The sequence below is a fragment of the Nostoc sp. DedQUE05 genome, assembly GCF_034530955.1.
Taxonomy (GTDB): Bacteria; Cyanobacteriota; Cyanobacteriia; order Cyanobacteriales; family Nostocaceae; genus Nostoc.
The window spans coordinates 386,418-501,760 of record NZ_JAVRCB010000001.1 but is presented as its reverse complement, the minus strand read 5'-3'; the positions used below and the strand labels follow the sequence as shown (position 1 = coordinate 501,760).

Here is a 115,343-nt window from a genome sequence, read left to right as displayed (position 1 = left end):
TTGTACAGCTAAAAATAATTAGCAATGCTGCACACAATATCCACTTTGAAAATCCTTTGGCATTTGTGGAAAATATCAAAAGTTTTTTATCCGCAGCAAGTTAAAAATTAGGATAACTTCACTACTTCTTTAGTGCCTTGCTAGAAGGAGTTGGAGATGGTGGCAAATTTGGGGCTGTTGGTTGTTTAGCTGCGGTTAATTCCTCTTGCAACATTTTCTGATAAACTTTAGGCAAAGAGCTACTAACAGAATTAGTTTCTATACCATATCCCAGACTTGTCCAAGTGGGAGAGAGTCGCCGCAAAACATCATTTAATTTTCCCTGACGCAACAGTTGCGAAATATTAGTTCCCCAAACTTTAGAATCATTTAACCAACGGTAAACTACTACATCTTGATATTCTGCTTCAAAACTATAAGTAGTCCAAAACATCATTCGCATCGGCTTTGGGTGATAAAGAGGAGCTAAACGATACCAAGTAATGTTGATAATTTGATATCTGCCAGCAGCGGTAGAACAATTTCCTGTATTAGGGCCTGTGACAATTGTGACGCATATCTCAGGATGTCGGCTAAGGTCGTTGACTTGCTGTCCCCCATACAACAGCGAATAGGGGCGGTTTCCACTAGCCTCACTTGCCGAGATAGTTCGCATTAAAGCGCGGATATAAGGGTCGCCCTCTTTCATCACCAAAGGCGGCTGTTTATTTTCAAAGATGGGATCGGGAGGCGATCGCAAGTCTCCAATATACCATTGCAACAAATACACAAAGCCGAGAAGCGCGGCTATTGGGCCAATAAGTTTTTCAACACCTTTGAATTCAAAGCCTTTCAGAGTCTGACTCCTTCAAATTCACTCTTTTTGCTAACAAAAATCACCGACGAACTAATTCGAGTAAAGTTCACACCTGATTGTTAGTTATTATTTCCGATTTGCTCATTTTTTGAGAAATTAGCAAAAAAGAGTATAAATACAGGAGTTTGTAAGTAACTGAGGTACAAAATGCCGGACTGACGCATCAAATATAAAGAGTTTCTACCTCCTGCCTTAAAATCCGTAGCTTTGTACTTCATCTAAAAGAAAACTACTGTAAGTATAACAACCGAGAGACTCGCAAAAATCTCGAATAAGTATAAAGTCAATTGATTATAGTAGCATCTGCTCTCAGTAATAATTGCTTCTTTGCTCAAATCGGGCGATAGGTCGATACAATCTCATTGCGAAGGTTTTGATTTAATTTGACACCAATGCCCAACTGCGATCCCCAATAAAAAGTCTGTATTACGACCGATTGAGAACTGCGAACCGTGAGATTGAGTATTTAATGATACTAATTTTAAAAAGAATGCGACAGATACATAGGGACATACCTTTGTTCTGTCTGGCTTTCTTAGAGCTAATTTGTGAAATCAAGTAAAGTACTTGTCTAATAAGGGTTTCAATAATTTAAATCAATCCAGATTTATTCGCTGAAATTCAGACCTAGTAATGAGTTGAGTACCCTTAAAATTTTCTTTACGAATCAGCTCTTAATTTTGAATTGGTATGAGTCTGTTCCTGTAGCCCCACATCATTTTTGTATTTTAAGATACCAAGAATTTCCTGAAGACACTGGAGATAACAAATGTTACTGTGGGCTAGTTGAAAACCAAGAGGCAGATTAGCCTTTATCAATATTGAATCTGCTTTGTGTTTTTACACAATAGTCATAGTCATGGGCACAATATTCAAGTAGCTTGAAATATGAAAATCACTCATATTCACCACCAGTTTGAAAAACTATGGTTAACCGTTTTACTTCCGTGAGTACTGCTCTCACACTTAAGGTAGTTGGAATAATCTGCATTTTGTCGTTTTTCGTTGACTTTTTGATTCTGTTGTTACCCTTTCAACCCACCGATCGGGTATGGCAAATCAATTTGGGAACAGCGCTTGTCGATCGCGGAATTGTCCCTCTAGTCGGTTTGGGGCTTTTGTTTGCTGCCTATTGGATTGAGAATGCCGATCCAGCAAGCGATCGCCCCCAGGGTATCGACTTAAGATTTCCCGCCGCGATTATCTCCAGTATTTTAGGGTTGATGTTCTTGCTGATTTTTCCCCTGCACTTAAATAACGTCAATCAAGCCAAGACTCAAACACTCAACCGAATCACCCAGGAAGCAGATCAGGCAGAAACTCAACTAAACACTCGATTATCGCAATTGCAAGCACAACTGAATACCGATCAAGGAAAAGCGCAACTAGACCAACTGCGAAACCAAACCAAAGCTCAATTTAGTGAAATCCTCAAAGATGACCAAAAATATAAGCAAGCAATTGAAAGCCCTCAAATTCCCGCAAATATCAAAGAGTTACTGAAGAAGGCTAAAACAAATCCCCAAGTACTTGACAAAGCTATCGAACAACAAACAGATGTTCAAACACTGCAAACTCAACAATTGAGCCAAGTTCGCCAGCGCCGAGACGAAGCACTGCAACAGGCTAAAGATACTGCTTGGAAGTCTGGGCTGCGGATTGGTATTAGCAGTTTGCTATTGTCCATTGGTTACATTATCATCGGCTGGACAAGCTTAAGAGGTAGGGGTGCTGTACAAGGTGGTAAACCTAGAACTGCCGCACGCTAATCCACTATTGGCATGGCAGTAGGGAGTATCCAAAAATTATTGACGGCTGATACTGCCATGCGCCTAATAGCTAATAACAATAAAAAGACAACGATCGCTGAGTAAAATCGCTATAAAACTTGAGTAATGTTCTCAATTTACATACTGACATATAACGAAGAACTAGATATTGCTGCTTGTATCGAATCGGCGATGTTATCAGATGACATCATTGTTATGGATTCATGCAGTAGCGATCGCACTGTGGAAATCGCCAGTCGCTATCCCATCCGCGTTGTCCAACACGCTTTTGAAAGCCACGGACGCCAACGTACCTGGATGTTAGAGTCTATCCCCCCGAAGCATCAATGGGTTTACATTCTCGAAGCTGACGAGCGCATGACACCAGAATTGTTTGCAGAATGTGAAAAGGCAAGTCATAATCCAGACTATATCGGTTACTACGTGGCTGAACGCGTCATGTTCATGAATCGTTGGATTCGCTACAGCACACAGTATCCGCGTTACCAAATGCGACTCTTCCGCCACGGGAAAGTCTGGTTTACAGACTACGGTCATACCGAGCGAGAAGTTTGTGAGGGTGCAACTAGCTTTTTAAAAGAAACATACCCACACTACACTTGTAGCAAAGGTTTGAGCCGCTGGATTGACAAGCACAACCGTTATTCTACGGATGAAGCTCAAGAAACATTGTATCAGCTAGAACAGGGTAAAGTTAACTGGCAAGATTTATTCTTTGGTAAATCGGAAGTCGAAAGACGGCGTGCTCTGAAAGATTTGTCTTTGCGTTTGCCTGCTAGACCGTTGCTCCGGTTTGTATATATGTATTTTATCTTAGGCGGATGCTTAGATGGACGCGCCGGAGTCGCTTGGTGTACATTGCAGGCATTCTATGAATACCTGATTTTGCTCAAAGTCTGGGAAATGAAATATCTACCAAAACCTAATTTAGATACAACAGCGATTTTGGTAAAAGAGAGTACACAACAGGTGCAGTGTGCGGATTCTGAAACTACACAGGTTGATGCGGCGTGAACAGGGCTGAAAATCCTTTTGATTTCCAGTAAAATCAGCGATCGCAAAATCATATGGTGCACAGATGTGCTACACAGATCCTTGACTTCGTAAAAGTTGTCAGGGATCTTGTTTTTTATGAATCAAGACTAGATAAAAGGCAATACAGTTCAGTTGGACTTTGGAACCAGAGTTTTACCCTTAGAGGGTGTTTGAAAAGTCCTCTTGTTGGTATCAAAAGTTTTAGATCCCTCTAAATCCCCCTTCAAAAGGGGGACTTTGATTCCGGTTCCCCCCTTTTTAAGGGGGGTTAGGGGGGATCTAAAAGTGCCTAAAGTCACAGCGAACCACTTTTCAAACAACCTCTTAACTGAACCGTATTGAGATAAAAGGGACTTCCAAATAAAAAACATCCCAAATTTTCTAGTGGGATGGGTGTCCTCATCTGTATTCAGGGCAAGCAGAATACTTACCCCACAAGATGGATAATTTATTTCTTAGAAATCCTTAACAAATTAATATTTTTAATAGAACATTTTCATAAAAGCCGCTCCTGTTCAAAAGTGAGTGACTGAACAGATAAACTAATAAATTATTTTATCCAGTAGTACTTGCACAATCATCAGCAGCTTTTGATTAAGCGCGGTACATTAATAATATCTAAGAACTTGCAACAATCATTTACAAGTCTTATAAAGAAAAGTAATATCCTCTAAGAATAAACAGTTGCGATCGGATTGGTGAATGTCTATGTGTATGCTTATAGGAAAATAGCTAATTTCCAGCAGCAGGTACGTGTTTTTGCGACAGCAAGCAACTTGCTAGCGTTTTAGACAGTTGCTTGCGGCAAAAACTGCCAAAGTTAAAGCCTTCGGAATTTGACGAATCTGCTGGTATGGATACGAATAACAAAAGTTCCTCTAGCTTAAAACAGGAGAATCGGGGCTTGGTAATCGATCGCCTAAAACAGGACTTAAAAAACGACCTGATTGCTGGTTTATTGGTAGTAATTCCCCTAGCAACCACTATCTGGCTGACAATTACCATTGCGACTTGGGTAATCAACTTCCTCACCCAAATTCCTAAACAATTGAATCCCTTTGATGGGTTAAACCCAGTTTTAGTAAATATACTTAATTTATTAGTAGGATTGGCTGTACCCCTACTAAGTATATTGTTGATGGGATTGATGGCTCGGAATATAGCTGGGCGCTGGTTGTTAGATTTTGGTGAGCGATTATTACAGGCAATTCCTTTAGCAGGACAGGTATACAAAACTCTCAAACAGCTTTTAGAAACGATACTAAAAGATTCTAATGGCAAGTTTCGCCGAGTAATTTTGGTAGAGTATCCCCGCCGAGGAATTTGGGCGATCGCTTTTGTGACTGGTGTAATCAGCAGTGATATCCAAGCCCAGATATCTCGCCCAATGCTAAGTGTTTTTATCCCCACCACCCCAAATCCGACTACCGGATGGTACGCAGTTGTTCCTGAAGACGAGGTGGTGAACCTCTCAATGTCGATTGAAGACGCCTTTAAAATAGTTGTTTCTGGTGGCATTGTCGCCCCTAATACGCCTTTTGTTTTCCCTCAAGAATCCACACTGGAAGTGAAACACGACGAAATCAAGCAGTAGGTTATTCCCGTTGAAGAAACTTAAAATCAATCTGGCATAGTCACAAGCAAATGCGTAATGTTGTTGTTTGAGTGTGCCAAAATTGATATAATTATAAGTTTGTTTTGCCTAGTTAATTCAGTTCTTGCACAATCACCCCTCAGTTTTATGCAACCTCGTAAACCCCAGCAAATTGCTCGTGAATTGGCGCTTTTAAGCCTTAGCCAATTGCCAGTCAACCCAAAGAAATTAGATAAATTAGAAGACGATCAACTAGTATCCAAGTTGGTGCTAGGAGCAGTACGTACTCTGACCTCAGAAGTACAAGATACCCTCGATAATGCCGCAGGTGAACTGCAACGCAGTAACGATCGCCTCTTAAGCAGCCAAACTCGGGCCTCCGACCTCAATACTGCCAGAACAATGCTTCAAGAAGCGATCGCCTGCACCCAGACAGCAATTAATCAGTTGGGTACAGCAGTTGATTTCCCAGTATTGATTCAATTAGCTAATCAGGACAAGGGAGTTCGGAATTACGCTAAAGAGCTTGTAATCACCGTCAACGAAAATCGACACATTATAGATGAACTCATTTCTGCAGCCTTAGTAGATTGGCAAGTAACTCGTCTCGCCCAAATTGACCGCGATATCTTGCAAATCGCCGTGGCAGAAATGAAGTTCTTAGGAGTTCCAGACAGTATCGCCATCAACGAAGCTGTGGAGCTAGCCAAACGCTACAGTGGAGACGATGGTCATCGGTTTATTAATGGTGTTTTGCGCCGAGTCACTGAGCAGAAAAAAACTGCGTAGTACTGCCGCGGAATTCATAATTTCTTTACTGCCGTGGAAAAAAATCTGTAGCCCCTTCTGCGGCTTCCTCCAAGCGGAACCTCTTCCAAGGGAGATGCTGCGCAAACAGAGGAAACCTTTTATTGTAACGATTTTCTTTAAACTGGCGTTGAAAGGTGAGGATAACCCGGAAGTTTTCACCCCAAGAAAAAGTACAAAGTTAAATTAAACTCATAATTTATAACTTATAACTCATATAACTAATACTGCTGCAATGGTTTTTAATTGGTTCCGTCGTCAACATAACGATTCCTCTAACACTCCCTCCGATCAGAAACAGGAAGAAACTCCTCCTGCAAAAGAACCCCAACCAAAGCCAGCCGAAACCTCCACACCAACTGCTGAAACTACACCAGACACAACGGCAGATTTATTGGCATTTGCGAAAGCTGCCTACAAAAATATTCAGCAAAAACAGCAAGTCGAGGTAGTAGAAACCCTACCCGATCCAGCAGATACCTTAGCACCATCAATAGAACCTGAAACCGCAGAAACGGCAACTGCGGAAATAACCGAACCAGAAGCTACTAATACAACCGTAGAAACAGCACAGCCAGAAGTTATCCAAGCTGCTAGTGAGGAAGAAATTACAGAAGATTCTTCAGTGGCAGCAATTGCTGAACAGCCTGATGTTTCCACCACAGAACTCACGGCAAGCGAAGTTGAACCAACACCTAGCGAACCACTAGCTACGCCAGAAGCAACACAGCCAACAGCACCAGCTAACTTATCCTTTTTAGAACGGGCGGCGGCAGAACGGCAAGCCAAGCTAGAACAACTAATAGCCACCGCCATTGAAGTTCCAGAACCGGAGGTAGTACAGCCAGTAGCTACAACCTCAGAAACACAAGAGGAAATTCCCGGATTGGTTTTTGATGATGGGTTTGTCTGGTCAGCGAAAGTTCTAGCAGCTCAAGGTAGGAGTGCAGAAGACGTTTCTATTGAAGAAATTACCTGGCTGAAAAAGCTCCGGCAAGGGTTAGACAAAACTCGTCGTAGTATTCTCAATCAACTGAAGGCGATCGTTGGTCAAGGGCCGCTAAACTCTGCTGCTGTGACGGAAATTGAAGCATTGCTTTTGCAAGCTGATGTGGGTGTAGAAGCGACAGACTTTATTATCAATGCCTTACAGACAAAACTGCGAGAAGAAGTTACCGCACCTGAAGAAGCGATCGCTTTCCTAAAAAAAATCCTCCGGGATATGCTGGATGCACCGAGCAAAACATCCCAGAAAACTACCTTTACGCCAGAAAAAGAAACCTTGAATATTTGGTTAATCACTGGGGTAAATGGTGCCGGTAAAACCACTACCATCGGTAAAATTGCCCACTTGGGACAAAAATCTGGCTATAAATGCTTGATTGGCGCAGCAGACACCTTCCGCGCCGCCGCAGTGGAACAAGTAAAGGTTTGGGGTAGTAGAAGTGGCGTGGATGTAATTGCCAATCCGGGAAAAAATACAGATCCGGCAGCAGTTGTATTTGATGCGATCGCAGCCGCCCAAGCGCGTCAAACCGAATTACTTCTGGTAGATACAGCTGGGCGACTGCAAAACAAGAAAAATTTAATGGACGAACTCGGTAAAATCCGGCGAATTATCGACAAAAAAGCCCCAGATGCCAAAGTAGAATCTCTTTTGGTTCTAGATGCCACTTTAGGTCAAAATGGACTACGGCAAGCTGAAGTTTTTTCCCAAGCTGCCCAACTCAGTGGTGTTGTCTTAACCAAGCTAGATGGTACTGCCAAAGGCGGCGTTGCCCTTGCCGTTGTACAGCAGCTAGGTTTACCCATTCGCTTTATTGGTGCTGGCGAAGGAATTGAAGACCTACGCCCCTTTTCGAGCTATGAGTTTGTCGAAGCTCTTTTGAGTGGTTAATTGAAAAATTTCGAGTTAAAAATTTTTCTTACCAAACTTAGGACTTACGCAATATTGTATTATTCTTCTCTGGGAGACACTGCGCGTTGGCGTCAGCCTCTGACAGAGAAGGAGGTTCGATCAATTAAGCTTTTTAGCTATTTTTGCGTAAGTCTTAAAACTGATAAATTTAGGGATGACTGGTGTTGGCTATGGCGACTTACTCGTGCAACGTCTATCGAGGGGTTGGAATTATGATGGTTAAATGAAAAGACTCTTTCTGACTTTTGACTTAAAGTTCTTAGAAGATATTTCTTCTATTTTTAGTGTCATCTCTTCTATTCATATCTTACACTTACCAAATGACTCACCCCTAGAATAAATTACAGGCTAATGGTTTAACTCTGTTACCTTTGACTAAGAAGATAGAGTTACTTCACTTTTATCCAGTTTTGATGGATTTAAATTTTGCGTATTCAGCAACTCAAAATTTACAAAACGAGAAATTAAAAATGGAAAAGCTCAATCTTGGCGATTATCCGAGCATTTATGGTGTACAAATTAAGTATTTGAAAACTTATTAACATATACTCAGGTTTGGGAACGAGTGTAGTTCTGTTTTTGAGCAAATCAAGCTCGATTTGAGCGCTTATAGAGGTTTTTACTCAAAAGACTTCTAGTCTTCTAGCTAGTTGCTTCTGCCCAAAAAGTCCCTCTGAGAGCGTTATAAATTATTCTTTGAATAAAGTATTTTTATGACTTTAGAGATATGCTTTGGTAATTAAGTTATGGAAAAATGAAAAATTTTCTGATATATCAGCGAAACTAGTAATTTTTACGGGTAAAATTTGGACTAAAAATACATGATTTGAAATAACTAATATTCCATCAAAAATACAATAAGCAAATAAAATACTTATAAAATTTGCCTGTTACGTCTTTATACTCTTGCTAAAATGGCAAGTCTTGTCTAAATATGGTTTAGCAATGCCAAAGCCAAAAGATTTATAAATCATCTAAAATCTGCCAATATAAAGTGCAATAATACCCGTGCCTGTGTCTCAACTGCCCTCTCAACCCACTGATAATAGTAGTAGTGCCGCGACGGATGTCACACCAGTCGTGGCACTCAAAGAACTCGTGGCAAGGTTGCACCGGGAACAGAACAAAATTCAAGATTTGCTAAGTTCTTTAGGATTTGCCCTGAGAAGTTTCAATAATTTGAATCAGTTTTTAGAACTGATTCCGCTGATGGCAACAAGAGTGACAGATGCAGACGGTAGCGCCCTGTTTCTCTACAAACCTAATGGTCAAGTCAGGTTAGAACAGTTACATTGGCAAGATAGTGGCCAGCGCAAGAATATCCGCAAAGCGCTAGAAATAGCCAGTAGTCAAATCACGCTTTTACCCAATACTGCACCTCTAGCGAATGCCACGGGGATTTTGGATGACCAGATGCATCGCTATTTGGGGCCAGATGTGCAAATCTTTGGTACGGCGATTCTGGTAAAGCATACAGAACGGGGATGGCTCTATGTCTTGAGCCGCGATCCAGAATATAGTTGGACAGAAACCAGGCAAAAGTTAGTTAGGTTAGTGGCAGACCAAACAGCAGTAGCGATCGAAAACGATGAACTAGCTGTAGAACTAAGAAAAAAAGAACGCTTAGACCAAGAATTAGAAATTGGCGCAGAAATTCAACGGCGACTTCTACCACGTCAATGCCCTACAATTCCTGGTGCAGTCCTAGCTGCACGCTGTAAACCTGCCAATCGCGTCGGCGGAGACTACTACGACTTTATTGCTACCAATCATAATAAGATTCAGCCCAAGATCAAAGGTGGCAGCGAAACTAGTCGCTGGGGTTTAGTTATTGGAGATGTCATGGGCAAAGGTGTCCCCGCTGGACTGATTATGACGATGATGCGGGGAATGCTACGGGGAGAAGTCTTACATGGTAATTCCCCAGCCGGAATTCTACAAAACTTAAATAGAGTTATGTATGCGGATTTGGAAAATTCCCACCGCTTTGTAACACTATTTTACTCAGAATATAACCCCTACAGCCGAATTCTGTCTTATAGCAATGCGGCACACAATCCTCCTTTATGGTGGCACGCAGCTACAAAAACTGTCACCCGTTTAGATACTTTGGGAATGTTAATCGGTTTGGATGCTAACAGCCAATATGAAGATGCCCAGGCACAGCTAGAGCCTGGAGATACAATTATTTACTATACAGATGGCTTAACTGATGCCGCTGCTGCTGGTGGCGATCGCTTCGATGAAGACAATTTTGTTACTAGCTTCAATACTGCTTGTAAATACTGCAATGGGCCAGAGGAGATTGTAGATTACCTATTTGACCAAGTTCAGCAATTCATCGGTGCTGATAAACAAAACACTGATGATATGACACTAGTTGTTCTGCAAATCTTATAATCATTGGCTATTTATACTCGATCGAGTCCATTAGTCAATGCTTGAGTTTATGGTGACAGAGGATTCACCACAGTGATTACACTAAATTTAATTTTTTATTTATTTTTCTTTGAATTTTCGTGGCGACCGCCCAAATGGTTGCACATCAACCTTTTTTGGGAACTTGTTTGTATTTAGCCTTTAGGATAATACATAAAAAATGATCGTTAGAATACTTTTCTGTTCAATTAAAAACTATATATTTTGCACATCTAGCACAGTAGGAAACGCCAAGGGGGAGAGCAGGTAAAAGGTAAAATGTACAAGGTAAAAAGTAAAAGGTAAATTTACTTCTTCATTTTTGCTTTCTTTCTATCCTTGTGACGCAAGCATTTAGTCTGCTCCCTTTTGGCGTTTTAATTTTTCTTTCTCCGCCGTAGCAAGTTCACAACAGCTACGACGGAGTTTTGCTTTCTTTGTTTCTTCGTCCTAAATTTGGTTTTTTAAACTTCCTTGCTATTTCAGCGAATAAGCTTCATTTAATAATTTGTCAAGATATTTCTAGAAAATATTTTCGATGAAGAATTTAGATTGCTATTCTTGCGCCCCAGCTTTTTGCAGACTCCGCACCACATTTTTATAACCATTAAATTCTGCAATCATCAAAGCAGTATAACCGCCACGGTTTTTCAAATTCACATCTGCCCCAGCTTGGAGTAATAACTGCACAATTTCGCCATAACCTCCTGAAGCCGCCCACATCAATGATGTGGCCCTCGCTGAGTCTTGAAAATTCACATCTGCCCCCTTTGCCAGCAGCAAATGTACGATCTCTTTGTGTTGGCGTTCGGTTGCCTTGATCAAAGCAGTTTTGCCATCATCCCCTGAAATATTGACATCAGCACCATAGTCTAACAACACTTGCACCGTTTGGGTGTGTCCTTGTGATGCAGCCAACGTCAAAGGTACTTCACCAAGACTTTTCCCATTTATATCTCCGCCAGAACGTACCAGTGCCTCGACAATTTGGCTATGTCCCTGCAATGCTGCTACAAGCAGTGGTGTATCGCCCAGGTGGTTGCTAATTTGGACATCTGCACCCCTGTCAAGTAATATTTGCACCACATCAATGTAGCCTTCCACAACGGCAAGGTGTAAGGCAGTTTCACCATCTCGATCTTGAAGATTAATCTGGGCACCTCCATCTAGTAAAGCTGCTGCGATCGCACTGTGTCCAGCCGCTGCTGCTGCCGATAGGGCTGTTCCACCATCAGCGTTTTTCACATTCACATCAGCCCCTGCTGCTAGCAGTGCTTCCACAATCTTTATATGTCCCAAATCTGCCGCTAGCATTAAAAGTGTCTCACCCTCCTCATCTGGGATATTGACATCGATACCAGTTTGGAGAATTGCTTGTAAAACTTCTATTTTTCCCTGCTTAACGGCAAGTTTCAACGCCGTATCATTATCTTTATCAACAATATTAACTTCGGCACCAGCAGCCAATAAAACTTGCACTACATCGATATAACCTTTGAGGACTGCTGCCATTAATGCTGTACTGCCATCTTCATTAGTGGCATTGACATCTGCACCTTTAGATAGTAAAAGTTGCAAAATGTCAAGCTGTTTGGCACTAGCCGCCAACATCAAAGCTGTTAAACCATAGAGTTTTCTGGGCAAGTTGATATTTGCCCCAGCATCGAGCAGCGATCGCACAATTTCGGTGTAGCCTAAATTGGCAGCAAACATTAACGCCGTGGTACCTTGGCGATCGCACGCGTCCACCCTTGCACCAGCAGCCAGTAGCGCACACAGCCCCTTAATATCACCACTTTTAGCAGCTTTGAGCAGCAAAGTATCGTTGTTTTCAGTCATGGATGAGATCCCACACAAGGGGTTTTGTTCGTCTACCCTCAAAATTTAGTCTGAGATTGTTTATCCACTTTGGCAAGAGGGTGAAGGAAAATAGTCAGGGACGTGCGGAAGTCTCTTTTAATTTGTGCAACATTAAGCACAGAAAATAGAGTTATGCTAATTTTTATAAATATTTAATAATTAATTAGGCGAGAACACGATGAGTCTGGAACTTTCTACGTCGGTGAAATATTGGCTGAACTTCTTCCACCCGGTGCTCATGTGGGCGCTATTAGTACTCTCAATTTATGCTGCCTATTTGGGACTGCAATTACAGCGTACCAGAAATGCTCAAGGGGAAGAAAAGAAAGAACTGATTAAAGGTAAATATAACGTCAGACACTACCAAATCGGTTCTATACTCCTAGGTTTGATGGTAGCAGGTGCGATCGGAGGGATGGCTGTCACTTACATCAATAATGGTAAGTTGTTTGTCGGGCCTCACCTGCTGGCAGGACTTGGTATGACAAGTCTAATTGCATTTTCTGCTGCTTTGTCCCCTTATATGCAGAAAGGGGCAAATTGGGCGCGTGCAACTCACATTTTAATAAATTTCACTCTTTTGGGACTTTTTGCTTGGCAGGCTGTTACTGGGGTGCAAATTGTCCAAAGAATTCTCACTAAAGCATAGTCCTTTGCCATTTGTCCTTTGTCATTTGTCATTAGTAGATGATAAATGACAAAGGATTGTTGACTCAGCGCTTTTGTTTAGAATTCCCAGGAAATGGTATTTCTAAAGATTTATGAAAATCTTCCTGAACTTTGCGAGTTAAGCGGCGGGAGACTTGGCGGACAATTTGGTTAAGTAAGCGATCGCCTGTAGATTGAATTATAGATTTGGGTAATCGCTGAATAAACCGGGGAAAGTGAAGATAAACTATCAAATCCAATTCCCATTCAACTCTTGTAACCTTACCAATGCTAGTGGAAACATCGGTTTCTTTTAACTCTAGAGATGCGCGATAGTCTACGTCATAACCAGGCGGTTGGTAGTCAGGAATGGGGATTGTACGGATGCGGTAAATACCCTCCTCTGGGGGCAACAATTCCAAACCTATTTTTGGTTCTACTTCATAACCGAAAGAACCAAAACGACCAATTGTTAAAGCATAGCCATTTTCCCCAAGTGATTGTACGTTCATGGGTTCAGCGCAGCGCGCAAACCATGAGGCGTGAGAATTGAGATACTCAGCAACCTTCTCTACTGGGGCAGCCATTTCCATACAATCTTGATAACGACCGTAAAATTTTGTCAACGTCGCTACATTTGGTTCTGTTAATGTGTCCTCGGCTTCTTGGCTGGACGCTACAGGTAAAACTGCTTCTGTTATTTCCCAGGATTTATATTCGCCTTTTCTTGAAAGCATAAATGCATTACTGTATATTTTGGCGTTAGTCTATATTAATGATTCCCCACACACCTGGGTCATTTCGCATTCAGATCCTATTTTGACCGAAACCTCATGAATCTGCGAGTAACTCCATAGAATTACTAAAATAAAGAACTGAACAAGCACACAATAGTTTCCCAGGATAGCATTTATCATGAAAGCATTTGTAGCAGGGGCAACAGGTGAAACAGGTCGCCGGATTGTGCAAGAATTAATCGCGCGGAATATTCCCGTCCGAGCCTTGGTGCGGGATATAGAGAAAGCTAGGGGTATTCTGTCTCCTGAAACCGAATTAGTGTTAGGCGATGTGTTACAACCAGAAAGTTTAAGTGCTGCCTTGGGAGATAGCACAGTTCTATTGGTTGCGACTGGGGCAAAACCTAGCTTTGACCCCACTGGCCCCTATAAAGTGGATTTTGAAGGGACTAAAAATTTAGTAGATGCTGCTAAAGCAAAGGGAATTGAGCATTTTATCTTAGTTTCTTCTTTGTGTACTTCTCGGCTTTTCCATCCGCTGAACTTGTTTTGGCTAATTTTGTTGTGGAAAAAACAAGCTGAAGAGTATATTCAAAAAAGTGGTCTTACTTATACGATTGTCCGACCTGGTGGGTTGAAGAATGAAGATAACTCCGACCGCATCGTGATGCAGAGTGCAGATACGCTGTTTGATGGTAGTATCCCCAGGCAGAAAGTTGCACAAGTTGCTGTTGAAGCGCTGTTTGAAGCAGATGCACGCAATAAAATTGTCGAAATTGTTGCCAAACCTGAAGCAGCTTCAAAAAGCTTTAAGGAGCTATTTCAGCAGTGCTGATATTTCACATGATTTTATTGCTTCTGTCTACTTAATTCTCATCCCCAAGATAATCGGCTCACATCTTTATGGAAAAGTGATTCTTATGGCTGTGCCTACGCACTTTTTCAATTCGCCTCTTGATTTTACTCCTTAAAGCGATCGCTCCATCTCCCCTGCAAGGGCTTGTTCCCAAATTGGCAGATCCTCCAGTCGGTCAACATCAGCTAAGGGCAACAAGTCCGCGTATGATAAATTAAGTTTCTGGGCAATATCCACGGTTTTCTGGAATACTTGAGCAGTTCCCCACTCGATGTTAACGAATAACTCCGGGATGGGTTGGCGCAAACCAATTAAGTAATATCCACCATCGAGCGCAGGGCCAAGTACGAGGTCAAAGGCGTGTAACTTCTCAAAGGCTGTTGCTAAAATCTGGGCATTCACTCCAGGACAATCTGTACCAATGATAATTACTTTTTCTGCACCAGATTGAAAAGCATCAAAAAGCGATCGCGCCATCCGCAAACCTAGATCCCCTTCTCCTTGAGACTGGTAAATCAAATCCAACCCCAGCCAATCTTGCATAAGTTGCAAATCGCCGCCTGCAAACCGCACTTCTACAAATATGTCAATGGCCTTTTGCAATTCTTGAACCTGAAATATTGTATGCTCAGTCATTTTCCGTTGAAGATTGGCAGCACCAACATTTCCCAAAGCAGGTATCAATCGGGTTTTTGTCCTACCTGGTTCTGGATAGCGGGTGAAAATAATCAGGTGCTGTTTTGGGCTTGCTGGTAAGTTCAGCACAAAATACCTTGTTTAATTGAATAAAAAATATCTTAAACCACATCTATATTGAGAACCATAGTTTTAAAAGTAGTGGGAGCATGTTGCTACCTGCTGGTATTATTGGGCAAGATGCCCGCACTGCTCCAGGTTTCAAAATCGACGAGATTTAATAGCAATAATTGCCGTTATCGGCTCTAGTATGTTCTTTTGCCGTTCGCATTGTCCCTAAAAGCGTTGAAACAATAACACAACGTTTAGCTTTACCACCAGATTTACTCGATAACGTAATCCTTCCTAAATCTTTAGCATTACCTTTGTAGTCAAATGGAACTTTTTGTATACTACTTAGTGACGGTTGGAAGTTTGTCTCAGAATCAAGGCGTATATTAGCATCTAAGTTATTCCAGTTAGCGTTAGATGGATTTACTGTAGCAGGATGAACTGCCCATTGAACGATATTGTTTTGTTCACGAAAGCTCGCTTGCCAAGTCAATTTTTCCTTGGTGGCTTGCCTTTGGGCTTGACGCATAGCGTAGTAAACCTCGTTTTGAGCAGTGTTGAGGCGGCGAGTATCCATAAAAGCTAGCCAATTAGCTATTCCCAGTGTAGTCAATATACCTATTAATACAACAACAATTAACATCTCTGGTAAGGTAAAACCACTGTTAGAGTGCTTATTTTTAAAGAGTTTTTTTGCATAAGCTAAAGATGGTAGATGCACCAGGCTATCCATTTTTTCTTTTGGTCGTTTTTCAGCTACCTAAGTGTTGAACAATGTTTCAGATTTTTGGCTTCTTACTTCGCGCTGGTTAGTAATACTGTTGAGCAACCTAGGCATTAAAAGGATTATGAAAATTTTTAGTAATAGTTTTAAAGTGAAAGTTATATGCTGAAACCTTGAAGAGTCATTCAGAACATAATTCCATAAAAATTTGGCAGCAGTTAAACCTTTTTGTCGATTAAACGGCTTTTGTAGGGCTTTGCATGTTAGGTACTTATATAAATTTGCCAGACTTAGATTCCAAATATTTTTAAGTCCTAAAGACCTTTTTTTATATGCTTTCTCAAGCACCTGCAAGCAAGCTTTTTCTTGCCTGACAAGATTGGAAGAAACTGAATTAGCAATTATACGGTATAGGGTTTGTGCAGATGGTACACATATAAAATCAAATTTACAGGCTAATCGCAACCACATATCCCAATCTTGAGCAGCACATAGAGATTCATCAAATCCACCTAATTCGATTAAAGCTTCTCTACGAATCAAAGGATTGGAGCCATTCTCCAAAAAATTTGTCACTAATAACTTTTCATAAACGTCTCCATTGGCTGTAACGTGTGTACCAGAGAGTACTATTTCACTCTTTTCATCGATATAATCAGTCCAACTGTAAGCAACTTTTGCAGTCAAATTTTCTTGCAGAGCCTTTAATTGAGATTTAAGTTTATCAGGTGTCCAAAGATCATCTGCATCTAAGAAACTAACAAATTCTCCAACTGCACGGTTTAGCCCTCGGTTACGACTAACGTTTCCGCCAGCGTTGGGATAAGAAAATACTTTTATTCTAGGGTCTTTAATTTGTGTAATAATATCTAAAGTTGAGTCTTGCGAACCATCATTTATGATAATTAATTCAAAATTAGTAAAAGTTTGATTTAAAACAGATTGAATTGTTTCTTTAATGGTTTTTTCACTATTGTAAGCTGGTATAATTACAGAAATAATTGTTACATCCAAAGTTGATTTAACCATTTTGTTGTATTTCCTAAAATTCTGTCTAATTTCCATTTTAGAGAATAAAAAGGACTGATCATACTAGCAAAGTAAAAATTAATTTCAAAAATTGCAATTAAATTAGTTTTTAATTGACCTCTATACTTAATAATATGCTGTAATACTCGGTGTAGATTTCCTAAGATAGTTTTAACTAAAACTATTGGTTTTTGCCAGGTTTTAGCATTGATCAAACGTAGCTGGAAAATACACAGACCACAACCACGCGCTAGCACTAGTAAATAATCTTTTTCTAATCTCCAATGTGGAATTTGATGATTGATATGCATCGCGGGATTATACCATATTTCCCAACCTGCTTTGTGTAAATATAAGAGAGCTTCTGTATCATCCCCGCCAACCATCAATTTATTCAGTCTGCCCTTAAAAACCAATTCTTCAGGAACACTTTTATACCAAGCTTGCTTACGAACAACCAAAGCAGCACCTGGAGGAAGTCTTAAATTCTCTGCATCAAATAAATAAGGTTGTAGTCCGTGTTCCCTGATAGCTAGAAAGGCTTGAATTCTTGGAAAATCTTTTGGAGGATTTACTTCAAAATCACCGTGGATTTGACCACTCCAGGCACCAGCATGAGGATGCTCTTTGCCAAAAATATAAGACTGAAAAACCCAATCTGATGCTGGGAGATTATCATCATCTATGAATGCAATAAACTCACCTCTAGCTTCATTAATAGAACGCATTCTTGCAAATGCTATTCCCTGTTGTTTTTCTTGAAAATACCTCAATTTAAAGTTTTGATTAAATTTGTTTTGGTAATAATCGACTACTTGATTTGTCTCATCTTTACTATTATTGTCAATAATAATAACTTCCCAATTTAGGCTTTCTATACCTGTTTGATTGAGTAACAAGTCTAAAACTTTAGGTAAACGTTTTGCACCATTGTATGTAGGAATAGCTACCGTAAAATCTAATTTTTCAATATCCATATAAATACAAGATTAATTTTTAATTCTATTTTTTAGTTAAATAGCCATTTTTACAAAGATAAAAAGGACTAATAAAACTGCTTAAAAATAGTTGCATTTCGCAAGCAGCTACTAAATCAGTTTTCAACATAGTTCTATATTTAAGTAAATGTAAAATAATTTTACGCAGGTCATTTATCAGATAAGCTAAAAAAGCAAATGGTCTATATATCTGTTTGACATTAATCATTCTAGTTACATAACGGCTAAGTCCAATACCTCTAAAAAATGGAATTAAATAATCTTTTTGCAAACGAAATTTTGGTATTATGTGAGAAATTTCCATTTCTGGGTTATACCAAATTTCCCATCCTGCTTTTTGGATATAAGACAACATTTCTAAGTCTTCACTGGTAAGCATACTGCCTTTAACTCTTCCAGTTAAAATAGGCTTATCTGGTACAATTTCTAACCAGACTTGTTTACGGACAACAAGTCCGGCAGATGGTGGTAGCAATTTTTTAGCTGCTTCATATAATAGTGGTAAATTACCTCGCTCTGTAATTGCCAAGAATGGAGCAATTCGCTGAAAGTTTTCTGGTGGTTCTACTTCCCAGTCAGGATGAATTTGGCTGCCATAAGCTCCCGCTTTCGGATATTTTTCACCAAAAGCATAAGCTGCTGACACCCAATTTGATACTGGGTAGTTGTCATCATCTAGAAAACCTATGAATTTACCTTTAGCTTCTAAAACTGCTTTTTTTCGGGCATAAGCTGCGCCTTGTTTTGCTTCAAAGCAATACTTTAAAGGGTAAGGACATCGCCAATCTTTTTGATAGGTTTGAACAACTTTAGCTGTATTATCAGTGCTGTTATTGTCTACAACTATAATTTCCCAAGATAAATTTTCGGTGTGAATTTGGTTTTGTAGTCGTTCTAGTAGTTCAGGCAAACGACTTTCACCGTTATAAGTTGGGATAGCTACAGTAAAGTCAAGGTTCTCAGTCATTATTCGGAAAAGTATATTTTAATGATGACGCTTTTTATTATGTTCAGGCAATGGCTAATTTATCAATGGCTTTTAAATGAATCTATCAAATATTAAAACTGCATATGATGTTTCAATTTTGCTATCAACGTGCAGTTTTATGTTCAGCAATATTACGTATTTTTAAACAAATATTGGTATTTAAATTACTTAACTGCATTTATCATCTTTTGCTGTCAGCATTGAGCCTAAGAGAGTTTTTACAATGACACATCGTTTTACGCTACTAGCCAATGTAGGATTTGCAGAGCTTGGTACAGCTACCACTATTTTTAACCCAGGTGGCTCTGTACCTGCTGCCACTGTTCCAAAGTTATTTGGCAGAGTTAGAACTCCCATATAGTCAAAGGTAATTTTTGCTGATGTACTTAAAGGATAGGATACAGGAGAATTAGTAGTAGTATTAGCAATGTTTTCTCCACTAAGATTTCCGCCCAGCAAAAATTTATCGGAATTGGCTCCCACATCGACCGCTAAAGGTTTCCATGTCCATGTGCCGATTGCAGCATCGCTACGATAAATAGCAACCTCTACATTTTGGGTTGTGCTATTTCTCTGAAAACTGACACTGTAGCTAAGTTTTTTGATTTTAGCTTCGCGTTGTGCTTCTTGTAATGCAGCGAAAACGGCGTCGTTAACTTTATTTATCCGTTGCCGATTTACGAAAGCAACCCAACCAGGAGCTGCGATCGCTGCTAAAATTCCTACTAAGAGCATTACTACTATTAGTTCTATCATGCTAAAACCAGCATCCTTTTGGAAGTATGCTGATGTGTAGCGGAGTCTGTTCGCTGAACATTGCGGTTTTGGTGTTTCCACTACAAATCGCTTAAGAATTTTGTTTAACCTCAATAAAGCTGCACTGTGCATACAATACCTTTGATGTTATTAGCTAGAGGTTATTTAGTAAATAAAAATCCGTGGCCTTGTACTCGAATGCTCGAACTTGGAAAATAAGTTTTTGTATTAGCAGTGTAAGCTAAGTTATTATTTTGCAGACGAGCAAGTGCATTGCCTCTAATGTACACCTGTGCTAGTACTTCGTTGGCATCGACACAAGCAAAAAATCCACTTGTTTGGCTGCCTACGAGATTTGGACTAGTGCAAGGTGTGCTGCTAGGTGCAGTGGTACTAATATAATCAACTAAAGTTACGACTTGATTACTAGTAGAGTAATTAGCTAATGCACCTAATGCAGTTTGCCATTGATTCATTTTGTCTTTGAGTGTAGCACCGCTTTTATTTAGTGGTGGTGGATTAAATCCAGTATCACTTGCACTTCCTGTTGCATTAGCATAAGCTGCATTCACTGGACCTTGAAGTTCAAACCTGCCAATCCGTGCTTCTTGAGACCAAGTATCGTTGATCTTATTGGGATTTGTGATTAAGTAGTATGCTACCAATGAATAAGCAAAACCATCATCTGTTTGTGTGGCACTAGTCTGAGTGCTAGCAGTAATTCCGACACTATCAGGTTTAAGCTCACGTTTCCAAAAAACAAGTATTGGTGTGCAAACACTCGGATTGCTGCCGCTAGTAGGGCTACAGCTAGAAGCGGATTTAGCTGGTGGTATTTGGTCTGCAATGCCTGAACTACTAATAGTAGTAGTATTTGTGTTTCTGGTAACACCATCGGCATCATAGATGTAAACGGCTTGCTCTAAGTCACGAGCAATATAATCTAGTGCTGCTTGGATTTCTTGCTCGGAATTTGCCTTGGCTTGTTCTTTGCGATCGCCATCTAGAATATTAATCATAAAGGCCATTAAAGGCGTTATGATTAATACTGCCATTATCATAGCTACTAGCAGCTCAATCAGGGTAAAGCCGCTAATTGTCTTATTTATTCCAGAGCGTTTTAATTGAGCACTCAGGATAAATTTCAGTGAATTTATCATACTGCGGTTTCCCTTTTGTTGACAGATATTTAAGAATAGACTTCTTGCATAAATATTTATTTGCGTCACGCAGAGGCGTATGAGAAAGATGCTAAAATTGCAAGTTTTGCAAGAAGTCTAATTAAAATTCAATTGCAACCACCTGTGTAGCGGGCGCAAAGGTCACTGTATTTAGGCACAGTATCGTTAATATCTGTTGTCATTTCCACTACAGGTGCTTTGCGCTGACCAACGCCACCGGTGAAAGTAGCTTGTGTCACTTTTTTGTAATCACCCGACTCATTATTTCTAGAAAGAGTAGTGCTTTCTTTGAAAGCATCAGCTCTGTAAACCCGCACACCTAAAGCATATCCAGTAGTAGCAGTACTACTAACTGAGTTGTACCGAAAACCCTGTACAACCATGTCTGTAACACTGGTGTTTTCGCAGCCACCACTACTATCAAAATCAACGCAGTATAAAGATGTACCAGTTGGGGCTGTACAGTAAGAGTTTGCTGTTGTGCAAGTTAGAGTTCCCGTCGCTGTAGGAGCGGCGTATGCAGTTAGGGTATCAGTTCCCGTTGAGGTGGGGGCGTCAATTTTCTTTGTCTTCACCGCATCAATGTATGATTTAGCAGCTTGTGTGGCTAATTCTATCCGTCTGGATTGTATACGGGTTGCTACTGACAGGGAAAGAACAGGTGCGATCGCAACTAGCAAAATGCTAACTACAAGTATCGCTACCAAAGATTCAATAATCGTGAAACCCCCTTCGTTATATCGTAGGTAGGATACAGATGTATTACCTACTTCAGTAGCCTGTAATCTTTGTTTGTTACCTTTTTTCCCTATCAACATGACAATTTACCTAATATTTACAGGATTTACAACGAGTCAGATGGTATATCTGATGCAGATGGGCAGCCGCTTGGGCGATATTCATCAGGAACTGCTTTTGCATAAGTTACTGTCACTCCTGTTGTCGGGATACCTGTCTGGTTGCTAGCTTCTCCGGCACAGAGCAATGTTTTCACCCAGGTATCATCTCGACCAACTTCTCTAAAGAACTCATTCGGGCGACCTGTTGGAGGCGCTGTAAACCTTTGGGCAAACAAGTCTGGTTGCTCTGACAACAGACCAACATCAAACCCCCACTTTCTATTTGGTGCTGCATAGAAAGGTAACAGACCACTAGCGTTTCGAGTTGGGTAAGTGTCTAATGAGTAGTCAAAAATGCTGAGATTATAGTCTTTAGAAGCAGTAGCACTGGATTGTCTGTTTGTGAAAATGGGTGCAATTGGCGCAGTCGAGAAGCTACTGCGTTTTAATTGAATAAAGCTACCGCTGATTTTGGCTGTTCTAGTATCCCAGTTTTCCAAAAACCGCACAAAGTTTTGCAAACCTGATGAGATTTCATCTGTTCTACTGGGACTATTTCCTACTACAAAGGTGGCATTGAATATAGTGTCAGTTGCCTGTTGTAGCCAATTAGACTTAAAGTCATCTCCTGACGCTACATCGAGCGCGTCCGTTCTCAAGTTAGGGGGAACCTTTTTTGCATCATGAATTTCTAAGACAGGTACTAAGAGCGGTTGATTGTCCAAATCAGGACTACCATCACCGTTAGCATCAATGGGAGGGAAATAGAATAATAGTTTGTCACTTGCGTATGTTACTTGGTCTATATCTCCTGGGTCGGTTGTACTATTTGTGGTTCTAAACCAGAAGCCGCGGATGTTAGTATCTGTTAAACCGTAATTAGTGCCATAAGTACATCCATTATTGCTATAACCAATACCAGTAGTATCCAAGGGGCAACCTACACCCATAGGTTTGTAAATACCAGGACTGCTTGTAGCCAGGTTGTTGCTATTATCACGGGCAAATGCAACTCGACGGGGATAAAGGCGGTCTGTAGCCAGAGTAGATTGCAGGGATAAATAATTTGTACTTGTATCACCAGACCCCAAGCGCTCTCTGATTTTCTTGTTACCAGTAGTAGCAGTTCCGTATGCGGTAGTATTCCACCAATTTGCATTAATACTAGTAGTGCCGCTTGGAGCAGCAGCAAGTATGGCTTGACCCAACTGATACGTCTTGATGTTTCTTTCAGTCAGGGGTACAGTAGTACCTAACACTGTGTAATTCTGTGAAGTAGTACTTAAAACACCATCACCGTTTATATCAAACCCAACAGCCCAATCTCCAGAACCGCACTCTGAAACTAGTAACTTACGGCACATTTCCATGACATATAAGGGTTGGCCAGTAACCTTGCGCTGAACTGGAGTCACTCCATTTACTAAGTAAGAGCCTAGAGAAATGTTAGGAGTAACGGTAGTGTCTAGTCTGGGATTACCATCACTTGTCCAAAAAGAACTGGTAGAATAGGCATTTTCCCAAAAACCATTTTTCAGACGATTTCGTCTTCTATCATCTAAAGTAGCTAAGAAAGTGGATGAAAGTGTGGGACGGGCACTTAAGCCATCCTCTACAGTAATGCCAGTGTTATTGTTCAAATCGTAATCTGCGTATCTCCGTACACCATCTACGAAACTTCCAGAAAGCAAGGTCATTGAATCGGCAATAATCGTTGCTGGTCTCCAAAGGTCGCCCCCAGTAGTAGGGCAGCCGGTTCTTCCTGCGCGACAGGCAAAGTCAGTATTGGGAGTACTGCGATCGTAAAAGTTGGTACCTGCTGATTCTGTTTCTGAAAATTCCTCAATTTCTGTAGTGCTTGTACTTGTACTGTGCAGATTGAAGTTGCCCTTAATATATGCAGGCAAATTTGTTACTAAAATCAAACCTTTTTCTTTAGCAATATAAGTATTAGCACTAGTTCTTGCTAAAGTTCCCCCATTAATCAGACGAATCCCATTTGGGCGACGAGTTGAATCTAGCCTAAAATCAGTTGGGCTGAGTAACTCTGATTCGCTGCTTGTATCACTTGCATCACGCAAGGCATCATCTCTAGAGGCATAAATAATGCCACTGTAAGGCAATAAATACTCGTTAGCTGTTATTGCTGTGGTAGCTACACCACTCGTACTGGAACTTAAATCAATGTCTGTAACTCGAATTTCTAAGGGTTGACGCTGTTCTAAGTCTAAATTGTATGTGGTTGGTGAGCCTGATGTACTTATCTGCTTCACTTCTCTAGCATCAAGGAAAGTTGCTTCTCTGATTGCACCGTGTTTAGGTTGGTTACTAGGAGTAGTAACAAAACCACTTGGATTAGCCAAAATTGAAATAGCACAAAGCGCTGTATCAATTGCTGAATAATCAGCTAGCTGCAAACCACTACTAGGTACTGTAGTATCAGTTCCAATTTTTGCTAGAGCATCTTGTAAAGGTTTATTAACCCAACGCCCGTTGGGGAATTTCAAGTTGGCTTGTAGTTGTAGACGAGTTTGGTTAATCGTAAAAAATGTGCCTCTTCCATATGTCGGGTAATTGTAAACAACACCATTGTTTGACCTGCCGTCGGTAATATCTACACCATATCCACCATTTTGATTAACTTTGTTTTTAGCTGTAGTTTCGTTTGAAGGATCGTAGTAACTGCTTACACAAGCAATCGGTTCTTGGTCAGTGCCATAGTCTACTTTGTAGTGATAAACAGCAGTCGCTCGCATTTGGAGATCGCCTTTGCGAACATTTCCAGGTGTTGACATCGGCATTGTGTCAGGCCAAACAACAATATCACTCGCAGAAGGAGCTGGTAAAAATGAACCAAGTGTGCTGGAACCTCTTGGGTAAAACGGGCCAGTTACTGGGTTCGGAATACTGCCAGAACCATCTACATAAATACCTGCACCAGTAACAATCCGCACACCACCCACGCTGTCTAAATCATTTATGGGATTTGCTGCCGCATTTTCTTCCCAAAAGCCATTACGGTCAGATAGACCTAAATCAGCAACTGCCTGTATTTGAGTGTTACGCCATCTTGCTGGTGGTTCAGAACCATATCTAGTCCAGTTAATCGCAGTACCAGAACTGTTCAAAATTGGCTGTTGAGCCTCTGATCCAACATATTTTCCATTTTGTAGCCACAGAGCAGGGAGGTTATTGCCGACAAAAACGCGATCGCCTAATGCGGTTTGAACACCTTCTTTCTTTTGTAAATTTGGTTGTGTAGCTTCTAGCTTAGATGTATTTAGAGAGGGAGATGATGATGTTGGTACACTAGTGAACTTGTTACTGGATGTTAGTGGTTCTTGCCAAACTTGTGGAGGATCTAAACTAGCAGTAATTGCTGTGATGGTACTACCATATCCGGTTGTTGCCCCCGATCCAGTAGCGTCTGGTACTTCTGCAAAGGGTACTCGACGAGTACGATTTTGCAAATAAATTTGTATTTCGTCGTAGAGGATATTTTTGGCTGTCGTCGCATCGTCAGCATCTAGTACTTTGATATCGACGTTGGTTTGCACATCTGTCGGATAACCACTTAATTTAACAGCCGCTTTAAGAGCGGTACCGTTAGTTGCGCTATTGCAATTTGTGCATAAAGCGATCGCAGTAGTCTTCATTGCAGCAATGCGTAAATTGTATGCCGCATCGTTGAATCCAATACTACTACCACCAGTAGCGTCTGTAGATTTATTGGCGCTGTTAATAGCAGCAGTGCTGATACTCTTCCCAAAACCTTTGTATAGGTCAACAGTTACATTCTGATTACTAGTTTGAGCAAGACTACCATTTCCGACGTTTCCCCCAACGCTAACTTGCCCGTTTTCTTGATTATAAAAACAGGATGTTTTGCTGCTAACTTGGCGGAAAGTTATATTACCGTCACTGTCAATAACCCCTACTAGCAAGTTGCCATTGGTATGAACTCTTCCATTTAAAAGTAACTCTGTACTACCAACTATGACTTCTAGATCATTATCAAAGAAAACAGCGTTATTTGCTAATGGAATGCGACTGCGATCTTGCTGAAACTCTAGTGCTACAACACTTTTGTTACCTTTGTATGGCTCAGAATTATTTTGATTAATACTAGGTGTAGTAGTTGTTGGCAGACTATCATACACTTGTTGAGTAATCGGCAGGTTAACGCTATAGACAAAGAAGCTTTTACCCAGATTGCCACTATTTAACTTATACCAACTGGAATTGCCTACTAAGCTAGAAAAACCTGATGCATTGCATTGCTGATTTGACGCATCATTATCCATTGGTGGGGTTCTAGCATCTAGAGGTTTTCTTTCGCGATTAAACTGTCCTGTAGTTGAGTCTCTACTGGGTGAGCGAAAGAAGATTCCATAAAGAGTAAAAGTATCTTTTTTGCCGTTATTGTCTGTGTCAACGGCATATTTCCAAGCTGTTTTTAATGTTTCATCGTTCTCTATATTGCTACTAGTCTCAATAGTGTTGTCACCGTCAAGGTCAAAAGCTAGCTTCAGGCGAGTTTCATCACCAAGTCTATATTTGTCTTTTTTAATAGCATCATATAAGGCGCTATCAGAAGGAGTTCCTCGTGGTAGTGTTGGGTCTTCTATTAATGCATCTAATTTAGCTCTAGCACGATCAATCGCTGGGGTAGCAGCGTTAAGCACAGCCTCATTAACGCGGACATTACTAGCATTTTTAGAGCGCTCAAAAGACCGAAATAAAATTGCAGTTGTTAACAGTACGACTACCAAAACTACCATTGCCACTGTTGGTAAAATAAAGCCAGAATTCACAGAACTGCGTCTTCTTCGAGTGCCAGAGATACTCCGCAGTAGCCAAATAATTTGCTTGTTAATTGTAGATAAAAACTTTTTGCTAGTTTGTCTGAAGATTTTTTGAATTGCTTTGAATAACTGACGTTTTCGAGACATAGCTGCTTCCCGATCGAGTGGATTTTAGCGGATTTTCTATTTTTTAAACATTTTCATTTAGGCCTGTTAAGTATTATTACAGGCATAAACGAAGCTATGTTTATCTAACTACTACATTTGGCTTTACTAACTTCCAAATAAAGTAGCTACAACAAAAGATAATTTATTAAAGTTATATCATTTATGAATTGTTCATTTGCTCCGGTAAACACTGATTTTTTCAGAATTATTTAGTTCAGGTCTGATAAATAATAAAAGCATTAGTTCACAGTATATTTGCGTAAATGTGTTTTATTTGAAAAGAAATTTATGAAGATGTTGTCAGCAGAGTAGGCTTATAATACCCATCTGTTAAAAAAAAGATATCAATTAGGGGCAAAATAATCAGATGTGCGGCTTAGATTCCCGACTTCTTTAATTAAAAAGTCGGGAATCTTGTTGTTCGCATTGCTTTGATTAATTACTAATTACTCATTAGTACACCTTGGCATAAATCCCACTACCACCTTTAAAGACAAGCAAGCTTCTGCCACAAGGTACGCAAAATTAGTACCCTGTGGCAGAAGCTACTAGGCATCATAGATGCAACACGCAGTTACATTAATGAATGTTAAAAGGATGGTTAGAAACCGCAACTATACGAGGTTTACTCACATCCGTAGGTTTCAAACCCTCAATTATTCTTAGATTTTGTTTGTGTATCCGGCGTTGCTGAATCAAGGGATGATTCTTGTAGGGTGGGCGGCACGAGCGCCCTGAAACACAAGGGACAGGCTTTTCGGCCCATCCCACAAAACTAGCAAAATCATCCCGCTTTCTCTGCAACGCCGTTTATCCAAACCAGTTTGGTCTTCTCCCTACAGCCCTTTGGCTACGTCCCGTTGAGTGAAGGGGAGACGCTAGGTGCTATGTAGCAATTTGTGGTATTGACACCTTCACTAGCACTTTTTTGCTAAAAGACAGACCATTTTCATTTTTGTCAATGATAATCGTGTCTCCAGAGATAAAAGTATTCTCCAATAACTTGGTGGCGAGGGGGTTTTCTACTTCTCGCTGAATTGCCCGTTTGAGTGGGCGGGCACCGTAAACTGGGTCATAGCCTGATTCGACAAGGTGATCGCAAGCTGATTGGGATATCTCAAAGAAGATTTTTTGCTCGCGTAGGAGATTTTCTACCCGTTTGAGTTGAATGCGGATGATCTGCCGCATTTCAGTGCGACTGAGGGCATGGAAGAGAATAATATCATCAAGGCGGGTGAGAAATTCTGGGCGGAAATGCGATCGCAAAGCATCCATTACCCGCTTTTGCATCGTTTCATACTTAGAATCATCACCAGATATATCCAAAATATGTTCGCTACCAATGTTACTGGTCATCACAATGACGGTGTTACGAAAATCTACCGTCCTTCCTTGAGAGTCAGTAACTCTCCCATCATCCAACACCTGCAATAAAATGTTGAACACATCGGGGTGCGCCTTTTCTACTTCATCCAACAGCACCACTGAATAAGGACGGCGGCGAATCGCCTCGGAAAGTTGACCGCCTTCTTCATATCCTATGTATCCTGGAGGCGCACCCACTAAGCGAGAAACTGAGTGTTTTTCCATATACTCAGACATATCCAAGCGCACCAATGCATCATCAGAATCAAAGAGAAACTGAGCTAAAGCACGGGCAAGTTCGGTTTTACCCACACCTGTAGGGCCCATGAACAAAAATGAACCAATAGGACGAGAGGGATCTTTCATCCCCGCACGGGCGCGGCGAATTGCGGCTGCTACTGCTTCTACAGCCTCTTCTTGCCCAATGACTCGTTGATGCAAATGACTTTCTAATTGCAGTAATTTTTGTCGTTCCGATTCCAACAAGCGATTGACGGGGATTCCTGTCCACTTGGCGACGATTTCGGCAATGTCGGCTTCGGTGACTTGTTCTCGCAGCAGCGTGGAACCTTGGTTTTGAATTTCTAAAAGGCTCGCTTCTTTAGCTTCACGCTCGTGCTGCACTCCCTCCAATTTGCCATACTTTAGTTGGGCAGCTTTATTTAGATCGTAGGCGCGTTCCGCCTGTTCAATTTGCACTCGCAGCGCATCTTCTTCTTTCTTTAAGGCGCTTATAGCCTCCAATATCTGCTTTTCACCTTGCCATTGCTCATTAAATATTTGCTGTTTTTCCGTTAAATTGGCAATTTCTTTTTCAATGCGCTCTAAACGTTCTTTCGTTTGGGGAGTACCCTTTTCTTCGCCAGCTAATGACAGCTTTTCCATTTCTAACTGCATGAGGCGGCGATCGATGGTTTCCAATTCGGCTGGTTTGGAGGTAATCTCCATTTTCAACTGTGCTGCTGCTTCATCCACCAAATCAATAGCTTTATCTGGTAAGAAGCGATCGCTAATATAACGTGCTGACAAGGTTGCTGCTGCTACCAAAGCCGAATCAGAAATTTTGACGTTGTGATGCACTTCATAGCGTTCTTTCAACCCCCGCAGAATCGAAATAGTATTTTCCACACTTGGCTGATCGACAAATACTTGCTGAAAGCGGCGTTCTAGGGCAGCGTCTTTCTCAATGTGTTTGCGGAATTCGTCAAGGGTAGTAGCACCAATACAACGCAGTTCTCCCCGCGCCAGCATTGGTTTGAGCAGATTTCCCGCATCCATTGCCCCTTGTTGGCTGGAACCTGTACCGACTACGGTATGTAGTTCGTCAATAAACAAGACAATTTGACCGTTAGATTCCGTAACTTCTTTGAGGACAGCTTTCAGGCGTTCTTCAAATTCTCCTCGCAATTTTGCCCCAGCAATTAAACTACCAATGTCTAAAGAGATGAGTTGCCGGTTTTTCAGAGATTCAGGAACATCACCGTTTACCATCCGTTGTGCTAATGCTTCGGCGATCGCAGTTTTACCTACCCCAGGTTCACCAATGAGTACGGGGTTGTTTTTGCTACGACGAGACAATACTTGAATTACCCGTCGAATTTCGTCATCCCGCCCAATTACTGGGTCGAGTTTTCCCGCTTTTGCCTGTTCTGTCAAATCTCTGCCAAATTTTTGTAAGGCTTCATAGCGGGATTCTGGGGTTTGATCTGTTACCTTTTGGCTACCGCGAATAGTTTTGATTGTAGCTTCAAGTTTAGGTGCATCCGCATTAAAGCCTTTGAGCATCTTTCGTCCAATGCGATCGTCTTCAGCAAAGGCCAAAAGTATGTGTTCCACGGAAATGTAGGAATCTTTCATCCTGGCTCTAGCTTCCTCGGCTCGGTCTAGTAAAATATCTAAATTGCGGCTAAGGTAAAGCTGATCGCTTTTACCAACTTTCGGCTGGCGTTGGGTAAAAGCTTCTAGCTGCTGCTGCAAGCGGATTGGATCGACCTCAGATCGAGCTAGGATACGTATTGCTAGACTAGTGGGTTCTTCTAACAGGGCAATAATTAAATGTTCAACATCTAGTTGCTGTTGTTGATAAGCACGGACTATATCCTGAGATTTAACAATTGCTTCCCAGGCTTTATCAGTAAATTTATTTGGATCTGTAGGTTGCATCTTTAGAATTTTAGAATTTGAATTTTTAGTTTAAGGATTGGGGATTATTAAAGGGAGTAGGGAGTTGAGAGTGGTTGTAACCCTACTCCTTAATACCCAGATAATTATCCAAACATTCTGGGCGGATATCCGCGTGTATCTCCAGTGGCAATTTTGGATTGGCAATTGATGATAGTTTAATCCATTGCCTATTTCCTAATTTAAAACGAAAACACTGTTATGAGCAGACTTTCCCCAATGGTGTTATTGGAGCGATGTCTACGACTGGCTATTTGACTTCGCTATTAATATTGCTCATCAAGGACAGTATTGGGGAAATACTAATAGGATTTACGTAGAGGAGATCCCCTAACCCGCCCAAAAAGGGAAAACTCTAGCGCGTCTTCTGTGTTTACTGACACCAGATGACAGTGTGCCAGAAGAATCAATCTCTTTCTAGCTCCACTTTTTAAGACATCAGTGTAGATTTTTCGATCGCTCTTAAGCACAAATTGCTGCCCAGATTCCCGACTCCTTAAAGAAGTCGGGGATCTGAATCCAGCTTAGATAAATGACATTCCACTCTACTGGATAATTAATTTTTTGGAAATCCCTGATAGAATTATTGACTCACAAGTTGCTCTTGTGATTCCTGTTTGACTGCCGAACCTTGAGTTCCCAGTTGAATCAGTTCAATTTTATACCCATCAGGATCTTCCACAAAAGCAATTACCGTCGAACCATGTTTCATTGCCCCTGGCTCGCGCACGACTTTACCGCCCTGAGTGCGAATTTCTTCACACGTAGCGTAAATATCATCAACGCCAAGGGCAATGTGACCGTAAGCATTACCTAATTCGTACTTTTCTACACCCCAGTTGTAGGTTAGTTCGATTACCGAGTTGTCGCTTTCGTCGCCATAGCCAACAAAAGCCAGGGTAAATTCTCCGCCTGGATAATCTTTTCGGCGCAGCAGTTTCATTTTGAGAATTTCACAGTAGAACTTTAAAGATTCTTCAAGGTTGCCCACCCGCAGCATTGTGTGTAGTAATCGCATATTGACCTTTTCTCTGTAATTGATTTAGTGTTATTCTCTGCAAACATTTTACCTAGCTCAAAGTCTTAAGGTAAAAATGCTGTCACAGAAAGAATTAAAAGCCGAAAGGACAGGATAAACAATTACCCATTCTGGGCATTGCTCCCTATCCCTGATAATGGAAATCTTCTTTAATCTCAGCCGAGAAAGTCTCTTAACCACCTATGCTAGCGATTGGGTTAGGCAACTGGACTGGATGCGTAACACACTCGAATAAAGGATAAAGTACAGATGAGTAAATTTCTAGATACTGCAATTGAGGCGATCGCAGCCCGTGAAATTCTTGATTCACGCGGTAGACCGACAATTGAAGCCGAAGTACATTTAGCTAATGGTGTTGTCGGACTGGCGCAAGTTCCCAGTGGTGCTTCTACTGGCACTTTTGAAGCTCACGAACTGCGTGATGGCGATAAAGGCCGTTACGGGGGCAAAGGCGTACTCAAGGCAGTACAAAACGTCAAAGAAGCACTTGCGCCACAATTGTTAGGCTTGGATGTCCTCAATCAAGAACTGCTAGACCGCACAATGATTGCGATAGATGGTTCTGCTAACAAAAAAAATTTGGGGGCTAATGCAATTTTGGGGGTTTCCTTAGCAGCTGCTAAAGCTGGTGCTGAGTCTCTAGAAATTCCTCTATATCGCTATTTGGGTGGCCCTTTAGCGAATTTGCTCCCAGTGCCGTTGATGAACGTGATTAACGGTGGCGCACACGCCTCAAATAACGTGGATTTTCAAGAGTTTATGATTGTCCCAATTGGCGCAACTTCCTTTCGGGAAGCGTTGCGCTGGGGTGCAGAGGTGTTTGCTACTCTCAGTCAAGTATTAGATGAGAAGGGTTTGCTTACTGGTGTGGGCGATGAAGGCGGCTTTGCTCCTAACCTAGAATCTAATCAGGTGGCTTTGGAATTGCTGGTTGCTGCCATTCAGAAAGCTGGTTACAAGCCAGGGGAACAAGTAGCTTTGGCGTTGGATGTGGCGGCTAGCGAGTTTTACAAGAATGGTCAGTATGTTTACGATGGTAAACCTCACGCCCCGACAGAGTTTATTGACTATTTAGGACAACTGGTTGACCAATATCCAATTGTGTCAATTGAAGATGGCTTGCACGAAGAAGATTGGCAAAGTTGGCAATTGCTCACCCAGAAGTTAGGTTCGCGGGTGCAATTGGTAGGGGATGACTTGTTTGTGACTAACGCTACTCGCTTGCAAAGAGGCATCCAGGAAAAAGCCGCTAATGCCATCTTGATTAAACTCAATCAAATTGGTTCGCTTACCGAAACCTTGGAAACAATTGATTTGGCAACTCGCAACAGCATCCGTTCAGTAATTAGCCATCGTTCTGGTGAAACAGAAGACACAACGATCGCTGATTTAGCTGTAGCAACCCGTGCCGGTCAAATCAAAACAGGTTCTCTGTGTCGCAGCGAACGCGTAGCAAAATATAATCGCTTGCTACGAATTGAAGATGAACTAGGCGATCGCGCCGTTTATGCTGGTGCTGTAGGGTTAGGGCCGAAGTAGGGACTGGGGACTAGGGACTGGGGCAAGAATTCTTCCCAATACCCAATCCCCAGTACCCAATCCCCAATCAAGGATAAAACCCCAACTTGGGCAACCCCAAGGTTTCATCCCAGCCCATCATCAGGTTTAGACACTGAATAGCTTGGCCCGCCTGTCCTTTAATTAGATTGTCAATTGCTGACATGACAATTACGCGACCCGTGCGTGGGTCAACTTCTACACCGATGTAACAAAGATTGCTGCCGTTAGCCCACTTGGTTTGGGGGTAAACGCCGCTACCGCAGACTCTTACCCAAGGAGAGTTGCGGTAGAAGGCTGAGAAAATTGTGATTAAGTCATCTCGCACTAGACCTGGATCGCTCATTGTGGCATATACCGTTGCCAAAATACCGCGTACCATTGGGATCAGGTGCGGTGTAAATTGAATCATGAGTTCGTGACCGGCTAAGTCACTGCAAATTTGCTCAATTTCTGGGGTATGACGGTGACGACCAACATTAAAAGCTGTTATGGAGTTGTCGGCTTCAGCTAGTAATAAGTTGGTTTGAGCCTGCCGTCCGCTACTAGATGTGCCAGACTTGGCATCGATAATAGCTGTTTCCGGTCTGATTAAGCCTTGCTTTAAAAGTGGCGAAAGTGCAAGAAGACTAGCAGTGGCATAGGAACCGGGACAGCCAATAAGTTGAGCTTCGGCAATGCGATCGCGATAAAGTTCTGGTAATCCATAAACTGCTGTCGCTGCAATTGTGCGATCGCTTCTCTCTGTACCATACCAATTGGTATAAGTTGTCAAATCACTAAACCGATAGTCTGCACTCAAATCTAGTACTTTACATCCTTTTTCCAAAAGTTTGGGTGCGATTTGGCAAGCCAGACCATTTGGTAAAGACAGGAAAACTACTTCACAGCGGTGAGCAATTATTTCTAGTTCTACTGCCTCAATTAGCAGGTTAGTTGCATGAGCCAGATGCGGGTAAAGATCCCCAAAGGATTTCCCGATACTAGTCTCACCTCCTAAATAAACCATTTCAACTTCTGGGTGATCCATCAGTAGTCGTACTAACTGCACTCCACCATAGCCCGACGCGCCAACAATCCCAACGGGTACGCGTCTAAATTTGCCCATGATCTGAAATCCTTATCCCATGAATGGTTAATTTGTTCTCAGCTATCAACAATATCAGCGACCAGACGCACAGCACACAAAAGGTCTTAAACCCCTCTACTTTGTTCCGAGAAGATGGGGGAGCAAACAAATGATTATTATGCTTCCTCATCCTCTTGATCCTTTGCGATCGCTGCACTTTATCCCCACTTTTAATGGCAAAAATTTTTGCCCCGTTATCAAATCATTGCTAGTCTACTTCTCTGCCTTATAAAGGAGCTACAATCTAAAAGAAGAAATTGTTAAAAAAATTTACGTTTATAGCTGGAAATCTTCTGTGTCACAGCCTAATCCTACCCAAGCTTTTAAATTTGATTCGATTGATGCCGCTTTAGCAGACCTAAAAGCTGGTCGCGTCATTGTAGTGGTAGATGATGAAAATAGAGAAAATGAAGGCGACTTAATTTGTGCTGCCCAATTTGCCACACCCGACATGATTAATTTTATGGCGGTGGAAGCAAGAGGACTAATTTGTTTGGCAATGACAGGCGATCGCCTAGACGAGCTAGACTTACCCTTGATGGTAAGCAACATTACAGATACTAACCAAACTGCTTTCACTGTCAGTATTGATGCCGGGCCAGAATTAGGTGTCACTACAGGCATTTCAGCAGAAGACCGCGCCCGAACTATCCAGGTTACTCTCAATCCAGCCACAAAACCTACCGATTTGCGTCGTCCTGGTCATATTTTTCCGATTCGAGCTAAGGTTGGAGGCGTACTCAAACGCGCAGGACATACGGAAGCGGCTGTGGACTTAGCGAGATTAGCAGGGCTATACCCGGCGGGGGTAATTTGTGAAATTCAAAACTCCGATGGTTCAATGGCGCGGTTGCAGCAGTTAGTTGAATACGCTAAACGTCACAATTTAAAAATTATTAGCATTGCGGATTTAATCAGTTATCGCCTACAGCACGATCGCTTAGTGTATCGTGAGGTTATTACCAAGCTGCCTAGTCAATTCGGTCAGTTTGAAATTTACGCCTATCGCCATACTTTAGATAATACAGAACACGTGGCAATTGTTAAAGGCGATCCCGCTAACTTCAAAGATGAGCCAGTAATGGTACGGATGCACTCAGAATGCTTAACTGGTGATGCTTTGGGTTCTTTGCGCTGTGACTGTCGGATGCAGCTTGTAGCTGCACTGAAAATGATTGAGTCTGCTGGTCAAGGTGTAGTTGTATACCTGCGTCAAGAAGGGCGGGGAATTGGCTTGATTAACAAACTCAAAGCCTACTCGTTGCAGGATATGGGACTAGATACAGTAGAAGCAAATGAGCGTTTGGGATTTCCTGCTGACTTGCGAGACTACGGGATGGGGGCACAAATGCTCATGGATTTGGGCATCAAAAAGATTCGTCTGATCACCAATAATCCCCGCAAAATTGCAGGTGTCAAGGGTTATGGGCTGGAAGTAGTCGATCGCGTGCCATTGTTAATTGAGGCAAACGACTACAATTCCTATTATCTGGCGACAAAGGCGAAAAAGCTGGGTCACATGCTGTTACAAACTTATCTAGTAACAGTAGCAATCCATTGGCAAGATGACCCGGAAGCTGTAACCGAACGTTATGAACGCTTAGAGAAACTGCGACACTTAGCCAGAAGTAACGATCTATTGTTGCAGGAAGAAGCGCGCCCCTTAGCGATCGCTTTATTTGACGAGCCATCTTTAACAGTACACTTAGGTTTCGATCAAGCAAAAGTTGCTAGCTGTGATTGGTATCAGCAGAGTGGTCATCCTTACATACAGGCAATCTTCCAAATTCTAGACAATCTCGCAACTGTGCCTTACATCCAGAAATTAGAATTTCTGATTTCTTCTGGTTGCGATCCTTTGAGTAATTTACAAGTCCAACTAGATCGGCAGACATTCGCCGATGGTACATTGCCTTCATCGATTAGCGATCGCTTGGAGACGCAGCAAATTTACAGCTTTAGCAAATAGCCACGAACTAAGAGAAAAATTTTTAAGGGGGTTGGAGATTTATTGTGCTTAAGTCTTACCTTCCCCCGAACTTTTCAGCCGTTCTTTTATATGACAATGAGAGTAATAAAAATTATTGTTGAAAAACATAATGACGGTTACGTAGTATATCCCTTGGGTATCAAGGGGGTTGTAGTTGGCGAAGGTGACAGCTATGAACAAGCACTAGCTGATGTTAAATCTGCTATCCACTGCCATATCGAGACATTTGGTCAAGAGGTTTTAGAAGAGCAATCACCAGTCCTAGAAGCTTTTGTGGCGGAAGCTGAGGTTCCTATTTAATCACTAAATGTAGAACAAGAAAAGGATAAAATCGAATCAAACCTGAAGATTTAGATTATGAACACAACTATTATTGCCAAAGTCACAGCTGATGGAAAGCTAGAAATTCCTCTAGAGGTTTTGGAAAAGCTTCAGCCTTGTACAGAATATGAAGTATTTGTTACCGAAAATGAAATTGTGTTTAAAAAAACAAACAACCGATTAACATTAAAAGAATTAAGGCAACGAGTGATGCAGGCTGGTTCAGATCCAAATCAACCAACTCTCGAAGAAATTAATCAAATAGTCAAGGAAGTTAGGCAAGAACTTTGGACTGAAACATGAGGGTTGTAGTTGATGTAAATGTTTGGATTTCAGGATTACTTTGGGGAGGAGTGCCAGATATAGTTTTGCTACTGGCAGAGGAGCAGAAAATAACTATATTTGCATCTGATGCTTTATTTTTAGAGTTAGAAACTACTTTGCGCCGTCCAAAATTTCAGTCTAAAATCGAGTCTTTAAATTTAAGAGTAGAAGATATAATTAATGCTACAAAAGATGTACTCCAATTTTGTCTAACTGTTTCTGTCAGCGCTCCTCAATTACGCGATCCAAAAGATACTATAGTTCTGGCTGCGGCTATTGCTGCAAATGCTGAAGCAATTATTACTGGTGATTTAGATTTATTGGTTTTAATAGAGTTTAATGGAATTTCCATTTTGACACCACAAGATTTTCTGATACGTTATTTTCCAGAAAGGTCTAATATTAATTCATAATTATTAATAGTCTACGGAAAGCACATAGCTGTACGTAATAGACACTGGGGAAGAATTTTCCAATCCCCAGTACCCAGTCCCTAATTAATAATGAGTTGCCGACTTGCGATGATGCACGGCTGTAACGCCATCAGTATCCAACAGTTTGCCACTCTCGACAGTCGCATAAACCAGCCAGTGGTCGCCAGATTCCATCCGGTTTTGTACGGAACATTCGAGATATGCTAGAGCATCCGTAAGTATGGGAGAACCGCTTTCAGCTTCTTCGGCGGCGACATCAGCAAATCGGTTTTGTCCTGGGCCAAAAGGTTTGAGGAAGTGCTTCATCAATCCCAGGTGATTCCCTTCTTTAAGAATATTGAGGACAAATTTGTTTCCTGTGTGCGTCAGTGTTTCTACTGCCCGATCTTTGGCAACGGCGATGGTTAAACCAGGTGGACTAAAGCTGGCTTGAGACACCCAAGAGGCTAACATGGCACTGGCGCGATCGCCTTCTTTGGCTGTAAGAACGCAAAGAGAACCGACAATCCGACCAACTGCTTGTTCTACATTTGTTGCAGGTTGACTTGGCGATCGCACTTTTCTCGCTTTCTTCAGTGCTTGGGCAAAGTCGGTTCCAGCTTCTTCGCATAATTGTAAGGTGGCATCGTCGGGTTTGAATTTGACGCGGATGGTATCAAAACCAAACCGATAGCCAGCATCTTTTAATTTACTCTCGATTAAATCAACCGCTTCCCCACTCCAGCCAAAGGAACCAAAAGCACCGGCGAGTTTATTGTTAGTAGCGGTGGATAGCACAATCCCTAAAGCTGTTTGCACGGGTGTCGGTGCATGACCGCCGAGAGTGGGAGAACCGATGATGAAACCACCCGCTTTTTCGACAGCCGCTCGGATTTCTTCTGGTTCCGTAAATTCGCAGTTAATCGATTCTACGGCAACACCAGCTTTTGTGATCCCACGAGCGATCGCTTGGGCTAATGTGGCTGTATTTCCATAAGCTGATGCATAAATTAACGCTACTGTCAAGTCAGCAGATGTTTGCTGTTGACTCCATTCCCGATAAGCTTTGGTTAGGTCGATTAAGCCATAGCGCACCAAAGGCCCGTGTCCAGTGGCATACATTCTCACAGGAAAATCGACCAGTTTATCCAGCGCTGTTTCAACTTGACGAGCGTGGGGAGCCATCAGGCAATCAAAATAATAGCGCCGATCTTCGTTATATACTTCCCAGCCTTCATCAAATACCTGATCTCCACAAACGTGCGCCCCAAATAACTTATCTGTGTAGAGAATTTCTGTTTGTGGATCGTAGGTGCAAAGTTGATCGGCATAGCGGGGATTGGGAGTGGGAATAAATTCTAAATTATGCCCATTACCCAAATCTAGAGTTTCCTCGCCCCGCATCACAAGAATTTGCAAATCTTGATTTTCCAACGCCGCACGTAAATTTCTCGCCCCTGGATTAGAACACACAAAGGTGATTTGCGGGGCAATTTTTAATAAAGCTTTTAAAGTTGCAGCACGGTTAGGATTTACGTGTCCCAAAATTACATAATCTAAATCTTCAAGATGGAAACGTTGTTGCAAAGCTTCTAAATAAATTTGCGTAAAGGTTTCCCCTGGAGGATCGATAATGGCGGTTTTCTCGCTTTCAATTAAATAAGAATTAGCAGTTGTACCCTTAGCAAGAGCATATTCAATTTCAAATCTCAGCCTTGACCAACTGCGCGATCGCAGTATTCTCGTATCTGTCGCAATCGGGAAAACTTGAACGTCACGGGGTTTGTTTTTTGACATAGCTTTATTGGGGAATGGGGCATGGGGCATGGGGCATGGGGCATTGGGCATTGCTTATTAATTATTCTCCCTGCCCCTCTGCTCCCCTGCTCCCCTTGTTAATAATGGTTGCCGACTTTACGGTGATGCACAGCAGTCAAACTTTCTGGTTTAGAAACTCCTCCGGCGTAGACTGTGCTATATACTCCCCAATGGTCGCCGCAATCCATTCTGCTGATGACTTCGCACTCCATGTAGGCGAGGGCATCGTTGAGGATGGGCGCACCATTTTCGGCTGGCTGAGTTCTCACACCTTGAAAACGATCTGCGCCAGGGGCGAACCGTTTCAAAAAGTGTTTCATTAATGGTTGGAAATTGCCTTCTTCTAAAACGTTGAGAACAAAGCGATCGCCTACTTGCATGAGTGATTCAATTGCCCGATCTTTGGCGACTGCAATCGAGAATCCCAACGGTTTGAAGCTAGCTTGAGCAACCCAGGAGGCTAGCATCGCACTGGATACATCGCCTTTTTTAGCAGTAATAATATATAACCCACCGCTGATTCTACCTAGTGCTTTATCTAAGTCAGCACCAAGGGATTTCATCGCTTTGATGTTGCGATCGCGTGTTACCCATTGAGCTAAGTCTGTACCCGCTTCTTCACACAACTTGTAAGTATTTTCTGTCGGCGTTTGTTTAATCCGAATTGGTGGAAAAACTGTTGTCAAACCTAAATTGCGGAATTTACTCACCAAAGGATCTATTGGCTCATCATCGCCACCACCGGTTTCAAATACGCCGATAGCTTGCTTTTCTTTGGTCGATCCTAAAACAGTGCTGAGTGCAGCTTGGATGTTCGCAGCGCCAGAAGCCGGAGGTAATCCAACGACTAGTCCAGCACAACGGCTAACTAGTTCCCGCAGTTCTTGTAAATCGACTTCAGATCCCAAATCGACAATTTCCACTGCGACACCGGTTTTACCGATACCGTTGGCAATTGCTTGCGCTAGGCGATCGCTATATCCGTATTCAGAAACGTAAAATATCCCAATTATTGTTTCTGCCTTGGTTTGGCTTTGGCTCCAAGTGCGGTAACGTCCAACTAGTTCTTCTACATTGTGAGATAATAATGGGCCGTGCCCTGTGGCAATCATGTCGATCGTTTTCAGTTCCGCCATCCGCTTCAGCGCAGATAGAACCGATCGGGCATTGGGCCCCATCAAGCAATCGTAGTAGTAATGAAAGTCTTCTTCGATCGCTGCCAGGTTTTCATCAAAGGTGCTATCTGAGCAATAGTGCAACCCAAAAGCGTCGCAGGTGTAGAGAATTTTGGTTTTGTGGTCAAAGCTGAAAATGGTATCCGGCCAATGTAAATTTGGAGCAATCACGAATTCAAATTCATGCCCATTGCCCAAATCTAAGCGATCGCCATTTTTCACAATCCGCCGTTTAAATGGCTGATGTACCAAATTCTCCAGAAACTGAATCGCCACTTTAGAACCGACAACGGTTATTTCTGGAGCCATAAGCAGCAAATCTTTAACTAAACCGCTATGGTCTGGCTCCGTGTGGCTGATAATTAAATAATCAATTTCTGTTGGGTTGATTAATCCGGTGAGCGTATCAAAGTATAGTTGGCGAAATTTTTCGTGGGAGGTATCAACTAAGGCAGTCTGCTCCCCGCGAATGAGAAACGAGTTATAAGTGGTGCCGTTTTGCAGACCAAACTCAATATCGAAGCGATCGCGATCCCAATCCAAAGAGCGAATAGCCGTTGTCTCTTGAGCAATCTCTACAGTCTGTATGGTGAGCCGTTTTTCAGTTTTTTCTGTGAGTGCTACCATAACTCCCTCCTTGACACAATGAGTATTTCTTCCTCTTCTTTTATTGTTACACGGCTTTAATGTTAATTTTTATTAAAAAACCTATAGTTGACTTAAAAAAGTTAAAAGTGTGAAACCACAGAGGCACAGAGAGGAAATTTGGCTAGCCTTGGAAATTGGTAATTCGCGGCTGCATTGGGCATTGTTTATTGGCGAGACACTTTACTCAGCTTGGGATACCGACTATCTTGCTGAGTCTGTCATACAACATCTAACTGAATTTCAAACCCTAGATGATTTATTGCTGGCAATTTCTCCAAGCCATCAACAAAGTAATTTTCTCACAAATACTCCACCCCTTTGCGCTTTTGTCTCTCTGCCCCCGTGCCCTGTTGTCCTTGCCTCAGTAGTTCCCAGTCAAACTGCTATTTGGCAAACTTACCCAAATGTTCGCGTTATTACCTTAGACCAAATACCACTAAAAGGCGTGTATCCCACACTAGGAATTGACCGCGCTTTAGCTTTGTGGGGTGCGGCGAAAACTTGGGGTTTTCCGATGTTGGTAATTGATGCTGGAACAGCGCTAACTTTCACGGCTGCGGATGCTAATGAGTGTCTAGTTGGAGGTGCAATTTTGCCGGGATTAGGCTTGCAATTTGCAACTCTCGGTCAAAAAACAGGACAATTACCATTAGTAGAAATGCAAAATTTTCCGTCTCTACCAGCACGTTTTGCTCTCAATACTAAAGAAGCAATTCAAAGCGGGATAATTTACACAGTATTAGCTGGAATTAAAGATTTTATTGAGGCGTGGTGGCAGTTATTTCCTCATGGTAATATTGCAATTAAAGGGGGCGATCGCACTTTATTAATTAACTATTTGCAAGCTTTATATCCTGAAATTGCAGATCGTTTAATTGTGGAAGCAAATTTGATTTTTTGGGGAATGTGCGAAATAGTAATGGGTGATAGTACAGATGGAATAAAATGAAGAGAGAAGTTTACCCATAGGGAAGTTATGCCCAAAGCATCATCGCTTTATGTAATTATGCAACAACTTGCTGCCCTTTCTTTAGTGGATCTTTTCAAACTTAGGGCAATAATCGATGCGTTGATTGAGGAAAAATCTTCTCCACTGTTCAATATTTTGAGTGTTGGAAGCTATCAAAGAGCAATGTCTGTTTCTAGTGAAACGAGAGACATTGATATCGCTGCTGTATTCCCCCCTATGATTCCGGGGTCGAGTATAAGAGGTCAGATCAGATCCGCTATTATCTCAGGAAACTTAGAACACATTAATTTAGATGAATATCAAGTTGTCCAATTTTCTAAATCGGAAGCAAAAGGGGATGATTCCTTAGAAAAGGTAATAAAACTGGTTGACGAATGGATGGCTGATGAATCTGGATACGATGAGCAAACATACCCACAGATTGAGACAGCTTTGAACCAAAATCAGTTATCACTATAAAAACTTAGATGGGTAGAGCCATATTGCTAGACACTCATCCTTTGAGTCAAGTAACACATCCAAAAGTAAACCAAAAAGTCCAACAGTGGTTGAAATCTTTACAGAAAACCGAAACTGTTATACGTGTGCCAGAAATAGCTGATTATGAACTTCGGCGTGAACTATTGAGACAAGGAAAACAAAAGAGTATAGATCGCCTCAACAAACTTAGCCAAGATTGTCTCATCCCACTGACTCCCGAAACGATGCGAAAAGCAGCCGAATTATGGGCATGGGTACGAAACCAGGGGAAGCCTACAGCAAGCAATGAAAGTTTGGATGGTGATGTAATTCTTGCTACTCAAGCAATTCTTTAATTAAGGAGTTTTAATCAGGTCATAGTTGTGACAACAAACTTGAAACACATATCACGGTTTGAGAGCGAAGGAATATGTGTAGTGGATTGGCAACAAACCCTGAATGAGCTAGTTTAATTCGTTGAAATTATGACTTTTTAAAATACCTTGAATAAACTCCCGAATCTCGCTCGCCACAACCTCAGCACAAGATTCTGGCAAGTCATTTCCGGCATGAGCAATCATTTTCAACTCGACTTTCGGCATCAGTTGAGCATAAACACGGCTTCTAGCTAAAGCATCTGGAGTATCTTGGCCACCTTGTAAAATAAAAACTGGGACATCTATCATGTAAAGCTGCTTTTGCAGTAATTCCGCCTCAATTTCTACTTGTCGCCGTTTGAAAAGTAACTGGCAACCTATGGGATACGGCAATAGCGATTGACGCAACTGCAAGTCTTGTGCAATTTTTTCATGCCAACCTAGGATTTTAGTCAAAGGACTGAGCGATCGCAACAATTTAACTACTAGTGGTGGATAATTCAATAATCGCCGCATTTTCTGACAATACTCTTCTTGTCCTGCTATCTCTACGCCCTCTGGTGCTAGCAGTACCACACCATCAACTTTCTCTGGATACTTTAAAGCATAGCTAGCAGCAATCCAACCCCCAAGAGAATGCCCCACTAAATATACTTTTTCTAGCTTCACAGCTTGCAAAAATTCAGCTAAACACTCAACTTGTAAATCTATCGAATGATAGATATTAGGATTTTCTGATTCACCAAACCCTAACAAATCAGGTGCAAAACAATGAAAATCTTGTGCAAGGGATTCCATCACAGATAACCATTGACTGCTCTCATTCCAAGCACCATGTAAAAAAATTATAGGAGTTTTTTCACCGACTTCACGCCAGAATAATAGCCCTTGAGAGAGCTTTCTCCGGGAGTTACGCAATAGTGTATCCATTTTATTTAGTAGTTAACTTTTAGCATCATAATAAATAGTCATTAGTCATTAGTCATTAGTCATTAGTCAAATTACAAACACAAAGGTGTGGTGCAATTCGTTTAGCGTCTCCTTGGGGAAGCCTATCGTAGAGGAGATAGGATTCCTTAAATCATAACCTTGGTGGAAATAACCAATGACAAATGACAAATGACAAATGACAAAATATTATTATGCCAATGTTGTCAAACCATTCAAGTAGTCTTGCAACTGCCGAGTATGGTCGTGAGACATCTTTCCTGAAGGTAGTAAACTGGGAGAGAAAGCTTGGATTTCCATGACTTCTAAGGTGTCTTGAATCTCCATTGTCCCATGCACCTCGGCTTCAACCACAATACAAATTGAATGGATTCTGGGATCGCGGTCTGGTGCAGAGTAAACTCCTACTAAACGGTTAATTTTCACCAATTCTAGCCCGGTTTCCTCCATTAATTCCCGGCGCACTGTATTGGGAATATCTTCTCCCCAATCTACAATCCCTCCAGGCAATGACCAAAGACCATTGTCGCGCCGTCGGATCAGTACAATCCGACCATCGGGTAAAATTGGGATGATACTAGTGCCAGTAATGGGATGACGAAATATTATACCCAATACTGTTTGTCCAATACGCCATAAGCTACGTGTGGACTCGACAGCTGCCGGAAAAAAAGCAATAACGTTCAATCTTCAAAATTTATGTGTTGTATTCTATATTTCCCTACCACTTACATAAGCTCAACTAATAAAATTTTGGTTGAGTTTTATTTTATACAAAAATGTTTGTGGGTTGAGATTTTATTCTTACGATTTACGTAGAATACTATCGATTCTAACATCAAGTTTCAATAGAAGCACTGTATTTATATATACATACTATTTATTGAATCAAGTATATTTTTAGTTTATGGCAAGCATTAGTGGTATTGAAACTAGCTATCACTTATAGTTTTTCAGTAAACATAAAAAAATATGAATAATAAGTCAAAATCCAAAATTCTGAATATCTGAATTTATAAGAGGCAATTAACTAGAGTTTAAGATCTCCTCTTAATTTAAATATCGCTCAATCAAATATTAGACTTCATGCTTAAATTCACCTATGCCTGCTAAGTTTTGATGACTAATTACTGAATTATTTATTAATAAAATTGGTTTGTTTCTATAACAACAACTAGTGAGCTATTTTACAATCTATTTGACACATTGGAATCTAATAAAAGATATTTTTCGTCTTGCTAGTGGAGATAATTCAGAATTTTTATTGACAAAGTTAGGTATAATGCGATAGACTAGTACACTGTTTAAAGCGTATTTATTGCTGCACTAGGTTAAAAGTATATCAATAACATTGGTAACTAATATTGCCTACGTGATGCCTAGTTGCTACTTTTTTGTTGTTTATTAATAGAGGTGAACATGGCCAAGCGCCGTAACCCGAAAAAAGAAAAGGCGCTACGTAACCAGGCGTATGCCAGAAAGTTTCGTAAACGGACTACGACAGGAAGAATGCAGAGAAGGTTCCAACAAAGACCACCAAAGAGTGAGGAAGAAGAAGGCGCAGCAGCAGCTGACACTGAATAAGTTGTCTGCCTAAATCCTTATTGTTTGGGTTATTTACCTTTTAGGGCGCACATTTATTTGTACGCCCTTATTTATTTTTGGGGATTGGGGCATTGGGCATTGGGCATTGGGCATTGGGCATTAGTTATTCCCCTTGTCTCCCTTATCTTTTTTGTCCCCCTTGTCCCTACTCCCCAGTTTCCCAATCCCTCTATTGAGCAATTTGAGCACGGGCGGCTATGAGTGCTTTGTTTACCTGAACAAAGCCAGTACCTCCGTAACTGTTGCGGGCAGCAACAACTTGACGGGGGGAAATCGCCTCATAAATATCTGCTGCAAATGCCGGATGTATTTGTTGCCACTCTTCCAATTTTAAATCTTTTAGGAGTTTACCTGCGGCAATACTAGTTTTTACTACCTTACCCACAAGGTTGTAAGCTTCCCGAAAAGGAACGCCCCGTGCTGCCAAATAATCTGCTACATCGGTAGCATTAGAAAAATCCTCCGCTACAGCTGATGCTAACCGCTGGGTACGAAATTCTAAGCCTTCTCTGAGCAAAATCGTCATCGCTTCTAGAGAAGCTTTGACTGTGTTAACGCTATCAAATAGACCTTCTTTATCTTCTTGTAAATCTTTGTTATATGCCAGGGGTAGCCCTTTCATAATGACTAACATCGCCTGGAGATGACCGAATACACGTCCTGTTTTTCCCCGCACCAATTCTGGAACATCAGGGTTTTTCTTTTGAGGCATGATACTGGAACCTGTAGCACAGCTATCTTTGAGGGTGACGAAGCGAAATTCTTCAGATGACCAAAGAATGACTTCTTCTGCAAGGCGGCTGAGGTGAACCATAATCAAGCTAGCAGCACACAAAAATTCGATCGCAAAATCGCGATCGCTCACTCCATCGAGGCTATTAGCATAAATATCGTCAAAATTCAATAGTTTGGCTGTGTAGTGGCGATCAATGGGGAAAGTAGTTCCCGCTAAAGCACCGCATCCTAAAGGTGAAATATTCACGCGGCGAGAAACGTCTCCTAAGCGTTCCCAGTCGCGTTGCGCCATTTGAAAGTATGCCAAGAGGTGGTGAGCTAAACTCAGGGGTTGGGCGCGTTGGAGGTGGGTATAGCCAGGAATCAGAGTTTCAATGTGCTTTTCGGCTATATCAAGTAAAACACTTTGAAATTCTCGTAATTGGCTTTTGATTTGTTGGATTTGGTCGCGGAGATAGAGTCTGGTATCGGTTCCAACTTGGTCATTACGCGATCGCGCTGTATGCAGCTTTTTACCTACATCGCCAACAATTTCTGTCAGTCGGCGTTCAACTGCAAAATGCACATCTTCAGCATCGACACCGGGCTGAAATTTCCCCTGGCGGTACTCTTGGCGAATTTGTTCTAAACCGGCAACCAGTTGCTCTCCTTCTTCTGGAGAGATGATACCCGTGTGAGCAAGCATTTTGGCATGAGCTTGAGAACCAGTCAGGTCATATTCGATTAATTCAATATCAAAACTTATACTGGCATTAAAACGAGCGATCGCTGGATGCAACGCTGATTCAAACCGCTGGCTCCAAGTTTCTTTTTTGGTCATAAATTATCAAAAGGTGGGCGATAGTTAAGAGTTAAGAGTGAGGAGTTATGAGTTTTTGACTCCTAACTTCTCACTCCTCACTTTCAACTCCTAACTTTTAAATTTAACCGTAGCTAGTTAGATTCCGAATCATATAGCCAATGACTAAACCAATCAACAATGCCCACACTTGACCTGTTTGTATAAAGTGGCTCCAAGCTTTTTGCATCTGACCCATAACGTTTGGATCGGTGATTGTTTGTGCTAGTGCCGTCAAATTTACAGGCAAATGCCAAAGTAACTGAGATGTCAAATCGCTGTAATTGCTCATATTTGGTAATTAAGAAGTTAGGACTGAAAAATTCCAGTATCAGTTCATTTTTTACATTAAGTACTGATATTTACTGAAATATTAGATATAACTTCAATGTCTTAACTCAAGATGCAGCCGATGCCAACCGCAATTTCTCGGCAGTCCGCAAAATTTGCCCCGCCAAAACTGCTGCACCAAAACCATTATCGATATTGACTACGCCTACTCCCGCAGCACAAGAGTTAAGCATTGTCAATAAAGGTGCTAAACCACCAAAACTTGCGCCATAACCGATGCTGGTGGGTACGGCAATCACAGGACAACTCGCTAAACCAGCGACAACGCTGGGTAAAGCGCCTTCCATCCCCGCCACGACAATCAACACTGATGCTGATTCAATCAGGTGGCGGTTACTCAGCAAACGGTGAATTCCAGCAACACCAACATCCCAGAGACGCTGTACCCGAAAACCAGAAAGTTCAGCAGTGACAGCCGCTTCTTCAGCAACGGCTAAATCGGCAGTACCAGCAGAAAGAATGCCAATTTCACCTGCAAATTGTGGTTCGATGGTAGGGGGAGCGATCGCACAAATTCGCGCCGATTCGTAATATCGCAAACCGCTAACTTTTGATTGCAGTACGGTATAAACTGCTGGTTCGATACGAGTTGCCATCACCACCGGATTGCGGAGGCGCATCACCTCGATAATTTGAGCAATTTGGTCGGGAGTCTTACCAGGGCCCCAAATCACCTCTGGAAAACCAGTTCTTAGCTGGCGATGATGGTCAATTTTGGCAAATTCACCTACAGATTCATAAGTTAAATCTTTGAGTGAGTCTAATGCCGTATCTGGCGTAACTTTACCATTAGCAACCCCTTCTAAGAGCGATCGCAAAGTTTTTTCATTGGTCATGGGTCATTTTTCCTTTGTCATTTGTCATTTGTTTTTTGTGAATAAACAATGCCCCATGCCCCTCAATAGTAATTAGTGCTGAGTGCTGAGTTGTGAATCTTACTTATTTACTAGGAACTCGGAACGAGCTAAACGCCCCGCTTCCGCTAAAGGAACTGTTTTGCCCAATGCCCAATGCCTAATCTTCTGTTACTTTAATTTGTTCAATATTCCAGAATGCGCCGCCAAGAGCAGAGAATTTAATGCCTTCAAAACGATTACGCACCGCTGATAATGAATAAGGATTAACCAAGTAAATAAAAGGTAAATTTTCCTGAGTAATCCGCTGTGTTTCGGCATAAATCGCTTTAACTTTAGCTTCGTCTAATTCCTGTGCAGCTTGAATGTAAAGATTCCCTATTTCCGCTTCCCAAGGAGCAACCTCCCAACCCTGAATCGGCTTTTGTCCTGCTTGGGGTTTCTGATTAAACATGTGCAATCCGCCTTCAGGTGCCCAGACATTAGCTCCGTCATTCGGTTCTAATCCGCCAGTCAAACCCATCAAAGAAGCTTCCCAATCCAAGGAGTTAGAAGTTTTATCAGTAAAAGTATTCCATGCCAACGGCGTGAAATCAACTTGAATGCCGATTTTGCTCAAGTCTTGTTTAATCTGCGATCCCATTGCCTCACGGATTTTATTTCCAGCATTAGTAAGCAAAGAGAAACGAACGCGATTTCCCTGAGAATCTACTAACTGATTGTTGTTGTACTTAAATCCTGCTTTTAGCAGTAATTCCTTCGCTTTTTGTTGATTGTAATCGTAAACTTTTAACCCCTCTTTAGGGGAAAGGTAATAGGGGCTTTGCACAGAAATCGGTGAATTTTGTGCTACACCCAAGCCGCGAAAAGTATTATTAATCATCGTTTGGCGGTCAATTGCATAAGCTATAGCTTGCCGAAATTGCACATTATTGAACCACCGAGATTTAACTGGATCTACCAGTGGTTTTCCGTCCCTTTTACCTTTGTTGAGATTGAACCAAACAAACGATGTAGCAGATGTTGGCCCTCCATTATAAATTGTGAAATTACTCTGTTTTTCTTGCACCTTTAGCAAAGAAAAGTAATCTGGTGACACTCCTACAGTATCTAACCCGCCAGAACGAAATTGCAGCAAGGAGGTATCTGTTGATTCCACAATTTGCCAAATTACCCGTTCAATATAAGGTTGGGAATTACCTTGAGCGTCCTTGCGCCAGTAGTAGGGATTGCGCCGGAAGACCACACGCTGACTTGTGTCGTAGCGCTCTATTTTGTAAGGGCCGTTGACAATAATTTGGTCGGGAGGAGTATCAACACCCCATTTTGTCAGAAAAATCGGACTCCCATTTTGGTCTTTGATTTTTACTGATTGTTGCAATATGTGGGCAGGCAAAATTGGCGAACCTGTATTTAGTAAGAAAGGTCTAAAGGGTTCTGGTACGATAAACTCAACCCGGCGCTCATCCACTTTTTGCACAGTGGGTAGCTTCCGACTCTCACCAATTCTCAAACCGTCTCTCACATCTGTAGGAATTGCTTCGTTAAGGTAAATATCGTTGTAGGTAAACACCACATCATCTACTGTTAGTGGCTGACCATCAGACCATTTCAACCCTTCGCGTAGGGTAAAAACAATCTTTAATTTATCATCAGAAATTTGCCAGGATTCAGCTAATGCTGGCTCAATTTTTGCAGTGATTGGATTTTGGGTAATTAACCCCTCGTAAATTAAAGGAAAAACATTAGGAAACTCTTGACTCAGGGGGTAGTTAAAAGTTTTAGGATCGCTGAGAATGCTACTTACTAATTGCGGTACTTGAGCAGCGGGACTTTTAAAGTTAGCTGGGTTGCAGGCGGTAACTGTAAATGCTATTGCTGAAGTAAAAATTATTGGCAGCCAAAAACGTTTAATTGCCAAAAATATTTGTCTAAAAAAGTTCATAATTACTAATCTATTTACATTCTAATCAGTCTTGAATATCTTTATTAGAAGCTAAAGAAAGTTATTCTGAAGCACCTAGCAAGACGACAGCATAAGCACATATACCTTCTTCACGGCCAACAGGGCCTAATTTTTCATTGGTTGTAGCTTTGATGCCAATTTGATTTGGTTGTAATTCTAAAACCGCCGCTAGTTTGTCGCGCATATTCTCAATATGCGGCTTTAATTTTGGACGTTCTGCTACTATCACCGAGTCAATGTTTCCGATCTGCCAGCCTTGAGCGCGAATCAGTTGATGTACTTGAGTTAATAGTACTAAACTATCTGCTCCCGCCCATTTGGGATCGCTAGGTGGAAAATAATGACCAATATCGCCCAAAGATAATGCCCCAAGCATGGCATCCATAATCGCGTGTGTTAGCACATCAGCGTCACTGTGCCCTAATAAACCCAGTTCATGGGGAATTTGAATTCCACCTAAAATCAAAGCGCGATCGCTCACCAGTTGATGAATATCGTAGCCGTTACCAATACGAATTTTTGTCATTTGTCGTTTGTCATTTGTCATTTGTCAGGAGTTATAAATTATTCTTCTCTCCATACTCCCCTGCTTTCCTGCTTCCCTGCTCCCCCTGCTCCCCCTGCTCCCCCTGCATCAATTTCTCCAGGAGATCGGGGCGGCGATCGCGGGTTCTTTGAATTTGTTGTTCGTAACGCCATCGAGCGATCGCTGCATGATTCCCACTGAGCAGGACATCAGGCACTTTCAAACCGCGAAAATTCGCAGGACGAGTATATTGGGGATAATCCAATAACCCCTCCTCAAAACTTTCTGCTGTCAAAGATTCAGTTTTGGCTACGGTTCCTGGTATTAGCCGCACTACGCCATTAATCAAAGCCATTGCTGGAATTTCTCCACCAGTCAGAATAAAATCGCCCAAAGATACTTCACGAGTTACCAAATGCAGCACTCTCTCATCCACTCCTTCGTAATGCCCGCAAATAACTACTAACTGGTCATAATTTGTCGCCAATTCTTTCAAAAGAGCTTGATTAATTGTTTGACCCTGTGGACTCATCAAAATTACTTCTCTTCGGGGTAGAATCGGCAGCGACTCCACGGCGGTAAAAATAGGTTCTGGCTTCATTAGCATCCCAACGCCGCCGCCGTAGGGTTCATCGTCTACCTTTCGGTGTTTATCAGTGGTAAAGTCCCGTGGATTAATCAGATGCACTTCGGCAATCTGTTTGGCTAAGGCTTTACCTAGCAGCCCAGAATTGAGAACAGAGTTAAAACAGTCAGGAAAAAGCGTAACTATATCAAAGCGCACAGTTATTCGTATTCGAGGACACTAATCTTAAATTTGAATGTCTAGCAAACACCAGCAAGCCAAGGTCGGGTTAAACTCCAGTTAAACTTTATCAATAGTATCTAAAACTACCAGACCTCCTGGATTTTAGATGGGATCAAAAGTTTTTCTAATTACTTAATTTATGTTTAAATGTTGTCACAACTACATTTAAATTAATAATCATATCAAGTTAACAACTTCCAGGATGCATCGAGCCAGCCTCAGAAAAAAGCGTAGTCTTAACTGCTTTTCCCCAACTCTAAAGGGGGAATCTAGCTACTCAAAGACTATTTTGCCCTGCTGCAAGTGGACAGATGAAAAACAAGGCGCTGGCCAGAGAGGAATGGGAACAAACACGTTTAGACTGAGGCAATGCGAGCGTGAAGCGAGAATTTGGAGAGTGGCTTTCCCCAGTTCCAAACTTCCAAAAAGTGTCCTCTCAAAAGTTGCAAAGCGCAAAAATTATCAGCAACTGAACCTTGTTGAATTCACACGCCATTCGCCACAAGCCGGGGAACCATGCACGGCAGTCGCTCATGGGGGAAACCCTCAAGACCGTGCTGCCTCTCCTGACGGAGACGCTATGCGAACACCAAGGCGATGGCTCCTGAAGTTGTTGACAGGAGAACCAAAATGCCGCAATTACAAGCTAAATCGCTAGAAATGAGGACACCCCAAGCAACTAAAACCGCCGTTCTGGTTATCGGAGGTGCAGAAGATAAAGTTCATGGGCGCGAAATCCTACGAACTTTTTTTGGACGCGCTGGTGCTAGTAAGGCTTATATTACAATTATTCCATCTGCCTCTCGCGAACCTGCCATCATCGGTGGTCGGTATATTCGCATTTTTGAAGAAATGGGTGCCCAGAAGGTAGAGATTTTAGACATCCGCGAACGAGAACAGTGTGAAGCCTCCCAGATCAAAGCATCCTTAGAAGCCTGTAGTGGGGTATTTTTGACAGGAGGAGACCAGCTGCGTCTTTGTGGCGTCTTGGCAGATACGCCAGCAATGGAAATTATTCGTCAGCGGGTGAGGGCGGGGCAACTTACGTTAGCAGGCACCAGTGCAGGAGCGGCGGTGATGGGGCATCACATGATTGCTGGCGGCGGGAGTGGAGAGACGCCCAATCGTTCCCTAGTGGATATGGCAACGGGTTTGGGATTTATTCCTGAAGTAATCGTTGACCAACACTTTCACAACCGTAATCGGATGGGGCGACTGATTAGTGCGATCGCAGCTCATCCCGATCGCTTAGGTATTGGCATTGACGAAGATACTTGTGCAGTGTTTGAACGTGATGGTTGGCTACAAGTTATGGGTAAAGGCAGTGTCACCATTGTCGATCCCACCGAACTGACCCATACTAACGAACCCCATGTCGGTGCTAATGAACCTTTAACCGTACATAATTTACGTCTTCATATCCTCAGCTTAGGCGATCGCTTCCACTTGTACCAGCGGACTGTATTGCCTGCTGTACACCGAATCTCCAGCTGACGGGATAGAGTATCTGAGGTTACACTGAGTTGACCGCACATTTATTATTTCTTACCGTAGAAAGAAAAATGATAAGAATACCATGTAAAAAGAAAAAACTGTTTTTAACGAACAGTTTAGCGGTCAATTCCAGTAAGAAACTAGAATTTTGGTTCCGAATCTCCATCTACCTATTCCCATGAGAATTCTCAAGATCCAGACATTACGCGGCCCAAACTATTGGAGCATTCGACGCCACAAACTGATCGTCATGCGCCTCGATTTAGAAAACCTTGGCGAGACGCCCTCGAATGAAATCCCTGGCTTTTATGAAGGATTAGTTGAGGCGCTGCCAAGTCTGGAGGGTCACTATTGTTCGCCTGGCTGTCGCGGTGGTTTTCTGATGCGAGTCAAAGAAGGCACTATGATCGGCCACATAGTAGAACACGTAGCCTTAGAACTCCAAGAATTAGCTGGGATGCATGTCGGCTTTGGTCGCACCCGCGAAACTGCCACACCCGGAATTTACCAAGTAGTAATCGAGTACCTGAATGAGGAAGCGGGACGCTACGCTGGACGAGCCGCAGTACGGCTATGCCAGAGTATTGTCGATCGAGGCCGTTATCCCAAGGCAGAACTAGAGCAAGATATCCAAGACCTGAAAGACTTTTCTCGTGATGCTTCCTTAGGCCCTTCTACGGAAGCGATCGTCAAAGAAGCAGAAAAAAGAGGTATTCCCTGGATGGCGCTGGAAGCCCGCTTTTTGATTCAGCTAGGCTATGGCGTGAACCAGAAGCGGATGCAGGCGACAATGACGGACAACACCAGCATTCTGGGCGTAGAACTAGCTTGCGATAAAGAAGCCACTAAACGTATCCTTGCTGCTGCTGGTGCGCCAGTACCCAGAGGTACAGTAATCAACTTCTTAGACGATTTGGAACAAGCCATTGAATTCGTTGGCGGCTATCCCATCGTCATCAAGCCCTTAGATGGCAATCACGGGCGTGGGATCACCATTGATATCAGAAGTTGGGAAGAGGCTGAGGCTGCTTATGAAGCTGCCAGACAAGTTTCTCGGTCAATTATTGTCGAAAGATATTACGTTGGGCGCGACCACAGGGTACTGGTGGTAAATGGCAAAGTAGTAGCAGTAGCCGAACGTGTCCCAGCTCATGTCATTGGCAACGGCAGATCCACCATTGCCGAACTGATTGAAGAAACAAACCTCGATCCAAATCGCGGTGAAGGACATGATAACGTCCTGACCAAGATTGAACTAGACCGCACCAGCTACCAACTGCTAGAAAGGCAAGGTTACACCCTAAATAGCGTGCCACCCAAGGGCACTATTTGTTATCTCAGGGCAACAGCCAACTTGAGTACAGGTGGTAGTGCCGTCGATCGCACCGATGAAATTCACCCAGAAAATCTGTGGTTAGCACAACGAGTAGTCAAGATTATCGGTTTGGATATTGCCGGACTCGATATCGTCACCACAGATATTAGCCGTCCTCTGCGGGAAGTGGATGGCGTGATTGTCGAAGTTAACGCTGCTCCCGGTTTTCGGATGCACGTTGCCCCAAGTGTAGGTATTCCCCGCAATGTCGCTGGTGCAGTGATGGATATGCTGTTTCCTAACGAGCAATCTAGCCAAATTCCCATTCTCAGCATCACGGGTACTAATGGCAAAACCACCACGACTCGACTACTAGCACATATTTATAAACAAACTGGAAAAGTAGTAGGTTATACTACTACCGACGGAACATACATCGGTGATTACTTAGTAGAAGCTGGCGATAATACAGGCCCTCAAAGTGCCTATCTCATCCTCCAAGATCCTACGGTAGAAGTAGCAGTACTAGAAACGGCTCGCGGTGGCATTCTCCGCTCTGGATTGGGCTTTGAAGCCGCAAATGTAGGAGTAGTATTGAATGTAGCCGCCGACCACTTAGGAATAGGCGATATAGATACCATTGAGCAGTTAGCTAACCTCAAAAGTGTAGTGGCAGAAGCTGTATTCCCTGATGGCTATGCGGTACTCAATGCCGACGATCGCCGCGTCGCTGCGATGTCAGAAAAAACTAAAGCTAATATTGCTTACTTCACTATGAACCCCGATTCGGAATTAGTGCGAAAGCACATCCAAAAGGGTGGAGTTGCGGCAGTATATGAGAATGGCTATTTGTCAATTGTTAAAGGTGACTGGACACATCGCATAGAAAGAGCAGAAAATATACCTTTAACAATGGGCGGACGTGCGCCGTTTATGATTGCCAACGCTTTAGCAGCAAGTTTGGCAGCGTTTGTGCAAAACGTCACAATTGAGCAGATTCGTGCTGGTTTGAAAACCTTCCGGGCTTCAGTTAGTCAAACACCGGGACGAATGAATCTATTTAATTTGGGCAACTACCACGCTTTAGTGGATTATGCTCACAATGCAGCCAGTTACGAAGCTGTAGGTTCCTTTGTGCGGAACTGGACTACAGGACAACGGATTGGTGTAATTGGGGGCCCTGGCGATCGCCGCGACGAAGATTTTGTTACTTTGGGTAAATTAGCAGCGCAAATTTTTGATTACATCATCATCAAAGAAGACGATGATACACGCGGACGCTTACGGGGTTCAGCCGCCCAGTTGATTATTCAAGGCATCACAGAAGTTAAGCCTGATAGCCGCTATGAATCAATTCTGGATGAAACCCAAGCAATCAATAAAGGCTTAGATATGGCTCCTGATAACAGCCTGGTGGTGATTTTGCCAGAAAGCGTTACTCGCGCCATTAAGTTAATTAAGCTGCGTGGTTTAGCCAAGGAAGAGATACACCAACCAAATTCCGGCACAACTATAATCGATTCCCAAAATGGGATCGCGCCTTCTTCTGTGGTGAATACCTTACTGTAGCCAGGAATCAGGAGAAAGCAGGATGCTGGCTCCTCCTGACTCTTTTAATTACTGTTTTTCTTCTCCCTGATTGGTTTCCTCGCTGGGAGTTTTCATCTCCTCCTTAAAACCTCTTAGGGTTTTACCCAGTGCAGTTCCCAGTTCAGGAATTTTTTTTGGGCCGAAAATTAGAATAGCGACTATGCTAATTACAGCTATTTCTGGCCATCCCAGTCCAAACATATAAATTTCCTCTAAGGCATCTGTAATTAAATATAGACATTGATGGCTCACATCCCATAAGTTCGCCACCGATCAATGCAACTAACTTCTAATTGGATTGGTAATTGGCAAACCTAACCAATCGCTTAATTCCTGAGCTAGCCATTCCAGTTCCGCTTCCGATTTAATTGCACCATCACTACCACCAAGTTGATATTTTTTTACTCCTACCCAAATATCCAATTGTGCGGGAACGGCAATTCTCGTACCTTCAGAATCTTTCGTAAAATGTTTGGGAATGTAAACTAATTTATTAATACTTTGTCTTGGCGATGCACGGGGACGATAAAATTTCCAAGCAAACAATTCCCAAGTTAGGGAAATTTGTTCTGGATTCAGGCGTAAGCAAATGCGTCCAAAAAAATGAAAGAAAAATTTATACACCATCATCAAGCCAGCACCCCAAAATGGAAGTGAAAACAACGCAAAGGGGATGTTGACAGGAAAAGGTGCTGAAAGTGCGCCAATTGTCCAAAAGAGAATAAATGAATTCCAGACGATCGCAAATAAACCTGTAAATATTATTGATGGATCAAAACCAGATGGTGGAACGATAATTTCTAGAAAATCCCAATTTTTGGTTAGTTGAATCTTACTGCCATCTGGTTTGCCAACAACTAAAGTAGGCAAGTTTGTTGGTAGTGGTTTCTCTAAAGCTGCGAGTGCTTGGTTAGCTGAACTCAAACGCCGTTCTAAATTAGGTTCAATCATCCACTTTAACCAATTGCTAAAGCTGGGACTGAGATTAGCCAGTTGTTTAAACTGAATGCGAAAATCTTTTTGGGGTAAATCGGCTGGGTGAGTACCTGTCACCAAGTAAATTAAAGTTGCGCCTAAACTATAAAGGTCTGATGCTGCAACAGTGCGTCCGCCAAATTGCTCTGGTGGCATATAGCCATAAGTTCCCACCACAGTTCTTGTCCCGGTTTCGCTAGCCAAGACTGTTTGCACTGAGCCAAAATCTACCAAATAAACTTGACCGACACTATTTCCAGAACGCTCCCCCAATAAAATATTGCTAGGCTTAATATCACGATGAATTACAGGCGGATGTAGTTCATGTAGGTAAACAAGAATCTCTAAAAGTGCTTTGGCTATCTGTTTGACTTCAGCTTCGGTAAAAGTCCGCCCAGTTTGTAAGCATTGCTCTAAAGTTTGTGCAGGGATATAAGTTTGTACTAGAGCAAATCCTTTGATGGTTGGTAAATTTACCTCAAAATAGTTTAAATAGCCAGGAATTGAGGGATGTGCTAGGTTTTTTAAAGTTTCAGCTTCTCGCTCAAACAACTTGAGTGAATCCCACTCAAAGTCACTGCTAAAAGAGAGTAATTTAATGACAACTAATTTCTGAGTTTGCAAATCACGAGCTAATAGCGTCCGTCGCCCTGCTTTTTTTCCTAATAGCTGCTGAATTTCGTAGCGATCGCCTAATATTTCACCAATCATTATGTTTTCTTATAATGCTACCGTTGAAAAGTTTTATAGCTGATAGCTTTTCAATTTGGCAAATCGATATCTTTAGTATAATTGCGTAATTCTATGCCCTCCCAACTTTGGCCTTATATTACCCCTGGTATTCCCGATGAATTATTTGAGCATTTGCCAGGAATTCCCCTGAGCCAGCGAGAAGTCCGACTGCTATTGATTGCCCAACTGCGGCTGAAATCAGATTCCGTGTTGTGGGATATTGGTGCAGGGACGGGTACAATTCCGGTAGAGGTGGGGCTATTGTGTCCAGGCGGACAGATTATCGCTATCGAAAGGGATGAAGAAGTAGCTAGTCTGATCAAGCGTAACTGCGATCGCTTTGATGTGAAAAATGTCGAAGTTGTTGAAGGCAGCGCCCCAGAATGTTTACATGACCTCAAAATTACCCCTCATCGCGTTTGTATCGAGGGAGGTCGCCCCATTCAGGAAATACTGCAAGCAGCTTGGCATTATTTGCCGCCATCCGGTCGGGTTGTAGCCACAGCTGCTAATCTAGAAAGTCTGTATGCTATTTCCCAAAGCTTTTCCCTATTAAGGGCTAGAAATATCGAAGTCGTCCAATCTGCGGTTAACCGCCTAGAGACACGCGGCTTTTCTCAAACCTTTACCGCCGTCGATCCCATTTTTATCCTCAGTGGTGAGAAACTGGATTAGGGAATGGGGCATGGGGACTAGGGACTAGGGACTAGGGACTGGGGACTGGGGACTAGGGACTAGGACTAGATGGGAAAAAGTTTTCCAAATACTCAATACCCAATACCCAATACCCAATACCCAGTACCCAGTACCCAGTACCCAATACCCAGTACCCAATACTTCTATGCCTTGGTCTCGGATTATTAGTGGAATTGTTGCGATCGCTCTTGCTCTTTCTGCAACCCTTTTTGGGGGTTGGTACTTTACCATCATCTTTGCGGTTATCATCTTTTTGGGTCAACAGGAATATTTTAATTTGGTGCGAGCCAGAGGCATCGCTCCCGCCGCTAAAACCACTATGGCTGTCAGCCAAGTATTGCTGGTGATTTGTACCCTTGATGGCAGTTTAGCTGACGCTGTGATGCCAATAGCTGGCACACTTATTTGTTTTTACCTGCTGTTTCAACCCAAATTTGCGACGATCGCTGATGTTTCCGCTTCTATTATGGGGCTATTTTACGTCGGTTATTTACCAAGTTACTGGGTGCGGTTACGAGCAATTGATAGCGCTGCTTTTAGCAATCTCCCTTTGGGAGGTTACTGGCCCACAACCTGGACAGATTTCTGGGAAAAAGCAAATTCCGCTTCTTTAGCACAAGGTTTTACAGCCACATTACTAACTTTTTTGTGTATTTGGGCAGCTGATATCGGTGCGTACACCATTGGCAAATTCTTTGGGAAAACGCGTCTATCTGACATTAGCCCGAAAAAAACTGTTGAAGGCGCTGTCTTTGGTATTACTTCAAGTGTTGCCGTAGCCATAGCGGGAGCTTATTATCTTCACTTGCCTGAATCCCCGTTCACTGGTTTAGCATTGGGTTTGCTGATTGGCATTGCTAGTCTTTTAGGGGATCTTACAGAATCTATGCTCAAGCGGGATGCTGGAGTTAAAGATTCTGGGCAATTAATCCCCGGTCATGGTGGTATTTTAGACCGTACCGATAGTTATATTTTTACTGCTCCTTTGGTTTACTATTTTGTGACATTACTTTTGCCACTACTTAGTAAATAGGTGAGTTGGGCATTGGGCATTGGGCATTGGGCATTAAAAAGAGACAGGGTAGACAAGGAAGAGGGGGAAGAACAGGAAAAGATTTATTCAATAATTCCTCCTTGTCTCCCTTGTCCCCCTTGTCCCCCTTGTCCCCCTTGCACCCCTGCTCTTGTTCCACTAGACGCCACATCATTTAAAATAGGGTATTAATATTTTTTAATTTGTGAGATCCGTCAAGGGTTAACGTTAATCCGCCCACGACACACCAGCTTTCCTGGGATCAGCGTTAATTCTTGGATATCGACATCTGAGCCAAGATCGAGATTGTACTCATAATTGTTTTTTAATATATCTCCTTGGTCTGGCTTGATTGGGATATGTACCAGTTGCAACTCATGTCCACTAAGTAATTGTAAGCCTAGACAAATCTCTAGAGGCGTTGTTTCGCTATTGGTTACTCTCAAACCTCGCAGTATAATTTGGTTGTTCCCAAGGATAATTTCTTGCCACTTGATTGGTTGTGACTGGGGATAACCTTTTGGTAAAACCTTAACCAATAGATCGCTCAAAGCAGTCGATAATAAGTCTGATGAGAGAGAAGCATTAAGATCCTTCTCATCTACGATCAAATTGCCAACCACTGGTACTGTTTCTAACAGTCGCAGGGGTTTTCCCTTGAGTACGGAGCCAAGATTTATCCGAATATTTTCTGCTATTAATTGAATTTGGGTAATTAGGAGACCTTGATAAACTGCATGAGTAGCAAAAACAGATACCAAAGGAATGCGTCCAGAGAAAAGTTGGCGATCGCTAGCTTTAATCTCCACTTCTAATGCCGATATTTGGCTGACCTGCGCTCTCAACCAAAGCTTGACTGCTGTTGTGAGTACTTGCGTAATTATGCGGATTTTATTTCCACTTGTTGTTTGGGGATTTTGCTCTGGCATTTAACCAATCTGTTTAAGAGTATTTGCTCAACAACCGAACCGAAATTAAATAAGCTTTAAATGTAACATTTATGCCTACTCGCTACAAAATGCAAATATCATTTAATTGATAACAATAAATAAGCAATTTCCACATGGAGGTACGGTTACAAAAAATTCTTGCTCAATGGGGTATCGCCTCACGTCGTGAAGCCGAAGAAATGATTAGGCACTCACGGGTGCGGATTAATGGGGTATTGGCACATTTAGGCCAAAAAGTCGATCCCGAAAAAGATGCGATCGCAATTGATGGTCAGTCTGTATCCGAAAAGCAGCGTCCGGCTTTAATATATCTATTGCTGCACAAACCACCGAAAGTGGTTTCCACTTGCTACGACCCTCATCAAAGACCAACAGTCCTAGATTTACTACCGAAAGAATTACGGGAGGGTTCAGGTATTCACCCAGTTGGCCGTTTAGATGCAGACTCTACAGGAGCATTAATCCTGACCAATGACGGAGAACTGACATTTGGACTAACCCATCCACGTCATAGTATTTCCAAGACATATCATGTTTTGGTCAAAGGACATCCTCCAGAAACAGTACTACAGATGTGGCGTCAAGGTGTGATGTTGGAGGGTAGAAAAACCAGGGCCGCTAAGGTACATCTAATAGAACGTCGTACCGAAGAAAGCGTTTTAGAAATAGTGTTGCAGGAGGGAAGAAATCGCCAAATTCGCCGTATAGCTCAACAGTTAGGATACCCAGTAATCAAGCTGCATCGGACTGCTATCGGCCCAATTCAATTACAAACTCCAAAGCAACCCTTTTTGTCAGAGGGTAAATATCGTTCCCTCAAAGATTATGAAATTCGCTTTTTGCAAGATCAAATAACGCAACCTAATTATTGATTCAGTGGAGTTAAGGAGTGTCAGTAGGCATGAAATGGCTAAGAAAGAAGAATAAGCACCAGCCATCACTTTCATTAGAGGAACAACGAGCCGAAAAGTTGGCAGAATTAGGCGCTCAACTTTGGGCATTGCGTCAAGAACAGGGTTTATCTCTAGAGCAAGTGGTTGCATTGACCAGGATTCCCCGACGATTATTGCAGGCGATCGAAGAAGGTAATTTAAACGATCTACCAGAACCAGTCTATATTCAGGGTTTGATCAGACAATTTGCCGATGCACTCGGCTTGAATGGAGTCGAATTTTCTGGCACTTTTCCGGTCAGTTCTGCCCAAGTTAGTCCTTTAAGTAAGGGGAATACTTCACCCCTGGCTCAACTACGTCCGATTCATCTTTACTTTCTTTACATATTGCTAATAGTATGCTCTGTAAATGGGTTATCTCAGTTATTAAATAACGCTTTACTACAAGCAAGTAATAGCCCAAACCAGCAATATCCAAAACAAAAGTCTGTTGTTAAACCAGAACTAGCTCAACTAAAAGAGTCAACACAGGTACAACCTGTCAGCGATACCCTCAACGGTGTCCAAAAGGGACAGGTTGTACAGGTTGGTGTAACTTTGAAAGCCTCATCTTGGATTCGTATAGTAGCCGATGGCAAAACCGAGTTTGAGGGTATTCTGCCAGAGGGAACTCACCGAGTTTGGAAAGCCCAAGAGCAACTGACAGTGAAAACTGATAATGCTGGTGGTGTCTTGGTGAGCGTCAATCAAGAGAAAGCTAAGGAAATGGGAGAGCCAGGGAAAGAGGAAGAAGTTAGGATTGCTGCGAAACCTAAATTTTGAAATATGGGGCATGGGGCATGGGGCATTGGGGATTGGGGATTGGGGATTGGGCATTGGGCGTTGGGCATTGGAAAGAGGACTTGGAGACAAGGAGAATTGGGGACAAGGGGAAAGACTTGTTGTAAGTTCTAAACTTTTGTCACCTTGTCCCCTTGTCCCCTTGCTTCCCCTGCTCCCCTGCTTCCCTGCTCCCCTGCCCCTCTGCTCCCCTGCTCACTCAGCCCCACTCCTCACTGGACTTGATCTTCCGGGGCGCGTCCATTGAGTTTGGTAAGAACCTTCAAGCGATCGCGCAATTCGTCTGTTATCGCTCCTGCTTGATAGCGCCACTCCCAGTTCCCCTCTGCAATACTGGGAAAATTCATCCGCGCTTCGTTTCCTAATCCCAAAATATCTTGCAAGGGAATAATCGCTTGGTTGGCTACAGAACTCAAAGCTAGGCGAATTAAATCCCAGTGAATGCCATCAGGGCTGATAGAACCTAAATAAAGCAACAAGTTTTGCTTTTCCTCGTCCTCGGCTGTATTGAACCAGCCTATAGTTGTATCATTATCGTGAGTTCCGGTATAAACTACAGCATTGTGCGGATAATTGAATGGTAAAAATGGATTAGCGGAATCAGCACTAAAGGCAAATTGCAAAATTTTCATCCCCGGAAATTCATACTTGTCTCGCAGTGCTTCTACCCCCGGTGTAATTACTCCTAAATCTTCTGCTAAGACAGGTAGCTTGCCTAACTTTTGCCTAATCACTTCAAAAAAAGCATCTCCAGGCGCTTCCACCCATTTACCATTGATGGCAGTTTGTTCGCCTTGCGGCACAGCCCAATAAGCCTCGAAGCCCCGGAAGTGATCGATGCGAATTATATCTACATAATCCAGCATTGCCTCAAAGCGCTGTACCCACCATTTAAAGTCTTGTTTTTGCAATTCATCCCAGTTATAAACCGGGTTGCCCCACAATTGACCAGTAGCGCTAAAGTAATCTGGTGGAACTCCTGCCATTTGAGCAGCAGCACCTGTCTCTGGATCTAAGCAAAACATATCGGGATGCGCCCACACGTCGGCACTATCATGAGATACGTAGATGGGGATATCGCCAATAATGTGAATACCGCGCATATTAGCGTAACTTCTTAGTTCTGACCACTGGCGGAAAAACTCAAATTGGACGAATTTGTAATAATAAATCTCTCCGTTGAGCCGATGCTGTACTTGCTCCAATGCTTGGGGATCGCGCTTGACAAATTCGGGCTTCCATGAGTGCCAGTTTGCATTGTCGTTGGCATCTTTCAACGCCATAAATAAGGCGTAATTATCTAGCCAATAAGCTTTACTATCGCAAAAACCCGCAAATTCTTTCTGCTGAATGGGCGTAGCATTGGCTCTAAAGTTGTCACAGGCTTTTTTGAGTAGCCCAATCTTAATTGGCACAACCTGCTCGAAGTCTACCTTTTCTACCGGAAATCCTGGTAAATTGGCAAAGTCTTCTTCAGTGAGCAAATTCTCATCTCGCAGTTTTTCTGGGCTAACCAGCAGGGGATTTCCCGCCATTGCCGAGTAGCACATATACGGAGAATTGCCGTATCCAGTGGGGCCCAGTGGTAAAACTTGCCAATATTGTTGATGGCTCTCTTTAAGAAAATCAATGAAGCGATAGGCTTCTAAGCCTAAATCCCCAATGCCAAATCGACTGGGAAAGGAGGTAGGATGCAGCAAAATGCCACTGGATCTAGGAAAAGGCATAAGTAACCTGAATTATGAGAGGGAGCAATTGTCTGATGGAAACGCTAGGCGATCGCATCGAATTTATCACGGAACGGTATTTGCAGGGGAAATCAAGTAAACTCATTTTGTTTGTCATTTGTCCTTTGTCATTTGTCCTTTGGCAATAACCAATACAACTCTTGGAGAGGCTGCACTTAGACTATGCTCAGTGACTACGCCAACGACTACGCGGTAGTTGAATCTCGACTTACTTCGACTATGCTCAGTACAAGTCGCTCGATTACCGCGCAGTCGAAACTTAGTACAAGTGACTAATGACCAATGACCAATGACCAATGACTAATGAGTAAATCACTATGACTTACCGAAATCCTACACCGACAGTTGATATCATTATTGAACTAGTAGATCGACCTCATCGGCCAATAGTGTTAATTGAAAGACATAATCTACCTTTAGGTTGGGCTATTCCTGGTGGTTTTGTAGATTATGGAGAAGCGGTGGAAGTGGCGGCGCGGCGAGAAGCTGAAGAAGAAACGGGTTTGCAGGTAGAGTTGGTTGAACAATTACTGGTGTATTCTGACCCCGATCGCGATCCGCGTCAACATACCATTAGCATTGTGTTTTTAGCGACAGCTACGGGGGAACCTGTAGCTGGAGATGATGCTAAGGGTGTAGGTATTTTTGAGTCTTGGCGTGTGCCTGGTGATTTATGTTTTGACCACGATCGCATTCTGCGCGATTATTGGCGATATCGGCATTATGGGATACGTCCAAGGTTGGGGTAAGAGGAACGAACCGCCAAGGCGCAAAGGGCGCGTTCGCGCAGCGTCTCGAAGAGAAGGAAGAAAAGAGAGGAATATCTGTGACACAAAGTTTTTGTGATTATACTGTGTCAGTGGTATTTAAGGGTGCGTTATGGATGCTGGCAAACTGTTGGAGAAATACGCCGCAGGGGGACGGCAGTTTACTATAAATCGCCAAGGCATAGACCTGAAGGGTGCAAACCTAACTGATATAGATATATCTAATGCAAATTGGAATGGAGCAGATTTGAGTGACGCAAACCTGACTAGGGCGAAACTTAATAATACTAGCCTTAGTAGAGCATCTTTAATAAATGCAAATTTGAGTGGGATAGAGGGTTCTTCAATCAATCTTAGTTGGGCAGACTTGAGTGGTGCGGACTTAAGTTGTGCAAATTTCAGTAATGCAAATCTGAGTGGGGCAGACTTGACTAGCGCAAACTTTACTCAGATAAAACTAACTGAAGTAAATTTTCATGGGGCAAATCTCCAGAAAGCCATACTCAGGGGAGTCACTTTGGAGAAATGTAATCTATCAGAGGTAGATTTAGCTGAGGCGGATTTGGTTAGGGTTTGCTTGGAAAAAGCAAATCTCAACAAAGCTTGTCTGCAAAGAGCAAATCTAGAAAGAGCCTGTCTTTCGGATGCAAACTTGATGATGGCAAATTTCGATGGAGCAAACCTGAAGAAGGCAAATTTAACAGGGGCAAATATCTATGGGGCAACCTTTAAAGATGCTGACCTGACTGGTGCGATAATGCCAGATGGAGAAGTCTACAAACCGATCGCAGCTGAAGCAGAAATCGGTAAACAGGAAACATCGTTAGAGAAAGTAATATCTATGACTCGTAAAGTAATTAATACTGATAACGCACCCGCACCAGTCGGCCCTTATAATCAAGCGATCGCAGCTTCAGGTCAATTTATATTTATAGCTGGACAAATTGCCATCGATCCCCGCCTTGGTGATGTCGTCTACACTGATGATGTCAAAAAGCAAACTGAGCAGGTATTAGCTAATCTTGAAGCCATCCTCACAGAAGCCGGTGCGACTTTTCAAGATGTGGTGAAGACCACTGTATTTTTAGCTGATATGAATGATTTTGCGGCGGTGAATGCCGTTTATGCTAAATATTTCCCGGAAAATACAGCCCCAGCGCGGGCTTGTGTGCAGGTATCGCGCTTACCTAAAGATGTGTTGGTAGAAATTGATGCGATCGCTGTGATTGGCGGTTAGGAGAAATAGAACAATGAGCAAAATTTTAACAGTTACATTTGATGGTTCTGTTTTGCGGCCAGATATTCCACTTGATTTAGAACCGAACAAACGCTATGTGATTACCATTGTTTCTGAGGATATTAACTCATCTCAAATTAAAGTAGCTGATGCATGGGATGTATTAGAAGGTTTAACTGGAACAGTTGATGCACCCGATGATTGGGCAAGTCAACACGATTATTACCTGTATGGCACACCAAAACGTCAACCTGAAATTAACACATGACAGGTGAGCGAATATTTTTAGACACTGTTTTTATCCAGGCGTTACTGAATGCACGCGATCAATACCATATCAAGGCTAGAACGCTGCTACCGCGTGTCCGAAATGCTGTTGAAGTATGGGTTACTGAAGCTGTTTTAATCGAAGTTGGTAATGCTTTGAGTGCTTTTAATCGCACAGCTGCCATGCAGTTTATCCAACAGTGCTATCAAACCCCAAATATGTATATTGTGAGTGTAGACACACCACTGCTCAACCATGCTTTAAAACTTTATCAATCCCGTCTAGACAAAACCTGGGGTTTAACTGATTGTATTTCGTTTATTGTCATGCAGGATCAGGGGTTAATTATTGCAGCCACGGCTGATCAACATTTTGTCCAAGCAGGTTATCAGGCACTTTTGCTGGAAATACAAGCTTGACTGGATCGTGGTTTAAAAAATTAGAACTTCAACAGCAAAGTTAGCAATTAGCAATTGCAAGTATTTTTGAGTGTTCTCCTCTGATGAATGCGATCGCTGTGATTGGCGGTTAGGAGGAACGCATCAATGAGCAAATTTTAACGGTTACATTTGATTGTTTTGTTTTGACTCTAAAAACTCCATCACTTCTTGTAGCACATCGGCTATATGTGGCTTTTCGCAAGCAATTACGTTATCGAAAAGATGTTTATGGTGCGGGAAGCTAGGCAAATTGGGAAAGTGTGGTGTACTGTCATAACGAAAAATCAAACTATTTTGCTCGTTTTGAAAGTGATAGCGGTAATCGATATATGTAATCTGATTATCTACAATAACAAAGGCTTCACTGATTCCTAGTCAATATTTGAGAGCGAAACGTATTCTAATGCGGAGATTAGCTCTCTCTGTCGTTAAAATTACGGCACTATATTCTTCAACGTATGTGTTAGAGCAGTTGAGTAAAAGTTGATCGATTTCATCTAAATATGCTTGGATGACTTTACGCGACATCTCTGAGTTTGCTCTTTATATCTTGGTGTAGAGCTAGATAATGTTGGTAGTTTCCTGCCCATTCGACAAATACTTCATCGTCAGAAGTTGCGCCTTGGCTATATTGGGCAAAAAAATCTTCTGAATTCATTTGGTACTTTATTTCATAGGTATTTACCTGTTTGGTAAGGGCAATCAGCGCATCTAGTGGAGATGTATATTCGATCATTTGTTTACGCATTGATTTCTGCATTCAGTTTCATCGTTAATTATCTCTCAACAAAGGCGATCGCCTCTACAACTTTGGGAATACTGAAATTAAGTACCCTAAAGGAGTATTAAAAATGGCAGAAAATCGCATCAGTGCTAGCCTCGCCCCAGCAGATAAAGAAGCAGTCATGCAGGCGATAACCACTATTCGGGAAAAGTTACCGTTTTTGGTTGATTTGACCCCCGAAGACAGGCGAACAATGTTGAAAATGGGAGATAAAAGTCGGGCTTTTGTCAGCAAAGCTTTAGAAGTAGCGACACAAAACCCTAACTTTTTGCCCCGTTCTTTTGATTTAGAAGAGATGCGCCGGGACTTAGAAATATATGAGGACTTGTATCCGGTGCTGTTATCTTTGACACAACTGCAAGAACTGGTAGATGATACCTGTATAGCTGCTGCTAGTGAAGCCTATGCCTCAGCATTAGCAGTTTATAGCTATGCCAAAGCTAGCGGTGATGTCACAGGTTTAGATGCAGTAATTGATGAGATGGGACGCAGGTTTAACCGCCGTTCTAAGAAAAAGCAACCCGAAGTACCAGTCAGCTAAAGCTTAAAACAGGTAATCACACCAGTTGTAAACTTACTAGAATACACATAATTTATAGGGGTATAACATTGTTATGCCCTTTTTGCGTTTTGTATCTAAAGATTCTTGAAACCCGCGCAGGTGGTCACTGAGCTTGCCGAAGTGCGGGTTTTGTCTGTATAGCCGCGATTTATATAGTGCATCTCGTTAATCTAAAATACACTTTAACCTCTCTCCAAACCTCTCCCCTACAAGGGGAGAGGCTTTAAATCTTACTCCCCTTCCCTTGTAGGGAAGGGGCTGGGGGTTAGGTCTATATTAGACTTCACCGATAAGCGCTAAGTCGCCAAAGCATTTTTGACCCTCAGAAGGTCAACGTCGAGCCTCAGAAGGTCAAAGTTGAGCCTCAGAAGATCAACGTCGAGCCTCAGAAGGTCAACGTCGAGCCTCAGAAGGTCAACGTCGAGCCTCAGAAGGTCAACGTTGAGCCTCAGAAGGTCAAAGTTGAGCCTCAGAAGGTCAACGTTGAGCCTCAGAAGGTCAACGTTGAGCCTCAGAAGGTCAACGTCGAGCCTCAAAAGGTCAACGCATAAAAATATCCAGATAAATTATTAAATTTACTGCTGGTTTTCAGTAAGAATCCGATCAAACCTTGTTGAAATATATTAACTCAGTACATCTACCAGCGTCATACAACAGTTATGAGCAATACCTCTGGATTTTCAGTCAGCAAACCTGTTGCATTATGGAATAAACCCATTAACGCTGACTTTAAAGAACTATTCAAATCACTAGGAAAAGGTGTAATAAATGGGGTCTTAGGTCAGTGGGGAGAGGTAGCCAAAGATGCTGTGGAAGCTACATCAGCACTAGGTTTAGGGTCAGCACCAGAGGAAGTTGCTTGGTTACTAATTTACCGTTCTTTGGTAGAAGCAATAGTGAGTTTGGTAAAAGGAAATCAAGAGTTACTGTTTGAAAAACCAAACCAAAGCGATCTTGAGCTATTGTGCGATCGCCTCAACGATTCCCTAGAAAGGATAGAATTGCGTATTGACCAAGATTTTTTTCGCCGTCCCAAAGATTTGCCGATTCTGGAAGCGGTTAAAACTGCTTTTGCCGACTGGTTAAAATACTTTAGCGTCAATCAGGCACAGGCACTAACAATTAGTCATCGTCTTCCTACGTATTTTGTATTTGCTTTACATGAAGAGTGGGCAAAACATCCAGAAAAATATGCTTGTTTAAAAGAAGAACTGGATACCCCGTTTACTCAAGCCAATGAACGGGAACAGTCATGGCAGCGTTATTTAGCTTGGCTACAAAAACAGGTTGAAGAACCGATGCTTTTAGAAGCTTTTGGTTTAAAACAGGTTTATGTTCCTTTACACGCCTACTATAAGCAGAAAGTTGGGGGTGAAAAATCAGAAGAATTTGAACGCCGGGTGAGAGAAGATGAGAAATATCAGCGAATTGTTCTTGATTTAGAAACTGAACTAGAAGCTTGGTTAGAAAAAGGCGATCGCAATGATGCCATTAGAGTGATTAGTGGTGGCCCAGGAAGTGGTAAATCTTCTTTTACTAAAATTTTTGCAGCTAACCAAGCAGAAAAAGGTAAAATTCCGGTTTTATTTATTCCTTTGCACCATTTTGAACCCTCGGATGATTTAGTTGATGCAGTTGGTAAGTTTGTCCGAGACGATGGCTTTCTCAGACATAATCCCCTAGATAAAGATAAGGCAGATTCTCGCTTACTGATTATTTTCGATGGTTTAGATGAACTTGCCATGCAGGGCAAAATTGCTACTGAGATAGCTCAACAATTTGTGCGTGAAGTACAAAGAAAAGTAGAGCGGTTTAATGGGCGTGAAACTTTCTTACAAGTATTAATCAGTGGTCGAGAACTGGTAGTGCAAGCAAATAGTAGCGACTTTCGCCAACCACAGCAAATATTGCATATCTTGCCATATTTCGTTATTGAAGATGAAAGAAAAAATTACATTGACGATCAAAACTTGTTGCAGCAAGATCAACGTCAGATTTGGTGGCAGAAATACGGCAATGCTAGCGGACGGGCTTATGATTGCTTACCAGAAGAGTTAAATCAAGATAACCTTACAGAAATTACTGCCCAACCCTTGCTAAATTATTTAGTAGCGTTGAGTTTTGACCAGCAAAAGAAATTTCCTACAGACGGCAACCTGAATGCAATTTATGCAAATTTGCTCACAGCAGTTTATCAGCGCGGTTGGGAGCGTCATCAACATCCGGCCATTGATGGAATTGCGGAAAAAGACTTTGTTCGCATTCTCGAAGAAATTGCTTTAGCTTCCTGGCATGGAGATGGACGAACAACAACAGTCAGAGAGATTGAAGCCCATTGTGAACACAGTAGTTTAAAGAGTCTTTTAGACAAGTTTCAGGAAAGTGCCAAATTAGGCGTAAGTCGTCTTTTGACTGCCTTTTATTTTCGGGAGAGTGGAGTTAAAGAACAGGAAAAAACTTTTGAATTTACTCACAAAAGTTTTGGTGAATATTTGACAGCGAAACGCATTGTGCGAGAAGTTAGACTCATTGATAAAAAGTTGAAAGATCGCCAGAACGATCCAGATGAAGGATGGGATGAACGCGAGGCTTTAAAAAGGTGGGCAATTCTGTGCGGTGCATCCCCTATGGATGAATACCTTTTTAAGTTTGTTGCAGATGAAATGCGTTTACAGAATCCATCGGATGTTGGCAATTGGCAGCAGACATTATGCCATCTGATTGGTTTTATGTTGCGTCATGGAATGCCGATGGAACGCTTGACTCCCAGACCTGATTTTCAAGAAGAAAATAAACAAGCACGAAATGCAGAAGAAGCGTTGTTAGCTGTCTTAAATGCTTGCGCTAGAGTGACAAAGACAGTTTCAAAGATTAAATGGCATACTCCTGAAGCTTTTGGTATCTGGATTTCACGCTTGCAAGGGCAAAGAATCAATACTTATACTGATGTGTTTTGCTTGAATTGCCTAAGTTTTTTGGATTTGCAAGGTTGCGCTTTAGTTTACAAAGACTTTTCTCAGGCTAATTTTGAACGAGTAAATCTTAAAGGGGCAAATCTTGCAGGGGCGAATCTTGGATGGACGAATTTTGAGGGGGCGAATCTTGAAAGGGCAAATCTTCTAGACGCAAATCTTGCAGAGGCAAATCTTGAAAAGGCGAATGTTCTAGAGGCAAATCTTCAAGGGGCGTATCTTCCAGATGCGATTCTTGTAGGGGCAAATCTTCAAGGGGCGGATCTTAAATGGACGAATCTTGAAGAGGCGTATCTTGAAGGGGCGAATCTTGAAGGAGCATATCTTGAAGGGGCGAATCTTGAAGGGGCATATCTTGAAGGAACATATCTTGAAGGGACGATTCTTGAGGGCGAAAATTTCGCAGACTTAAATGAGGCTTCAGGTTCAGACTCCGATAAATGACTTACAAACATTAAGAATTTGTAGAGTGTATTACATTCTTAATGCATTATTCTAGATACTTTCTATGCGTTATGCTGCTAACACACCCTACCAAAACAGCGTTAAACCCAATTGCACGCTACTACTTTGCCTTGCGACAAATCGTAGGCGATCGCAAGTCAAATCTCTTGATACGCTGAAATAAGAATTGAGAAAAACTAATCCAGTTTTCCGGTAACAACCATGCCAAAGCTGACACTGAGCGATGAACAAGTAATTGAATTAGTCAAGCAGCTACCTCCAGAAAGTAAAAGAGTAGTATTATTAGCCCTAGCACAGGAAAGTGAGCAAGAGCGAAATTCTCGTATGGAGTATGCCCAAACCCAATTACGGAACTTGTGTGCTGAACGTGGTTTAGATTGGGATAGTATGTCAGAAGATCAACGTGAGTCATTTATAGATGACTTAGTGCATGAGGACAGAGAGTGCGACCAATAGTAGTGTTTGATACAAATGTTTTGCTATCTGCTATTGGCTGGAAAGGTAGTCCTTATCACTGTATTGATTTGGCACGCCAAGGCCGGGTAAAAGGTTTAATTTGTCCAGAAATACTTGATGAACTAACCGAAAAGTTAGAACAGAAGTTGAAATTTACGCCTATTCAAGTAATTGAGACAATAGCTGATTTGCTTACTTTTCTACGATTAATCACAATTGCCAACACTTTAAATTTTCTCACTATTGACCCAAACGATAACATGGTACTAGAGTGCGCCATTGTTGGGAATGCAACTCATATTGTCACGGGCGACAAGCGGCATTTGTTACCTCTGGGCAGTTATCAAGGTATTGCAATTGTTAGTGCCAAAGATTTTCTGACGTTGGTTATACCTGAATAATCAAATGAACTTAACACTGAGGTTGAAGACTCTACACATCCCTGCATTGCATTGTTAGCCTGTGGGTAAGCGATCGTAAGATTCCGGTTCAATATCTGGTACTTTCGCTAAAACTGCGTCGTATTTTTCTCGACTGCCTCGTTTTGCTAACTCCCCTAGATAAATTTCAGTTGTGAGTGCAGCGATTTTCTCCGCAACTGCTATCGCCACAAACTGATCGATAGAAATCCCGTCTTGTTTGGCAAGTTCCTGCAAACTTTTGTACAAAGAGTCAGGAAGCTGGATGCTCAGGTTGCTCATGACATGCTCTCGCTAAACCCAAATGCATACAAATATTAAGCGATGCCTGCGGTGGTCACTGAGCTTTGTCGAAGTGCGGGCTACGCCTACGCTACTACTACATTGCCTTGCTCATGACAAAGCGTAGGCGATCGCTTTGTTATGCATAACAATGTTATGCCGTTTTTGCATTTTGTTTCCAAAGATTCTTGAAACCCGCGCAGGTGGTCACTGAGCTTCTTGCCTTGAGCGAAGCCGAAAGGTGCCGAAGTGCGGGTTTTGTCTGTATAGCCGCGATTTCTAATCGCCAAGGCATTTTTGAGCCTCAGAAGGTCAACGTCGAGCCTCAGAAGGTCAAAGTCGAGCCTCAGAAGGTCAAAGTCGAGCCTCAGAAGGTCAAAGTCGAGCCTCAGAAGGTCAACATCGAGCCTCAGAAGGTCAACATTGAGCCTCAGAAGGTCAACATCGAGCCTCAGAAGGTCAACATCGAGCCTCAGAAGGTCAACGTTGAGCCTCAGAAGGTCAACGTTGAGCCTCAGAAGGTCAACGCATAAAAACTATCTCGAAAAAGTTTAGTAAATTCCGAAATACATTTTGTATATTTGGTAGTTCTGTTTATAGACATTAACGCCTCAAAATTAAATCTTGTTATGAATACCCAAGACAAGCCCAAGAGTTTACAAGATATTGTTAAGCAACGTCAACAATCAAATTTTGTCGGTCGTGAAGACCAAATAAACCGATTTCGCCAAAATTTAGCATTACCAGTAGAAGACAATCGCCATTGTTTTCTGTTTAACGTTTCTGGTCAAGGCGGAGTTGGTAAAACTACCTTGCTGCGGCAGTTTCGGAAAATTGCTGACGAAGCAAAAATGATTTCGACTTACATTGATGAAGCTGAAAAAACTATACCAGAAGTCATGGGTCGTATCGCTGAAGAGTTAGAACAGCAAGGTTACAAACTAACGCAGTTTAGCGATCGCTACAAAGTTTACTGCCAAAAGTGCCAAGAATTAGAAACAGATCCAGAAGCTCCTCAAGGTTTTTCCGCTTTTGTTGGGAAAACTATGGTAAAAACTGGTGTGCATCTGGCGCGTCGAGTTCCAGTTGGCGGTGCTGTATTTGACTTTGTAGATGAGAATGCTTTGGCCACTCAAGCCGGCGAATGGGCGTCTTATGTTGCAAAGAAAATCACAAATAAAGATGAGGTACATTTAGTTAAAGAACCTAAAGAAGTTCTGACCCCGCTATTTTTGCAAGATATTTCTAAAATTGCTGATAAAACTCCTGTTGTCCTGTTTTTCGATACCTCAGAACGCACCGGAGAATTCCTAGAGAACTGGCTACGGGAAATTTTTGAGAACCAGCACGGTAAAGTCTCTGCCAATATATTAATGATCGTTGCCAGTCGGCAAGAATTAGATAAAAATGACTGGGCATCCTACGAAGGATTAATAGTTCGTTTGCCTCTAGAACCGTTTACAGAAGAAGAAGCCAAACAATACCTAATTCACAAAGGCATTACAGATAATCGCATTGTTGAAGTGATTTTAAACGCTTCTGGAAACTTACCCCTGCTAATAGAAATGTTAGCAGATGCTCATCCCAATCACCCCAACCAGGTAATTGAGCCTAGCAGTAGTGCTGTAAAAAACTTTTTAAAATGGATTGACGATCCCAAACGGCGACAAGTGGTGCTTGATGCTGCCATTCCTCGGTGCTTGAACCGGGATGTTATAGCCAAATTAAGAACGGAAGAAGAAGCTGATGAGCTATTTTCTTGGTTGAAAGAAACATCTTTTATCAACGAACGTAGCAACGGCTGGGTTTATCATGATGTCGTCAAAACCCAAATGTTATGCCACAAACGCCTTTCATCGCCGCAAGGTTGGGCTGACATACATGGTAAGTTGGCTCAATATTATGACAGCCTGCGGAACGATTTGCAATTGGATGAAGATAACAAACAGCGCGATCCTAGCTGGCAAAGTCACACTTTAAATGTTTTGTACCATAAATTATGTCAGTCACCGCAAAGGAATTTATTTGTAGCTCTTAATGAATTTCTTGCTCTCCTCAAAAATCAACCCACTTTTGCCCAACAATATGCAAAAACAATGCTTCAGGCTGGTAAAGATGGGGATTCTGCTGAAGTTCAGTATTGGGGTAAGCAATTAGCAAATGGGTTAAAAGCTTATGAGGAAAAACGCTATGAAGATGCTAGATATAATCGTGCTTTAGTCTACTTAGCCCTTAACCAACCACACAAAGCACAAACTGTCTTAGTACCCGCTATCAAGCTGGCTACAGAACATTGCAAAAAAGATGCTAAAGACTGGCGTAATACTTTTAATTTAGCCCTTTACTATTTGGCTGCTCAATACACTCAACAAGCAAACGATTTGTATCGCTATGCCTTATCAAAAGGTGCTTCCTCAGAATCTATTGGTAAAGCTATCCAAGACCTAAATGACTTTTTAATTGTCTTCCCTGACCATCTGCAAGCTACATCCATCCGACAGTTGTTGCTATTTTGTCTAACTAAGTCATGTAATTTGCAACCTACTCTCCAGAAAACCCACAAGTCCCAACAAGAAACTGCTAATCAATTTCCTCTCTCATAATGCAAGTCCACTCAAATGGACTTGCATTATGAGCCTGGGATTTCAACCTCTGGCACAGAAACGGGTAAGCGCAATATCTCAGCCTACTTGCATTCGAGAGACTGGCGGCTGAACGCAATTACATAAAAATGTTAAGCGAATTTTCCTTTCTTATGAGAAAGTGTGGCGATCGCTCAATGTAATTCTGTATTAAATGAGACACTACGCATAGCTTGCTTCACATTAAGAGACATAATCCAAAATTTAAAATTCAGAATGATATCAGCCAGCTAAAAACGGGATTTGTCTAAATCCACTCAAATCCCTTTGTGGCTAAAAATTCTTTAGCTGGTTCCAAAATATCTTTGCTTAAAATCAGTTTGACTTTTGGAGAACCAAGATATAAGCGAAAACGCTCAATAAATAGTTGGTTAGCAGGTTCAATCTTGCTAATGGCACTCCAGGGAATCAACAACGGCGTAAGTCCAAAGCTAAACAACGGGAAAATACTCAGATAAATCCCTTGAGAATTTGTACCAACATTTAAAGTTCCTTTGTAATACACTAAACCCACAGAACCACTTTGCATTCGGGAGAAGTTTTGTGGCGGCGCTTCTTGGGTGCTGTAGAGTTTAGCGAGGTGATTCCAGTCATGACGGAATACAAAAATCATGACTATCGTGCTAAGTGGGAAAAAAACGATATATATCCACTGCGGGGTGTGTGGCATTTGTTTTTAAGTCATTGATGATTGACGCTTCCACTGTAAGCGATGTCTAACAACAAGCCTCAGTGCGTCTACGTACTCACCAATCAATCACATTCCCTTGAATCTTTTTAAATTATCGAACCATCCCAATTAAAAATTGCTTAATAAAAATCCTTTTCATTCAAAAAACTGGCCTTAATTAAAGCCAGTTTTTTGATTTTATTACAAACTTCTAGCGGGCTTTACAGCCGAGTCTTAACGGAACACACTTGAGAAGATATTATTAAGCTTTTTCATGGAAATGTCAAGATTTTATGAATTTTTTCTTTAAAGCTTGCCATTAGATATCACTACTTCCCTTAAATTCTCAGGCTGCGCTGATAAACTCTTGTCACCAAAATGCTTATCCATTAACGCTGGAACCTGTGCAGCTTGAATTCGACTATGGCGGGTTTTATCTGGCATTACTAAATTCGGCCCGGCTTTACAGTTCTTCATACAACCAGTGCCCTTGATTGTAACTTGGTCTTCTAAACCGCGATCGCTTAAAGCTGCCTCCAACGCCTGACAAACTCCTTTACCACCGCGTTTCATACAATCAGACTTTTGACACACCAAAATAGTGGCTTTAGCCTTAGCTGGCTTTACCTTAACATTATCAATCGATGGGGGTTCTTGGACTGGTGCGATCATTTGAATTGTTGCTGTTTCAGAACGCGCCGCCATCACACGTTCAGCTTTGAGTGTAACTTTGTCTTTTTTTATATCGTATTCTCTATAACCAACAACTTGTAGCCAAGTACCTGCTGGTAGCCGCAAATCAAAAGCAGCCCGTAAGTGTTTAGCGAGTTTAACGTAGCATTCACCCTCATGAGTACTTAGCAGTAAACCTTTTAGCTTATAGCCGTCTTTAATAACAAAATCTATAAATCTGCCCTCAAGGCAAAATTTTGATACTTCCATATTGTGAGATGCACCCATTTTTTAACCTCCTTTTTACTAAAACAAGCTGTCAAGCGAGATATTCTCAGCAGTAGCAAAAAATTAGAACTGTTGATAGCGACTTTTCCAGCAACACTCAAGAGTCCAAATTTGGTCTTGACGAGAGGCTGTAAATCGCCGTACTACACTCCAAAGTTGAACAGCCGCAGTCGGATTGCTAATTTCAACTTTTAATGGCTGGTTAGTCGCACAACTACAGGGAATGTCTAACTCCTCTAAGCGTTGATAGACTTGCCAGCGGTCTACCCAATTCACCTCTACAAGGTGGTTTATTTCTATTTCAGAACTATACGATTTCAAGAGAATTGCCCTCAAAGTGCAACAAACTTGTAGTAACTACGGCCATTTAACTTCCTGCTTTTTGAAAATCTTAGTAGTCTAGCCTCTTAAAACCAGCATACCTTAAGTGCAAACAATTCTCATTAATTTTGGAAAAAAAATATAATTCTTGCAATCCCCCAATGAGGGAGATGAGGGGGATGACGAGGAATATTAAGCCAAGGAGGCATTTACTCCTCCATCTCCCCTCCTCCCTTCGGGATGGATGCACACTTAAATTTTCATGTCAACAGTAATGAGAAATATACACAACTTGATGAGCGTGCCATAATCTAGCAAACAATAAACTTAAGACTTTTAGTAAACAAAAATACAAAATATTGTGATGGCAAATTGGCTTGCTATTATTGTGAAAATGTTAATATGTAAAGAATAAGCAGTTAAAATCTATAATTGCTAAATAGCGAGGAGAACAATGTCTGAAACGCAAACTTTGTTACGGAATTTTGGTCATGTATATGACAATCCTGTGTTACTGGATCGCAGTGTAACTGCTCCAGTAACAGAAGGATTTAACGTTGTATTAGCTAGTTTCCAGGCACTGTACTTGCAGTACCAAAAGCATCATTTTGTAGTTGAAGGCTCAGAATTTTACTCTCTGCATGAGTTTTTTAACGAAAGCTACAACCAAGTACAAGACCACGTTCATGAAATTGGAGAACGTTTAGATGGACTGGGTGGTGTGCCAGTAGCTACCTTCAGCAAATTAGCAGAATTAACCTGTTTTGAGCAAGAATCTGAAGGCGTATATTCCTCTCGCCAAATGGTGGAAAACGATCTAGCTGCCGAACAAGCAATCATTGGCGTTATTCGTCGCCAAGCTGCTCAGGCAGAGAGTTTAGGCGATCGAGGTACGCGCTATCTGTACGAAAAGATTTTGTTGAAAACTGAGGAACGTGCGTATCATTTATCTCACTTCCTCGCCAAAGACAGCTTAACTTTAGGGTTTGTCCAAGCAGCTCAAAGCTAAAATTCTCATAATCTAGATTTGTCTACCTAGACTGAAAAAAAGTTGGTAGCACCAACTATTAAAATAATATAAAAAATGGCAGAGAATGGTATCCCTATTTCTCTGCCATTTTTAATTTAAGTAAACATATTTATATAATATTTAATGTTGAAAATATTTAGCAATTAGCTAGTTAAAATAAATTTTTATTTAAATAATTTCTTTGTATATAAATAAGCAGACAGATATACACCAAAATAAATCATCATTTATTGCAAGTTTCATCAGATTAAATAATAAAGATTCGCAAAAGGTTTAGAAATTTGAGCATGATAATTAAATAAAATTAGAAATACAAAATAATCATTGGGCATTGGGCATTGGGCATGGGGCATGGGGCATGGGGCATGGGGCATGGGGCATGGGGAAGAGACAAGGTAGACAAGAAAAAAGGAAAAGACTTGTTCAATAATTCCCCCTTGTCCCCTTGTCTCCCCTGCTCCCCTGCTCCCCTACTCCCCCACTCCTTCCTGTCATCAAACTTAGAAAACTTAATAATAAAAAGCACCATAGGGGGTAAAGACCCTTAAAATGATCAGGATTTCTATTCTCGTATTCCAAGGCAACGACTATGCCCCGCCGTGACGACCTCCAGAAGATTCTACTGTTAGGTTCTGGTCCAATTGTGATCGGACAAGCCTGTGAGTTTGACTACTCTGGCACTCAAGCCTGCAAAGCGCTCCGAGAAGAAGGCTATGAAGTGGTTTTGGTCAACTCCAACCCTGCAACGATTATGACCGACCCGGAAACGGCCGATCGCACTTACATTGAGCCGTTGACACCGGAATTGGTCGAAAAAGTCATCGAAAAAGAACGCCCCGATGCTCTCCTACCAACGATGGGAGGACAAACCGCGCTCAACATCGCCGTTGCTTTAGCCAAAAATGGGGTGCTGGAAAAGTACGGCGTTGAGTTAATTGGCGCTAAACTCCCAGCGATCGAAAAAGCTGAAGATCGAAAACTTTTTGGTGAAGCAATGGCAAGGATTGGGGTAGCCGTATGTCCCAGTGGCACAGCCGAATCTTTAGAAGAAGCCAAAGCTGTTGCCCGTCAAATTGGTAGTTATCCCCTAATTATTCGTCCAGCTTTCACAATGGGTGGAAGTGGCGGCGGCATTGCCTACAACCAAGAAGAATTTGAAGAAATGGCACAGGTAGGTATAGATGCCAGCCCTGTTTCGCAAATTCTCATTGACCAGTCTTTACTCGGCTGGAAAGAATATGAACTCGAAGTGATGCGTGACTTGGCAGATAACGTGGTGATTATCTGCTCCATCGAGAACCTTGACCCTATGGGCATCCACACCGGAGACTCTATTACCGTCGCTCCCGCGCAAACCCTTACTGATAAAGAATATCAAAGGCTGCGGGATATGGCAATTAAAATCATCCGTGAGATCGGTGTGGAAACTGGCGGTTCTAATATTCAATTTGCCATCAATCCAGTTAATGGCGATGTGGTTGTAATTGAGATGAACCCGCGCGTTTCCCGCAGTTCGGCTTTATCTTCCAAAGCCACGGGTTTCCCGATCGCCAAAATGGCTGCAAAATTGGCTGTGGGTTACACCTTGGATGAAATTAAAAATGACATCACCAAGAAAACTCCCGCGTCCTTTGAGCCGACAATTGACTATGTGGTGACAAAAATTCCCCGCTTTGCCTTTGAAAAGTTCCCCGGTTCTGACGCAGTGCTGACAACCCAAATGAAATCAGTTGGGGAAGCAATGGCAATTGGGCGCACATTCAATGAATCCTTCCAAAAGGCACTGCGATCGCTCGAAACCGGACGTGCTGGTTGGGGTTGCGATGGAGCCGAAAAACTACCCAGTGGCGAACAAATCCGCGCCCAACTGCGGACACCTAACCCCGATCGCATTTTCTCCGTGCGCCATGCCTTGCAACTAGGGATTAGTGCTGAGGAAATCTACGAACTGACTGGTATTGACCCCTGGTTCCTAGATAAATTTCAGCAATTGCTAGATGTCGAGAAATTCCTCAAGCGGACACCTTTGCAGCAATTGACAAAAGAGCAACTTTATGAAGTGAAGCGGGATGGATATAGCGATCGCCAGATTGCTTACGCCACCAAAACCACTGAAGATGAAGTTCGCACCTACCGCAAACAACTAGGAATCATCCCAGTTTACAAAACAGTAGATACCTGCGCTGCTGAGTTTGAAGCGTTTACTCCCTACTACTATTCTACCTACGAAGAAGAAACAGAGGTTTTGCCTGTAACCAAGCCAAAAGTGTTGATTTTGGGTGGTGGCCCCAACCGCATTGGACAAGGAATTGAGTTTGACTATTGTTGTTGTCACGCTGCATACGCCTTGAAGGATGCAGGCTATGAGACGATTATGGTCAATTCTAACCCAGAGACAGTTTCGACAGACTACGATACCAGCGATCGCCTTTACTTTGAGCCGTTAACAAAAGAAGATGTTCTTAACATCATCGAAACTGAAAATCCAGTCGGGGTAATTGTCCAGTTTGGCGGACAAACGCCGCTAAAGTTGGCTATTCCTTTACAAGAGTTTCTTAACAATGACGCATCAGGACTGCTCACTAAAATTTGGGGGACATCGCCAGATTCCATCGACATGGCAGAAAACCGGGAGCGGTTTGAAAAGATTCTCCAACAGTTGAATATTTCCCAACCACCTAATGGTATTGCGCGGAGTTACGAAGATGCGCTGATTGTCGCCAAACGTATTGGCTATCCAGTGGTGGTGCGTCCCAGCTATGTGTTGGGGGGACGGGCGATGGAAATCGTTTATTCCGATTCTGAGTTGGAACGCTACATGACCTTTGCGGTACTCGTAGAACCAGAACATCCGATTTTAATTGATAAGTTTTTGGAAAACGCGATTGAAGTCGATGTCGATGCGATCGCCGACCATACAGGAAGAGTGGTAATTGGCGGTATTATGGAACACATTGAGCAAGCAGGTATTCACTCAGGAGATTCTGCTTGTTCCTTACCTTCCATTTCCCTATCACCAGCAGTTCTCAATCAGATTCGTACTTGGACGATACAGCTAGCACAAGCATTGTCAGTCGTAGGGTTGATGAATATTCAATTTGCCGTTGTCGGTGCAAGCAGCTATTCTCCCCAAGTTTACATTTTAGAAGCCAATCCCCGCGCTTCTCGCACAGTGCCATTTGTATCTAAAGCTACGGGCGTACAGCTAGCGAAACTAGCATCCTTAATTATGTCGGGTAAAACCTTAGAGGAGCTAAATTTTACAGAGGAAGTCATTCCCATACATATTGCTGTAAAAGAAGCTGTATTACCCTTTAATAAATTCCCAGGAACTGATACAATATTGGGCCCAGAAATGAGATCCACTGGTGAGGTGATGGGGATTGACAGCGACTTTGGCCGTGCCTTTGCCAAAGCGGAGATGGGTGCTGGGGAGCGTTTACCGCTAACGGGAACTGTATTTGTATCAATGAGCGATCGCGATAAAGCTGCTGCAAGTGGTGTGGTCAAGGAATTTATCGATTTGGGCTTTACAGTGATGGCTACCCTTGGTACACGCCGAGTTCTTCTGGAGCAGGGGTTAAATATTGAATTAGTCTTAAAACTCCATGAAGGTCGTCCCCACGTCCTAGATGCGATCAAAAATCAGAAAATCCAACTTATTATCAACACACCATCAGGGGAAGAAGCCCAGACTGATGCTAGGTTAATCCGCCGCACAGCCTTAGCTTACAAAATTCCCATCATTACTACCATCGCTGGTGCAAAAGCTACTGTCGCCGCTATCCGTTCCTTACAAAATACGACTTTGGATGTAAAAACTATCCAAGAGTACTGCCCTCTTTAGGGAGTAGGAAAGCAGGGTAGTAAGGGAGCAGGAAGCAGACTTGCCGTGAGCGTAGCCGAACGAGAGCAGGGGAGCAGGGGAGACAAGGGGAATAACTACACCCAATGCCCCATGCCCCATGCCCAATTCCCGATTTACAATTCCCAATTGCCAGAAAAATTAAACAATTGTTAGAAGAGAATGAATATAGTTCTCATTGAGATACTTTAACAAATATGAGGAAAATTATTTGAATCAGATCGTTTCTTAAATTGACTTTTAGTCAACCTTCAGATAGAGACCAACATTCAATGAACTGGAAAAACCAGGAAATTTCATGTCGCCATCTAGCCAAAATATTCTCAGAAATGTTACAATTGTTAATAGGACTTTCATAAAAAATGTTTAAAAAGCAACCTTTTATCTAACTGTAGATACTTGTGAAAAATAGAAAATAACTGTAGTTTTAGCAGTTAAGAAGCCTAAATTTGATTATTATGAGCAGCCGACGACGACGACGACTTTCTCAGGCGCGTAAGTTGCAAACCATAGTACGGGTTCCCAGTCTGACTGGGTAGAACCTTAATAAATAAAGAAAGCTAAAGAAAGCATCTATCCCTTAATGACCCTACCGCCAACCCCATCATTACCAAAGAGTAGCGCCATGAAGACCGCTCAGACAGCCACAGACCTCGTGCGGACTTACCTGCGTGAGATTGGCCGTGTGCCACTTTTAACCCACGAGGAAGAGATTTTCTATGGTAAACAAGTGCAACGTTCCTGCGCTTTGCACGAATCAAGGGAATCTCTTGCCACCCAGCTAGGTTATCAACCGACTCTAGAAGAGTGGGCCAAAGCAACAAACCTAGAACCAACAGAGTTGAACGAAGCGATCGCAGATGGTGAAATTGCCAAGCGCAAGATGGTAGAAGCCAATTTGCGGCTGGTAGTCTCCGTTGCCAAAAAATACATCAAGCGTAACGTCGATTTACTGGACTTGATTCAAGAAGGTAGCATTGGTATGCAACGGGGCGTAGAAAAGTTTGACCCCACCAAAGGGTACAGATTTTCTACTTATGCCTATTGGTGGATTCGGCAAGCTATTACTCGTGCTATAGCCGAAAAAGCTCGTACCATTCGGTTGCCGATCCATATCACCGAAAAATTAAATAAGATTAAAAAGGCACAGCGCCAATTGTCTCAAAAGTTGGGACGCGCTCCTACGGCTGGGGAGCTAGCTCAAGAATTAGAATTGACGCCCAAACAAGTGCGAGAGTATTTAGAAAAGGCGCGTTTGCCTCTTTCCTTGGATTTGCGGCTGGGTGATAACTACGACACCGAACTTGGAGAAATGCTGGAAGATCCAGGCGCTTCTCCCGAAGAGTTTGTTATGCAATCTTCCCTATCTTATGACTTAGATCGCTTGATGGGCGATCTCACGCCACAACAGAGGGAAGTAATCACACTGCGTTTTGGCTTAACTGATGGGCAAGCTCTGACTCTGGCTAGAATTGGTGAAATATTGAACATCAGTAGAGAACGAGTCCGACAAATTGAACGGGAAGCCTTAAGCAAACTTCGCAAGTCTAAAGCCAACATGGATGAATATTTGGCAAGTTAGTCATTTGTCATTAGTCATTTGTCATTAGTTGTTAACAAAGGACTAAAGACCAATGACTACTGACCAATTGGTGAGAAAATACGCTGACTTTGGTACGGTTACACCTACTTCCACTCTTACGCTAGGCTGTTACATTAGTTGACAGGAAGACAAAATAACTAAGTCAAATCCAAAACAAACATTTAATATTCAAATCACAAGCACCGCAGCTAATAGTGGTAGTTAAGGAGCTAAAAAATGAGTAACCCATCCAATCGTGTCTCAGAATTTTTTAATAGCGAAGCAGAAACTAACGATTTACTATGGCAGTACGTTAAATCCTTGAGTCCAGAGACAGTTACCCAGCTATCCAAACCCACGTCTGCCGAAGTCTTTCAGGTAATGGAACGAAATATTACAGGACTATTAGGTAATCTACCTTCAGAACACTTTGGTGTTACTGTCACCACAAATCGGGAAAATTTAGGTAGGCTTCTTGCTTCTGCGATGATTAGTGGTTATTTCTTACGTAACGCCGAACAGAGAATGAATTTTGAAATGGCCCTACAAGGATCTGAAACTAACAACAGTGATGTTGATTAGAAATTTAAAATTTGGGAAATTCAACATAGTTGGGCTGATAGCTAGTCAAAGTTACAGCGATATAAATTGAAAATAAGTCTCTGCGAAATCTTTGCCGCTAATTCCCAAATATGTATCAACTAAGTTTTGTCAAATATCCAAAATAGTGAAGAATTAAGGTTGAAATTTAAACGCACAGTAACGCGGAGGTTGACGCAGAGTAACGCGGAGTCTTTGATTTCGCCTCTCTGTGAACTTCTGTAGTTTTTTGATTAGTTCAATCAATTATATGATATATGACTAGTTAGTTATAATTGCTGAACCTAGTAGAAAGTATAAAAATAACGTTCCTCTAAACTTCTGCGGTCTTAATAATAAATTTTAACCGGACACGATATTAAAGGCGTATTTATAAATGATTAATGCACATTTGTGGATAAACGAACAGTGCTAAATGACCTTTGCAATAAATTTAGACTCGGCAGAGTTACAACTAATCTGCCGAGTTTTGTTATTAGTCAAGAATCAAAATTCAGGAATTTTTCCCTACTCGCCATTCAACTATGAGTGAAACTAGTTCTTTCCCACCCCATAAAATCATTGGTGTTGCAGTAATTTGGAATGACCAAAAGCAAATTTTGATTGACCGCCGTCGTCCAGAAGGAGCGATGGGTGGTTTGTGGGAATTTCCTGGTGGTAAAATAGAGCCTGGTGAAACCATCCAAGAGTGTATTCAACGAGAAATTTACGAAGAACTGGGAATAGTAATTGAAGTGGGAGAGCATCTGATTACTATTGACCACAGTTATACAAACTTGCGCGTTACCCTCACAGTACATCACTGCCGCCATCTTACAGGTATCCCCCAACCTTTGGAATCCGATGAAATTCGCTGGGTAAATTTGGAAGAACTGGAATATTTTACTTTTCCGAAAGCAAATACTCAAATTATTGCTGCATTAAAAGGAAGTGGGGGCTAGGAAAGAAGCAGAGGGAGAAGGGGTGCAGATGAGCAGAGGAGCAGAGGAGAATAATTAATAACCAATGCCCAATACAACTCTTGGAGAGGCTGCGCCAACGGCTTCTCTACAAGACGCTACGCGTTAGCGGAGCTTTCGCTTTAGCGGCTCAGTACAAGTGCCTAATGACAAATGACAAATGACAAATGACAAATAACAAATGACCAATCCCGTAACAATCTATTAATTGCATCAGGTTGAGTCCCGCAATTTTCTACAATAGGCGCAGGGACTTTGATTTAAGGTGTCAGCAAATAAATGCCTAAAACCGTTGCCGATGTGATGAGCCGCGATCCTATTGTTGTCCGGGAGGAAACTCCACTCAAGGAAGCTATCCAAATTCTCGCAGAACGCCATATCAGCGGACTACCTGTTGTGGACGATCTCGGTAAATTGGTAGGCATTATCTCGGAAACTGATTTGATGTGGCAAGAAACTGGTGTTACTCCACCTGCGTACATTATGTTTCTTGATAGTGTTATCTATTTAAAAAATCCTGCTACGTATGACCGTGATTTGCATAAGGCTTTAGGGCAAACTGTCGGGGAGGTGATGAGTAAAAACCCGATCGCTATTTCCCCTGACAAAACTTTAAAAGAAGCAGCTACAATCATGCACGATCGCAGCGTTCACCGCTTGCCAGTACTTGATAGTACAGGTCAAGTAATTGGTATCCTGACTCGTGGTGATGTTATTCGAGCTATGGCTGCTAGTCAAGATTAGTCAAAAGTAAAGACGCGATTAATCGCGTCTGTCTTTTTTATACATTTGAAAATCAAGGATAACTAAATGAGTATTACTCCGGAGTCTGTTAAGCAATTGCTCAGTTCTGAGGATTTAGGCGATCGCTTACGTGCTGTAAATCAAATCCGCGAATTGGAACCTGCGGTTGGCTTTGAATTAATTCAAAGTGCTATTGGCGATCGCAATTCCCGTGTTCGTTACTCAGCAGTGAGTCAAATGGATACACTTGGAACCCAAGATTTACAGTTATCCTTGGATATCTTGCGCGATCGCTTGCTTCATGACTCCGAAGTAGATGTACAAGCAGCAGCAGCAGACTGTTTAGGCGCTCTGAAGTTAAGTGAAGCTTTTGAAGATTTACAGCAGCTTTATCACACAACCGAGGAATGGCTAATACAATTCAGTATTATTGCTACATTAGGAGAGTTGGGCGATCCACGAGCCTTTGAACTACTCAAAGAGGCACTTTCATCAGAAAATGAATTAGTCCAAACTGCTGCTATTAGTTCTTTGGGTGACTTGGGAGATGTACAAGCAATTCCTCTCTTGGCTCCTTATGCTACCAACCCAGATTGGCAAATTCGTTACAGACTTGTACAAGCCTTAGCTCGTTTGGGTAATCCAGAAGCCAAATCTATATTAGAAACTTTGGCTAATGATGAAGTAGATGCGATCGCAAGCGAAGCTAAACAATCTTTGCAGTCAGTTTAAGTCTATCTAATACCAATTTGAAAAAAGAATGCGACAAATAGACTATTTGTAGAGACGCGATTCATCGCGTCTTTACCCAAGAATGTGTTGCAATCATTAATTGAATTGGTATAAGGTTAAGAAAATTCACCATTCATATAGATTTATCTGACAGTATAAAAAATTCGACCTGGTTGGGAGAATTTGCATTCCACCCAGATCGAATAGATTAATTAGAGTTACTTTTAGCAATTAAAGGTAACTTTTTTATATTTAGGATAGGACTATTGAATGGCACTTTTGCGGCGGCGAGACATAACCATGCCAGCACCAACTAAACCTAAACCTAGCATTGTGGTTGGCTCAGGAACGCTAACTGCTTCGAGAGTTAAGTGGTACTCGCTTGTTTTTCCATTAAGAGAAGCACCCAAATTGCCAATCCCAATAGTTTTTCCATTGAAATTAAATTTCCCCGTAATCCCATCCAATATTACGTCATTAATGTTGGTAGCCGATTTCCGAGTTCTGGTAACTACAGAATCATCTAGATCAAAGGTCAGAAGCGCAGTAGTACTACCCAAGGTTCGCGAACCGAAATTAATGAACGGGGTGTAAACGCCTGTAGAATATGTAGCTGTTGTGCTTGATATATTAGCTATCTTGGTTAAATTTAGAGTGTTAATGGTAATACCTGTGCCTGATAAGCTTGGTGAGAAGGCGGCAAAATCACCATTAGTATCAATACCATCAACATCGACAAATTTAATACTGGTAGTAGCTGGATTGATTCCATCACTAGGAACGATAGATGTACCAGTAAGACCAATACTTCCGTTCAAGGTTACAGCTTGAGCCGAACCAGCAGATGTAAACACCCCAGCAGTAGCCAAGGGGATTGCAAAACTAGCAGCTAAAGTAGCGTTTAGTAATTTAGATTTAAAATTAATCATGAGTGTTTGAGAGTCCTAATAATAACCTGGAACAGAGAAATCGATTGCTTGACCTTTACTATCAGTAATCTATTTAAAATACTGTCAGTGAAAGCGAAACTTGCGTGATGTATTTCTTATCTCCATAAAATCACATAGACTTAGAACCTGCAATATTTACTGAGTGGTCTTCATCACATCTTCAATTAACAAATAGTCTTCATAAAATTTTAATTTCTTACATATCTGCGCTTCGTATATCTCTTACTCTCTAGGGTTGAAATTATTGGCAATAGCTCCAACTTCAATAAAAATTATTTACGCAAATATACTTACAATAGTATACAAAAATACTATTGGCAGCTAAACTCTATTTTAGATAAATGGAGTATGAAGTGTATCTATAATCTTTCTAGTTACTAAATATTTAGTGAAACGGTTCCTCTCATAGAATAAATGGGAGGAACCGCTGTATTTGTTTACTATAGATAGTCTTTTTGAATATTTGTAACAAATAGCTAGTTGCTAGCTATTATCTCTGTTCTCAAATCTGTCAGATTTTTTAAATGCTAAGAGCCATATACCTGTGGCCAGGTTGTCACAACAAAAACTACAACTGCGGCGATCGCTAACAATCCTTGAATCAAATTTCCAACCAAAGACCCAACTACAATTCCTATACCTGCTTTAACCGCTAACCCAAATTCACGTCGGTAAAGGTACTCACCAATAATTGCTCCCAAAAGCGGGCCTAGTAAAATTCCTAATAATGGCCCCCCAAAAGGTAAAGTTGGCAATAATCCCAAAAATCCTACCACCAAACCAACAATTGCGCCAATTTGCCCCCACTTGCTAGCTCCAGCTTGTTTTGCTCCTACATAGCTAGCTAAAAAATCTACTCCGACACTGAGCAGTAAAACTATAATTGTCACAATTAGTGGAATCTTGATAACTGCAAAAGAACTACTAACGATGCCCCAGACAATAATTGCAATTAAAATTAAGCTGCTACCGGGAATGGCTGGAACTACAGCACCAATAATACCCACAACCATTACAGCAACTAATAGCCAATAAATAATTTGCATAGATTAATTGTAAATTTCCAAATTCTCTCATTGGGGCGCACATCTGTTATTGGTGTCAACTTAAGCTAGAAGCCTTTTCAAATCCCGTTTCCAGCGAAATGCTGCTCCTGGCGGCAGAGCCTCTAGGACGGCATTCCCAGTCGGAGACTAGAAACGAGACAACGAAACAATATCTAAAAGCTGGTTCTAGGCTGGCTTTCACGTTAAGTTGACACCAATGCACATCTGTAATCCCCTACTGTTTATTCTATCTGGGTAAGATAGCGAAAAATGCCTAGTACAATGTAGTGCAAGTTTGCCTAATGCTTCTAAACTGCTATTTAAAAGCTCAAAACCTATGACGAGAAAAATATTAACTGGACTAAGTTCGGAAGCCTACGAGCACCCCTTCGATCGCAAAGCCTTGGCTTCTTTACAAAATATGCCCGGTGTCTCACTACTACTCAAAAAAATTAACGAATACGGTATCGATCGCCTACTTAGACTGCAAAGTCTTGGTAGTGAAATCAGAATTTCGCCCCGTAATTTTCCCGAATTACATCAAGCATTTGTAGAAACCTGCCAAATTCTTGATGTTGCTCCACTTCCTGAATTGTATCTATTTCGAGGCACAGGTCACATTCAAAGCTACATTGTTGGCGTAGAAAAACCCATTGTCGGTATCAATTTAGATGCAATGGAGTGGCTTGGCGTAGATGAGTTGCTTTACATTTTCGGACATGAAGTCGCTCGCATCAAAAGTCAGCACATGGTTTATCACCAAATGGCAATTGTTATGCCAACTTTGAAAAATTTGTTGAGCAGTACCACACTCGGAGTCGGTGGCTTGGTAGCTGGCGGAATGGAACTAGGTTTGTATAATTGGCGAATGATGGCTAGATTCACTGCCGATCGGGCTGCAATGCTTGCTTGTCAGGATATTGACGTAGCAACTACTACACTGATGAAACTTGCAGGTTTACCAGATGAGTACTTGACTACTACTGTAATTGAAGATTTTCTTATCCAAGCCCGTGAATTTGCATCCAATAACTTTGATAGCGTGGATAAAGTCACTAAAATATTAAGTTATACAGAGCCTGGGCTTTCTTGGATAGTTATGCGGGCTGGCGAATTATTAAAATGGGTTGATTCAGGAGCTTATGATAATTTAATTCAACAGACAAATTTAAATATCCCGGAAGAACCAGAAGAAAAAGAAGCAAAGACACCAGAAGAAAAGGAAGGTTGGAATTTTTTGACTTCTTGGTGACTTAATAATTCGTAATTCGTAATTAACTATAGATACAAGCAAGTTAATTTGAGTAGGAATTACAAATTACGAGTTATTGTCCCACATGACCAAGCTAAATTTTTACGTCACTTAGTTGGATAAAGTCGAGTCAAGAGTAACGGCTAATTTATCAGCAATTCCTGCAATCCAGTTTTCATCTTGTTTGGTGTAACTGCGAGGAGCATTCGCGCCCAAAATTAACGCACCTTGGTTGCCAATAGGTTGACAAATTACACCTTGAGTATTTTCTGGTAAATAATCAAATTCAACTCTACCTGGATATATTTTTAGAGCAACTAAATAAATCGGCTTTTGTTTTTCGAGTACCTGTTTTAAGATTACTCCTGGCACAACCTCAGATTTAGTACCCAGAATCCCGCGACGCAACAAAACTTTACCTTGATAAAAAACCACGAGCGATCGCGTTACTGTATTAGTCAACAATAAATGAGATGCCCAAGCTAGCTCTGTTTTTACGGCTTCGGGTAAATCTGGTGCGAGTACAAAACCTTCTTCTCCTATTAGTTCTACAGTATCAGGCGATCGCGGCTGAACTTGCTGCCAAATTAAACCTGTCAAAATTAACACCGCACTCAAAATCACGCCCACTACATCACCACGCGATTGAGATTGGGTTAATTCCGGTGTTAATAAACGGTTAATCAATAAAAGTACAGCGCCTAGACCACCTACAACAATGGGTAGACGCCGCAAAACTCGATTAGGATCGGGTTTAGTCATTTGTCATTTGTCATTTGTCATTTGTTATTGAGCATGGGGCATTAGTTATTATTATTTTCCTCTGCCCCCTGCTCCCCTGCTCCCCTGCCCCCCTACCTCATCTCCTCACTCTTCCCCTGGTTCAATAATCCGCTGGAAAAGATAACCAGTACCCCGCGCGGTGAGAATCAATTCTGGGTTGCTAGGATCGTCTTCTAATTTTGCCCGCAAACGCGATATATGCACATCTACTACGCGGGTATCCACATGGCGTTCTGGTGTATAACCCCATACTTCCTGCAAAATTTCCGAACGAGAAAAAGCTTCTCCAGAGCGACTGACTAACAACTCTAACAAGCTGAACTCCATACCCGTCAATCGAATCCGCTCATCGCCTTTGTAGACTTGTCGCTTATTCGTATCGATTTTAATATTCGCGACATGAATTACCCCAGAACTGGGAATTCCAGAAGCACCGTTTTTATCTACTCGCCGCAGCACCGAGCGAATCCGGGCTTCTAGCTCCTTGGGGGAAAATGGTTTAACTACATAGTCATCAGCACCCAATTCTAAGCCGGTGATGCGATCGGCGACATCACCCAAAGCTGTTAGCATAATAATGGGGACATCTGATTCTTTTCGTAATTCTTGACATACACCATAGCCGTCTAACTTTGGCATCATTACATCTAAAACTACCAGGTCAGGCTCAGTTTTGCGAAAAGTATCCAAAGCTTCTTCCCCGTCGCCAGCGGTCACTACATCGTAGCCAATCATGGAAAGGCGTGTTTCCAAAATCCGGCGAATGCTGGCTTCGTCGTCTACCACCAAGATTTTTTCTTTATGGCTTTCCAAGTTTCTCTAGGCTCCTTGACTAAAAATTTACATGATTAATTTTTAATACCATAATATTAAGATATCATTCTATGAATTGATTTGGAAAAAGCTCTAAATACCACATATTATTAGTTTTTAGTTTTTTTCAAGAATTAAGTAAATATTAAGATTATTTAATAAGATTTAAGAATGGCAAAGCCAAAAACCTTTTTTGTTTGTAATGAATGTGGAGCAGAATCGCCCCAATGGTTTGGTAAGTGTCCAGCTTGCGGCACTTACAACTCTCTAGAAGAACAAATTTCGATTCAATCCTCAGTAGATGTACCCAGTCGGGGGGGAGTGAGTGGTTGGCAATCAACTCAAAGCAATGGCAAATCTCACGCTAAACCAGCTAAAGCGCGAGCCTCCTTAACATTTAACCAAATTACCGATCGCCAAATCGCTCGCTGGGAGTCTGGTTATGGAGAATTAGATCGAGTACTTGGCGGTGGGGTTGTCCCTGGCTCTATGGTACTGATTGGTGGCGATCCAGGGATTGGTAAATCGACTTTATTGTTGCAAGTATCTAATCAATTAGCACAGAAATATCGCATCCTTTACGTAACCGGTGAAGAATCAGGACAGCAGGTAAAATTACGAGCTTCTCGGTTGGGAGTATCAAAACCCCTAAGTATGGTAAACGAGGAGAAGGTAACAGTAGTAGTAGAAGATACTACGATTTCTATAGACCCTGACAGTATAGGTGCAGATTTATATGTACTGCCAGAAACAGATTTAGAAGAAATTTTACGGGAAATAGACTCTCTCAAACCAAATGTGGCGGTAATTGATAGTATCCAAACAGTGTTTTTTCCGGCGTTGACTTCTGCACCAGGTTCAGTGGCTCAGGTACGAGAATGTACCGCAGCACTGATGAAAGTGGCGAAGCACGAAGATATCACCATGCTGATTGTGGGACACGTCACCAAAGAAGGAGCGATCGCTGGGCCAAAAGTTTTAGAACATTTAGTCGATACAGTGTTGTATTTTGAAGGCGATCGCTTTGCTTCCCATCGGTTATTACGGACAGTCAAAAACCGTTTCGGCGCAACTCACGAAATCGGCATCTTTGAAATGGTGACAGATGGATTGCGAGAAGTCTCCAATCCCTCAGAGCTATTTTTAGGCAACCGTGACGATCCCGCACCAGGTACTGCCATTGTCGTGGCTTGTGAAGGCACTCGCCCGATCGTTGTAGAATTGCAGGCTTTAGTGAGTCCTACCAGCTACCCTTCCCCTCGGCGTGCTGGAACTGGCGTAGACTACAACCGCTTAGTGCAAATTCTTGCCGTCTTAGAAAAACGAGTGGGAATTCCCATGTCCAAGTTAGATTCTTACGTTGCTTCGGCGGGTGGGTTGAATGTAGAAGAACCGGCGGTAGATTTAGGAATTGCGATCGCAATTGTCGCTAGTTTCCGCGATCGCATCGTCGATCCCGGTACAGTATTAATCGGTGAAGTTGGGTTAGGTGGACAAGTGCGATCAGTTTCCCAAATGGAACTAAGGTTGAAAGAAGCAGCTAAATTGGGATTTAAAAGAGCGATCGTCCCTAAAGGACAAAAATTCCCCGATCTTGATATCGAGATTTTACCCGTTGCCAAAGTAATAGATGCGATTATCGCCGCCATCCCGCATCAAGAATTGACAGCCGACGATTTAGAACCTGATGAAGATGAGTAACTATTGGGGACTAGGAAGATGAGGGAGATGAGGGAGCAGGGAAGAAGTTGCAGTAAGTTTTTCCCCTCTCCCCCTCTGCCCCTGTGCACCCCTGCCTTCTCTTTCCCAATGCCCAATGACGCCAGTCGCCTCAAGTCGGGAAACCCGCCCACAGCGCTGGCTCCCCAATGCCCAATCCTAAAGGAAAACCGATCATGACAGCCCTCACCCAAGACTACCAAATCACTTGGGAAAAACTACCCGATGATTACAAACTGCCAGATGATCCAGTGGATAACATCAACCAACCAGCCTTAGCTGCTGCACTTACAGAAAGCCTACAATTAGCCGGAAAAATTTCAGCTAACGCCCTAACAACAACTAATTACGGTATTTGTGCCACTTTAAACAAGAAAATGGTCATTAAAGCTCCTGATTGGGCTTTCATTGCCAAAATTAATGTTAGTAGAGAAGAAGTAATACGCAGTTACACACCTCAATTACAGGGTGATATTCCCGTAATTGTGATGGAATTTATTTCCGATACACAGGAAACAGAATATTCTATCAAAGCAACATATCCCCCAGGAAAATGGTTTTTCTACGAGCGCATCTTAAAAGTACCAAACTATATTATCTTTGAGCCAGATAGCGGCAGTTTCGAGATGTATCGCTTGCAGAATACAGAACAATACATTTTGCAAGGGCCTGATGAAAATCAACTCTACTGGATAGCAGAAATGAATCTTTACCTTGGGGTGTGGCAAGGTACTCGTGAAAATCGCCCAGGAAAGTGGTTACGGTGGTGGGACGAACAAGAAAACCTTTTACCTTGGGGTTCTGAGTTAGCTCAACAGGAAAGCCAACGCGCCCAACAAGAACGACAACGCGCCCAACGACTAGCAGCACAATTGCGAGCGGCAGGAATTGAACCAGAAGTGTGATGAAATTTTTTAGGAAAAATTGAAAGCTACTGATCCCGACTTGTTTGAGAAGCTAAGGATCTTACTTATTACAATGCCTTTTTCTGATACAGTAACATTCAAATTTCGCCCAGTGTTATTACTTTTAAACACAGGAAATGATGATGTGATTGTGGCCCGGATTACCAGTCAAAAAACTCAAACGGTTTTTGATTTTGAAATTATAGAATTGCAGCAAGCAGGTTTAATGCGTTCGTCGGTAGTTAGATTGCATAAGATAAACACAGTAGAAAAGCATCTATTAGACCGTCAATTAGGAGTTTTACAACCAAATGATTGGGAAAAAGTGGATCAATGCATCCAGCAAATATGGTCTTCTATTAAAGAATAAAAAATATGACTTCTTCTCGCCACTATATTCCTCAATCTGATCCCCCACTTCCTCCTTGGGAAACTCTGCCAACGATGTATGATTTACCAAGTGACAACCCAGAGGAACCAGGCTTGCCAGACGATTTTCACTTTTTACAACCCTTACTTTTATACCTAACTTTTCAGCCCATTAACTGGAATCCTGAACTAGTTTACAGTGCGGCTGACCTTAATCTCTACTATGATTTACAGCATCCTTTGTGGTATAAACGCCCCGATTGGTTTGGTGCAGTAGGTGTAGAAAAGTTATACAAAGGGCAAGATTTACGGTTAAGTTATGTCACTTGGCAAGAACCAGCAAATCCCTTTGTAGTTATTGAGTTATTATCTCCAGGTACGGAAGACGAAGATTTAGGCACAAGAAGAGAAGGTGCAGTAGATAAACCTCCTAGCAAATGGGAAGTTTATGAACGAATTTTGCGGATTCCCTACTATGTTGTTTTCAGTCGCTATACTAATGAACTTCGGGCTTTTCAGTTGGTCGGCGGTCACTATGAACCGATGAATTTGACCGATGGATACCTATTAATGCCAGAGATAGATTTGAGTTTAGGCTTATGGCAAGGTTCATTTCGAGATATTGAAAGGTTGTGGTTAAGGTGGTTCACTTTGACAGGAGAATTAATTCTTGCACCCACAGAGGAAGCTGCTGCTGCAACTGAACGAGCTATGATTGCAGAACAAGAAGCTGCTCAAGCCAAACGAAAAGTAGAACAATTAGCAGAACGTTTGCGTCAGTTAGGCGTGAATCCTGATGAACTAGATGAATTATTATAGCTTCACAAGTCTTTTGTGATACGCAGCATAATTTTCTGCTTTTGAGGAATCATCTGTACTGAAAACTGCGATCGCCGATGCCGAAGCCGCTATCTGAATAATGATATAGTTTCTCAGAAAGATTAATTTTTGAGAGCGATCGCATATTTAGCACTTGAAATACATATAATATTTCTTTCAGCAAGTCTATAGCAACCTCATTTTTTATGAAAAACCATGATGTCACGCTATATCCTTACTGTTCCTCAACCCAGTTTCAATTGGGTAACTATGCGGAAAATAAGGTTCAGCAGCAAATCTCAAAAGTGATACCCTGAACATTTGCAGATATTACCGCAGACACAGATTATGTTGCGGTGGCTAAAATACTTAAGTATTAGTAGTACGATCGAATTACTCAGGTTAAAATTGTCTATTTGGTAACACAAGACCATCAGAAAATTGTAGAAAAGTGTATTTCCTTGGCTTGATAGTGGTGCTAACCTCAATTTAAAGGATGTTATCAGCCTTTATCTGCTAGAGTTTCTGACTTTCAGCAAATTAGATAATTTATCAATAACAAAATCGCTAGGAGTGCGATGATGATGTCACAGTCCCCTATGACAAGACCAGAAATAGCTGCTGGAACTCTAATCGATAACCGCTATATTATCCAAAAACTTCTAGGACAGGGAGGATTGGGACGAACTTACTTAGCATTTGACACTCGTCGGTTTAATGAAGCCTGTGTTCTCAAAGAATTTGCACCCATTGGCACAGGCGAAAGTGGACTAGAACAATATCGTAACTTATTTAAAAGAGAGGCGAAAATTCTTCATCAATTGCAACATCCTCAAATTCCCAAGTTTTTGGCTTGCTTTGAAGGAGATGGTCGGCTATTCCTAGTACAAGAGTATGTTGACGGTAAAACATATTCAAGACTGCTAGGAGAACTTCAACGTCAAGGAAGAAATTTTTCAGAAGACGAAGTTATACAGTGGCTAAAGAATCTGCTGCCTGTTTTGGAATATGTTCACCAGCACAACATCATCCATCGAGATATTTCTCCAGACAACATCATGTTACCTGATGGCAAGGATCTGCCAGTGCTGATTGACTTCGGGGTAGGCAAGCAAATTGCTGATATTAACGAGGCGAGAAGTTCCAACCACCAGGTAACATTTGTTGGCAAAATGTCCCTTGTAGGCAAAGTTGGATATGCTCCCCGCGAACAGATTAGTTTGGGTTTATGTTCACCCTCTAGTGACCTTTATGCTTTAGGTGTAACTGCTATTGTATTACTCACAGCTAGAGATCCATCTTTACTAATGGATCAATACTCACTTGAATGGAACTGGCGTGATTATACCTATGTTACTGATGGGTTTGCTCAAGTACTTGATTGTATGTTGGAAGATAGGCCTAACAAGCGATACCAAACAGCCAGCGAAGTTCTTCGAGATTTAGAGCGTATTCGAGAACCAGAAATAGCAATGTTTTCTGCAATCATGGTTGATGATTTACCGGCTACGGTATTTAACCCTGAATTTCAGGCTATGTCGGCTTTATCGCAGTCATATAACCAACCTGAAGAAACAATTTTTAATTCACCCACTAGTCCACAAACTGGGCAAAGAATTGAACAACAATCTTCACTCCAACCAGCATTTATCAAACATTGTCAGCAAGAATTAGCCTACCACATCGGCCCAATGGCAAATCTGATTATAGAAGAAATACTAGCCCACAATCCTTATATTTCAGCGGACCAATTTATTGAACTTGTAACTAAGGAGATTCCTAATTTTCAAGCAGCTTTTGAATTTAAAAAAAGCTTATTTTCATAGAGATTTAGACATCACGGATTGAGGAATAATTTTTAATCTTTTAACTAATTCTATGGGTTTAAGTCAACAAAGCTAATAAAATTAGCAAACTTTTTTAGTAGGTTTAAATATCCTAGAAACAAAAATTAATTACGTTAACATCCTGCAAAGCGATTCTGTATACTTCTATGAGGGAAGCAAGTTACACGCAACGTCTTGTACAGAGCTTAATTAAGTTAGTGTCCCGCAAAGCGAGTTTGCGTACCCTTACAGAGAAGCAAGCTACGCTTTTAAGTCTCTTAGAGAGAACGTCATTAGAAATTATTGTAATCGCCTGTACCTCCTTGAGTACGTTTGATTCTTTTCATCGCCATTTCTAAACTTAACTGCATCCGTTTAAAGGCTCTAGCTAAATTACCGATTTCATCATTAGACATCTGCTCAAATTCAACTTCCATATGTCCCGTACTAACTTCTTCGGCTATGCGAGTCATGCGTTTGAGAGGCTTCACAACTTGTCGATTCAAGAACAAGTTGACTAATAGGATAGTCGCTATAAATATAGCTGATACAATCAAGATAATTAGTAAAGAAGACTGATTTGCTTTATTAATGACATTCTTGGCGGGTACTGATATAATCTGAGCGCCAACAATTTCATTAAGTTTCCACCCAAATCCATTAGCAGCACCATAAAGACTAATCATACTTTGAGGTGCAGCTTCAGGTACGCTATGACAGGCCAGACAGCTTTGTTCAGACACTGCTAAGGGACGAGCAATATAAAAGATATCCCCACCAGGAATTGAGCGAAATCCACTAACTTCTTTAAGGTCTGATTTATTTCTGAACTGTTCTACAATTTCCGTCTCAAAACCGTCAGCCTTATCCCGAAGATTTGTGGGATTGAGAGTTGCTTCTTTATAAAAGAAATCACGGTAGTCTGTTGTTTTCCGTAAAATTTCAAACACTTCTCGTGCTGAGTATCCAGGAACGGTTTGTGGCAAAAATTCAGTAGCCAATTTATCAACTAGCTCTGGATTCACTTGAGTACTGGTGTATTTACGAACAGAACTCATTGTTTGGATGAGCATGAGACCAGTGGAGCTAATATCTTGTTTAGCATTCTCCCTCAGTAGAGAAGAAAGAGTAAATCCACTCAAGCTCAGACCAAATGTCAAAATTACCAGTAGCAGAATTGTAAATTTTTGTTTCAAATTGAGATTCTTTAGCATAATTTTAGATTACCTACAAGTCAAATTATTATGAACAAATATGTCTAAAGTTACTGTTTACTGTAACATGAGCAATCAACTTTCATTTTTTCGTATAAAGGCATAGTTTAGCCAAAACTATGAGGGTATATCCAAACTTTATACTATTAGTAATTATTGAGGTTAATGAAAATGTTATCTAAGTAAGTAAGTTCTAAAAAGCTACAACAGCAATTCAAATGGAATTCCCAAAAATTCGTGTTGGCTGAACTGAATACCGTGCCAAAATAAATACCAGCAATTGTCAAATATTACTAATGGTGTGGAATGCAGGAAAGTCTTTATTCGGGGGACGCTACATTATTGAAAGCCAACTAGGTGAAGGCGGAATTGGCATTACTTATCTTGCCAGAAATCAACGAAATCAACAGCGAGTGATTAAAACCCTCAAAGAAGAAATCCTGAATCACCCCGCCTGGATACTCCACCGAAACAAGTTACGGCAAGACTTTCGTGATGAAGCAGTTCGGCTGGCTGTGTGCCACCATCCTCATATAGTACAGATAGAAACCATCTTCGATGAGGGAAATTTGCCCTGCATGGTGATGGATTACATCGAAGGGGAAGACTTAGCACAGCGCTTGAGGCGAATAGGAGTGTTATCAGAGGCAGAAGCACTACTTTACATCCGGCAAATTGGCGATGCTTTGACCTTAATCCATTCTAAAGGACTGTTGCATCGGGATCTCAAACCACGCAACATCATGATCCGCATTGATAAATTAGAAGCAGTGCTGATAGACTTTGGCATCGCTAGAGAATTTATTCCTAATACGATCCAAAGGCATACAGTGTATCGTACTCCTGGTTTTGCCCCACCTGAACAGTATGAATCAGAAGCGCCGCGAGGAGAATATATTGATATTTACGCCCTAGCCGCTACTTTGTATAATTTGCTTACCGCAGTTGTACCGACTAGTGCAGATGATAGACGTCACAATATTAATTTAGAACCACCACAATATTTTAATCCCAACATCACCAATAGGGTAAATCAAGCTATTATGTGCGGCATGGATCTGGAGTCAACGTATCGTCCCCAGTCTGTGCAAGAGTGGTTGGATTTATTAGGCCCTGAGACAGGGGAGTATGTAACAAAAAGCTCATCTAATTTAGTGATAACCCCTAAGCTGCAACTACCTGTACCTGTTGTATTAGATCGGCAGAACTGGAAATGCGTACAGACCCTCAAAGGTCATTCTAGTATGGTTCATGCGATCGCCATTAGCCCAGACGGACAATTTATTGCTAGTGGCAGTAATGACAAGACCATCAAACTTTGGCAAGTGAGTACTGGCAAGCTAGTGCGTCAACTGGGTCGTTGGCCTTCTAGTCATTCCAGTATGGTTCATTCGGTCGCCTTTAGCCCAATCCCAATCTCTTCAAACCTTTCTTATCAAGGCGAATCCGGCAAATCTGCGGGAGTTGCAGACCTAAATCGGGGAATCTTAGCTAGCGGGAGTTGGGATAATACAATCAAATTGTGGGATGTGAACACGGGTAAAGAAATTCGTACTCTCACTGGTCATGCTAATTGGGTAAATTCCGTTATTTTTAGTCCAGATGGCAAGTTTTTGGCTAGTGGCAGCGCTGACTGCACAATCAAACTGTGGCAGGTAAACACAGGCATAGAAATCCAAACTTTCACAGGTCATTCCGACCCAGTTTCGTCAGTCGCCTACTCTCCGAGAACGTTTACAACCAATAGCCAGGATAGACAACTGGTGGCTAGTGGCAGTAATGATTACACTATTAAATTGTGGCAAGTATACACGGGCAAGAACATTTACACATTCACAGGCCATTCTTTCTTTGTCAACTGTATCGCCTTCAGCAAAAATGGGGAAATTATCGCCAGTGGCAGTGGTGACAACACGATTAAACTCTGGCATATAAATACAGGCAAAGAAATTCGTACTCTCATAGGTCATTCTGATTCAGTTTGGTCAGTCGCCTTTAGCCAGGATGGACAATTTCTCGCTAGTGGCAGTTGGGACAACACTATCAAACTGTGGCACATACACAGTGGCAGAGAAATCAGCACACTTACAGGGCATTCCAACTATGTTAGATGTGTCGCCTTCAGTCCCGATGGCCAAACCCTAGTTAGCGGTAGTGATGACGACACTATTAAAATTTGGCGAAGGGGTAGTAAATAATTCGTAATTTTTCTATAAATCTACAGATAGAACTGCGATCGCCCCAAATTTGTGACAATAATGACGGCAACCGTTATTTTTGAACAAAAATAAATTATATGGGCTTTGGTATTGGTGATTTATTCTGGATTTTCCTCCTTCTGACTTCTTTGCAACCCCTTTGGCAAAAACGTCAAATAGAATATCGGCGCTTGCGTGCTTTACAAGAATTCCAACAGGAACGCAAAAGTCGGGTGATTTTACTAATTCACCGTCAAGAGTCCATTAGCTTTTTGGGAATTCCTATATCTCGCTACATTACTATTGAAGACTCAGAACAAATATTGCGAGCAATTCGCCTCACACCGCCAGATGTAGCAATTGACTTAATTTTGCACACTCCTGGCGGTTTGGTTTTAGCTACGGAACAAATCGCCAGAGCGTTAATTCGCCACCAAGCAAAAGTCACAGTTTTTGTACCTCACTATGCTATGAGTGGCGGTACAATGCTTGCCCTCGCCTCTGATGAAATTATTATGGATGCTAACGCTGTCTTGGGTCCAGTCGATCCCCAACTGGGTAATTACCCCGCAGCCAGTATTCTGAAAGTGGTTGAAGATAAACCCATCGGTGAGATTGATGACCAAACCCTAATTATGGCTGACCTATCACGCAAAGCAATACAGCAGGTACAGCGGTTTGTACGAACTTTGCTAAAAGACAGTGTACCTAAACAAAAAGTTCTGCCAGAAAATATCGAACCGATTATCGAAGCCTTGACAACTGGGCGCGTCACCCATGACTATCCCATCACTATTGAAGAAGCAACAGAAATGGGGCTGCCCGTAACCGTCGGACTGCCCCATTCTATTTATAATCTCATGGATATGTACCCACAGCCACAAGGAGGACGACCCAGCGTGCAGTACATTCCTATGCCTTACAATGACCGCCGTCCAATTCTACCTACACCCAAGGGCAGACCCTTAGAAGAACCAAATCAGATCGCTTGAGCGGATTTGGGGTAGGAGTTTTTTTGGCAACTAGGGTGTAGCTGTTGGTGTAGCTGTTGGTGTAGCTGTTGGTGTAGCTGTTGGTGTAGCTGTTGGTGTAGCTGTTGGCGTAGCTGTCGGTGTCGCTGTTGGCGTAGCTGTCGGTGTCGCTGTTGGCGTAGCTGTCGGCGTAGCTGTCGGTGTCGCTCTCGGTGTTGCTCTCGGTGTTGCTCTCGGTGTTGCTCTCGGTGTCGCTGTCGGTGTCGCTGTCGGTTTAGTTGTCGGCTGGCTGAAGAGTGTCTTTGCTTCTTCATTCAGCTTTTGGCGGAGTGCTAAGTTAGCAATTCCAGTTTCTTGCAACTGATATTTCTTCTGATACTCCTTCACCACTTCTTCCGTGCGAGAACCATAAAAACGATCGCGCGGCAGAGGAGGATTTGGCTTCACCACTGCATTCAAATTTCTGTGTAGAATTTGAACGATGTTAGCAGCAAAATCTTGGGTTTTTGGCCCTGCGATGCCATCAACTGGTTTTAGCTTATAACCAGTCTGAAATTCTCGAATTGCCTTTTTAGTTTCCTCGTCTGTCAAAGCGGTATTTGTTACCTTGACGTTATAGCCTAATCCCCGCAATACTTCACGGAATTGCTGGGGTGTATAACTTCTTTGAGGGGCTGCAAAACCTGTGTCTGTAATTACCAAACTAGCAGTCATCAGGCAAGTAACAGCAAAGGTTGCGCTTGATTTTCCAAACCCACACCACATACTTAAAAACTCCTTTGGGTCAAATCAGCAGGATCGTAAACGTTAACAGCTGCATTTTAAGTTTGTTTAATAACTTTTTTCACGATTATTTAATGAATTTTGAACAAATTGTGATTTTTTTTTGTTAAATTTAGCTAGATATTTAAACAATAACTTCTGTCATCCATCAAAAGAAGTATCTTGTATAAGTAAAGATATAGCGGTTATCATTTGAAGCGAATATACCCTTTTAACCCTAAACTGCGTTAGAAAATCACATCTGTGCATTGAGCGTCAGCTGAAGGTGAAAAGCAGTCTCTTTACCTGTGGACCTCAACAAGTATCATATATTACAAAAAATGAAAAATATAAAATCTTCTAAGCAGCGTAATCTTTGGGTTGAAAGATTTATGGCAATTGCTGCCGCAGTAAATTTAGGTTTAGTGTTGTTTGATTTAAGTTATGTACCTTGGCGAGATTTCTACTTGCGAAAACTTCCCCAAATTACTAATATTTATGACCCAATCAAAGGTATTGAAAGTCATCGAGACACAAAAAGTTATCTAGAAACAGTAGACGCATTAGAGGAACAAGTTAGGCAAACTGGGTTACAGTCGCCTCAGGTAAATAACAGGCTAATACAAATAAGTCGTCTTAGTAGCGAGATGATTGACAGTAACCCGTTTGCGGGAGCTAATAAGAGTGGGACTCTGGAGAAAATCAAACAAAGGATGCGATCGCACATCCGCAAAGAATCTGCAAAACAGTCCTTCGCTACTTTTTGGAGTCAGCCGCACCTATCACAAAATAGCTGGGATAAAGAAATTAATTTTTTCAACAAAAGCATCCGCCCTTTGATCGCCAGTAACTACTACCGCCAAATCGGGGAAAATGGCGATTTTATTGATAAATTCTGGATTATTGACTTACCTTTTGTGATTTTATTTGGCGTAGAATTGCTGGGGCGCACTTTCTTGCTCAGACGCCAACATCCTGGTTTTAGCTGGTTAGAAGCACTATTGTGGCGTTGGTACGATTTATTTTTACTAATACCCTTTTGGCGAGGGTTGCGAATTATACCTGTATTAATTCGCCTCGATCGAGCTCAGTTATTGAATCTGCATCCAGTGCGAAAGCAAATTAATCAGGGGATTGTCGCCAATTTTGCTGAAGAACTCACAGAAATTGTTGTGGTGAGAGTGATTAATCAGGTTCAGGGTTCAATTCAGCGGGGTGAATTGACAAGCTGGCTCTCGCAACAAGAAAATTTACGTCCCTACATAGATATTAATAATGTGAATGAAGTGGAAGCGATCGCAGGTCTTTTGGTAAAAACAATTGTCTACCAAGTGCTACCTGATATCCAACCTGCGATCGTTGCCATTCTGCGCCACAACATCGAAACCGTCTTCCATCAAGTCCCCGTCTACCGCAACCTCCAGAATCTCCCTGGCGTGGCACAGGCTCAAACCCAGTTAAGCGAACAACTGGCGACTCAAATCACAACTAATCTTTACAAAACTTTAGTTAGCGCTGTTGAAGACCCTGTAGGAGCACAACTCACCAGTCAGCTAGTAGAAAGCTTCACCCAGGTCTTAGGATCTCAAATCAAGGAAAAACATGTACTCTCAGAAATTCAAAGTTTACTTTTTGACTTCTTAGAGGAAATCAAACTCAACTACGTCCAGCGTTTATCCCAAGAAGACATAGACCAAATTATCGAGCAAACCCGGCAGCTAAGAACACAAGTATCAGTTCCGGTGGTAGTAGATAAAGGCGCTATTCTCCCCAAAATACGAGAAGGGTAGGGAGAGCAGAGGGGCAGGGGAGCAGGGGAGATGAGAGGACAAGAAGAATAACCAATGTCCAATGCCCCATGCCCCATGCCCAATACACGACTATAAAAGAAATGCGCTAAACTCGAATTAGGCGAATCATAACTTGGTTCGTCACAAGACTTCTTGGAAGATATACCTATCGCAGGAAGTGGGTCGATGCCCACTTTTTTTATTGAATTCTCTCATGGCTCATCCTTTAGTTCCACAAATTATTGATTTGGCGACACCAGTGGCAGAAGAACTGGGATTGGAAGTGGTTGGCGTGGTTTTTCACACCAACCAAAGTCCACCAGTGTTGCGGGTAGACATTCGCAATCCAGAGCAAGACACTGGGTTGAACGATTGTGAGAGGATGAGCCGTGCTTTAGAAGCCTCCTTAGATGCTGCGGAAATCGTTCCAGATACATACGTCTTGGAAGTGTCTAGTCCCGGTATTTCGCGGCAATTGGTAACAGACAGGGAGTTTATTTCCTTTAAAGGATTTCCTGTTATTGTCTCCACAACGCCCCCCTACGACGGACAACAAGAGTGGATTGGTCAGTTGATTCGTCGGGATGAGACAACACTTTATTTAAATCAAAAAGGTCGTGTAGTCGAAATTCCCCGCTCTCTAATTACTAAGGTGCAGTTAGAGGAGCGCCAATAAACAAGTTACTAAGGCTAGAAGCTAGGGACTAGGGATTGGAGGGGTAGAGGAGCAGAGGAGCAGAGGAGCAGAGGAGCAAGGGTGACAAGGTGACAAGGTGACAAGAGGTGAGAACTTGCAACAAGTTTTTTTCCCTTGTCCCCAATTCTCCTTGTCCTCTTGTCCTCTTGTCCTCTTCCCAATGCCCAATGCCCAATGCCCAATGCCCAACACCCAGTCCCCAGTCCCTAATTTTTAAAGGAGATTGCTTATGTCAATGGTTACTTTATCTGGATTAAAAGAATTAATTGAAAGTATAAGTCGCGAACGGAATTTACCCAGGCTTGCGGTTCAATCAGCTATAAGAGAAGCACTACTCAAAGGCTATGAACGTTATCGCCGCGCCCAAAATTTAGAGCGCAAACAGTTTGACGAAGATTATTTTGAAAATTTTGAAGTAGAACTCGATATTGAAGGAGAAGGATTTCGCGTTCTTTCTACCAAAACCATTGTTGAAGAAGTAGATAATACAGATCATCAAATTTCTCTAGACGAAGTTCAACAAGTCGCTCCCGAAGCGCAGTTAGGGGACTCTGTAGTGCTGGATGTTACCCCCGACCAAGGAGAATTTGGTCGGATGGCGGCGATGCAAACTAAGCAAGTATTGGCGCAAAAATTACGCGATCAACAGCGCCAGATGGTGCAAGAAGAGTTCCAAGATTTAGAAGGAACTGTTCTCCAAGCAAGAGTCCTGCGGTTTGAACGGCAATCAGTGGTTCTAGCAGTTAGCAGCGGCTTTGGTCAGCCAGAAGTAGAAGCCGAATTACCAAAGCGGGAACAGTTGCCCAACGATAATTATCGGGCAAATGCCACCTTCAAGGTATATCTCAAAAAAGTCTCCCAAGGTCAGCAACGAGGGCCACAGTTGCTTGTGTCTCGTGCTGATGCTGGTTTGGTAGTTTATCTTTTCGCCAACGAAGTCCCAGAAATTGAAGATGAAGTTGTACGGATTGTTGCTGTAGCTAGGGAGGCAAACCCCCCTTCCCGTTATGTCGGCCCCCGAACTAAAATAGCAGTAGATACTCTCGATCGCGATGTAGACCCAGTAGGCGCTTGTATTGGAGCTAGGGGATCGCGAATTCAAGTGGTAGTCAACGAATTACGCGGTGAAAAAATAGATGTAATTCGCTGGTCGCCAGACCCAGCAACATACATTGCTAATGCCTTAAGTCCAGCACGGGTAGATGAAGTACGCTTGATGGACCCAGAATCACGGCAAACTCACGTACTTGTAGCTGAAGATCAATTGAGTTTGGCTATTGGGAAAGAAGGACAAAACGTCCGTTTGGCAGCCCGTCTGACTGGTTGGAAAATAGACATTAAAGACAAAGCTAAGTATGACTATGCAGCAGAGGATACCAAGTTTGCAGCCGTCAGAACAAAATATCAAACAGAAGAATCAGAAGAAGACGACTCGGACTTTGAAGAAGAATTCGAGGATGAAAATCAGAACGAACTAGAAGAGGAAGATAGTTTTGACAATAACGATGATGAATAATTGATTAATTTTGTAAAGTTTTGATAGTGTAAGATTGTAGTCTCAGTCTCAAAAGCTACTTGGTATAAGTAAAAAATAGTCATAATAAACTTATTTTTACTTCCATTATCCTAGACTGAGATCGCAAAGAACCGATGAAACCAAATTATCGGCGCTGTATTAGCTGCCGGAAAGTAAGCTCAAAAGATCAGTTTTGGCGGATTGTCCGCGTCTTTCCATCGGGAAAGGTACAATTAGATCAGGGCATGGGGCGTTCTGCCTATATTTGTCCAGAAACGAGTTGCTTACAAGCGGCTCAAAAAAAAAATCGACTAGGGCGATCGCTACATGCATCAGTGCCAGAAGCACTGTACCAAAGCTTGTCGCAACGTCTAGCCCGCAGTAATACCCAAAACCAAATTTAGTTGGAACAACTTTGTGACGTAATCATTAGAGGAATTGTGTCGAAAGCCGAAGTAGTGCTTTCATCAAACTCCCTGTTGAACGTTAAGGTTAGTGCCAAAATAGTAAATGGGTGTAAAAGGCATTAGGCTCTCGAATAACGAGGGGCGAGGCAATATTCCCAGAACAAGATGTAATCGATTGTGTTGTGGAATCAGAATCAACAAAACAAGAAACTACAAAATGGCAACCTGGTAGCGCTCAGGCGCAGTTCGGCGTCAAGGGTTCCTATAAAAATCTTTTATTTAAGAAATTTTTATGGGTATCCCTCAACCATCATTCCTGGTGGGGATGCCATTATTAAACCGAAACATCTCTCTTTCCTGATTGGAGGCACCGGCAAAAACTGAACGGCAGTCTAAAAACAGTAGTCCAAGGATGGAGATGTCGCAAACCAGGCAACCATCCGCTAAAACTGTAAATTAAAGGGGAAGAGTGGATGACCAACGGCAAAGTTAGAATTTATGAATTATCAAAGGAATTGAATTTGGATAACAAAGAGCTACTAGCAATTTGCGACCAGCTCGATATTGCGGTCAAAAGCCATAGCAGCACGATTTCAGAATCCGAGGCAGAAAACATCCGGGCGGCAGCAGAAAAGCTTGCAGCTACGAGTGTGTCAGCCAAAAAGGAACTAGGTACAACCAGCCATAAGCCAAATTCACCACCCAACGGCGGACCTTCGCGACCTGCTGCACCCCACAAACAGCAAATTTTGGAAATACGTAAACCCAAAATATTGAGAAATACTACTCCCAACGCCCCAGAGGCGTCACTTGCTAACAATACCCAAGCTGCCTTGTCTGAAGCTAATCCTCCCTCTCCTCCACGGCCTTTCGCTACACCAGTCTCACCCCAAAAACCGGCAGCACCAACTCGACCTGTGCCCCGGACTCAATCTGAGACTCAAGAGCAACCCTCGATCGCTGACTTGGAACAAACGCCTAATCCAAATCCGGCACCGGAAAAAATAGCATCCCAAAAACCGGAAAAAATAGTTCCGCCCAGACCGAAATCGGAAAAACCGATTAAACCACAACTAGTTGCTCCTCCAGCCAGACCTGCGGCAGAAGAAGCCCAGGTGGTAGATGAGCCGCCAGTATCTCAGGCAGATAAACCGATCCTCAAACGCGACCAACGGCTACGTCCCGCGGAAGGCGATCGCGAACAAATTAAGCCGAGAGTCGCTAAACTGCCAACAGACCAGTCTCCACCAAGTGCGCCACAAAGGACAAGTCGTCCTACCCCTGCACCCAGCAGACCAGAGCAGAGAGGTAATAGACCATCTGCACCATCACAACTGGGAGAGGGACAAAGACCCAGACCGGCACGTCCAGGTGAAGCAGTAGCAGCCGCAATGCCGATCGCTACTCCACCCAGACAGATGTCAGGCATAGCGGGCAAATCTCAAGGATTGGGTGATGAACCAGTCACACCGGATCTCCTTGATTTAAAACGCCCAAGTCCGCCTCGACCGACCAAAGGCGGCAAAAAGTGGGTAGAAGAGGAAATAATTGACGAGGTTAAAGAGAAGGCAAAAGCTGGCGTCAAAGGTAAGCGAATCAAACCCATACTTGATGATGAGTTTGAAGAAGATTTGCTAGATGATGACGATATCGACTCACCAGCCACAGTCCAAGTCAGCCTTTCTATCGCTCGTCCTCCCAAACCGAAAGCGACTCGACCTGTACAGATACCAGGTGCAACCCTTGCTAGCGCCCCAACTGCAAGAGCCAGAAAGTCTGGTTCCAGGTCTGGTTCCAAGTCTGGTTCTGGGCGCGACAATCACCAAAACCGTCGCCAAGAAGCCGAGACAAAGCGCGATCGCCCCGAAAAAGTGACGATCACAGGGCCGTTGACTGTGCAAGAACTGGCTGACGTTTTAGCCGTTCCCGATACAGAGATTGTGAAAATCCTGTTCCTTAAAGGTATGGCGGTGAGTATCACTCAAAATCTGGATATTCCCACAATTACCCTGGTAGGAAAAGAACTAGAAATAGAAGTCGAAACCGCCGAACGAGAAGCAGAAGCTCGAAAAATTACGGAAATGGTCGGTGCAGAAGACCAAGAATATCTCCACCGCCGTCCGCCTGTGGTGACAATCATGGGTCACGTAGACCACGGTAAAACAACCCTGCTCGACTCAATCCGCAAAACCAAAGTGGCTGCTGGCGAAGCTGGCGGGATCACTCAACACATCGGTGCATACCATGTGGATGTCGAACATGAGGGGAAACCACAGCAGATAGTCTTCCTGGATACTCCTGGTCACGAAGCCTTTACAGCTATGCGGGCACGAGGAGCGCGGGTAACAGATATTGCCGTCTTAGTAGTCGCTGCTGATGATGGTGTCCGTCCCCAAACCATTGAAGCCATTAGCCACGCCCAAGCTGCTGGAGTGCCAATTGTTGTTGCAATTAACAAAATTGACAAAGAAGGGGCACAGCCAGAACGCGTTAAACAAGAACTCACTCAGTATGGTCTGACATCAGAAGACTGGGGCGGTGAGACAATCATGGTTCCCGTGAGCGCCATCAGAGGTGAAAATCTGGATACGCTCTTAGAGATGATTCTCTTAGTAGCAGAGGTTGCAGAACTATCTGCCAACCCAGATCGTACCGCCAAAGGAACTGTCATTGAAGCACATCTGGATAAAGCTAAAGGAGCAGTTGCTACCCTGCTAATTCAGAATGGTACCCTGCATGTGGGAGATATCTTAGTAGCTGGCTCGGCCTTCGGTAAAGTCCGGGCGATGGTAGATGACAGAGGCAAGAGAGTAGACATTGCTTCTCCTTCCTTTGCTGTCGAGGTACTAGGTTTAAGTGATGTGCCGGCAGCCGGCGACGAGTTTGAGGTCTTCCAAAACGAGAAAGAAGCCAGAGCGCTAGCAAGCGATCGCGCCGACAGACAACGCCTATCCCGTTTGTTACAGGGTCGTGTTACTCTTACAACCTTGTCGGCTCAAGCACAAGAAGGCGAGTTGAAAGAACTCAACTTGATCTTGAAGGGAGACGTACAAGGTTCGGTAGAAGCCATTGTGGGAGCGCTCAAGCAAATCCCGCAAAACGAAGTCCAAATTCGGATGCTGTTGGCTACTGCTGGGGAAATCACCGAGACAGATATCGACTTAGCAGCTGCCAGTAACGCTGTAATTATTGGCTTCAATACCACCTTCGCTAGTGGTGCCAGACAAGCTGCCGATGAAGCGGGTGTAGATGTTCGTGAATACAACGTAATCTACAAACTCCTAGAAGATATCCAAGATGCCTTGGAAGGTCTTTTGGAACCAGAGTTGGTGGAAGAACCCTTGGGTCAAACCGAAGTCCGTGCCGTCTTCCCAGTCGGTCGCGGTGCTGTTGCCGGTTGCTACGTTCAATCTGGCAAGCTAGTTCGCAACTGTAAAGTCAGGGTGCGACGCGGCGGTAAGGTGATCTATGAAGGCGTTCTTGACTCCCTAAAACGGATGAAAGAAGATAGCCGTGAAGTCAACGCGGGTTATGAATGCGGTGTCGGCATCGATAAATTCAATGATTGGGTTGAAGGTGACATCATCGAAGCCTATCAAATGGTTACGAAGCGCCGCACTCTCACCTTAACGAGATAGTGTTGAGGGTAAAATGGTTAGAAGTTAGGAGTGATAAATTAGGAGTTAGGAGTTAAAGACTGCTAATTCCTAACTCCTAACTCTTAACTCACAACTTTTTATAATATGCATTCATTTCGCTCTGAACCTATTTTGTGGATTCACGTCGCTGGATTAGCGACGTTGCCTGTTTTTTTAGTACTCTGCTTATTGTTTTTGTCTGTAGGCGAGCCATTTTTACCGGTCTGGATGGAGCTATTGTTAGTTGGCGCCATTGGTGTTCTCCCCCTGCTATGGATGCAGTTGCGTCGCCCTTTTTATATATTTGCTCTTTTAGGAATAGCCCAAAAACCAGAAAATCTGACTGAGCGGCAGCGAAAAATTCTCTGTTTAATTAATACAAAGGTAAATCGTATCCTGGCATTGGTGGCAGCAGCCTTGTCGGTTTGGATACTGTGGTATCTTTACCAAATTGCCCCATTAGTAGCAGATTCAGCTAAATTTCTCCCACAATGGCGCAGTGTTGCATTAGTGCTGGCGGGATTAGCATTTTTGGGTGGCAATCTATTTTTACAAGTACCTGTGAGTGTAATGCGAGTTTTGGTGACTAATGACACAGAATTTGCTGGCATAGAACCATTATCTTTAGAAAAGATTAAGCAAGATTTCACAATTTTAGGGGTGCGAGTTAATCAAATCGTGCCTCGATTATTACAATCCTTGTTTAAGATAAATACAGATTCGTAGCAGGCCGTAAAGTATATTATTTAACTTTAAAGGGCTACAAATAAGTATCAGAAGATGCAGGGGTGCAGAGGAGAATAACTAATAATCAATGACGCCACTTGCTCCACTTGGGGAGACCCCAAGACCGCAGTGGCTCCCCAATGCCCCATTGCCAATACCCAGTTACCGTTGAAGAAAAACAAAGGAATGAGGAACTATGGCTCAAATTCCAGCTTCTAGCGATCGCCAATTTTCTGATGATACTGAAATTTGGTATAGTCTCAAATGTGCGATCTCCAATAGTTCCGGTTTTCAACGCTGGCAACTAGAACGGGATGCTCAATTACACGGAATTCGCTTGGAACAGCAGGTACAGCGGTATTTAAGAGAAACTTTAGAAACTTTAGCTTACTAAAGACCAAACAAATCTTGTAAGTTTGTTTGCAAACGACGGAGTTGACGGTATGCACCCTGCAAGCGATCGCCATCAACTTCCACTTCATTTGTGGGATAATTCTTAATAATTTCAATCAGCGACACTTGCCCGTCTTGATTCGCAGAAAGTACCAAAGCGGCTCGTAAAGCTTGCCGATTTGCTCTTTGAGACGGTGTAGAAATAACTTGACTAACTCGATCCAAAATAATATTACCAATCTGGCTATTTAGCGCTCTATCTAAAAATACAGCGTTTACCTTCACTGGCTGTGTTAAATACTGACGAATGGCTTTGGGGTCTTGTCGCGCCAAAGCTAAATTCACTTTTAGTAAAGGTGAGAGTTCACCTGTTTCGGCAAAGGTGGATATTTCCTCTACAGAAAGTGATTCACGGAAAATACCATACTTCAGGACTACTCGTTCTGCCGCAAAGGCAGGAGTGGACAAAAACAGAAGACAGATAATGCCTACTAAAACTAAGATGCGATGCAGCCATAAAAAATTAAAATGCATTTCTCTCGATTTCCAATAGGTTTGCTTTTTTCTGCGATGATATTCCAGCAGAATTAGTTGCAGCATCTAGCTTTAGGGAATACTAAAAAATCGCCTCATCCTCATAGTGCCCCTAAGAAAATTTTCTGAATAACACAATATAACTAATGTATAAGTTCTGTAACCTCTCTAAGGAATTTAGCTGAATCAGTGCTAATCATCCAGTATAGTTTTGCATGGGTTTTAGAGCAGCTACAACGCTGTTATCTTTAACCTTGTTCGACATACCGTAATTCAGCACATCACAGACTCAAAAAATGAAATATCGGGGTTCTCACATTTCTCTTGCGAAAAATTTTCGCCTTCTTTCTAGCAATCATCTCAGATATTCTTTGCGCGTGGGAGCCGGACTCACGGCAATGCTTGTTGTTTCTAGTAGTTCACTACTACTACCTGGTCAGGTTAATGCTGGTGCGACTCATCCAGAAAATATCGCCCCAACTCGCACAGCGCAAGCTCCTGCAACTGCCGCAGCGATTTACGTTAATCCAGCAACTGGTGCAGATAGGGCTGGTGCTGGTGCCACCTCGGCAGCACCCTACAAAAGCATAAGTTTTGCTCTCAGTCAAGCCCAAGCAGGTGCAGTTATTCAATTAGCACCTGGTAACTATAACCAAGAAAGTGGTGAAACCTTCCCGCTTTTACTTAAACCAGGGGTGACACTGCGGGGTGATGAAGCTACTAAAGGTCAGGCGATATTGATTACAGGTGGAGGCTTCTACACTAGTCGCACTTTTGCCAGACAAGACATTACCATCCTGGCCGAGCAAGATACCACGATCGCTGGTGTCAGCGTCACCAACCCAAATAGCCGAGGTACGGCTGTGTGGGTGGAGTCAACTAATCCGACTATCAAAAACAGTACTTTTACTAACAGTGTTAGAGAGGGTGTTTTTGTCACGGGTACAGGCAATCCCAGAGTCGAAGGTAATCTCTTTGTGCAAAACAAAGGGAATGGGATTTCAGTTGCTAGAGCTGCCCAAGGAGAAATTCGGAATAACTTATTTCAGGATACTGGTTTTGGTCTTGCGATCGGTGGCACTTCCACACCTCTAGTTGTAGAAAACCAAATTATCGAAAACCAAGACGGTCTTTTTATCTCAGAGTCAGCGAAGCCCGTATTGCGTAAAAATGTCATTCAAAATAATAAGCGGGATGGAGTAGTAGCAACTGTCAACGCTTCACCCGACCTTGGCACCAACGAAAATCCTGGCGGCAATCTTATCCGCAATAACACTCGTTATGATGTGAACAACGCCACCAAAACCAGTAAAATTGTCGCTGTTGGCAACGATATCGATCAGAAAAAGATTTTTGGCTCAGTAGATTTTGTTGCCGCCAGTGTTGATGTACCGCCTGGAGGGGCTGTTGCCTTTAAAGATGTACCAGCAAATTACTGGGCAAAAAGCTACATCGAAGCTTTAGCTTCTCAAAATATTATTGCTGGTTTTCCTGATGGCAGCTTTAAACCCAATGAACCTGTAACTCGCGCTCAATTCGCCACTATTGTCACTAAAGCCCTAACACCACCAACCAAACGCCCAGCAATTAAATTTAAGGATGTAGCAAGCAATTTCTGGGCTTACGCTGCCATTCAATCTGCTTACCAGGGTCAATTTGTTTCTGGTTATCCCGATGGCACTTTTAAGCCACAGCAGCAAATTCCGAGAGTGCAGGCGTTAGTCTCTTTAGCTAATGGTTTGGGCTTAACTGCAAGTAATCAAAATGTCGTTTCCTTTTACACCGATGCTGCTCAGATTCCTAATTATGCGATCGCACCAGTTGCCGCCGCAACTGCACGGCAATTAGTGATCAACTATCCCACCGCGAAGCAACTCAATCCTAATCGTCAGGCGACTAGAGCCGAAGTTGCTGCCTTTGTTTATCAGGCACTTGTCAATGCTGGACGTGCCCAACCAATTCCTTCATCTTATTTGGTAACAGTTCAGTAAATATCTAGTTAGCAAATTGGAAACGCCAGACTGATAAATTATCAGTCTGGCGCTTTCAATATAGCGATTTTTTAATTTTAGGGTTTTTGAATCATAAAATTTGGGGTCTTTAAATATAGCTGACACCATCTGAATGTGATTGGGTTTATAGTCAGGGTCTTTATATTGGCTGACCCCGTTTCAATGATTTCTATTTTCACAGAAATTTTTGCTTTTTGAGATTTCCTAATAATTTTTTTACTTTTTCTTTCTGGATATTTTAATCTTCATAAAAGCATGAGTAAATTTGAAGAAAAGATATATCAAAAGAAAGTAGTCAAAAATTAACTAGCTAAGATTTCTCCCTTCAGGAATTAGGATTTTTACCCGAATTGGGGCGTTGTTGCTGACGTTGTTCCCAACGCCAAAGGAAAACCATTAAAGCAACTATTCCTACTTGGAGAGCTAAATTAGGCAAAGCGCTCTCAACATCGCGTCCGGCAAGCACTTGGAAGAAAAAGACGAATGCACCGAGTGAACCAGAAGCAGCGAAAGCAATGTAAAAAAATTGTCGTAAACCGCGAAAAGGAGCAGCTATTTCTGCTTTCAGGCTGGCATACTGTTCAGGATTAAGACGATTTTTGGGATTTTGATCTACCATGATTAAATCATGTTATACTCTTAGATTGTGTACGCCGATGTGGCTCAGTGGTAGAGCAGCTGATTCGTAATCAGCAGGCCGTGGGTTCAAATCCCATCATCGGCTTTGGTGAAAGTATTCCTCAATATTAGAGTTTGGCATAAATCAAGTGTACAGTAACTAATTATTTGTCGTCGGTGACACATTGATCTCGTTGTGACAAATTATTGTCATCAAACCTATTAATCCGCTTCCGTATGTATTGGTGACAAATTTTTGTCATCTTTTTGAAAAGCAACAATTTATACAGCATATTTCAAGTTGCTGAGGTACACAAGCTAAGTCTGTTACCCAGATATAAACCATGTCTTACTCCTGAATTCTGACTCATAAATTCTGAATTTTGCTGTATATGGAGCTTATAGCAATTCTTTATGAAGGCGCATAGAAAGAACCCCACCGCCTGCGGCACCTCCCCTTGGTAAGGGGAGGTTGGGAGGGGTCAAAATAATGTGTAGCCTCATATAAAATTGGTATCAGGTGGATTATTGCAGCAAAGGAGCTGTGTCATTACCGTTAGTTGACGCATTGGCAATTGCAGCTTGAGTAGGTTGAGTAGTAAGAATCGCTACAAGTGGAGTAACTTTTGAAGTAGATTGTTTATTTCGTTTGCGATTAGAGCCGCCAGCTTTGGAATACTCTATACTGTTTCTGCCGTAGACAGTTGCAACTCCACTTAGCATTCGTTCAGACATTTCGGAGAGAGCTTTATCCATCTGGGTTACTGTTTTACGCGATTCTTCCAGATTGGACACCAGCGTATTATTAGCTTCTACCATTGCACGGGTAGTATTGATTAAGTGGTTGTAGGCTTCAATAGTTAACCCATGTCCTAAATCCAGATTTTCATCAATAGATTTAAGCAAGGCGAGACGAAGTTGGGCTTTGTCAACAGCAGCAGAACCACGAGTTTTTAAAGACATAACACATCCTTTTTTAATAATTCCTTGTTCAACATAGTGGAGTATCCTTTTGCCTGAGATGGGTAGTTTTGTGGATTTATTTCATTAAAAGTTCAACGAAATAATTACGAGTTTGCCTGTGTTTTTACTCATTTGTCATATCAATTTGTTGTTTGAGAATAAGTGCAATCAGCAACAGTAATCACAAAATCAATAAATGAGTACCCCGAAATAACAAATGGGTACCCCGAAATAACAAATGGGTACCCC

101 protein-coding genes, 1 tRNA gene and 1 pseudogene (1 of these 103 only partly in view) are annotated in these 115,343 nt (G+C 42.3%); 57 read left to right on the top strand and 46 right to left on the bottom strand.

The window, feature by feature from the left end:
* Nucleotides 1–104 carry the final stretch of a 2-succinyl-6-hydroxy-2,4-cyclohexadiene-1-carboxylate synthase gene (gene menH, locus RMZ42_RS02185; RefSeq protein ID WP_322669839.1) on the top strand. 715 nt of this gene lie to the left of the window's left edge, so only the last 104 of its 819 coding nucleotides appear in the window; its start codon lies beyond the left edge, outside the window; it ends in the stop codon at nucleotides 102–104.
* 17 nt (nucleotides 105–121) lie between these two features.
* On the opposite strand, the gene RMZ42_RS02180 is transcribed toward menH, so the two are convergent.
* Complete coding sequence (locus tag RMZ42_RS02180) at nucleotides 122–769, bottom strand: glycoside hydrolase family protein (protein WP_322669838.1); 648 nt, start codon at nucleotides 767–769, stop codon at nucleotides 122–124.
* 1,013 nt (nucleotides 770–1,782) lie between these two features.
* Here RMZ42_RS02180 and RMZ42_RS02175 point away from each other — a divergent pair.
* From RMZ42_RS02175 to RMZ42_RS02150, 6 genes are all read left to right on the top strand, one after another.
* The gene (locus RMZ42_RS02175) at nucleotides 1,783–2,625 is read left to right on the top strand and encodes an HpsJ family protein (RefSeq protein WP_322669837.1); all 843 of its coding nucleotides are present in this window, start codon (nucleotides 1,783–1,785) and stop codon (nucleotides 2,623–2,625) included.
* A 126-nt stretch (nucleotides 2,626–2,751) separates the two neighbouring features.
* The gene (locus tag RMZ42_RS02170) at nucleotides 2,752–3,660 is read left to right on the top strand and encodes a glycosyltransferase family 2 protein (protein WP_322669836.1); all 909 of its coding nucleotides are present in this window, start codon (nucleotides 2,752–2,754) and stop codon (nucleotides 3,658–3,660) included.
* Between the two features lie 874 nt (nucleotides 3,661–4,534).
* A complete protein-coding gene (locus RMZ42_RS02165; protein WP_322669835.1) occupies nucleotides 4,535–5,275 on the top strand; it encodes a DUF502 domain-containing protein in 741 nt (246 codons plus the stop codon).
* 147 nt (nucleotides 5,276–5,422) lie between these two features.
* Entirely contained in the window at nucleotides 5,423–6,064 is a 642-nt protein-coding gene (gene nusB, locus RMZ42_RS02160; RefSeq protein WP_292787087.1) for a transcription antitermination factor NusB, read from the top strand.
* Nucleotides 6,065–6,317: 253 nt separating this feature from the next.
* A complete protein-coding gene (gene ftsY / locus RMZ42_RS02155; protein ID WP_322669834.1) occupies nucleotides 6,318–7,979 on the top strand; it encodes a signal recognition particle-docking protein FtsY in 1,662 nt (553 codons plus the stop codon).
* Nucleotides 7,980–9,008: 1,029 nt separating this feature from the next.
* Complete coding sequence (locus RMZ42_RS02150) at nucleotides 9,009–10,400, top strand: PP2C family protein-serine/threonine phosphatase (protein ID WP_322669833.1); 1,392 nt, start codon at nucleotides 9,009–9,011, stop codon at nucleotides 10,398–10,400.
* A 573-nt stretch (nucleotides 10,401–10,973) separates the two neighbouring features.
* On the opposite strand, the gene RMZ42_RS02145 is transcribed toward RMZ42_RS02150, so the two are convergent.
* Nucleotides 10,974–12,257 (bottom strand): ankyrin repeat domain-containing protein, encoded by a 1,284-nt coding sequence (locus RMZ42_RS02145; protein ID WP_322669832.1) that lies wholly within the window; start codon nucleotides 12,255–12,257, stop codon nucleotides 10,974–10,976.
* A 199-nt stretch (nucleotides 12,258–12,456) separates the two neighbouring features.
* Between RMZ42_RS02145 and RMZ42_RS02140 the strand changes: the two genes are divergently transcribed.
* A complete protein-coding gene (locus tag RMZ42_RS02140) occupies nucleotides 12,457–12,927 on the top strand; it encodes a DUF4079 domain-containing protein (protein WP_322669831.1) in 471 nt (156 codons plus the stop codon).
* A 64-nt stretch (nucleotides 12,928–12,991) separates the two neighbouring features.
* On the opposite strand, the gene RMZ42_RS02135 is transcribed toward RMZ42_RS02140, so the two are convergent.
* Nucleotides 12,992–13,663: a DUF1997 domain-containing protein gene (locus RMZ42_RS02135; RefSeq protein WP_322669830.1), complete on the bottom strand. Its 672-nt coding sequence runs from the start codon at nucleotides 13,661–13,663 to the stop codon at nucleotides 12,992–12,994.
* Nucleotides 13,664–13,841: 178 nt separating this feature from the next.
* Here RMZ42_RS02135 and RMZ42_RS02130 point away from each other — a divergent pair, with 178 nt between their 5' ends.
* Nucleotides 13,842–14,498, top strand: a complete 657-nt coding sequence (locus RMZ42_RS02130) for an NAD(P)H-binding protein (protein ID WP_322669829.1) — start codon at nucleotides 13,842–13,844, stop codon at nucleotides 14,496–14,498.
* 132 nt (nucleotides 14,499–14,630) lie between these two features.
* On the opposite strand, the gene RMZ42_RS02125 is transcribed toward RMZ42_RS02130, so the two are convergent.
* The 11 genes from RMZ42_RS02125 to gloA form a co-directional block, all read right to left on the bottom strand.
* Nucleotides 14,631–15,284 carry a TIGR04282 family arsenosugar biosynthesis glycosyltransferase gene (locus RMZ42_RS02125; protein WP_322669828.1) on the bottom strand — a complete coding sequence of 218 codons (654 nt, stop codon included), beginning with the start codon at nucleotides 15,282–15,284 and terminating at the stop codon, nucleotides 14,631–14,633.
* A gap of 148 nt (nucleotides 15,285–15,432) precedes the next feature.
* The gene (locus RMZ42_RS02120; protein WP_322669827.1) at nucleotides 15,433–15,999 is read right to left on the bottom strand and encodes a type II secretion system protein; all 567 of its coding nucleotides are present in this window, start codon (nucleotides 15,997–15,999) and stop codon (nucleotides 15,433–15,435) included.
* Between the two features lie 27 nt (nucleotides 16,000–16,026).
* A complete protein-coding gene (locus tag RMZ42_RS02115) occupies nucleotides 16,027–17,019 on the bottom strand; it encodes a glycosyltransferase (protein WP_322669826.1) in 993 nt (330 codons plus the stop codon).
* Nucleotides 16,995–17,996 (bottom strand): hormogonium polysaccharide biosynthesis glycosyltransferase HpsE, encoded by a 1,002-nt coding sequence (gene hpsE / locus RMZ42_RS02110; protein ID WP_322669825.1) that lies wholly within the window; start codon nucleotides 17,994–17,996, stop codon nucleotides 16,995–16,997. Before hpsE (RMZ42_RS02110) ends, RMZ42_RS02115 begins: the two co-directional genes overlap by 25 nt.
* Before the next feature lie 25 nt (nucleotides 17,997–18,021).
* On the bottom strand, nucleotides 18,022–18,984 hold the full coding sequence (hpsE, locus tag RMZ42_RS02105; RefSeq protein WP_322669824.1) for a hormogonium polysaccharide biosynthesis glycosyltransferase HpsE: 963 nt from the start codon (nucleotides 18,982–18,984) through the stop codon (nucleotides 18,022–18,024).
* A 189-nt stretch (nucleotides 18,985–19,173) separates the two neighbouring features.
* The gene (locus RMZ42_RS02100; RefSeq protein WP_322669823.1) at nucleotides 19,174–19,893 is read right to left on the bottom strand and encodes a type II secretion system protein; all 720 of its coding nucleotides are present in this window, start codon (nucleotides 19,891–19,893) and stop codon (nucleotides 19,174–19,176) included.
* A 29-nt stretch (nucleotides 19,894–19,922) separates the two neighbouring features.
* Complete coding sequence (gene hpsC / locus RMZ42_RS02095; protein WP_322669822.1) at nucleotides 19,923–20,921, bottom strand: hormogonium polysaccharide secretion pseudopilin HpsC; 999 nt, start codon at nucleotides 20,919–20,921, stop codon at nucleotides 19,923–19,925.
* A 128-nt stretch (nucleotides 20,922–21,049) separates the two neighbouring features.
* Nucleotides 21,050–21,760, bottom strand: coding sequence for a hormogonium polysaccharide secretion pseudopilin HpsB (hpsB, locus tag RMZ42_RS02090; RefSeq protein WP_322669821.1), 711 nt, complete (start codon nucleotides 21,758–21,760; stop codon nucleotides 21,050–21,052).
* Nucleotides 21,761–21,786: 26 nt separating this feature from the next.
* Complete coding sequence (hpsA, locus tag RMZ42_RS02085) at nucleotides 21,787–26,733, bottom strand: hormogonium polysaccharide biosynthesis protein HpsA (protein ID WP_322669820.1); 4,947 nt, start codon at nucleotides 26,731–26,733, stop codon at nucleotides 21,787–21,789.
* Between the two features lie 906 nt (nucleotides 26,734–27,639).
* The gene (gene clpB, locus RMZ42_RS02080; RefSeq protein ID WP_322669819.1) at nucleotides 27,640–30,282 is read right to left on the bottom strand and encodes an ATP-dependent chaperone ClpB; all 2,643 of its coding nucleotides are present in this window, start codon (nucleotides 30,280–30,282) and stop codon (nucleotides 27,640–27,642) included.
* A 601-nt stretch (nucleotides 30,283–30,883) separates the two neighbouring features.
* Nucleotides 30,884–31,318 carry a lactoylglutathione lyase gene (gene gloA, locus RMZ42_RS02075; protein ID WP_322669818.1) on the bottom strand — a complete coding sequence of 145 codons (435 nt, stop codon included), beginning with the start codon at nucleotides 31,316–31,318 and terminating at the stop codon, nucleotides 30,884–30,886.
* Between the two features lie 270 nt (nucleotides 31,319–31,588).
* Here gloA and eno point away from each other — a divergent pair, with 270 nt between their 5' ends.
* The gene (gene eno / locus RMZ42_RS02070) at nucleotides 31,589–32,878 is read left to right on the top strand and encodes a phosphopyruvate hydratase (protein WP_322669817.1); all 1,290 of its coding nucleotides are present in this window, start codon (nucleotides 31,589–31,591) and stop codon (nucleotides 32,876–32,878) included.
* Between the two features lie 67 nt (nucleotides 32,879–32,945).
* Here eno and argC read toward each other — a convergent pair whose 3' ends face one another.
* Nucleotides 32,946–34,004, bottom strand: a complete 1,059-nt coding sequence (gene argC, locus RMZ42_RS02065; protein WP_322669816.1) for an N-acetyl-gamma-glutamyl-phosphate reductase — start codon at nucleotides 34,002–34,004, stop codon at nucleotides 32,946–32,948.
* A 316-nt stretch (nucleotides 34,005–34,320) separates the two neighbouring features.
* Here argC and ribBA point away from each other — a divergent pair, with 316 nt between their 5' ends.
* The 4 genes from ribBA to RMZ42_RS02045 all read left to right on the top strand — a co-directional run bounded on the left by ribBA (nucleotide 34,321) and on the right by RMZ42_RS02045 (nucleotide 37,073).
* Nucleotides 34,321–35,994 carry a bifunctional 3,4-dihydroxy-2-butanone-4-phosphate synthase/GTP cyclohydrolase II gene (gene ribBA / locus RMZ42_RS02060; protein ID WP_322669815.1) on the top strand — a complete coding sequence of 558 codons (1,674 nt, stop codon included), beginning with the start codon at nucleotides 34,321–34,323 and terminating at the stop codon, nucleotides 35,992–35,994.
* 90 nt (nucleotides 35,995–36,084) lie between these two features.
* Nucleotides 36,085–36,315, top strand: coding sequence for a hypothetical protein (locus RMZ42_RS02055; protein ID WP_322669814.1), 231 nt, complete (start codon nucleotides 36,085–36,087; stop codon nucleotides 36,313–36,315).
* A gap of 57 nt (nucleotides 36,316–36,372) precedes the next feature.
* A complete protein-coding gene (locus RMZ42_RS02050; RefSeq protein ID WP_322669813.1) occupies nucleotides 36,373–36,639 on the top strand; it encodes a hypothetical protein in 267 nt (88 codons plus the stop codon).
* Complete coding sequence (locus RMZ42_RS02045; protein WP_322669812.1) at nucleotides 36,636–37,073, top strand: putative toxin-antitoxin system toxin component, PIN family; 438 nt, start codon at nucleotides 36,636–36,638, stop codon at nucleotides 37,071–37,073. Before RMZ42_RS02050 ends, RMZ42_RS02045 begins: the two co-directional genes overlap by 4 nt.
* A gap of 84 nt (nucleotides 37,074–37,157) precedes the next feature.
* On the opposite strand, the gene RMZ42_RS02040 is transcribed toward RMZ42_RS02045, so the two are convergent.
* Together RMZ42_RS02040 and RMZ42_RS02035 are read right to left on the bottom strand one after the other, a co-directional pair.
* Nucleotides 37,158–38,870 carry a diflavin flavoprotein gene (locus tag RMZ42_RS02040; protein ID WP_322669811.1) on the bottom strand — a complete coding sequence of 571 codons (1,713 nt, stop codon included), beginning with the start codon at nucleotides 38,868–38,870 and terminating at the stop codon, nucleotides 37,158–37,160.
* A 98-nt stretch (nucleotides 38,871–38,968) separates the two neighbouring features.
* Entirely contained in the window at nucleotides 38,969–40,693 is a 1,725-nt protein-coding gene (locus tag RMZ42_RS02035; protein WP_322669810.1) for a diflavin flavoprotein, read from the bottom strand.
* Between the two features lie 109 nt (nucleotides 40,694–40,802).
* On the opposite strand from RMZ42_RS02035, the gene RMZ42_RS02030 reads away from it, so the two are divergent.
* The 3 genes and pseudogenes from RMZ42_RS02030 (at nucleotide 40,803) to RMZ42_RS02020 (ending at nucleotide 42,616) form a co-directional block, all read left to right on the top strand.
* Nucleotides 40,803–41,663, top strand: coding sequence for a pantothenate kinase (locus RMZ42_RS02030; RefSeq protein ID WP_322669809.1), 861 nt, complete (start codon nucleotides 40,803–40,805; stop codon nucleotides 41,661–41,663).
* Nucleotides 41,664–41,690: 27 nt separating this feature from the next.
* A complete protein-coding gene (locus RMZ42_RS02025; protein ID WP_322669808.1) occupies nucleotides 41,691–42,143 on the top strand; it encodes a hypothetical protein in 453 nt (150 codons plus the stop codon).
* Nucleotides 42,144–42,151: 8 nt separating this feature from the next.
* Nucleotides 42,152–42,616 (top strand): annotated as a pseudogene (locus RMZ42_RS02020) (type II toxin-antitoxin system VapC family toxin).
* Here the strand turns inward: RMZ42_RS02020 and RMZ42_RS02015 are convergent.
* The 8 genes from RMZ42_RS02015 to trmD form a co-directional block, all read right to left on the bottom strand.
* Entirely contained in the window at nucleotides 42,608–43,450 is an 843-nt protein-coding gene (locus tag RMZ42_RS02015) for an alpha/beta hydrolase (protein WP_322669807.1), read from the bottom strand. The pseudogene RMZ42_RS02020 and the gene RMZ42_RS02015 overlap by 9 nt on opposite strands.
* 210 nt (nucleotides 43,451–43,660) lie before the next feature.
* Complete coding sequence (locus RMZ42_RS02010) at nucleotides 43,661–44,155, bottom strand: NUDIX hydrolase (RefSeq protein WP_322669806.1); 495 nt, start codon at nucleotides 44,153–44,155, stop codon at nucleotides 43,661–43,663.
* Nucleotides 44,156–45,242: 1,087 nt separating this feature from the next.
* Nucleotides 45,243–46,628 carry an argininosuccinate lyase gene (gene argH, locus RMZ42_RS02005; RefSeq protein ID WP_322669805.1) on the bottom strand — a complete coding sequence of 462 codons (1,386 nt, stop codon included), beginning with the start codon at nucleotides 46,626–46,628 and terminating at the stop codon, nucleotides 45,243–45,245.
* A gap of 103 nt (nucleotides 46,629–46,731) precedes the next feature.
* Complete coding sequence (locus RMZ42_RS02000) at nucleotides 46,732–46,938, bottom strand: hypothetical protein (RefSeq protein WP_094348493.1); 207 nt, start codon at nucleotides 46,936–46,938, stop codon at nucleotides 46,732–46,734.
* Between the two features lie 106 nt (nucleotides 46,939–47,044).
* Nucleotides 47,045–47,833, bottom strand: coding sequence for a nickel pincer cofactor biosynthesis protein LarB (gene larB, locus RMZ42_RS01995; RefSeq protein WP_322669804.1), 789 nt, complete (start codon nucleotides 47,831–47,833; stop codon nucleotides 47,045–47,047).
* A 178-nt stretch (nucleotides 47,834–48,011) separates the two neighbouring features.
* Nucleotides 48,012–49,796: an ABC transporter substrate-binding protein gene (locus RMZ42_RS01990; RefSeq protein ID WP_322669803.1), complete on the bottom strand. Its 1,785-nt coding sequence runs from the start codon at nucleotides 49,794–49,796 to the stop codon at nucleotides 48,012–48,014.
* A 61-nt stretch (nucleotides 49,797–49,857) separates the two neighbouring features.
* The gene (gene ispF, locus RMZ42_RS01985) at nucleotides 49,858–50,343 is read right to left on the bottom strand and encodes a 2-C-methyl-D-erythritol 2,4-cyclodiphosphate synthase (protein ID WP_322669802.1); all 486 of its coding nucleotides are present in this window, start codon (nucleotides 50,341–50,343) and stop codon (nucleotides 49,858–49,860) included.
* Between the two features lie 31 nt (nucleotides 50,344–50,374).
* Entirely contained in the window at nucleotides 50,375–51,127 is a 753-nt protein-coding gene (gene trmD, locus RMZ42_RS01980; RefSeq protein WP_322669801.1) for a tRNA (guanosine(37)-N1)-methyltransferase TrmD, read from the bottom strand.
* Nucleotides 51,128–51,781: 654 nt separating this feature from the next.
* Here trmD and RMZ42_RS01975 point away from each other — a divergent pair.
* Together RMZ42_RS01975 and cphA are read left to right on the top strand one after the other, a co-directional pair.
* Entirely contained in the window at nucleotides 51,782–52,645 is an 864-nt protein-coding gene (locus RMZ42_RS01975) for a cyanophycinase (protein ID WP_322669800.1), read from the top strand.
* 178 nt (nucleotides 52,646–52,823) lie between these two features.
* Nucleotides 52,824–55,529: a cyanophycin synthetase gene (gene cphA, locus RMZ42_RS01970; protein WP_322669864.1), complete on the top strand. Its 2,706-nt coding sequence runs from the start codon at nucleotides 52,824–52,826 to the stop codon at nucleotides 55,527–55,529.
* A gap of 48 nt (nucleotides 55,530–55,577) precedes the next feature.
* Here the strand turns inward: cphA and tatA are convergent, their stop codons facing one another.
* Together tatA and RMZ42_RS01960 are read right to left on the bottom strand one after the other, a co-directional pair.
* The gene (gene tatA / locus RMZ42_RS01965; RefSeq protein ID WP_322669863.1) at nucleotides 55,578–55,751 is read right to left on the bottom strand and encodes a twin-arginine translocase TatA/TatE family subunit; all 174 of its coding nucleotides are present in this window, start codon (nucleotides 55,749–55,751) and stop codon (nucleotides 55,578–55,580) included.
* 81 nt (nucleotides 55,752–55,832) lie between these two features.
* Nucleotides 55,833–57,236 (bottom strand): serine/threonine-protein kinase, encoded by a 1,404-nt coding sequence (locus RMZ42_RS01960; protein WP_322669799.1) that lies wholly within the window; start codon nucleotides 57,234–57,236, stop codon nucleotides 55,833–55,835.
* 93 nt (nucleotides 57,237–57,329) lie between these two features.
* Here RMZ42_RS01960 and cbiT point away from each other — a divergent pair, with 93 nt between their 5' ends.
* Both cbiT and RMZ42_RS01950 read left to right on the top strand, forming a co-directional pair.
* Nucleotides 57,330–57,932, top strand: a complete 603-nt coding sequence (gene cbiT / locus RMZ42_RS01955) for a precorrin-6Y C5,15-methyltransferase subunit CbiT (protein ID WP_322669798.1) — start codon at nucleotides 57,330–57,332, stop codon at nucleotides 57,930–57,932.
* Nucleotides 57,933–58,098: 166 nt separating this feature from the next.
* Complete coding sequence (locus tag RMZ42_RS01950) at nucleotides 58,099–58,986, top strand: phosphatidate cytidylyltransferase (protein ID WP_322669797.1); 888 nt, start codon at nucleotides 58,099–58,101, stop codon at nucleotides 58,984–58,986.
* A 215-nt stretch (nucleotides 58,987–59,201) separates the two neighbouring features.
* Here RMZ42_RS01950 and RMZ42_RS01945 read toward each other — a convergent pair whose 3' ends face one another.
* The gene (locus RMZ42_RS01945) at nucleotides 59,202–59,915 is read right to left on the bottom strand and encodes a DUF2993 domain-containing protein (RefSeq protein ID WP_322669796.1); all 714 of its coding nucleotides are present in this window, start codon (nucleotides 59,913–59,915) and stop codon (nucleotides 59,202–59,204) included.
* A 134-nt stretch (nucleotides 59,916–60,049) separates the two neighbouring features.
* Here RMZ42_RS01945 and RMZ42_RS01940 point away from each other — a divergent pair, with 134 nt between their 5' ends.
* Together RMZ42_RS01940 and RMZ42_RS01935 are read left to right on the top strand one after the other, a co-directional pair.
* Nucleotides 60,050–60,808, top strand: coding sequence for a pseudouridine synthase (locus tag RMZ42_RS01940; protein ID WP_322669795.1), 759 nt, complete (start codon nucleotides 60,050–60,052; stop codon nucleotides 60,806–60,808).
* Between the two features lie 29 nt (nucleotides 60,809–60,837).
* Nucleotides 60,838–61,650, top strand: coding sequence for a RodZ family helix-turn-helix domain-containing protein (locus RMZ42_RS01935; RefSeq protein WP_322669794.1), 813 nt, complete (start codon nucleotides 60,838–60,840; stop codon nucleotides 61,648–61,650).
* Between the two features lie 230 nt (nucleotides 61,651–61,880).
* Here the strand turns inward: RMZ42_RS01935 and malQ are convergent, their stop codons facing one another.
* Complete coding sequence (malQ, locus tag RMZ42_RS01930) at nucleotides 61,881–63,395, bottom strand: 4-alpha-glucanotransferase (RefSeq protein WP_322669793.1); 1,515 nt, start codon at nucleotides 63,393–63,395, stop codon at nucleotides 61,881–61,883.
* 338 nt (nucleotides 63,396–63,733) lie between these two features.
* Between malQ and RMZ42_RS01925 the strand changes: the two genes are divergently transcribed.
* From RMZ42_RS01925 to RMZ42_RS01910, 4 genes are all read left to right on the top strand, one after another.
* Nucleotides 63,734–64,165: an NUDIX hydrolase gene (locus RMZ42_RS01925; RefSeq protein WP_322669792.1), complete on the top strand. Its 432-nt coding sequence runs from the start codon at nucleotides 63,734–63,736 to the stop codon at nucleotides 64,163–64,165.
* Between the two features lie 130 nt (nucleotides 64,166–64,295).
* On the top strand, nucleotides 64,296–65,420 hold the full coding sequence (locus RMZ42_RS01920) for a Rid family detoxifying hydrolase (protein ID WP_322669791.1): 1,125 nt from the start codon (nucleotides 64,296–64,298) through the stop codon (nucleotides 65,418–65,420).
* Between the two features lie 13 nt (nucleotides 65,421–65,433).
* Nucleotides 65,434–65,688: a hypothetical protein gene (locus RMZ42_RS01915; RefSeq protein WP_322669790.1), complete on the top strand. Its 255-nt coding sequence runs from the start codon at nucleotides 65,434–65,436 to the stop codon at nucleotides 65,686–65,688.
* On the top strand, nucleotides 65,685–66,107 hold the full coding sequence (locus RMZ42_RS01910) for a type II toxin-antitoxin system VapC family toxin (protein ID WP_322669789.1): 423 nt from the start codon (nucleotides 65,685–65,687) through the stop codon (nucleotides 66,105–66,107). The genes RMZ42_RS01915 and RMZ42_RS01910 overlap by 4 nt, the downstream gene beginning before the upstream one ends.
* Nucleotides 66,108–66,251: 144 nt before the next feature.
* Here the strand turns inward: RMZ42_RS01910 and tumE are convergent, their stop codons facing one another.
* Complete coding sequence (gene tumE, locus RMZ42_RS01905) at nucleotides 66,252–66,497, bottom strand: toxin TumE (RefSeq protein WP_322700922.1); 246 nt, start codon at nucleotides 66,495–66,497, stop codon at nucleotides 66,252–66,254.
* A 148-nt stretch (nucleotides 66,498–66,645) separates the two neighbouring features.
* Entirely contained in the window at nucleotides 66,646–66,876 is a 231-nt protein-coding gene (gene tumA, locus RMZ42_RS01900; protein ID WP_322669788.1) for an antitoxin TumA, read from the bottom strand.
* A gap of 103 nt (nucleotides 66,877–66,979) precedes the next feature.
* On the opposite strand from tumA, the gene RMZ42_RS01895 reads away from it, so the two are divergent.
* Nucleotides 66,980–67,453 (top strand): hypothetical protein, encoded by a 474-nt coding sequence (locus tag RMZ42_RS01895; RefSeq protein WP_322669787.1) that lies wholly within the window; start codon nucleotides 66,980–66,982, stop codon nucleotides 67,451–67,453.
* Nucleotides 67,454–67,770: 317 nt separating this feature from the next.
* Here RMZ42_RS01895 and RMZ42_RS01890 read toward each other — a convergent pair whose 3' ends face one another.
* A complete protein-coding gene (locus tag RMZ42_RS01890) occupies nucleotides 67,771–68,010 on the bottom strand; it encodes a hypothetical protein (protein ID WP_322669786.1) in 240 nt (79 codons plus the stop codon).
* A 123-nt stretch (nucleotides 68,011–68,133) separates the two neighbouring features.
* On the opposite strand from RMZ42_RS01890, the gene RMZ42_RS01885 reads away from it, so the two are divergent.
* The 3 genes from RMZ42_RS01885 (at nucleotide 68,134) to RMZ42_RS01875 (ending at nucleotide 71,768) form a co-directional block, all read left to right on the top strand.
* On the top strand, nucleotides 68,134–70,890 hold the full coding sequence (locus RMZ42_RS01885) for a pentapeptide repeat-containing protein (protein WP_322669785.1): 2,757 nt from the start codon (nucleotides 68,134–68,136) through the stop codon (nucleotides 70,888–70,890).
* Nucleotides 70,891–71,112: 222 nt separating this feature from the next.
* Nucleotides 71,113–71,367: a hypothetical protein gene (locus RMZ42_RS01880; RefSeq protein ID WP_322669784.1), complete on the top strand. Its 255-nt coding sequence runs from the start codon at nucleotides 71,113–71,115 to the stop codon at nucleotides 71,365–71,367.
* Complete coding sequence (locus tag RMZ42_RS01875; RefSeq protein ID WP_322669783.1) at nucleotides 71,355–71,768, top strand: putative toxin-antitoxin system toxin component, PIN family; 414 nt, start codon at nucleotides 71,355–71,357, stop codon at nucleotides 71,766–71,768. The genes RMZ42_RS01880 and RMZ42_RS01875 overlap by 13 nt, the downstream gene beginning before the upstream one ends.
* A gap of 54 nt (nucleotides 71,769–71,822) precedes the next feature.
* Here RMZ42_RS01875 and RMZ42_RS01870 read toward each other — a convergent pair whose 3' ends face one another.
* Complete coding sequence (locus tag RMZ42_RS01870) at nucleotides 71,823–72,068, bottom strand: toxin-antitoxin system HicB family antitoxin (protein ID WP_322669782.1); 246 nt, start codon at nucleotides 72,066–72,068, stop codon at nucleotides 71,823–71,825.
* 188 nt (nucleotides 72,069–72,256) lie between these two features.
* Between RMZ42_RS01870 and RMZ42_RS01865 the strand changes: the two genes are divergently transcribed.
* Nucleotides 72,257–72,601, top strand: coding sequence for a hypothetical protein (locus tag RMZ42_RS01865; protein ID WP_322669781.1), 345 nt, complete (start codon nucleotides 72,257–72,259; stop codon nucleotides 72,599–72,601).
* 96 nt (nucleotides 72,602–72,697) lie between these two features.
* Nucleotides 72,698–74,671, top strand: a complete 1,974-nt coding sequence (locus RMZ42_RS01860) for an ATP-binding protein (protein WP_322669780.1) — start codon at nucleotides 72,698–72,700, stop codon at nucleotides 74,669–74,671.
* Between the two features lie 286 nt (nucleotides 74,672–74,957).
* Here RMZ42_RS01860 and RMZ42_RS01855 read toward each other — a convergent pair whose 3' ends face one another.
* The 3 genes from RMZ42_RS01855 to RMZ42_RS01845 all read right to left on the bottom strand — a co-directional run bounded on the left by RMZ42_RS01855 (nucleotide 74,958) and on the right by RMZ42_RS01845 (nucleotide 76,661).
* Entirely contained in the window at nucleotides 74,958–75,323 is a 366-nt protein-coding gene (locus RMZ42_RS01855) for a hypothetical protein (RefSeq protein WP_322669779.1), read from the bottom strand.
* A gap of 363 nt (nucleotides 75,324–75,686) precedes the next feature.
* Nucleotides 75,687–76,340, bottom strand: coding sequence for a (2Fe-2S) ferredoxin domain-containing protein (locus RMZ42_RS01850; RefSeq protein WP_322669778.1), 654 nt, complete (start codon nucleotides 76,338–76,340; stop codon nucleotides 75,687–75,689).
* A 63-nt stretch (nucleotides 76,341–76,403) separates the two neighbouring features.
* Nucleotides 76,404–76,661 carry an Asr1405/Asl0597 family protein gene (locus RMZ42_RS01845; protein ID WP_322669777.1) on the bottom strand — a complete coding sequence of 86 codons (258 nt, stop codon included), beginning with the start codon at nucleotides 76,659–76,661 and terminating at the stop codon, nucleotides 76,404–76,406.
* Between the two features lie 454 nt (nucleotides 76,662–77,115).
* Between RMZ42_RS01845 and RMZ42_RS01840 the strand changes: the two genes are divergently transcribed.
* From RMZ42_RS01840 to nblB, 7 genes are all read left to right on the top strand, one after another.
* Entirely contained in the window at nucleotides 77,116–77,670 is a 555-nt protein-coding gene (locus RMZ42_RS01840) for a Dps family protein (protein WP_322669776.1), read from the top strand.
* A gap of 610 nt (nucleotides 77,671–78,280) precedes the next feature.
* Nucleotides 78,281–81,538, top strand: a complete 3,258-nt coding sequence (gene carB, locus RMZ42_RS01835; RefSeq protein WP_322669775.1) for a carbamoyl-phosphate synthase large subunit — start codon at nucleotides 78,281–78,283, stop codon at nucleotides 81,536–81,538.
* Between the two features lie 643 nt (nucleotides 81,539–82,181).
* Entirely contained in the window at nucleotides 82,182–83,138 is a 957-nt protein-coding gene (locus tag RMZ42_RS01830) for an RNA polymerase sigma factor, RpoD/SigA family (RefSeq protein WP_322669774.1), read from the top strand.
* A gap of 237 nt (nucleotides 83,139–83,375) precedes the next feature.
* On the top strand, nucleotides 83,376–83,720 hold the full coding sequence (locus RMZ42_RS01825; protein WP_322669773.1) for a DUF760 domain-containing protein: 345 nt from the start codon (nucleotides 83,376–83,378) through the stop codon (nucleotides 83,718–83,720).
* 542 nt (nucleotides 83,721–84,262) lie between these two features.
* A complete protein-coding gene (mutT, locus tag RMZ42_RS01820) occupies nucleotides 84,263–84,679 on the top strand; it encodes an 8-oxo-dGTP diphosphatase MutT (protein ID WP_322669772.1) in 417 nt (138 codons plus the stop codon).
* A gap of 297 nt (nucleotides 84,680–84,976) precedes the next feature.
* A complete protein-coding gene (locus tag RMZ42_RS01815; protein ID WP_322669771.1) occupies nucleotides 84,977–85,441 on the top strand; it encodes a CBS domain-containing protein in 465 nt (154 codons plus the stop codon).
* 66 nt (nucleotides 85,442–85,507) lie between these two features.
* Nucleotides 85,508–86,173 carry a phycobilisome degradation protein NblB gene (nblB, locus tag RMZ42_RS01810; RefSeq protein ID WP_322669770.1) on the top strand — a complete coding sequence of 222 codons (666 nt, stop codon included), beginning with the start codon at nucleotides 85,508–85,510 and terminating at the stop codon, nucleotides 86,171–86,173.
* Nucleotides 86,174–86,436: 263 nt separating this feature from the next.
* Here the strand turns inward: nblB and RMZ42_RS01805 are convergent, their stop codons facing one another.
* Both RMZ42_RS01805 and RMZ42_RS01800 read right to left on the bottom strand, forming a co-directional pair.
* Nucleotides 86,437–87,102, bottom strand: coding sequence for a PEP-CTERM sorting domain-containing protein (locus tag RMZ42_RS01805; RefSeq protein WP_322669769.1), 666 nt, complete (start codon nucleotides 87,100–87,102; stop codon nucleotides 86,437–86,439).
* A gap of 548 nt (nucleotides 87,103–87,650) precedes the next feature.
* Entirely contained in the window at nucleotides 87,651–88,169 is a 519-nt protein-coding gene (locus RMZ42_RS01800; RefSeq protein WP_322669768.1) for a DUF456 domain-containing protein, read from the bottom strand.
* Between the two features lie 337 nt (nucleotides 88,170–88,506).
* On the opposite strand from RMZ42_RS01800, the gene RMZ42_RS01795 reads away from it, so the two are divergent.
* A complete protein-coding gene (locus tag RMZ42_RS01795) occupies nucleotides 88,507–89,421 on the top strand; it encodes a M48 family metallopeptidase (protein ID WP_322669767.1) in 915 nt (304 codons plus the stop codon).
* 111 nt (nucleotides 89,422–89,532) lie between these two features.
* On the opposite strand, the gene RMZ42_RS01790 is transcribed toward RMZ42_RS01795, so the two are convergent.
* Together RMZ42_RS01790 and rpaB are read right to left on the bottom strand one after the other, a co-directional pair.
* On the bottom strand, nucleotides 89,533–90,183 hold the full coding sequence (locus RMZ42_RS01790) for a cofactor assembly of complex C subunit B (RefSeq protein ID WP_322669766.1): 651 nt from the start codon (nucleotides 90,181–90,183) through the stop codon (nucleotides 89,533–89,535).
* Nucleotides 90,184–90,288: 105 nt separating this feature from the next.
* The gene (gene rpaB / locus RMZ42_RS01785) at nucleotides 90,289–91,017 is read right to left on the bottom strand and encodes a response regulator transcription factor RpaB (protein ID WP_292866575.1); all 729 of its coding nucleotides are present in this window, start codon (nucleotides 91,015–91,017) and stop codon (nucleotides 90,289–90,291) included.
* Nucleotides 91,018–91,188: 171 nt separating this feature from the next.
* On the opposite strand from rpaB, the gene radA reads away from it, so the two are divergent.
* From radA to RMZ42_RS01765, 4 genes are all read left to right on the top strand, one after another.
* A complete protein-coding gene (gene radA / locus RMZ42_RS01780; RefSeq protein WP_322669765.1) occupies nucleotides 91,189–92,718 on the top strand; it encodes a DNA repair protein RadA in 1,530 nt (509 codons plus the stop codon).
* Between the two features lie 194 nt (nucleotides 92,719–92,912).
* Nucleotides 92,913–93,641, top strand: a complete 729-nt coding sequence (locus tag RMZ42_RS01775) for a Uma2 family endonuclease (RefSeq protein ID WP_322669764.1) — start codon at nucleotides 92,913–92,915, stop codon at nucleotides 93,639–93,641.
* A 19-nt stretch (nucleotides 93,642–93,660) separates the two neighbouring features.
* Complete coding sequence (locus RMZ42_RS01770) at nucleotides 93,661–94,011, top strand: type II toxin-antitoxin system PemK/MazF family toxin (RefSeq protein WP_322669763.1); 351 nt, start codon at nucleotides 93,661–93,663, stop codon at nucleotides 94,009–94,011.
* Nucleotides 94,012–94,016: 5 nt separating this feature from the next.
* The gene (locus RMZ42_RS01765; protein ID WP_322669762.1) at nucleotides 94,017–94,829 is read left to right on the top strand and encodes a Uma2 family endonuclease; all 813 of its coding nucleotides are present in this window, start codon (nucleotides 94,017–94,019) and stop codon (nucleotides 94,827–94,829) included.
* Nucleotides 94,830–94,878: 49 nt separating this feature from the next.
* On the opposite strand, the gene RMZ42_RS01760 is transcribed toward RMZ42_RS01765, so the two are convergent.
* Entirely contained in the window at nucleotides 94,879–95,055 is a 177-nt protein-coding gene (locus RMZ42_RS01760; RefSeq protein WP_322669761.1) for a hypothetical protein, read from the bottom strand.
* Nucleotides 95,056–95,413: 358 nt separating this feature from the next.
* Between RMZ42_RS01760 and RMZ42_RS01755 the strand changes: the two genes are divergently transcribed.
* Nucleotides 95,414–96,655 carry a serine/threonine-protein kinase gene (locus RMZ42_RS01755; protein ID WP_322669861.1) on the top strand — a complete coding sequence of 414 codons (1,242 nt, stop codon included), beginning with the start codon at nucleotides 95,414–95,416 and terminating at the stop codon, nucleotides 96,653–96,655.
* A gap of 293 nt (nucleotides 96,656–96,948) precedes the next feature.
* Here RMZ42_RS01755 and RMZ42_RS01750 read toward each other — a convergent pair whose 3' ends face one another.
* Nucleotides 96,949–97,869: a Tll0287-like domain-containing protein gene (locus RMZ42_RS01750; RefSeq protein ID WP_322669760.1), complete on the bottom strand. Its 921-nt coding sequence runs from the start codon at nucleotides 97,867–97,869 to the stop codon at nucleotides 96,949–96,951.
* Between the two features lie 296 nt (nucleotides 97,870–98,165).
* On the opposite strand from RMZ42_RS01750, the gene RMZ42_RS01745 reads away from it, so the two are divergent.
* Together RMZ42_RS01745 and RMZ42_RS01740 are read left to right on the top strand one after the other, a co-directional pair.
* Nucleotides 98,166–100,067 carry a serine/threonine-protein kinase gene (locus RMZ42_RS01745; RefSeq protein ID WP_322669759.1) on the top strand — a complete coding sequence of 634 codons (1,902 nt, stop codon included), beginning with the start codon at nucleotides 98,166–98,168 and terminating at the stop codon, nucleotides 100,065–100,067.
* Nucleotides 100,068–100,165: 98 nt separating this feature from the next.
* The gene (locus tag RMZ42_RS01740; RefSeq protein WP_322669758.1) at nucleotides 100,166–101,059 is read left to right on the top strand and encodes an SDH family Clp fold serine proteinase; all 894 of its coding nucleotides are present in this window, start codon (nucleotides 100,166–100,168) and stop codon (nucleotides 101,057–101,059) included.
* Nucleotides 101,060–101,089: 30 nt separating this feature from the next.
* Here the strand turns inward: RMZ42_RS01740 and RMZ42_RS01735 are convergent, their stop codons facing one another.
* Nucleotides 101,090–101,803: a peptidoglycan-binding protein gene (locus RMZ42_RS01735; RefSeq protein WP_322669757.1), complete on the bottom strand. Its 714-nt coding sequence runs from the start codon at nucleotides 101,801–101,803 to the stop codon at nucleotides 101,090–101,092.
* A gap of 338 nt (nucleotides 101,804–102,141) precedes the next feature.
* Between RMZ42_RS01735 and RMZ42_RS01730 the strand changes: the two genes are divergently transcribed.
* From RMZ42_RS01730 to RMZ42_RS01700, 7 genes are all read left to right on the top strand, one after another.
* On the top strand, nucleotides 102,142–103,590 hold the full coding sequence (locus RMZ42_RS01730) for a hypothetical protein (protein ID WP_322669756.1): 1,449 nt from the start codon (nucleotides 102,142–102,144) through the stop codon (nucleotides 103,588–103,590).
* Between the two features lie 214 nt (nucleotides 103,591–103,804).
* Nucleotides 103,805–104,266: a ribosome maturation factor RimP gene (gene rimP, locus RMZ42_RS01725; protein WP_322669755.1), complete on the top strand. Its 462-nt coding sequence runs from the start codon at nucleotides 103,805–103,807 to the stop codon at nucleotides 104,264–104,266.
* 250 nt (nucleotides 104,267–104,516) lie between these two features.
* Nucleotides 104,517–105,803: a transcription termination factor NusA gene (gene nusA, locus RMZ42_RS01720; protein WP_322669754.1), complete on the top strand. Its 1,287-nt coding sequence runs from the start codon at nucleotides 104,517–104,519 to the stop codon at nucleotides 105,801–105,803.
* A gap of 134 nt (nucleotides 105,804–105,937) precedes the next feature.
* Entirely contained in the window at nucleotides 105,938–106,207 is a 270-nt protein-coding gene (locus RMZ42_RS01715) for a YlxR family protein (protein WP_322669753.1), read from the top strand.
* A gap of 476 nt (nucleotides 106,208–106,683) precedes the next feature.
* Nucleotides 106,684–109,848, top strand: a complete 3,165-nt coding sequence (gene infB, locus RMZ42_RS01710; RefSeq protein ID WP_322669752.1) for a translation initiation factor IF-2 — start codon at nucleotides 106,684–106,686, stop codon at nucleotides 109,846–109,848.
* Nucleotides 109,849–109,953: 105 nt separating this feature from the next.
* Nucleotides 109,954–110,574 (top strand): low-complexity tail membrane protein, encoded by a 621-nt coding sequence (locus RMZ42_RS01705; protein WP_322669751.1) that lies wholly within the window; start codon nucleotides 109,954–109,956, stop codon nucleotides 110,572–110,574.
* A gap of 196 nt (nucleotides 110,575–110,770) precedes the next feature.
* A complete protein-coding gene (locus RMZ42_RS01700; protein ID WP_322669750.1) occupies nucleotides 110,771–110,968 on the top strand; it encodes a hypothetical protein in 198 nt (65 codons plus the stop codon).
* On the opposite strand, the gene RMZ42_RS01695 is transcribed toward RMZ42_RS01700, so the two are convergent.
* Nucleotides 110,965–111,501, bottom strand: coding sequence for an alpha/beta hydrolase (locus RMZ42_RS01695; RefSeq protein ID WP_322669749.1), 537 nt, complete (start codon nucleotides 111,499–111,501; stop codon nucleotides 110,965–110,967). The two genes, RMZ42_RS01700 and RMZ42_RS01695, sit on opposite strands and share 4 nt — an antisense overlap.
* A 296-nt stretch (nucleotides 111,502–111,797) precedes the next feature.
* Between RMZ42_RS01695 and RMZ42_RS01690 the strand changes: the two genes are divergently transcribed.
* A complete protein-coding gene (locus RMZ42_RS01690) occupies nucleotides 111,798–113,492 on the top strand; it encodes a DUF1565 domain-containing protein (protein WP_322669748.1) in 1,695 nt (564 codons plus the stop codon).
* A gap of 346 nt (nucleotides 113,493–113,838) precedes the next feature.
* Here the strand turns inward: RMZ42_RS01690 and RMZ42_RS01685 are convergent, their stop codons facing one another.
* The gene (locus tag RMZ42_RS01685) at nucleotides 113,839–114,132 is read right to left on the bottom strand and encodes a DUF3493 domain-containing protein (protein WP_322669747.1); all 294 of its coding nucleotides are present in this window, start codon (nucleotides 114,130–114,132) and stop codon (nucleotides 113,839–113,841) included.
* Between the two features lie 33 nt (nucleotides 114,133–114,165).
* On the opposite strand from RMZ42_RS01685, the gene RMZ42_RS01680 reads away from it, so the two are divergent.
* A tRNA-Thr gene (locus RMZ42_RS01680) sits at nucleotides 114,166–114,237 on the top strand.
* A gap of 419 nt (nucleotides 114,238–114,656) precedes the next feature.
* Here the strand turns inward: RMZ42_RS01680 and RMZ42_RS01675 are convergent.
* Nucleotides 114,657–115,094: a hypothetical protein gene (locus tag RMZ42_RS01675; RefSeq protein ID WP_322669746.1), complete on the bottom strand. Its 438-nt coding sequence runs from the start codon at nucleotides 115,092–115,094 to the stop codon at nucleotides 114,657–114,659.
* Nucleotides 115,095–115,343: the final 249 nt, after the last annotated feature.

Bases quoted from the DNA above. Each gene is read 5' to 3' on its own strand.
- RMZ42_RS02175 (WP_322669837.1), top strand. From the start codon at position 1,783: ATGGTTAACCGTTTTACTTCCGTGAGTACTGCTCTCACACTTAAGGTA.
- RMZ42_RS02170 (WP_322669836.1), top strand. From the start codon at position 2,752: ATGTTCTCAATTTACATACTGACATATAACGAAGAACTAGATATTGCT.
- RMZ42_RS02165 (WP_322669835.1), top strand. From the start codon at position 4,535: ATGGATACGAATAACAAAAGTTCCTCTAGCTTAAAACAGGAGAATCGG.
- nusB (WP_292787087.1), top strand. From the start codon at position 5,423: ATGCAACCTCGTAAACCCCAGCAAATTGCTCGTGAATTGGCGCTTTTA.
- ftsY (WP_322669834.1), top strand. From the start codon at position 6,318: ATGGTTTTTAATTGGTTCCGTCGTCAACATAACGATTCCTCTAACACT.
- RMZ42_RS02145 (WP_322669832.1), bottom strand. From the start codon at position 12,257: ATGACTGAAAACAACGATACTTTGCTGCTCAAAGCTGCTAAAAGTGGT.
- RMZ42_RS02140 (WP_322669831.1), top strand. From the start codon at position 12,457: ATGAGTCTGGAACTTTCTACGTCGGTGAAATATTGGCTGAACTTCTTC.
- RMZ42_RS02135 (WP_322669830.1), bottom strand. From the start codon at position 13,663: ATGCTTTCAAGAAAAGGCGAATATAAATCCTGGGAAATAACAGAAGCA.
- RMZ42_RS02130 (WP_322669829.1), top strand. From the start codon at position 13,842: ATGAAAGCATTTGTAGCAGGGGCAACAGGTGAAACAGGTCGCCGGATT.
- RMZ42_RS02120 (WP_322669827.1), bottom strand. From the start codon at position 15,999: ATGGATAGCCTGGTGCATCTACCATCTTTAGCTTATGCAAAAAAACTC.
- RMZ42_RS02115 (WP_322669826.1), bottom strand. From the start codon at position 17,019: ATGGTTAAATCAACTTTGGATGTAACAATTATTTCTGTAATTATACCA.
- hpsE (WP_322669825.1), bottom strand. From the start codon at position 17,996: ATGGATATTGAAAAATTAGATTTTACGGTAGCTATTCCTACATACAAT.
- hpsE (WP_322669824.1), bottom strand. From the start codon at position 18,984: ATGACTGAGAACCTTGACTTTACTGTAGCTATCCCAACTTATAACGGT.
- RMZ42_RS02100 (WP_322669823.1), bottom strand. From the start codon at position 19,893: ATGCACAGTGCAGCTTTATTGAGGTTAAACAAAATTCTTAAGCGATTT.
- hpsC (WP_322669822.1), bottom strand. From the start codon at position 20,921: ATGATAAATTCACTGAAATTTATCCTGAGTGCTCAATTAAAACGCTCT.
- hpsB (WP_322669821.1), bottom strand. From the start codon at position 21,760: ATGTTGATAGGGAAAAAAGGTAACAAACAAAGATTACAGGCTACTGAA.
- hpsA (WP_322669820.1), bottom strand. From the start codon at position 26,733: ATGTCTCGAAAACGTCAGTTATTCAAAGCAATTCAAAAAATCTTCAGA.
- clpB (WP_322669819.1), bottom strand. From the start codon at position 30,282: ATGCAACCTACAGATCCAAATAAATTTACTGATAAAGCCTGGGAAGCA.
- gloA (WP_322669818.1), bottom strand. From the start codon at position 31,318: ATGCGATTACTACACACAATGCTGCGGGTGGGCAACCTTGAAGAATCT.
- eno (WP_322669817.1), top strand. From the start codon at position 31,589: ATGAGTAAATTTCTAGATACTGCAATTGAGGCGATCGCAGCCCGTGAA.
- argC (WP_322669816.1), bottom strand. From the start codon at position 34,004: ATGGGCAAATTTAGACGCGTACCCGTTGGGATTGTTGGCGCGTCGGGC.
- RMZ42_RS02055 (WP_322669814.1), top strand. From the start codon at position 36,085: ATGACAATGAGAGTAATAAAAATTATTGTTGAAAAACATAATGACGGT.
- RMZ42_RS02050 (WP_322669813.1), top strand. From the start codon at position 36,373: ATGAACACAACTATTATTGCCAAAGTCACAGCTGATGGAAAGCTAGAA.
- RMZ42_RS02045 (WP_322669812.1), top strand. From the start codon at position 36,636: ATGAGGGTTGTAGTTGATGTAAATGTTTGGATTTCAGGATTACTTTGG.
- RMZ42_RS02040 (WP_322669811.1), bottom strand. From the start codon at position 38,870: ATGTCAAAAAACAAACCCCGTGACGTTCAAGTTTTCCCGATTGCGACA.
- RMZ42_RS02035 (WP_322669810.1), bottom strand. From the start codon at position 40,693: ATGGTAGCACTCACAGAAAAAACTGAAAAACGGCTCACCATACAGACT.
- RMZ42_RS02025 (WP_322669808.1), top strand. From the start codon at position 41,691: ATGCCCAAAGCATCATCGCTTTATGTAATTATGCAACAACTTGCTGCC.
- RMZ42_RS02015 (WP_322669807.1), bottom strand. From the start codon at position 43,450: ATGGATACACTATTGCGTAACTCCCGGAGAAAGCTCTCTCAAGGGCTA.
- argH (WP_322669805.1), bottom strand. From the start codon at position 46,628: ATGACCAAAAAAGAAACTTGGAGCCAGCGGTTTGAATCAGCGTTGCAT.
- RMZ42_RS02000 (WP_094348493.1), bottom strand. From the start codon at position 46,938: ATGAGCAATTACAGCGATTTGACATCTCAGTTACTTTGGCATTTGCCT.
- larB (WP_322669804.1), bottom strand. From the start codon at position 47,833: ATGACCAATGAAAAAACTTTGCGATCGCTCTTAGAAGGGGTTGCTAAT.
- RMZ42_RS01990 (WP_322669803.1), bottom strand. From the start codon at position 49,796: ATGAACTTTTTTAGACAAATATTTTTGGCAATTAAACGTTTTTGGCTG.
- ispF (WP_322669802.1), bottom strand. From the start codon at position 50,343: ATGACAAAAATTCGTATTGGTAACGGCTACGATATTCATCAACTGGTG.
- RMZ42_RS01975 (WP_322669800.1), top strand. From the start codon at position 51,782: ATGCCGCAATTACAAGCTAAATCGCTAGAAATGAGGACACCCCAAGCA.
- cphA (WP_322669864.1), top strand. From the start codon at position 52,824: ATGAGAATTCTCAAGATCCAGACATTACGCGGCCCAAACTATTGGAGC.
- tatA (WP_322669863.1), bottom strand. From the start codon at position 55,751: ATGTTTGGACTGGGATGGCCAGAAATAGCTGTAATTAGCATAGTCGCT.
- RMZ42_RS01960 (WP_322669799.1), bottom strand. From the start codon at position 57,236: ATGATTGGTGAAATATTAGGCGATCGCTACGAAATTCAGCAGCTATTA.
- cbiT (WP_322669798.1), top strand. From the start codon at position 57,330: ATGCCCTCCCAACTTTGGCCTTATATTACCCCTGGTATTCCCGATGAA.
- RMZ42_RS01950 (WP_322669797.1), top strand. From the start codon at position 58,099: ATGCCTTGGTCTCGGATTATTAGTGGAATTGTTGCGATCGCTCTTGCT.
- RMZ42_RS01945 (WP_322669796.1), bottom strand. From the start codon at position 59,915: ATGCCAGAGCAAAATCCCCAAACAACAAGTGGAAATAAAATCCGCATA.
- RMZ42_RS01940 (WP_322669795.1), top strand. From the start codon at position 60,050: ATGGAGGTACGGTTACAAAAAATTCTTGCTCAATGGGGTATCGCCTCA.
- RMZ42_RS01935 (WP_322669794.1), top strand. From the start codon at position 60,838: ATGAAATGGCTAAGAAAGAAGAATAAGCACCAGCCATCACTTTCATTA.
- malQ (WP_322669793.1), bottom strand. From the start codon at position 63,395: ATGCCTTTTCCTAGATCCAGTGGCATTTTGCTGCATCCTACCTCCTTT.
- RMZ42_RS01925 (WP_322669792.1), top strand. From the start codon at position 63,734: ATGACTTACCGAAATCCTACACCGACAGTTGATATCATTATTGAACTA.
- RMZ42_RS01920 (WP_322669791.1), top strand. From the start codon at position 64,296: ATGGATGCTGGCAAACTGTTGGAGAAATACGCCGCAGGGGGACGGCAG.
- RMZ42_RS01915 (WP_322669790.1), top strand. From the start codon at position 65,434: ATGAGCAAAATTTTAACAGTTACATTTGATGGTTCTGTTTTGCGGCCA.
- RMZ42_RS01910 (WP_322669789.1), top strand. From the start codon at position 65,685: ATGACAGGTGAGCGAATATTTTTAGACACTGTTTTTATCCAGGCGTTA.
- tumA (WP_322669788.1), bottom strand. From the start codon at position 66,876: ATGCGTAAACAAATGATCGAATATACATCTCCACTAGATGCGCTGATT.
- RMZ42_RS01895 (WP_322669787.1), top strand. From the start codon at position 66,980: ATGGCAGAAAATCGCATCAGTGCTAGCCTCGCCCCAGCAGATAAAGAA.
- RMZ42_RS01885 (WP_322669785.1), top strand. From the start codon at position 68,134: ATGAGCAATACCTCTGGATTTTCAGTCAGCAAACCTGTTGCATTATGG.
- RMZ42_RS01880 (WP_322669784.1), top strand. From the start codon at position 71,113: ATGCCAAAGCTGACACTGAGCGATGAACAAGTAATTGAATTAGTCAAG.
- RMZ42_RS01870 (WP_322669782.1), bottom strand. From the start codon at position 72,068: ATGAGCAACCTGAGCATCCAGCTTCCTGACTCTTTGTACAAAAGTTTG.
- RMZ42_RS01860 (WP_322669780.1), top strand. From the start codon at position 72,698: ATGAATACCCAAGACAAGCCCAAGAGTTTACAAGATATTGTTAAGCAA.
- RMZ42_RS01855 (WP_322669779.1), bottom strand. From the start codon at position 75,323: ATGATTTTTGTATTCCGTCATGACTGGAATCACCTCGCTAAACTCTAC.
- RMZ42_RS01850 (WP_322669778.1), bottom strand. From the start codon at position 76,340: ATGGGTGCATCTCACAATATGGAAGTATCAAAATTTTGCCTTGAGGGC.
- RMZ42_RS01840 (WP_322669776.1), top strand. From the start codon at position 77,116: ATGTCTGAAACGCAAACTTTGTTACGGAATTTTGGTCATGTATATGAC.
- carB (WP_322669775.1), top strand. From the start codon at position 78,281: ATGCCCCGCCGTGACGACCTCCAGAAGATTCTACTGTTAGGTTCTGGT.
- RMZ42_RS01830 (WP_322669774.1), top strand. From the start codon at position 82,182: ATGAAGACCGCTCAGACAGCCACAGACCTCGTGCGGACTTACCTGCGT.
- RMZ42_RS01825 (WP_322669773.1), top strand. From the start codon at position 83,376: ATGAGTAACCCATCCAATCGTGTCTCAGAATTTTTTAATAGCGAAGCA.
- mutT (WP_322669772.1), top strand. From the start codon at position 84,263: ATGAGTGAAACTAGTTCTTTCCCACCCCATAAAATCATTGGTGTTGCA.
- RMZ42_RS01815 (WP_322669771.1), top strand. From the start codon at position 84,977: ATGCCTAAAACCGTTGCCGATGTGATGAGCCGCGATCCTATTGTTGTC.
- nblB (WP_322669770.1), top strand. From the start codon at position 85,508: ATGAGTATTACTCCGGAGTCTGTTAAGCAATTGCTCAGTTCTGAGGAT.
- RMZ42_RS01805 (WP_322669769.1), bottom strand. From the start codon at position 87,102: ATGATTAATTTTAAATCTAAATTACTAAACGCTACTTTAGCTGCTAGT.
- RMZ42_RS01800 (WP_322669768.1), bottom strand. From the start codon at position 88,169: ATGCAAATTATTTATTGGCTATTAGTTGCTGTAATGGTTGTGGGTATT.
- RMZ42_RS01795 (WP_322669767.1), top strand. From the start codon at position 88,507: ATGACGAGAAAAATATTAACTGGACTAAGTTCGGAAGCCTACGAGCAC.
- RMZ42_RS01790 (WP_322669766.1), bottom strand. From the start codon at position 90,183: ATGACTAAACCCGATCCTAATCGAGTTTTGCGGCGTCTACCCATTGTT.
- radA (WP_322669765.1), top strand. From the start codon at position 91,189: ATGGCAAAGCCAAAAACCTTTTTTGTTTGTAATGAATGTGGAGCAGAA.
- RMZ42_RS01775 (WP_322669764.1), top strand. From the start codon at position 92,913: ATGACAGCCCTCACCCAAGACTACCAAATCACTTGGGAAAAACTACCC.
- RMZ42_RS01765 (WP_322669762.1), top strand. From the start codon at position 94,017: ATGACTTCTTCTCGCCACTATATTCCTCAATCTGATCCCCCACTTCCT.
- RMZ42_RS01755 (WP_322669861.1), top strand. From the start codon at position 95,414: ATGTCACAGTCCCCTATGACAAGACCAGAAATAGCTGCTGGAACTCTA.
- RMZ42_RS01750 (WP_322669760.1), bottom strand. From the start codon at position 97,869: ATGCTAAAGAATCTCAATTTGAAACAAAAATTTACAATTCTGCTACTG.
- RMZ42_RS01745 (WP_322669759.1), top strand. From the start codon at position 98,166: ATGGTGTGGAATGCAGGAAAGTCTTTATTCGGGGGACGCTACATTATT.
- RMZ42_RS01740 (WP_322669758.1), top strand. From the start codon at position 100,166: ATGGGCTTTGGTATTGGTGATTTATTCTGGATTTTCCTCCTTCTGACT.
- RMZ42_RS01735 (WP_322669757.1), bottom strand. From the start codon at position 101,803: ATGTGGTGTGGGTTTGGAAAATCAAGCGCAACCTTTGCTGTTACTTGC.
- RMZ42_RS01730 (WP_322669756.1), top strand. From the start codon at position 102,142: ATGAAAAATATAAAATCTTCTAAGCAGCGTAATCTTTGGGTTGAAAGA.
- rimP (WP_322669755.1), top strand. From the start codon at position 103,805: ATGGCTCATCCTTTAGTTCCACAAATTATTGATTTGGCGACACCAGTG.
- nusA (WP_322669754.1), top strand. From the start codon at position 104,517: ATGTCAATGGTTACTTTATCTGGATTAAAAGAATTAATTGAAAGTATA.
- RMZ42_RS01715 (WP_322669753.1), top strand. From the start codon at position 105,938: ATGAAACCAAATTATCGGCGCTGTATTAGCTGCCGGAAAGTAAGCTCA.
- infB (WP_322669752.1), top strand. From the start codon at position 106,684: ATGACCAACGGCAAAGTTAGAATTTATGAATTATCAAAGGAATTGAAT.
- RMZ42_RS01705 (WP_322669751.1), top strand. From the start codon at position 109,954: ATGCATTCATTTCGCTCTGAACCTATTTTGTGGATTCACGTCGCTGGA.
- RMZ42_RS01700 (WP_322669750.1), top strand. From the start codon at position 110,771: ATGGCTCAAATTCCAGCTTCTAGCGATCGCCAATTTTCTGATGATACT.
- RMZ42_RS01695 (WP_322669749.1), bottom strand. From the start codon at position 111,501: ATGCATTTTAATTTTTTATGGCTGCATCGCATCTTAGTTTTAGTAGGC.
- RMZ42_RS01690 (WP_322669748.1), top strand. From the start codon at position 111,798: ATGAAATATCGGGGTTCTCACATTTCTCTTGCGAAAAATTTTCGCCTT.
- RMZ42_RS01685 (WP_322669747.1), bottom strand. From the start codon at position 114,132: ATGGTAGATCAAAATCCCAAAAATCGTCTTAATCCTGAACAGTATGCC.
- RMZ42_RS01675 (WP_322669746.1), bottom strand. From the start codon at position 115,094: ATGTCTTTAAAAACTCGTGGTTCTGCTGCTGTTGACAAAGCCCAACTT.